General features: G+C 63.9%; 87 protein-coding genes and 1 riboswitch. Of the genes, 47 read left to right on the top strand and 40 right to left on the bottom strand.

The genetic code is table 11. The annotated features are described in order from the left end of the window. From BLV27_RS15150 to BLV27_RS15120, 7 genes are all read left to right on the top strand, one after another. The coding region (locus BLV27_RS15150; protein WP_092647351.1) for a LacI family DNA-binding transcriptional regulator at positions 1–993 on the top strand (993 nt) is incomplete at its 5' end. A gap of 96 nt (positions 994–1,089) precedes the next feature. Then, positions 1,090–1,926: a TIM barrel protein gene (locus BLV27_RS15145; RefSeq protein WP_244504695.1), complete on the top strand. Its 837-nt coding sequence runs from the start codon at positions 1,090–1,092 to the stop codon at positions 1,924–1,926. A gap of 80 nt (positions 1,927–2,006) precedes the next feature. Beyond that, positions 2,007–2,951: a substrate-binding domain-containing protein gene (locus tag BLV27_RS15140; protein WP_092647345.1), complete on the top strand. Its 945-nt coding sequence runs from the start codon at positions 2,007–2,009 to the stop codon at positions 2,949–2,951. A gap of 61 nt (positions 2,952–3,012) precedes the next feature. Then, entirely contained in the window at positions 3,013–4,089 is a 1,077-nt protein-coding gene (locus BLV27_RS15135) for an ABC transporter permease (RefSeq protein WP_092647344.1), read from the top strand. A gap of 4 nt (positions 4,090–4,093) precedes the next feature. Next, on the top strand, positions 4,094–4,867 hold the full coding sequence (locus BLV27_RS15130) for an ATP-binding cassette domain-containing protein (RefSeq protein ID WP_092647343.1): 774 nt from the start codon (positions 4,094–4,096) through the stop codon (positions 4,865–4,867). 10 nt (positions 4,868–4,877) lie between these two features. Continuing rightward, positions 4,878–5,879, top strand: coding sequence for an inositol 2-dehydrogenase (iolG, locus tag BLV27_RS15125; protein WP_092647342.1), 1,002 nt, complete (start codon positions 4,878–4,880; stop codon positions 5,877–5,879). After that, on the top strand, positions 5,879–6,088 hold the full coding sequence (locus BLV27_RS15120) for a hypothetical protein (RefSeq protein WP_092647341.1): 210 nt from the start codon (positions 5,879–5,881) through the stop codon (positions 6,086–6,088). Before iolG ends, BLV27_RS15120 begins: the two co-directional genes overlap by 1 nt. Here the strand turns inward: BLV27_RS15120 and BLV27_RS15115 are convergent. The 14 genes from BLV27_RS15115 to crtA form a co-directional block, all read right to left on the bottom strand. Beyond that, positions 6,085–7,017 carry an acetamidase/formamidase family protein gene (locus tag BLV27_RS15115; RefSeq protein WP_092647340.1) on the bottom strand — a complete coding sequence of 311 codons (933 nt, stop codon included), beginning with the start codon at positions 7,015–7,017 and terminating at the stop codon, positions 6,085–6,087. The genes BLV27_RS15120 and BLV27_RS15115 overlap by 4 nt on opposite strands. Continuing rightward, positions 7,014–8,174, bottom strand: a complete 1,161-nt coding sequence (locus BLV27_RS15110; protein ID WP_092647339.1) for a M20 aminoacylase family protein — start codon at positions 8,172–8,174, stop codon at positions 7,014–7,016. Before BLV27_RS15110 ends, BLV27_RS15115 begins: the two co-directional genes overlap by 4 nt. A 45-nt stretch (positions 8,175–8,219) precedes the next feature. Continuing rightward, on the bottom strand, positions 8,220–8,903 hold the full coding sequence (locus BLV27_RS15105) for a FadR/GntR family transcriptional regulator (protein WP_092647338.1): 684 nt from the start codon (positions 8,901–8,903) through the stop codon (positions 8,220–8,222). Beyond that, the gene (locus BLV27_RS15100) at positions 8,900–9,634 is read right to left on the bottom strand and encodes a DUF1028 domain-containing protein (RefSeq protein ID WP_092647337.1); all 735 of its coding nucleotides are present in this window, start codon (positions 9,632–9,634) and stop codon (positions 8,900–8,902) included. The genes BLV27_RS15105 and BLV27_RS15100 overlap by 4 nt, the downstream gene beginning before the upstream one ends. Positions 9,635–9,638: 4 nt before the next feature. Next, positions 9,639–11,426 (bottom strand): gamma-glutamyltransferase family protein, encoded by a 1,788-nt coding sequence (locus BLV27_RS15095; protein ID WP_092647336.1) that lies wholly within the window; start codon positions 11,424–11,426, stop codon positions 9,639–9,641. A 10-nt stretch (positions 11,427–11,436) separates the two neighbouring features. Next, positions 11,437–12,321, bottom strand: coding sequence for an ABC transporter permease (locus tag BLV27_RS15090; RefSeq protein ID WP_092647335.1), 885 nt, complete (start codon positions 12,319–12,321; stop codon positions 11,437–11,439). Continuing rightward, the gene (locus tag BLV27_RS15085; protein WP_092647334.1) at positions 12,321–13,265 is read right to left on the bottom strand and encodes an ABC transporter permease; all 945 of its coding nucleotides are present in this window, start codon (positions 13,263–13,265) and stop codon (positions 12,321–12,323) included. Before BLV27_RS15085 ends, BLV27_RS15090 begins: the two co-directional genes overlap by 1 nt. 84 nt (positions 13,266–13,349) lie before the next feature. Then, the gene (locus BLV27_RS15080) at positions 13,350–14,855 is read right to left on the bottom strand and encodes an ABC transporter substrate-binding protein (RefSeq protein WP_092647333.1); all 1,506 of its coding nucleotides are present in this window, start codon (positions 14,853–14,855) and stop codon (positions 13,350–13,352) included. Beyond that, positions 14,852–15,961 carry an ABC transporter ATP-binding protein gene (locus tag BLV27_RS15075; protein ID WP_092647332.1) on the bottom strand — a complete coding sequence of 370 codons (1,110 nt, stop codon included), beginning with the start codon at positions 15,959–15,961 and terminating at the stop codon, positions 14,852–14,854. Before BLV27_RS15075 ends, BLV27_RS15080 begins: the two co-directional genes overlap by 4 nt. After that, positions 15,958–16,869: an ABC transporter ATP-binding protein gene (locus BLV27_RS15070; protein WP_244504694.1), complete on the bottom strand. Its 912-nt coding sequence runs from the start codon at positions 16,867–16,869 to the stop codon at positions 15,958–15,960. The genes BLV27_RS15075 and BLV27_RS15070 overlap by 4 nt, the downstream gene beginning before the upstream one ends. A 235-nt stretch (positions 16,870–17,104) precedes the next feature. Further along, complete coding sequence (gene bchO, locus BLV27_RS15065; protein WP_244504693.1) at positions 17,105–17,953, bottom strand: alpha/beta fold hydrolase BchO; 849 nt, start codon at positions 17,951–17,953, stop codon at positions 17,105–17,107. A gap of 10 nt (positions 17,954–17,963) precedes the next feature. Continuing rightward, positions 17,964–19,562 (bottom strand): VWA domain-containing protein, encoded by a 1,599-nt coding sequence (locus BLV27_RS15060; protein WP_244504692.1) that lies wholly within the window; start codon positions 19,560–19,562, stop codon positions 17,964–17,966. Next, positions 19,559–20,566 carry a magnesium chelatase ATPase subunit I gene (gene bchI, locus BLV27_RS15055; protein ID WP_092647329.1) on the bottom strand — a complete coding sequence of 336 codons (1,008 nt, stop codon included), beginning with the start codon at positions 20,564–20,566 and terminating at the stop codon, positions 19,559–19,561. Before bchI ends, BLV27_RS15060 begins: the two co-directional genes overlap by 4 nt. Further along, positions 20,563–21,279 carry a spheroidene monooxygenase gene (gene crtA, locus BLV27_RS15050; RefSeq protein WP_092647328.1) on the bottom strand — a complete coding sequence of 239 codons (717 nt, stop codon included), beginning with the start codon at positions 21,277–21,279 and terminating at the stop codon, positions 20,563–20,565. Before crtA ends, bchI begins: the two co-directional genes overlap by 4 nt. A 110-nt stretch (positions 21,280–21,389) precedes the next feature. Between crtA and BLV27_RS15045 the strand changes: the two genes are divergently transcribed. From BLV27_RS15045 to tspO, 3 genes are read left to right on the top strand one after another with little or no spacing between them, the layout of a single operon-like run. Then, positions 21,390–22,937, top strand: coding sequence for a phytoene desaturase (locus tag BLV27_RS15045; protein WP_092647327.1), 1,548 nt, complete (start codon positions 21,390–21,392; stop codon positions 22,935–22,937). Beyond that, positions 22,934–23,953 (top strand): 15-cis-phytoene synthase, encoded by a 1,020-nt coding sequence (gene crtB, locus BLV27_RS15040; protein ID WP_092647326.1) that lies wholly within the window; start codon positions 22,934–22,936, stop codon positions 23,951–23,953. The genes BLV27_RS15045 and crtB overlap by 4 nt, the downstream gene beginning before the upstream one ends. 20 nt (positions 23,954–23,973) lie before the next feature. Continuing rightward, positions 23,974–24,453, top strand: a complete 480-nt coding sequence (gene tspO, locus BLV27_RS15035; RefSeq protein ID WP_092647325.1) for a tryptophan-rich sensory protein TspO — start codon at positions 23,974–23,976, stop codon at positions 24,451–24,453. On the opposite strand, the gene crtC is transcribed toward tspO, so the two are convergent. Both crtC and crtD read right to left on the bottom strand, forming a co-directional pair. Continuing rightward, on the bottom strand, positions 24,450–25,319 hold the full coding sequence (gene crtC / locus BLV27_RS15030) for a carotenoid 1,2-hydratase (protein WP_092647348.1): 870 nt from the start codon (positions 25,317–25,319) through the stop codon (positions 24,450–24,452). The genes tspO and crtC overlap by 4 nt on opposite strands. Further along, a complete protein-coding gene (gene crtD, locus BLV27_RS15025) occupies positions 25,316–26,854 on the bottom strand; it encodes a 1-hydroxycarotenoid 3,4-desaturase CrtD (RefSeq protein WP_092647324.1) in 1,539 nt (512 codons plus the stop codon). The genes crtC and crtD overlap by 4 nt, the downstream gene beginning before the upstream one ends. A gap of 107 nt (positions 26,855–26,961) precedes the next feature. Between crtD and BLV27_RS15020 the strand changes: the two genes are divergently transcribed. The 13 genes from BLV27_RS15020 (at position 26,962) to dxs (ending at position 38,870) form a co-directional block, all read left to right on the top strand. After that, the gene (locus tag BLV27_RS15020) at positions 26,962–27,840 is read left to right on the top strand and encodes a polyprenyl synthetase family protein (RefSeq protein WP_092647323.1); all 879 of its coding nucleotides are present in this window, start codon (positions 26,962–26,964) and stop codon (positions 27,838–27,840) included. Then, positions 27,841–28,947: a methyltransferase gene (locus tag BLV27_RS15015; RefSeq protein WP_092647322.1), complete on the top strand. Its 1,107-nt coding sequence runs from the start codon at positions 27,841–27,843 to the stop codon at positions 28,945–28,947. It abuts the gene before it with no gap. A 113-nt stretch (positions 28,948–29,060) separates the two neighbouring features. Then, complete coding sequence (gene bchC, locus BLV27_RS15010) at positions 29,061–30,002, top strand: chlorophyll synthesis pathway protein BchC (protein ID WP_092647321.1); 942 nt, start codon at positions 29,061–29,063, stop codon at positions 30,000–30,002. Further along, on the top strand, positions 29,999–31,006 hold the full coding sequence (locus BLV27_RS15005) for a chlorophyllide a reductase iron protein subunit X (protein WP_092647320.1): 1,008 nt from the start codon (positions 29,999–30,001) through the stop codon (positions 31,004–31,006). The genes bchC and BLV27_RS15005 overlap by 4 nt, the downstream gene beginning before the upstream one ends. Then, complete coding sequence (bchY, locus tag BLV27_RS15000) at positions 30,999–32,582, top strand: chlorophyllide a reductase subunit Y (protein ID WP_092647319.1); 1,584 nt, start codon at positions 30,999–31,001, stop codon at positions 32,580–32,582. Before BLV27_RS15005 ends, bchY begins: the two co-directional genes overlap by 8 nt. After that, positions 32,582–34,045 (top strand): chlorophyllide a reductase subunit Z, encoded by a 1,464-nt coding sequence (gene bchZ / locus BLV27_RS14995; RefSeq protein WP_092647318.1) that lies wholly within the window; start codon positions 32,582–32,584, stop codon positions 34,043–34,045. Before bchY ends, bchZ begins: the two co-directional genes overlap by 1 nt. Further along, on the top strand, positions 34,042–34,290 hold the full coding sequence (pufQ, locus tag BLV27_RS14990) for a cytochrome PufQ (protein WP_092647317.1): 249 nt from the start codon (positions 34,042–34,044) through the stop codon (positions 34,288–34,290). The genes bchZ and pufQ overlap by 4 nt, the downstream gene beginning before the upstream one ends. Positions 34,291–34,401: 111 nt before the next feature. After that, the gene (pufB, locus tag BLV27_RS14985) at positions 34,402–34,557 is read left to right on the top strand and encodes a light-harvesting antenna LH1, beta subunit (protein ID WP_055081708.1); all 156 of its coding nucleotides are present in this window, start codon (positions 34,402–34,404) and stop codon (positions 34,555–34,557) included. 18 nt (positions 34,558–34,575) lie between these two features. Next, positions 34,576–34,740: a light-harvesting antenna LH1, alpha subunit gene (gene pufA, locus BLV27_RS14980; RefSeq protein WP_092647316.1), complete on the top strand. Its 165-nt coding sequence runs from the start codon at positions 34,576–34,578 to the stop codon at positions 34,738–34,740. 119 nt (positions 34,741–34,859) lie between these two features. Beyond that, positions 34,860–35,705, top strand: coding sequence for a photosynthetic reaction center subunit L (pufL, locus tag BLV27_RS14975; protein WP_092647315.1), 846 nt, complete (start codon positions 34,860–34,862; stop codon positions 35,703–35,705). Then, complete coding sequence (gene pufM / locus BLV27_RS14970) at positions 35,705–36,631, top strand: photosynthetic reaction center subunit M (RefSeq protein ID WP_092647314.1); 927 nt, start codon at positions 35,705–35,707, stop codon at positions 36,629–36,631. The genes pufL and pufM overlap by 1 nt, the downstream gene beginning before the upstream one ends. An 18-nt stretch (positions 36,632–36,649) precedes the next feature. Beyond that, positions 36,650–36,886, top strand: coding sequence for an RC-LH1 core complex protein PufX (gene pufX, locus BLV27_RS14965; RefSeq protein ID WP_092647313.1), 237 nt, complete (start codon positions 36,650–36,652; stop codon positions 36,884–36,886). Between the two features lie 82 nt (positions 36,887–36,968). Further along, positions 36,969–38,870 carry a 1-deoxy-D-xylulose-5-phosphate synthase gene (gene dxs, locus BLV27_RS14960; protein ID WP_092647312.1) on the top strand — a complete coding sequence of 634 codons (1,902 nt, stop codon included), beginning with the start codon at positions 36,969–36,971 and terminating at the stop codon, positions 38,868–38,870. 110 nt (positions 38,871–38,980) lie between these two features. Here dxs and BLV27_RS14955 read toward each other — a convergent pair whose 3' ends face one another. From BLV27_RS14955 to BLV27_RS14935, 5 genes are all read right to left on the bottom strand, one after another. Beyond that, positions 38,981–40,165 carry a geranylgeranyl diphosphate reductase gene (locus BLV27_RS14955; RefSeq protein ID WP_092647311.1) on the bottom strand — a complete coding sequence of 395 codons (1,185 nt, stop codon included), beginning with the start codon at positions 40,163–40,165 and terminating at the stop codon, positions 38,981–38,983. 16 nt (positions 40,166–40,181) lie between these two features. After that, the gene (locus BLV27_RS14950) at positions 40,182–41,465 is read right to left on the bottom strand and encodes a BCD family MFS transporter (protein WP_092647310.1); all 1,284 of its coding nucleotides are present in this window, start codon (positions 41,463–41,465) and stop codon (positions 40,182–40,184) included. Then, the gene (gene chlG, locus BLV27_RS14945) at positions 41,462–42,364 is read right to left on the bottom strand and encodes a chlorophyll synthase ChlG (protein ID WP_092647309.1); all 903 of its coding nucleotides are present in this window, start codon (positions 42,362–42,364) and stop codon (positions 41,462–41,464) included. Before chlG ends, BLV27_RS14950 begins: the two co-directional genes overlap by 4 nt. 70 nt (positions 42,365–42,434) lie before the next feature. Then, positions 42,435–43,847, bottom strand: a complete 1,413-nt coding sequence (gene ppsR, locus BLV27_RS14940; RefSeq protein ID WP_170831473.1) for a transcriptional regulator PpsR — start codon at positions 43,845–43,847, stop codon at positions 42,435–42,437. Between the two features lie 2 nt (positions 43,848–43,849). Then, positions 43,850–44,563, bottom strand: a complete 714-nt coding sequence (locus BLV27_RS14935) for a hypothetical protein (RefSeq protein ID WP_092647307.1) — start codon at positions 44,561–44,563, stop codon at positions 43,850–43,852. A gap of 269 nt (positions 44,564–44,832) precedes the next feature. Here BLV27_RS14935 and bchF point away from each other — a divergent pair, with 269 nt between their 5' ends. From bchF to hemA, 14 genes are all read left to right on the top strand, one after another. After that, a complete protein-coding gene (bchF, locus tag BLV27_RS14930; RefSeq protein WP_092647306.1) occupies positions 44,833–45,330 on the top strand; it encodes a 2-vinyl bacteriochlorophyllide hydratase in 498 nt (165 codons plus the stop codon). Then, a complete protein-coding gene (locus BLV27_RS14925) occupies positions 45,327–46,604 on the top strand; it encodes a ferredoxin:protochlorophyllide reductase (ATP-dependent) subunit N (protein WP_092647305.1) in 1,278 nt (425 codons plus the stop codon). Before bchF ends, BLV27_RS14925 begins: the two co-directional genes overlap by 4 nt. Further along, a complete protein-coding gene (gene bchB, locus BLV27_RS14920; protein WP_092647304.1) occupies positions 46,601–48,142 on the top strand; it encodes a ferredoxin:protochlorophyllide reductase (ATP-dependent) subunit B in 1,542 nt (513 codons plus the stop codon). The genes BLV27_RS14925 and bchB overlap by 4 nt, the downstream gene beginning before the upstream one ends. Further along, entirely contained in the window at positions 48,132–51,662 is a 3,531-nt protein-coding gene (locus BLV27_RS14915; RefSeq protein WP_092647303.1) for a cobaltochelatase subunit CobN, read from the top strand. The genes bchB and BLV27_RS14915 overlap by 11 nt, the downstream gene beginning before the upstream one ends. Positions 51,663–51,693: 31 nt before the next feature. Then, positions 51,694–52,605, top strand: coding sequence for a ferredoxin:protochlorophyllide reductase (ATP-dependent) iron-sulfur ATP-binding protein (gene bchL, locus BLV27_RS14910; RefSeq protein WP_092647302.1), 912 nt, complete (start codon positions 51,694–51,696; stop codon positions 52,603–52,605). A gap of 1 nt (position 52,606) precedes the next feature. Then, positions 52,607–53,275, top strand: coding sequence for a magnesium protoporphyrin IX methyltransferase (gene bchM, locus BLV27_RS14905; protein WP_092647301.1), 669 nt, complete (start codon positions 52,607–52,609; stop codon positions 53,273–53,275). Next, positions 53,272–54,702 (top strand): PucC family protein, encoded by a 1,431-nt coding sequence (locus tag BLV27_RS14900; protein WP_092647300.1) that lies wholly within the window; start codon positions 53,272–53,274, stop codon positions 54,700–54,702. The genes bchM and BLV27_RS14900 overlap by 4 nt, the downstream gene beginning before the upstream one ends. A 21-nt stretch (positions 54,703–54,723) precedes the next feature. After that, complete coding sequence (gene puhA, locus BLV27_RS14895) at positions 54,724–55,497, top strand: photosynthetic reaction center subunit H (RefSeq protein ID WP_092647299.1); 774 nt, start codon at positions 54,724–54,726, stop codon at positions 55,495–55,497. A gap of 62 nt (positions 55,498–55,559) precedes the next feature. Continuing rightward, positions 55,560–56,213, top strand: a complete 654-nt coding sequence (gene puhB, locus BLV27_RS14890) for a photosynthetic complex putative assembly protein PuhB (protein WP_092647298.1) — start codon at positions 55,560–55,562, stop codon at positions 56,211–56,213. Positions 56,214–56,218: 5 nt separating this feature from the next. Further along, complete coding sequence (gene puhC, locus BLV27_RS14885) at positions 56,219–56,695, top strand: photosynthetic complex assembly protein PuhC (RefSeq protein WP_092647297.1); 477 nt, start codon at positions 56,219–56,221, stop codon at positions 56,693–56,695. A gap of 19 nt (positions 56,696–56,714) precedes the next feature. After that, on the top strand, positions 56,715–57,011 hold the full coding sequence (locus BLV27_RS14880) for a hypothetical protein (RefSeq protein WP_092647296.1): 297 nt from the start codon (positions 56,715–56,717) through the stop codon (positions 57,009–57,011). Beyond that, the gene (gene acsF, locus BLV27_RS14875) at positions 57,008–58,147 is read left to right on the top strand and encodes a magnesium-protoporphyrin IX monomethyl ester (oxidative) cyclase (protein WP_092647295.1); all 1,140 of its coding nucleotides are present in this window, start codon (positions 57,008–57,010) and stop codon (positions 58,145–58,147) included. The genes BLV27_RS14880 and acsF overlap by 4 nt, the downstream gene beginning before the upstream one ends. Before the next feature lies 1 nt (position 58,148). Beyond that, positions 58,149–58,958 carry a putative photosynthetic complex assembly protein PuhE gene (puhE, locus tag BLV27_RS14870; protein ID WP_092647294.1) on the top strand — a complete coding sequence of 270 codons (810 nt, stop codon included), beginning with the start codon at positions 58,149–58,151 and terminating at the stop codon, positions 58,956–58,958. Next, positions 58,955–60,169 carry a 5-aminolevulinate synthase gene (hemA, locus tag BLV27_RS14865; RefSeq protein WP_092647293.1) on the top strand — a complete coding sequence of 405 codons (1,215 nt, stop codon included), beginning with the start codon at positions 58,955–58,957 and terminating at the stop codon, positions 60,167–60,169. Before puhE ends, hemA begins: the two co-directional genes overlap by 4 nt. 5 nt (positions 60,170–60,174) lie before the next feature. Here hemA and thiD read toward each other — a convergent pair whose 3' ends face one another. The 3 genes from thiD to thiM are packed head-to-tail and all read right to left on the bottom strand — an operon-like array spanning position 60,175 to position 62,389. Then, positions 60,175–60,972: a bifunctional hydroxymethylpyrimidine kinase/phosphomethylpyrimidine kinase gene (thiD, locus tag BLV27_RS14860; RefSeq protein WP_092647292.1), complete on the bottom strand. Its 798-nt coding sequence runs from the start codon at positions 60,970–60,972 to the stop codon at positions 60,175–60,177. After that, entirely contained in the window at positions 60,969–61,601 is a 633-nt protein-coding gene (gene thiE, locus BLV27_RS14855; protein ID WP_211605521.1) for a thiamine phosphate synthase, read from the bottom strand. Before thiE ends, thiD begins: the two co-directional genes overlap by 4 nt. Continuing rightward, on the bottom strand, positions 61,592–62,389 hold the full coding sequence (thiM, locus tag BLV27_RS14850; protein WP_092647291.1) for a hydroxyethylthiazole kinase: 798 nt from the start codon (positions 62,387–62,389) through the stop codon (positions 61,592–61,594). The genes thiE and thiM overlap by 10 nt, the downstream gene beginning before the upstream one ends. A gap of 33 nt (positions 62,390–62,422) precedes the next feature. Further along, positions 62,423–62,519, bottom strand: a riboswitch (TPP riboswitch). Between the two features lie 166 nt (positions 62,520–62,685). Between thiM and phnD the strand changes: the two genes are divergently transcribed. The 5 genes from phnD (at position 62,686) to BLV27_RS14825 (ending at position 67,045) form a co-directional block, all read left to right on the top strand. Continuing rightward, positions 62,686–63,657, top strand: a complete 972-nt coding sequence (gene phnD, locus BLV27_RS14845) for a phosphate/phosphite/phosphonate ABC transporter substrate-binding protein (protein ID WP_092647290.1) — start codon at positions 62,686–62,688, stop codon at positions 63,655–63,657. A 76-nt stretch (positions 63,658–63,733) separates the two neighbouring features. Then, positions 63,734–64,531: a phosphonate ABC transporter ATP-binding protein gene (phnC, locus tag BLV27_RS14840; RefSeq protein WP_092647289.1), complete on the top strand. Its 798-nt coding sequence runs from the start codon at positions 63,734–63,736 to the stop codon at positions 64,529–64,531. An 8-nt stretch (positions 64,532–64,539) separates the two neighbouring features. Further along, a complete protein-coding gene (phnE, locus tag BLV27_RS14835; RefSeq protein WP_425283663.1) occupies positions 64,540–65,343 on the top strand; it encodes a phosphonate ABC transporter, permease protein PhnE in 804 nt (267 codons plus the stop codon). Then, positions 65,343–66,158 carry a phosphonate ABC transporter, permease protein PhnE gene (gene phnE, locus BLV27_RS14830; protein ID WP_092647287.1) on the top strand — a complete coding sequence of 272 codons (816 nt, stop codon included), beginning with the start codon at positions 65,343–65,345 and terminating at the stop codon, positions 66,156–66,158. Before phnE (BLV27_RS14835) ends, phnE (BLV27_RS14830) begins: the two co-directional genes overlap by 1 nt. After that, complete coding sequence (locus BLV27_RS14825; protein WP_244504691.1) at positions 66,155–67,045, top strand: HAD-IIA family hydrolase; 891 nt, start codon at positions 66,155–66,157, stop codon at positions 67,043–67,045. Before phnE (BLV27_RS14830) ends, BLV27_RS14825 begins: the two co-directional genes overlap by 4 nt. Here the strand turns inward: BLV27_RS14825 and BLV27_RS14820 are convergent. The 11 genes from BLV27_RS14820 to BLV27_RS14770 all read right to left on the bottom strand — a co-directional run bounded on the left by BLV27_RS14820 (position 67,024) and on the right by BLV27_RS14770 (position 78,914). Then, a complete protein-coding gene (locus BLV27_RS14820; protein WP_092647285.1) occupies positions 67,024–68,502 on the bottom strand; it encodes a PhnE/PtxC family ABC transporter permease in 1,479 nt (492 codons plus the stop codon). The genes BLV27_RS14825 and BLV27_RS14820 overlap by 22 nt on opposite strands. Continuing rightward, positions 68,499–69,149: an ATP-binding cassette domain-containing protein gene (locus BLV27_RS14815; RefSeq protein WP_092647284.1), complete on the bottom strand. Its 651-nt coding sequence runs from the start codon at positions 69,147–69,149 to the stop codon at positions 68,499–68,501. Before BLV27_RS14815 ends, BLV27_RS14820 begins: the two co-directional genes overlap by 4 nt. Continuing rightward, a complete protein-coding gene (locus BLV27_RS14810) occupies positions 69,149–69,988 on the bottom strand; it encodes a putative selenate ABC transporter substrate-binding protein (protein WP_092647283.1) in 840 nt (279 codons plus the stop codon). The genes BLV27_RS14815 and BLV27_RS14810 overlap by 1 nt, the downstream gene beginning before the upstream one ends. 70 nt (positions 69,989–70,058) lie before the next feature. Next, positions 70,059–70,595 carry a CBS domain-containing protein gene (locus BLV27_RS14805; protein WP_092647282.1) on the bottom strand — a complete coding sequence of 179 codons (537 nt, stop codon included), beginning with the start codon at positions 70,593–70,595 and terminating at the stop codon, positions 70,059–70,061. Between the two features lie 98 nt (positions 70,596–70,693). Further along, the gene (locus tag BLV27_RS14800) at positions 70,694–73,894 is read right to left on the bottom strand and encodes a 2Fe-2S iron-sulfur cluster-binding protein (RefSeq protein WP_092647281.1); all 3,201 of its coding nucleotides are present in this window, start codon (positions 73,892–73,894) and stop codon (positions 70,694–70,696) included. A gap of 60 nt (positions 73,895–73,954) precedes the next feature. Then, positions 73,955–74,992, bottom strand: coding sequence for a flavin monoamine oxidase family protein (locus tag BLV27_RS14795; protein WP_092647280.1), 1,038 nt, complete (start codon positions 74,990–74,992; stop codon positions 73,955–73,957). Then, the gene (locus BLV27_RS14790) at positions 74,989–75,657 is read right to left on the bottom strand and encodes a cupin domain-containing protein (protein ID WP_092647279.1); all 669 of its coding nucleotides are present in this window, start codon (positions 75,655–75,657) and stop codon (positions 74,989–74,991) included. The genes BLV27_RS14795 and BLV27_RS14790 overlap by 4 nt, the downstream gene beginning before the upstream one ends. Before the next feature lie 126 nt (positions 75,658–75,783). Further along, positions 75,784–76,200 (bottom strand): type II toxin-antitoxin system VapC family toxin, encoded by a 417-nt coding sequence (locus BLV27_RS14785; protein WP_092647278.1) that lies wholly within the window; start codon positions 76,198–76,200, stop codon positions 75,784–75,786. Further along, the gene (locus BLV27_RS14780; RefSeq protein WP_092647277.1) at positions 76,200–76,460 is read right to left on the bottom strand and encodes a type II toxin-antitoxin system Phd/YefM family antitoxin; all 261 of its coding nucleotides are present in this window, start codon (positions 76,458–76,460) and stop codon (positions 76,200–76,202) included. Before BLV27_RS14780 ends, BLV27_RS14785 begins: the two co-directional genes overlap by 1 nt. Before the next feature lie 73 nt (positions 76,461–76,533). Further along, a complete protein-coding gene (locus BLV27_RS14775) occupies positions 76,534–77,616 on the bottom strand; it encodes a ParB/RepB/Spo0J family partition protein (protein WP_092647276.1) in 1,083 nt (360 codons plus the stop codon). Further along, complete coding sequence (locus BLV27_RS14770) at positions 77,613–78,914, bottom strand: AAA family ATPase (RefSeq protein ID WP_092647275.1); 1,302 nt, start codon at positions 78,912–78,914, stop codon at positions 77,613–77,615. Before BLV27_RS14770 ends, BLV27_RS14775 begins: the two co-directional genes overlap by 4 nt. 451 nt (positions 78,915–79,365) lie before the next feature. Between BLV27_RS14770 and BLV27_RS14765 the strand changes: the two genes are divergently transcribed. Continuing rightward, entirely contained in the window at positions 79,366–79,980 is a 615-nt protein-coding gene (locus tag BLV27_RS14765; protein ID WP_244504690.1) for a DnaA N-terminal domain-containing protein, read from the top strand. A 262-nt stretch (positions 79,981–80,242) separates the two neighbouring features. On the opposite strand, the gene BLV27_RS14760 is transcribed toward BLV27_RS14765, so the two are convergent. The 4 genes from BLV27_RS14760 to iolD are packed head-to-tail and all read right to left on the bottom strand — an operon-like array spanning position 80,243 to position 84,751. Further along, on the bottom strand, positions 80,243–81,070 hold the full coding sequence (locus tag BLV27_RS14760) for a class II fructose-bisphosphate aldolase (RefSeq protein WP_092647274.1): 828 nt from the start codon (positions 81,068–81,070) through the stop codon (positions 80,243–80,245). Beyond that, positions 81,067–81,921 (bottom strand): 5-deoxy-glucuronate isomerase, encoded by an 855-nt coding sequence (locus BLV27_RS14755; protein ID WP_092647273.1) that lies wholly within the window; start codon positions 81,919–81,921, stop codon positions 81,067–81,069. Before BLV27_RS14755 ends, BLV27_RS14760 begins: the two co-directional genes overlap by 4 nt. 5 nt (positions 81,922–81,926) lie before the next feature. Continuing rightward, the gene (gene iolC / locus BLV27_RS14750) at positions 81,927–82,889 is read right to left on the bottom strand and encodes a 5-dehydro-2-deoxygluconokinase (RefSeq protein ID WP_092647272.1); all 963 of its coding nucleotides are present in this window, start codon (positions 82,887–82,889) and stop codon (positions 81,927–81,929) included. Further along, positions 82,889–84,751, bottom strand: a complete 1,863-nt coding sequence (iolD, locus tag BLV27_RS14745) for a 3D-(3,5/4)-trihydroxycyclohexane-1,2-dione acylhydrolase (decyclizing) (protein ID WP_092647271.1) — start codon at positions 84,749–84,751, stop codon at positions 82,889–82,891. Before iolD ends, iolC begins: the two co-directional genes overlap by 1 nt. Before the next feature lie 97 nt (positions 84,752–84,848). Here iolD and BLV27_RS14740 point away from each other — a divergent pair, with 97 nt between their 5' ends. Genes BLV27_RS14740 through BLV27_RS14730 form a run of 3 tightly spaced genes read left to right on the top strand, consistent with a single transcriptional unit; the run spans position 84,849 to position 88,015 of the window. Beyond that, entirely contained in the window at positions 84,849–85,955 is a 1,107-nt protein-coding gene (locus BLV27_RS14740; protein WP_092647270.1) for a Gfo/Idh/MocA family protein, read from the top strand. Between the two features lie 10 nt (positions 85,956–85,965). Next, on the top strand, positions 85,966–86,856 hold the full coding sequence (locus BLV27_RS14735) for a sugar phosphate isomerase/epimerase family protein (RefSeq protein WP_092647269.1): 891 nt from the start codon (positions 85,966–85,968) through the stop codon (positions 86,854–86,856). A 1-nt stretch (position 86,857) separates the two neighbouring features. After that, positions 86,858–88,015: a Gfo/Idh/MocA family protein gene (locus BLV27_RS14730; protein ID WP_092647268.1), complete on the top strand. Its 1,158-nt coding sequence runs from the start codon at positions 86,858–86,860 to the stop codon at positions 88,013–88,015. Here BLV27_RS14730 and BLV27_RS14725 read toward each other — a convergent pair. Then, positions 88,012–89,010, bottom strand: a complete 999-nt coding sequence (locus BLV27_RS14725) for a LacI family DNA-binding transcriptional regulator (RefSeq protein WP_092647267.1) — start codon at positions 89,008–89,010, stop codon at positions 88,012–88,014. The genes BLV27_RS14730 and BLV27_RS14725 overlap by 4 nt on opposite strands. A 182-nt stretch (positions 89,011–89,192) precedes the next feature. Between BLV27_RS14725 and BLV27_RS14720 the strand changes: the two genes are divergently transcribed. Beyond that, positions 89,193–89,326, top strand: a 134-nt coding sequence (locus BLV27_RS14720) for a LacI family DNA-binding transcriptional regulator (RefSeq protein WP_139176675.1), incomplete at its 3' end; no start/stop codon positions are given.

Genomic DNA, 89,326 nt, shown 5'->3' with positions numbered 1-89,326 from the left:
GCCGGGGTCAGTACAGCGACCGTGGACCGTGTCCTGAACGGCCGCCTGAGTGTGCGGGCCGAGACCGCGCGCAAGGTTCAGGACGCCGCGCGGATGATCGGGTTTCACGCGGCCGACCTGATCGCGCGTCGTGTTGGCGCGGATTTGTCGAACCTCACGTTAGGCGTGATCCTGGGTCATCCGCGCCACGCCTTTGCGCAGGCGGTGAAACACGCGATGGAAGGGGCGGCCCGTCGCGTCGACGGTGTGGTCGGAAAGGCCGTCGTCACCTTCGCCGACGAGTCGGACCCCCCGACCTATGCGGGTTTGCTCGACGATATGGCGGGCCGGGTCGATGCGGTCGCGGCCATCGCGGTCGACCATCCGGATGTGACCGCCGCAGTCGAGCGGCTTGCGCGGTTGGGCGTTCCCTGCTTCGCGATGTGCAACGACTTCGCACAGGGCATCCGCCACAGCTATATCGGCCTTGATAATCTCAGGGTCGGACGGATGGCGGCGCATATGCTTGCAACCGCGGGCCGTCGGTCGGGGCCGCTGTCGCTTTTTGTCGGGGGGCACCGCTGGAACGGGCACGACCTGCGGGAGACCGGGTTTCGCAGCTATATCCGGCAACATGCGCCCGAGGTCGCAATCATGGATACGATGATCAATCACGAGACGCGACAGGGGACGTATGACGCGACATGTGACCTTCTGGACCGGGTGCCGGATCTGCGCGGTCTCTACTGCGCTGGTGGCGGAATGGAAGGCGCGATCGCCGCGCTGCGGGAGCGACGTGCCCCCCGCGAGGTCGCGTTGGTGGTGAACGAGTTGACCGAGGACAGTCGTCGTGCGCTGGCTGATCGGTATGTCGAGATGGTGATTTCGACACCGCTGGACAGTGTGTGCGACAAGGTGTTCGCCTTGGCGCGCGGGGACGGTAGAGCAGGGGTCGGCGGCGGGGCCGGGCAGTACTTCCTGCGGCCTGATCTGTATCTTCCGGAGTCGATCTGACTGATTGCACTTCTGATAGAAAATGATCAATCGCATCATGAATGATGGGATCATTGGTGAACCATTGACCGAACATTAGGATGTCCCGCACACTCCGTGCACGCGGTGGAGGACCGCGAGGGAGTTCCGATGGTGCAGTTCGCGCTCAACCACATGAGTGTTGCGCGGGTGGGGTACGAAGCCCTGCTCGACATTGCTGCGCGCACGGGCTGCGTCGGGGTGGAAGTCCGGACCGATCTGACGGCTCCGCTGTTCGATGGCTTGCCCGCCGGTGAGGCCGGGGGCATGGCGCGCGATGCGGGTCTGCGTCTTTTGGCCGTGGCTGAAGTCAGCCGGTTCGATGACTGGACCCCGGCGCGGGAGGCGGAAGCACGGGCGTTGATCGAGATCGCGCATCAGGCGGGGGCGGAATCAGTCGCGTTGATTCCGGCCTGTGGCGGCACCCGCGTCCCTGAAGGTGGGTTGGACTCTGCCATCCGGGCGCTGGCCCCGATGTTGGCGGACCATGGATTGATCGGTCTGATCGAACCGCTGGGGTTTGGAGTGGCATCGCTTCGCTGCAAATCGGATGCGCTGGCAGCCATCGACGCGGCCGGGGCAGGGGAGTGGTTCCGGGTCATCCACGATACGTTCCACCATTACCTGGCGGGTGAAGCAGCGTATTTCGCGGACCGCACGGGTCTGGTGCATATTTCAGGCGTGACCGACCGGGGGGCTGTCGACACGTTGACCGATGCGCATCGTGGCCTCGTCGACGGTGGGGATCGCCTTGGAAACGTGGAGCAAATCGTGGCCCTTACGGCGGCGGGGTACGTCGGACCGTTTTCGGTCGAAGCCTTCGCACCCGAAACCCACGCCCTGACCAACCCGGTCGCAGCATTGATTGAGACATTCGAATTCATCCGGTCGCGTGCAACGGCGGAGGCCGCCTGAGACCGACGGACGATGCCCCGCCGCGCGGGGTCCGGCAAAAGAAAACGGGCGCGCCGGACGCCTGATAGGGAGAGAGAAACATGAAAAAGACACTGCTTGCGGCCGGCCTTGTCGGCCTGATGTCCACCACCGCCATGGCCCAGTCCATCGGTGTGTCGATGGCCCGCTTTGACGACAACTTCCTGACCACCCTGCGGACCGGTATGGAGGAGCACGCCGCGACGCTGGACGGTATTGAAATCCAGGTCGAGGATGCGCAGGACGACGTTGCCGCCCAATTGGACCAGATCAACAACTTCATCGCATCGGGCGTGGATGCGATCGTTGTGAACGCGGTCGATACCAACGCGGTCGACGCGATGTCGAAGGCCGCCGAGGATGCAGGCGTGCCATTGGTCTATGTGAACCGGGAGCCGGCCAACGTCGACAGCCTGCCGGACAACCAGGCGTTCGTCGCCTCCAACGAGATCGAGTCCGGCACGCTGGCCGCCTTCGAGGCCTGCAAGATGCTGCGCGCCATGGGCTATGCCGGCGGGGCCACGGGTTACATGCTGATGGGTCAGCTGTCGAACCAGGCCGCCGTCCAGCGCTCCAAGGATGTTGAGGATGTCATCGGCATGGACATGTGCAACTTCATCTCGCTGATCGACAAGCAGACCGCCAACTGGTCGCGTGACGAAGCATCGGACCTGATGACCAACTTCATCTCGGCGGGGGACGAGTTCCAGGTGGTCTTCGCCAACAACGACGAGATGGCGCTTGGCGCGATTCAGGCGCTGAAAGCCGCGGATTTCGACATGGCCGACGTTGTGGTCGTGGGTGTCGATGCGACGCAGGACGCTTTGCAGGCGCTGCAGGCGGGTGATCTGGACGCGACCGTGTTCCAGGATGCCGCCGGTCAGGGGGCCGGTGCGATCGACGCCGCAATCGCGCTCGCCAATGGCGAGGATGTGGACCAGAAAGTCTACATCCCGTTCCAGTTGGTGACCGAGGCGAACGTCGCCGACTTCACGTCCAAAAACTGATCCGACAGCGGGCCGGGGCATCCGCCCCGGCCCGACCACCCAACATGGAGGAGCGACCAAGATGGCCGATACGTCCCATGGCACCGGGGGCCTGACTTTTGATCCGAAGAAGCGATCCTGGCCCAACGAGGCCAACGTTTTCATCGCGTTGATCCTGATCGTGCTGATCTTCGAAGGCCTGGGAATGGTCTTCCGCGATCAGTCATTCCTGTTCGACTTCAACACCGCGCGCGACGATTCCGTTCTGAACATCGCGCGGATCAAGATCATCATCCTGCAGGTCTCGATCATCGGGATCATCGCCCTCGGCGCAACGCAGGTGATCGTCTCTGGTGGTATCGACCTGTCGGCCGGATCGGTGGTCGGCCTGACCGCGATGGTCACGATGTCTTTCGCGCAGACTGGAATGGTCAACGGCAATCCCAATCCCAAAAGCCTGTTTGGCCCGGCGTGGATGGACCTTCCGGTTCTCGTTCCGGTGTTCTTCGGCCTCTTGGTGGGGACCTGCGCGGGCATAATCAACGGCTTGCTGATCGCTTATACCCGCATTCCGCCCTTCATTGCGACGCTGGGCATGATGGTCGCGGCACGCGGTGGGGCGCAGTGGTGGTCGCGTGGTCAGCCCGTGTCCTTTCCAACGGACAGCTTCGCGGCCATCGGTGACGGCATGGCCCCGGTCTTCTGGTTTGTCGGGCTTGCGATCCTGTTCCACCTGATCCTGAAATACACGGTCTACGGCAAGCATACCTATGCCATCGGATCGAACGAGGATGCAGCGCGGATGTCGGGTATCAAGGTCGCCCGGCACAAGACGCTGGTCTATGCCATCGCAGGCGCACTTGCGGGGTTCTCGGCCATCGTTCTGGCCTCCAAGAATTTGACCGCGCAGACGGGCATGGGCCTGATGTACGAATTGGATGCGATCGCCATGGCGGTGATCGGGGGTGTGTCGCTTTCGGGCGGACGCGGGTCGATCATCGGCACCATGATCGGGGCGCTGATCTTCGGGGTCATCATCTCGGGGTTCACGTTCCTGCGGCTCGACGCTTACTACCAGGAAATGGTGAAGGGCGTGATTATCGTCGGGGCTGTCGTGCTCGACCAATGGCGCCAGCAACGCGCCGCGCTGAGGGGATAGGCACATGTCGGATATCGTTCTGGAGACCCACGGTCTTACCAAGCACTACGGCGGGGTTCATGCCCTGACCGAGGCCAACTTCGAGCTGTATGCGGGGGAACATGTCGCCATCATGGGCGACAACGGTGCCGGCAAATCCACCTTCGTGCGGCAACTGACCGGGGTGGAGGTGCCGACGCGTGGCAAGTTGATCTTTGACGGGAAGGAGCGGCATTTCGAAAACCCGATGGATGCACGGGATGCCGGCATCGAGACGGTGTTCCAGACGCTGGCGCTGGCCGACGATTTGAACGTGCCCGACAATCTGTTCCTGGGACGCGAAATACTGAAGTTCAAGCTGGGGCCGTTCTCCATCCTTGACTACAAGGCCATGCGCGAGGCGACGATGGCGGGCCTGGAAAAGACCGCCGTGAAGATCCCGAACATCAACAATACCATCCGGCACATGTCGGGCGGTCAACGGCAATGCGTCGCGATTGCGCGCACCGCTACGTTCCACTCCAAGCTCACCATCATGGACGAACCGACGGCCGCGCTTGGCGTGCAGGAAACCGCGCAGGTTGAGAACATCGTGCGCACCCTCAAGGAAGCGGGCGAGCCGCTGATCCTGATCTCGCACAACATGCGGCAGGTCATGGATCTCTGCGACCGGATCGTCGTGTTCCGCCGTGGTCGGATCGTGGCGAACCTGCGTAAGGAAGAGACTGACGGACAGGACGTCGTGGCCTATATCACCGGGGCCAAGACGCAGCCCGAATACGATTTCGAATCCTCCTGAGAGGCGCACCATGACAGTACGATTTGCCGTTCTCGGCGCGGGCCGGATCGGTCAGGTTCACGCGAAGGCCATCGCATCCGTTCCGGGGGCGACGCTGATCGCGGTGACCGACGCGGTGGAGGCGGCGGCGCAGGCGGTTGCCGAGAAACACGGCTGCGACCTGCGCACGATGGAGACGATTGCCGGGGCGGCGGACGTGGACGCCGTTGTCATCTGCACGCCCACCGATACGCACGCCGACCTGATCGAACGGTTCACCGGCGCGGGCAAGGCGGTGTTCTGCGAAAAGCCAATCGACCTGGATCTTGCGCGGGTGAAAACCTGTCTGGAGGTCGTGCGCGGCAACGGCGGTAAGTTGATGGTCGGGTTTCAACGCCGGTTCGACCCGGATTTTCTCGCGCTGAAGGCGGCGATCGACGCTGGGGCCATCGGCGAGGTGGAAATGGTGACGTTGACGTCGCGCGACCCCGGCGCTCCGCCCATCGCCTATATCGAGCGGTCGGGTGGCATCTTCCGCGACATGACGATCCATGATTTCGACGTGGCCCGATGGCTGCTGGACGAGGAGCCAACGCATGTCTTTGCCGCCGCCAGCAACCTGGTCGATCCTGCAATCGGTGCGGCTGGCGATTGGGACACGGCGAATATCATCCTGACCACCGCGTCCGGCAAGCAGGCGACAATCAACAACACGCGCCGGGCAACCTACGGCTATGACCAGCGGATCGAAGTGCATGGCTCCGGCGGATCGGCCAGCGCGGACAACCACCGTATCAACCGGGTCGAAATCGCGACGGCCGACGGCTACACCCGCGCGCCTTTGCAGGACTTCTTCATGTCCCGCTATGCCGTGGCCTATGCCGCCGAAATCGCCGCTTTCGTTGCCGCTCTGGCCGACGGGACCGAGATGCCCACGACGGGCAAGGACGGGTTGCGCGCGCTGGCGCTGGCGGATGCGGCGGTGCGCTCGGTGGCCGAAGGGCGGGCCGTGGCCGTGTCCGAGGTGTTGTGATGGCAAGGGGTCGCGGGTTTCTTGATGTCCAGACGCCGTTCTTCTACCCGATGTGGCGGCGTGTCGTGGCGGTCGTCGTCCTGACCATTTGGACCCTGTTCGAGGTGTCGAACGGGCAGGTGTTCTGGTCGATCCTGTTCGGGGCGTCGGGGGCGTACCTGGCGTGGCAGTTCTTCTTCGTCTGGAATCCCGACGGCGAAGGCGACTAAAGCCGGGCCTTTGCCATCATCATGTGCACGCCCTTTTCGCGGTTCACGGTCTGGGTGACGCGCAGATCACCCGCCAGCGAGCAGAGCATATAGGCCTCCTCCCGCGTGATTCCGGCCTTGTCAGACACCAAAGCGATCATATTGCGAGTCGCGACCCGCGCGCATTCGTCCAGATCCGGGTCTGTTGCCAGCGTGATCCAGTGCGTCGGCGTTTCTGCCAGAAGAACCGGGGCCATATCGTCGCGCAGGGTCAGGCGAAAGCGACCCTCCAGCGCGGTTTCGATGGCGGTGACGTTGACCTCCCCGTCGCCCTGCGCGCCGTGGCCGTCGCCAACACTGAACAGGGCACCTTCGGCATGGATCGGAATGTAGAGCGTCGTGCCGGCCACCAATTCCTTGCAATCAAGGTTGCCGCCGTGGGCGCGCGGCTCGATGGTCGAAATGCGGCCCCATACCGGGGGCGGTGCGACGCCCATCACGCCGAAGAATGGGGCCAGCGGCAGGTCGAGGCCCCACGGCATTCGCGCGGTCATTGCGTCCAGGTCCAGTGGAATGTTGACGTGCGTTGTTTCATGGAAATCCATCGGCAGCGTGCCGGCCAGCGGGCGGATGAAGTTGTATCCCCAGTCTTGCCGCAGGGTGACGTCGAGGATGTCGATCTGGAGAACCTGCCCCGGTCTTGCGCCCCGGACGGCAACGGGTCCGGTCAGGATGTGACCGGGCACGCTCGGTACGCCCGCCGCGTGGATGGCCAGCAGCTCGGGCGGCACGTGGAAGGTTCCCTCTTCATGACCGGGCGGCAAGGCGTTCGGCCCGCCGGACACGGTTCGGATCGTGATTTCCTCACCGCTCCCCACCTCGGTCACCGGGGGCAGGGCGGCATCGAAGAACCCCCAATGGACCGTTTTGGGGCTGGCATCGACGATCATGCCGGAAGTCTCTGTTCCGCCAGTTCGACCCACCACGAGCATCCAACCGGAATGATCTCGTCGTTGAAATCGTATTCTGGGTGATGCAGCCCGGCGCTCGGCCCGTTGCCGACCTGGATATAGGCACCGGGGCAGGCTTGGAGCATGTAGGCGAAATCCTCCCCCCCGGTGGTGCGCGGTGCCTCGGTGTTCACGTTGCCGGCCACCGCGCGGGCGGCGGCGGCGGCATGGTCCGTCTCGCTATCGTGGTTGACCATGACCGGGTAGGGAGCGTCTTCGAAGCTCAACTCGGCGGTGGCACCATATGCGGCGGCGGTGGCGTCGATGATGCGGTGGATGTCGGCGATGCATTTTTCGCGGGTGGGGCCGTCGAAGCTGCGGATTGTACCGCGCAGGGTGGCCGCCTCCGGGATCACGTTGAAGGCGTCGCTGTCGGTTCTGAATGCGGTGACTGACACGACCAGCGGCTGCTGCGGGTCCGTGTTGCGGCTGACGACGGATTGCAGGGCCATGACGATAGCGCTGGCCGTCAGGGTGGTGTCGACGGTGTTGTTCGGTCGCGCGGCATGGCCGCCCCGTCCGCGCACCTCGATGCGGAAGCTGTCGACGGCTGCATAAAAAGCACCTGCCCGGATTGCGAATTCGCCGGCTGGAAGCAGCGGCGAGTTGTGCATGCCATAGATCTCCTCGATGCCGAAGCGGGAGATCAGACCGTCCTGCACCATGGCCTCGGCCCCGGCCCCGCCCTCCTCTGCTGGCTGAAAGACGACGGCGACGGTGCCCGAGAAATTGCGCGTCTCGGCCAGGTATTGCGCCGCCCCTAAAAGCATCGCGGTGTGTCCATCATGGCCGCAGGCGTGCATCTTGCCTGGCACCTTGCTGGCGTGGGCGGCCCCCGTCGCTTCCAAGATCGGGAGGGCATCCATATCGGCGCGCAGACCAATGGTTTTACCTGGTTTAGTGCCCTTTATCAGACCCACGACGCCGGTGCGCCCGACACCTTCGACCACGTCGTCGCAGCCGAAGGCCCGCAGCTTCTCGGCCACGATGCCGGCGGTGCGGTGCACGTCGTATCGCAGCTCCGGGTTTTCGTGCAGATCGCGCCGCCAAGCGGTGATTTCGGGCAAGAGCTCAGCAAAGCGGTTGCGGACGGGCATGTCAAATCTCCGGTCGGGCGTGGTGGGCGTTGAAGTTGGCAGCGTTCACTCCCCAGCCTCGCGCATGCCGTGGGTGAATTCCACCTGAAGGGCAGCAAACCGGGCCGAGAGGTGGTCATACATCGCCTGCCGCGCGGCCGCCGGATTGCGGGCGGCGATTGCTTCGATCAGGACTTCATGCTCGCTTTGCGGCACCGTAATGGACGAGCGACTGCGAGCGCGAGCCCGCACCTGAACCCAATCGGGGTTGGAGCGGATGCGGTCCAGCAAGGCGAACGCCGTCAGTAAGGGCCTGTTGCGCGCGCACTGGGCGATCAGGCGGTGCAGCGCACCGTCCCAGAGTTCGATCGTCTGCGCGTCGGCGGAAACCTGTCGCGTCGCCAGCGTTCGCAGCCGCATGATCTCCTCGTCGGTCATCCGTGTGGCGCAGAGCGCGGCCAGCTCCGGCTCGATGCACAGGCGCGCTTCCATTACCTGGATGGGGTCCGTCTCGCCAGCGATGCGCGCGGCCAAGTCGCCGGTCGGATCCTGCGGCTGGCCTGCGAATGTGCCGGAACCCTGCTTGCGCCAGACCAGCCCCTCGATCTCCAACTCGTCCAGAGCCTGACGAACGACGCGGCGGGACGTGTCGAACCGCTCCGCAAGCGCCCGTTCGGTTGGAAGGCGGCCGTCGGCAGGAAGCTCTGCTTCGATCAAGGCCATCAGGCGACGTTTCAGCGATTGGGTCATTGATCCACGGCGTGTGACAAACTGGGCTGGCCGGAAGCTAACCGCCGCGCGTCGGACTCCGCAATGGCCGCATCGATATGCTCGCGGGTGGGGCTGCCGGAAAAGGCGTCGCGCGTTGGAATACCAAGGGTGAAATGCACGTAGCGTTCCTGCGCGACGCGCCACAGACGGTCCAGTTCGCCGAGGGGATCTGCATGGTCGTCGGCGCGCAATGACAGCCAGGGATGGTCCTGGCCCCGGTGAATGGTCAGGCCGGCCGCCTGTCGCCCGCGCTTGTCGCCGCCCGCCGCCTCGCCTGCACGCATGGCCGCGATCAGGCGTTCGACGAAGGGGCCGGTGGAGGCGGCATAGGCGTCGGATGTGGCGTGAATAACCTCGGGTCCCGCCAGCATGTTGCCCGCAACGGAGTGTTCGGAGCGGATAAGGTGCCCGCACCAGTCGACGCATTCGGCCCCGGTGTGGGCGGCGAAGTTACCCGTAGCGTCCATCATGTGCGCCTGTCGGATCGCGCGTCCATCGTCACGTGCGACCAGGTCGGCCAAAACCTGTTCAGCGGATTCGGTTTCCAGCCGCGCGCGCCCCTCGGTGCCCCAGATGGGATTGCAGAATGCCTGCGATGCCACGGCGGTGCGCGCCCCGACATAAGGCACGATCGCGCCGCAGGCAAAGAACTTGGAGGCCACGATCAGGCCGATCTCTTCCCCGTCACGTGCAATCAGACTCCAGGTCATCGCGTCAGCGCCCCACCGCGTAGGCCTGCATCAGGCGCGGCGTTGCAGCGGCGCGCAAAATACCGTCGGGGTCCCGCAACGCAGCGGTGAGGCGCCCGACCGACCAGGGTTCGGCCACGTGAACCGTGTGACCGCGGGTGCGCAGGTCGGCGATGACATCCTTGCCGAAGGACGGCTCCAGCATCATCTCGCCCGGCTTCGCTTCACGCGGATAGAAGCTGCCCTGAAAATGCATTGAATGGAACAGCGGTGCGTCCATGCAGGCCTGAAGCTCCATGTTCCAGTGGACGAAGCGCAGGAACCAGATCAACTGCCATTGATCTTGCTGGTCGCCGCCGGGGGTGCCGAAGACCATGCGGCGGCCGTCGGTGTGGGTAGCGAGCGAGGGCGTGAGCGTCGTGCGCGGGCGGCGACCGGGGGCCAGAGTGGTGGGCAAGCCGTCCTCGAGCCAGAACATCTGCGCGCGTGAGTTGAGGGGAAAGCCCAGGCCGGGCACGACGGGGTTCGATTGCAACCATCCACCCGAAGGCGTCGCCGCGACCATGTTGCCCCAGCGGTCGATGATGTCGAGGTGGACGGTGTCGCCGCGCTTTTCCGTCAGGTGGGCCATCGTGGGTTCCTGCGGTGCGGCGTCGGCGGCCCCGAAGTCACGGGCGGCACGGGCGATGTAGGCGTCGGCCTGATGTTCCAGACCCGGAACGCGACCGGGTCGCTGCTCGGTGCTGGCCTTTGTGCCGATCATCTTGGCGCGCTCAACGTTGTAGTTGTCCGAGAGCAGGTGCTCCATCGGGATTTCAGAGTGCAGCGGGTCGCCGTAATATGCCTCCCGGTCGGCATAGGCGAGCTTCATCGCCTCGATGACCGTGTGTACGAAGTCAGCCCCCATTGGGTCCATCGCGGCCAGATCGTGATGCTTGAGGATGGCGAGTGCCTGAAGCAGGACCGGACCCTGCGACCACGGCCCGGTCTTGTGCACGGTCCAGCCGTGGTACTCATAGGAAAGGGATGGCTCGTAAGTGGCTTCCCAGCCGGCCATATCGGACATGGTCAGCACGCCGCGGTGTTTGCTGCCGGAGACGTCCATGACGTTGGCCTCCTGCAGGTAGGTGTCGATGGCCTCGGCCACGAAGCCTGCGGACCATGCGTTGCGCGCGGCGTCGATCTGCGCGGTGCGCTCGTCGCCTGACATCTCGCCGGCTTCGACCAATTGTTCGTAGGTGCGGGCCAGATCATGGTTTTGAAAGAGAGCGTTCGGTTCGGGGGCCTTGCCGCCCGGGGTCCAGACCTCGGCGCTGCTGGGCCAGTGTTCGGCGAAATACTCCGCCAACCCGGCAATCGTATTCGCCACACGCGGCAGAACGGGGTGACCGTCGCGGGCATATCCGATCGCAGGCTCCAACACCTCGCGCAGGGTCATCGTGCCGTGATCTCGCAGCATCAGCATCCAGCCGTCGAAGGCACCGGGAATGACAGTGGCCAGCAGCCCCGAGCCGGGGATCAGTTCAAGACCCTGCGCCCGATAATGCTCCAGCGTGGCCCCGGCGGGGGCGGGGGCCTGGGCGCAGATCACCTGCACGTCTTCTCCGGCCTTCTGAAAGATGGCGGGCATGTCGCCTGCGGGTCCGTTTAAATGCGGCTCCACGACTTGCAGCGTGATGGCCGTGGCGACGGCGGCGTCGAAGGCGTTTCCGCCACGCTCCAGGATCGACATGCCGACGGCGGAGGCGATCCAGTGGGTCGAAGTGGCGACGCCGAAGGTGCCGCGGATCTCGGGGCGAGTGGTGAAGGTCATTGTGATCCCTTTAGTGTTCGCGGGGGTCGAGGGCGTCGCGCAGACCGTCGCCCAGAAGATTGAAGCCAAGCACCACGAGGAAGATCGAAATGCCGGGCCAGAGCGCCATCCATGGTGCCTGGTTGAGGAAATTCTTGGCCGTGTTCAGCATGGAGCCCCATGACGGCGCCGGGGGTTGTTGCCCCAAGCCCAGAAAGGACAGTGAGGCTTCGGCGATGATGGCGGTCGCAATGGTCAGCGTTGCCTGCACAAGGATCGGCGGCAGCACGTTGGGCAGGATGTAGCGCGACAGGATCAGCCGCGTCGGTAGCCCGATGGCGCGGGCGGAGTCGACATAGTCCTCAACCTTGATGTTGATCACCTGTCCACGCGTCAGGCGGATGAACAACGGCGTGGCAGAGATGCCGATGGCGATCATCGCGTTGGTCAGCGACGGCCCGAGGAAGGCTGCCAACGCGATTGCCAAGATCAGGAACGGCGCGGCCAGAAGCGCCTCGGTACAGCGGGAAATCACCGCGTCTGTCCAGCCGCCGAAATAGCCTGCGAGGATGCCCAGCGGCACGCCCACGGCAACGGCGATGCCGACCGAGATCACACCCGCCAGCAAGGACGCCTGCGCGCCCCAGATCATGCGCGACAGGACATCGCGCCCAATCTCGTCCGTGCCCATCCAATGCGCGGCGGACGGAGCCTTGCGCACCGCGCCCCAGTCGGTCGCCGCCGGATCGGGAATCGGTAGGATCGGGGCCAGCAAGGCGATGCCGATGAAGAAAACGACGAGGATGCCGCCCAGCATTGCCGACTTGTGGCTGCGGAACTTCTTCCAGACCCGGTTTTCGGATTTCGGGAGGTCCGCGGCCGGTGCGGCGGAGGCGTTGGTATCTGCGGCAACCATCAGGCGCTCCTCAGACGGGGGTTCAGCAGGAAATAGGCCATGTCAGCCAACAGGTTCATCACGATGAAGCCGACGGCGGTCACCAGCACGATGCCCTGCACCACGGCGTAATCGCGGTTGAACACCGCATCGACGACCAGCTTGCCAAAGCCGGGGATGGTGAAGATCTGCTCGGTCAGGACGGCCCCGGCAATGAGTTCCCCGAACAGCAGCGCGGTCAACGTCACAATGGGTGTAAGCGCGTTGCGGAACGCGTGCTTCAGAACCACTTTGCGCTCCGACAGGCCCTTGGCGCGGGCGGTCCGCACGTAATCCGATGTCAGCACACCCAGCATGGCCGACCGCGTGTGTCGCATCAGTGTCGCGGCAAGCGCCGTTCCCAGGACAAAGGCCGGCATCAGCATCGTCTTGATCGACAGCCAGAAATCTTCGCCCGGCGGGACGTAGCCCGAAGCGGGAAGCAATTGCCATTTCACCGACACCAGCAGGATCAGCATGATGCCGAGCCAGAAGTTCGGAATCGACAGACCGGAAAGCGCGACGATGTTGGCGACGTAGTCGGTGATGGTCCCTTTACGGTAGGCCGAGAGGATCCCTGCCGGAATGCCGATCACGACCGCGAAGATAAGCGACATGAGCGCCAGCTGGATCGTCACCGGCAACTTCTGCGCAATGAGTTCGGTCACGGGCTGGTTGGTCCGGAACGAGGTGCCCAGATCGCCCTGCAACGCGTTGCCGATCCAGGTCAGGTATTGCACGGGAATTGGATCGTTCAGGCGATACTTCTCGCGTAGGAATTCCAGCACCTCGGGGTCGCGCTCCTCGCCCGCCAGAACCAGCAGTGGATCGCCGGGCAGCAGTTTCTGCAACGCGAAGACGAAGACCGAGATCAGCAGGATCGTCGGGATCGCGATGGCGAGGCGGCGCAGGAAGAACGAGAGCATCGGGTGCCCCTTGCGTGGGTAAAGGATTGGGGTGGCCCGCCCCGACCCCGGCAAGAGGAGGCGTGGGGCAGGCCTGGGGTCAGGTCACTCGCTAAGCGACACACCTTCGAGGCGGATCATGCCGTCGGGATAGGGGGTGAACCCTTCGATCCCTGCGTCGAGGGCGGTGATCCAGCTCTGGTGATACAGGTACACCAGCGGCGATTCGACGATCAGTACATCGCGGGCGGCGTCATACTGTTCTTTCCGCGATGCGGTGTCGGCCTGCGAGCGTGCCGCATTCAGCGCCTCGTCCACGGCGGGATCCGAGAACCCGCTGTCGTTGATACCGCCGTCCGTGGTCACGAACTGGTGGATGTTGCCGTCGGGATCGACGCGGCCCGACCAACCGATCTGGCTGGCCTGGTAGTCGCCTGCCGACTGATCGGACAGAAGCGTCGCGAACTCCTTGGACACGATCTCGATGTTGATGCCGGCCTCGGCCGTCATCGCCTGCACCACCTGCATCAGCTGGAGCGGTATGGTGGTATTGGGAACCTGCACGACAAGGTCGATGCCGTCGGGATAGCCCGCTTCGGCCAACAGGGCCTTGGACTTCTCGATGTCGCGGGCTTCGACCGGGTAATCGGCGTCATACCAGGGTGATGTCGGCGGGAACGGTTGGTTGCCCGGCGCATAGGCTCCTTCAAAGACGACCTGGTTGATGGCCTCGCGGTCGATGGCATAGCTGAAGGCCTGACGCAGGCGTGCGTCATTGCCCCACGGCGTGTCCCCCCGCTCGCCGTTACCGACGTTGAAGGTGATGCCCTGGTAGCCCAGCGACACGGCCGAGACGACGTTGATACCTTCGTCCGCATTGGCCTGTGCCAGATCGGTGGGTGCGAGACGCTCCAGGATATGGATGTCTCCCGATTGCAGGTTGGCCAGACGCACGGTCGTGTCCGGGATCGGCAGGAAGGTGACGCTGTCGAAATTGATCGCGTCGGCGTTCCAGTAATCGTCAAATTTGTTCAGGACGATCCGGTCCTGGGCCACGCGCTCCCCGAAGGAGAAGGGGCCGGAGCAGACTGGCTCCAACCCGAAGTCGATGCCCTTTTCGGCGGCGGCGGTGGGCGACATCATCATGCCGGCGCGGTCGGCCAGTTGCGCCATGACAGTCGCGTCCGGGCCCGTCAGGTTCAGCGTGAGGGTGTAATCGCCGGTCACGTCGACAGAAGCGATGGACGATAGCTCCGACTTGCGGCGGCTTTCTTCCAGCGTCTGCGAACGCTCGATATTGTCGGCCACGGCCTGCGCGTTGAAGGCGGTACCATCGTGGAAGACGACGCCTTCGCGCACGGTCATGTCGATGGACATGCCATCTTCGGCGACCGTCCATTCGGTCGCAAGCTGTGGGATGATTTCAAGGTCGGGCGTGATGTCGACCAGCTTGTCACACAGGGATGCATAGACGATGCGGCCCACGAAGGTGCGCGACTGGTCCGGGTCGAGGATGTCGGCGTCGGACTGCAACGCGATGCGCAGGTCCTGGGCCATGGCACCGGTCGCCATAAGGACGAGTGCAGCAGTTGTGAGGGTCAGATGTTTCATTTGGTTTCCTCTCTGTCAGGGGTCTTGGATGCGACGGGGATGATCTGGGTCCCCTCCGTCGCCTTGGCATATAGCTCCAGCCGCGCTTCGGTGGCGGGGCTTCGGCTGCGGGGGGTAGTCTTCCGGCGGGCCACTGCGATGTCCTGCCAATGGTGACAGGCGGTCATGTGGCCATCGGGTGTTTCTTCGGGCGCGGGCACCTTGGTGCGGCACAGCTCGGTCGCGTGCGGGCAGCGTGTGTGGAATGCGCAACCGGGCGGCGGGGCCGAGGGGCTGGGCATCTCCCCCTCGATCCGCGCGCGCGATGCGCCTCCCTGGTCGTCCAGATCCGGGATCGCGTCGAGCAGGGCGCGCGTGTAGGGGTGGCGCGGATTTTCGAACAGATCGTCCGCCGTGCCCTGTTCCACGATCTTGCCGAGATACATCACCGCCACGCGGTCCGACATGTGCCGGATGACGGCGAGGTCGTGCGCGATCAGGATCAAGGTGAGGCCAAGGTCGCGCCCCAGATCGCCCAGCAGGTTCACCACCTGAGCCTGCACCGACACATCGAGCGCCGAGACCGGCTCGTCCCCGATGATAAGCCGCGGACCCGAGGCCAGCGCGCGGGCGATGCCGATCCGCTGCCGCTGCCCGCCCGAAAATTCGTGCGGATAGCGGTCGGCATGTTCGGGGCGCAGGCCGACCTGGGCCAGCAACTCCGACACCTTGGCGCGACGCTCGCCCTTGGTGAGTTCAGGCGCGTGGACTTCCAGCGGTTCCCCGACCAGCCTGCCGACCGACATGCGCGGATTGAGCGAGGAAAAGGGGTCCTGAAAGATGAACTGCACATCACGGCGGAGGGCGGACAGGGCCGTTCCCTGCGCGCCGGTGACCTGCTTGCCGTCGAACATCACGTCACCGCTTGTCGTGTCCAGCAGGCGCATGAGCACGCGGGCCAACGTGGACTTGCCGCAGCCCGACTCGCCCACGATGGCAAAGGTCTCGCCCGGCGTGATCGATAGAGAAACGCCGTCAACGGCCTTTACGAGACCCTTTTTCTGGAACAGGCCACCGCCGGTGGGGAAATGCTTGGTGACGTTCTGCGCTTCCAGGATCGGTTTCATCCCGCCACCCTCAGGTTCTGTTCCAGCGGTGCGAAGTGGCACGCGACGCCGTGGCCCGCCTCCACATCGGCCAACGCTGGACGGGTTGCGCAGATAGGCGCGGCGAACGCGCATCGCGTCCGGAAACGGCACCCTTCGGGCATCGTGTCGATGGTGGGCACCGTGCCCTCGATCGTGGTCAGGCGCGCGCGGGGGCCGGACAGGCGGGGAACCGAAGCCATAAGCCCGATGGTGTAGGGGTGCTGCGGGTCCTCGAACACCTCGGCCACGGAGCCACGTTCGACCATCTGGCCTCCGTACATGACGGCGACGGTGTCGGCGACCTCGGCCACCACGCCCAAGTCGTGCGTGATCATGATCGTGCCCATGCCGGTGTCGCGCTGGAGGTCGCGTATCAGTTCCAGAATCTGCGCCTGGATGGTCACGTCGAGCGCGGTCGTCGGCTCATCCGCGATCAGGAGCTTGGGGTCGTTGGCCAAAGCCATCGCGATCATGACGCGCTGTCTCTGACCACCTGACAATTGGTGCGGGTATTGATCCAGTCGTTGTTCGGGCGACGGCAGGCCGACCCGGCGCAGCATCTCCAACGCGCGGGCGCGGCCTTCGGATCGGCTACAGCCCTTGTGCCGTTCTACTGATTCCGCGATCTGTTCGCCAATCCGAAAGGCCGGATTGAGAGAGGTCATCGGCTCTTGAAAAATCATCGCCATATCGCCGCCGCGCATTTCTGCGGGGATGCGTTCGTGGGTCATGTCGACGTTTTTGCCGTCAAAAGACATTGATCCGGATGGTATTCTTGCTGCGTCCTGTGGCAGCAGCCCCATCAAAGCCATCGCGGTCACGCTTTTGCCGCAGCCCGACTCGCCAACGATGCAGAGGATTTCCCCGGAAGAAACTGTCAGGCCCACATTCTCGACGACGCAGGCCGACTGGCCTTTGAATCTCAGGCTGAAATCGCGCAGCGACAGGAGCGGGTCGGACTCGGACAGGGGGATACCCTCACAGTTTTATGAACCAATTATGTATTGGTCCAATCATTCGACAGCGGGAGTCAACCTAAAATCGTCACTCTGTTTGGTGGACACCGCTGTTCGCTCCTGAGTGGTCGAAATGGCCTAAATTTTAGGCAGTCACTCGCCGCGGTCAGGTCGCGACCTGTCTGTCGATGAAAGGGCGCAGCTGATCCCGGATTCGCGCGGCGTCTTCTTCGTGCGCCAGATGGCCAAGGCCGCCCAACTCGACATGGGCTGCGTTGGGCATCCGCCTGGCCATACGTTCCGACGTGCTGGATGGCACGGCCTTGTCGTTCGCACCGGTCAGGAATAGGACCTCGGCCGTAAGCCGAGGCAAACGCGACAGCAAACCGTCCAGCCTCCATTGCGCCATCATTGACAGCGTGCCTGCGACGTGTGCGCGGTTGCCGATCAGCCTGCGGTAATAGGTCAGGTCTTCAGATGGCAGGGTCGAACCGGTGCCCGCAATCAATCGCTCGACCGAGCCGGGCCGACTCGCATTGGCCGTGAAGATATCGGCAACGAACGGCAGCGCGGCAAGGACCTTGGCCATCAGTGGAAACAGCACCCCGGCCACGCCGGAGAAGTTGCTGATCGCACCGTTGATGCTGACGATGCGATCACAGCGCCCCATCTCGGCCAGGCGCAAAGCTAGCGCGGCCCCGGCGGAATGGCCGATGATCGCGACGGGGTGCCAGTCTTCGGCGTCCATGAGTGCGGCGATGTCCTCGGCCATCGGGTCCAGCCCAAAGCGTCGTTGCGCGCCGGGACGGGTGAAACCCTGGCCGGGTAGATCGAACATGGCGACGCGGTTGGTCTGAGTCAGAAGGGGAAAGAGGTGCCTGAAACTCTGTGTACCGCCGCCCGCGCCGTGAATCAGAAGCAACAGCGGGCCCTCGCCCGCCTCCTGTACGTGCCATTCATGCGGCCCCGCGCGGGTGAAATGCGAGCATGTGGCGAAAGGCCAATCCTGCGGCACAGTCCCCACCTCAGGATCCGAGCGCCGCACCGACCGCCTGTGAAAGACGCTGCGCATCGGCGCGGGGCAGGGGGATATAAGGCGCATTCAGGATCTGCGCGAGCCGTTTAAGTGCGGGCTCCGGGCGGTTGCCCGTATCAATGATAAGCGCGTCCAGTCCCCGCAGTCCCCGCGCGGTGCGCTCCACGTCTGCGGCGGCAAGCTTGCGATCACGCGATCCGTCCAGCGCGATGTTGCCGCGCCCGTCGGTCAAAAGGACAAGCGTCGGCGTCAGGCCCTTGCGCGCGGCCATCTGCGCGACGTTTTGCGCCTCGATCAATCCATGTGCCAGCGGTGTGCCGCCCCCACCGGGCAGCGCGGCAAGCCGCCGTTTCGTCTGCACCAGCGAGCGGGTGGGCGAAAGCAAAAGATCCGCCCCTTCGCCTCTAAAGGCTACAAGGGCGACGTGATCGCGACGTGAATACGCTTCGGTCAGCAGTAGCTCGACGGCACCCTTCGCCTCGGCCAGACGGGCGAGGGCGGCGGATCCGGAAGCATCCACCGTAAAGATCAGCAGGCGGTCCGACTTTTCCTCGTAGCGCTTGTGCCGCAGGTCTGACTTGCGCAGGATCGGGCCATGTCGATCCGGTTCGGCCTGTTTGCGGATCGTCTGCCAGGGTGCTGCCGCGCGCAGGGTTGCGATCAGGTCGACGCGGCCCTGTGCCTGCGCCGTTCCGCGCGGGGCGAGGGGACGACCCCGGCGGTTACCCTGACGTTTCGCGCCCGAGCCGCTGCCCTTGGCGCGGCGTCCGGCCTTCTGCGCCAGCTGGGCCAACAGATCCGGCGGCAGGGCCGCGCGTACAGCGTCCAGCAAGATGTCTTGCGGAATTTGAGTCAGGTCGGTTTTCTCGTCCTGCTGTTCGGGGGCGTCTGGTTTCTCGGCCTGCTCGGGCGCGGGCGGCTCGGGGATCTGTGTGGCGCGCGGGGCCAGAACCAGTTCGGCGGCAAGCGTCGCATCTTCGAGCATCACGGTTGCGCGCCCGTCCAGCGCGGCGATCCCGCGTGCCGCACGCAGCGCCAGAAGTGGGCCCCGCAGGTCGTGGATGCCCAGCGTTGCCGTAAGCGTGACGATCTGATCGGTGATCTCATCGGGAACGTTGACGGAGGCCGGGGCGGTGGCGCGCGCCGTCCATGGCTCCTCGCTGTCGGGGCGATCATTCAGCGTCAACCAGAACGCGCAGCGCGCGGCGAGGGGCGTCGGAATGGCCTCCTCCTCAATTCCCTCGTCGATCGCGATGAGGATGGCGCGTTCACTGTCCACATGCGCGGCGAGGCGTGTCGCAAGAAAGGACGTTGCACGTTCTGCCATCGGTAGGCGCAGCGGACCTGGCCGGTCCAGCACGCCCGCCGTGCGTCGCAGCGAGCCGGCGGCGAGGGATGCCGCCACGTCCAGCCCGCCTTCCAGTGCTTCGGGTCCCATAGTCGGGTGCAGTTTCGGTCCCGGACCCAAGGCGCGGTCGCACAGGTTCAGCGCGGCCGTCTGCGCCGGTCCCGCGCGTGCACGCAGGACGAGACCGCCAAGCCCGGTGTCGGCGCGGAGCAGCGCCAGGATCAGTGGCAGGTGGCTCACGCGCCCAGAACGTCCTCGACGACGCGGGCCACGCGGCTGCCGGATCCGGCATCGTCCAGCGGATCACGCCGCAAGCGGTGACGCAGGGCCAAGGGGGCCGCGGCGCGGATATGCTTGCGCGTCAGGGCAGTGTCGTCGCGGAAAGCCGCGAAGGCGCGCGCGGCGCGCAGCAGGACCAGTTCGCCGCGCAGCCCATCGGATCCGAGTTTCAGGCAGAGTTCGGCAATATCGCGCAGGGCGCTTTCAGGGGTGGTCAGCTTGGTCAGCGCGCCGCGCGCGATGATGATGCGGTCGCGCAGCGCGGCATCCTCGGCCTGCCAACGCAGCATGAAGGCTTCGTAATCGGTTTCGTAGGCGTCACGCCGCTTGATCACCTCGATTCGCGACTCCACGTCCGGCGGAGAGGCAACATCGACCGACAGCCCGAACCGGTCGAGCAGTTGCGGCCTCAGCTCTCCCTCCTCGGGGTTACCCGAGCCGACGAGGACGAAGCGGGCGGCGTGGCGGATCGAAAGTCCTTCCCGCTCCACCACGTTTTCCCCGGACTGAGCCACATCGAGCAGCAGGTCGACGATGTGATCCTCCAGCAGGTTCACTTCGTCTATGTAAAGATACCCTCGGTTCGCTGCGGCCAGCAAACCTGGCTGAAACGCCTTTTCCCCGCGTGTCAGGGCCTTTTCGATGTCGAGCGCCCCGGTCACACGATCTTCCGACGCGCCCAGCGGCAGGTCGATCACGGGGGTCGGGATATCGTGCATCTTGCCGGTGCAACCCTCCGCCCAGTCGGGGCTGTCGGCGGGCCTTGCGGAATTCACTGGGCATCCCTGAACGGCCGTGATCGGGGGCAGCAGAGCGGCCAGCGCGCGAACGGCGGTCGACTTGCCGGTGCCGCGGTCGCCGAACACCAGAACGCCGCCGATTGTCGGGTCAATCGCGGTCAGCACCATCGCCGTTTTCATATCGTCCTGGCCCACGATGGCCGAGAAAGGGAAGGGGTGTTTCATGCGGCCTCCGATTGCCGTGTATCCGTCAGGGGCGATCTGCCGCCCCAACTGCCTTGGTCCCCCAGAAGGGTGAATCGGGCGTAGAGTTCTTCGCGGAACCACCCTTCTTCGCGCACGGCGCGGATGGCCTCTGCGTGGGGTCCGGTCCGGGCGAAATTCGCCATCGCGGCGGCGTCCGGCCAGATCGAAAAGGTGACCTGATGCAGCCAGGGCACCTCGCCGATGCCGATCTTGAACATCACGTTCGGGTCTGTGCCGATAACGCGGGAGATGTCGGGCACCCGCCCCCAGAACCGTGACAAAATCGCAGGTTTGACCGTTGCGCGGGTCAGCGCGGCAAGCGGCCCGGTGGTATCGGCGGCGGGGCAGGGGCTGAACGGGCAGATGCCTGACCAAGCCCCGCGCACGGTGCTGGTCGACATGAAGACGGTCCAATCCTCGGCGGCCTGCGCGCGGTAGCGGGAGAAGACGGCGGCTTGCGAGAGACGCGCGCGCGCGGTTTGCAGATCGGGCCAGGTCGCTAAAATTGCATAGACGGCGGCGTTGGGCAGTGGCGTGAACCCCTCGCCGGTGCCCGAACCGCAAAGCTTCCAGAACCCGATGTCCGGCACGCGACGCATCGCACCGCGCGCCAACCCCATCTGGCCCAACGCCCAAGAGCGCGCGCGCCAAGTGTCGAACCGAAAGAAGCTGAGGCTGACCACCTGCGTCATCGTGGAATCCCTGAAGTGTCAGGGAAGCGTGACAGATTTGGATAGACTTGGGAAGCGCGCTGCGCGAAAAGATTGTAAATCAAGACTGACACTTCTAGCATCGAGGCAACATGACTGACTCGCATCCCTCTCCCGCCCCCGATCCCCGTGCCATCGTCATCGGCGCGGGCCTTGGCGGGCTTGCCGCGGCGATGCGCCTTGGCGCCAAGCGATACGCAGTGACCGTGCTCGACCGGTTGGACCGGGCAGGCGGGCGCGGGTCGTCGATCACGCAAGATGGGCATCGGTTCGATCTCGGCCCCACGATTGTGACCGCACCGCAGGTGTTCGAGGATCTCTGGCGCGCCTGCGGCCTCGATTTTCATCGCGACGTCGATCTGCGCCCGATGGACCCGTTCTACGAAGTGCGCTGGCCAGACGGTACCAAGTTCCGCGCGACGGGCGACGACGACCGGATGATAGAAGAGGTCGCCCGGATTTCACCCGGTGACGTTGACGGCTATCGCAAGTTCCTCAAGGACGCCGAGGCGCGCTACGTCGTGGGCTACGAAGGGATGGTAGCCAAGCCGATGCACCGGCTTTGGTCCACGATCAAGGTTCTTCCGCTGTTCGCGAAACTGCGTGCCGACCGGTCGATCCACGGTCATGCCGCCGCCCGCGTCAAGGACGAAAAGCTGCGCATGGCGCTGTCGTTTCACCCGCTGTTCATCGGCGGCGACCCGATGCATGTCACGTCGATGTACGCGCTCGTTGCGCACCTGGAGAAGACTTTCGGCGTGCATTACGCCATGGGCGGCGTGCAGGCGATTGCCGACGCGATGGCCGCCGTCGTGCGCGGGCAAGGTGGCGTTATCCGCCACGGGGTGGAAGCGGACGAAATCCTGACTTCCGGCGATCGTGCCACCGGCGTGCGCCTGACCGACGGCGAGACGCTGGATGCGCCGCTGGTCGTGTCGAATGCCGATGCCGGGCACACCTATGACCGGCTGCTGCGCAACCGGCAGCGCAAGCGGTGGACGACCCGCAAACTGTCGAACAAGCGGTGGTCGATGGGTCTCTATGTCTGGTACTTCGGCACCAAGGACACGCGCGCGATGTGGCGCGACGTGGGACACCACACGATCCTGAATGGGCCGCGCTACACGGGTTTGCTGCGAGACATCTTCCTGAAGGGCAAGCTGTCTGACGACTTCAGTCTCTATATTCACCGCCCCTCCGTGACCGACTCGTCGGTGGCTCCGGCGGGCGACGACACGTTCTATGTGCTGTCGCCGGTGCCGCACATCGGCTGGGACAATCCCGTCGACTGGAAGACCGAGGCTCCGAAGTATCGCGACAAGATCGCTGCCGTTCTGGAGCAGCACATGCCCGGCTTCCGGGACCGAATTTCGACCGAGATGGAGTTCACTCCCGAGACGTTCCGCGACCGCTACCTTTCGCCTAACGGCAGCGGATTTTCCCTTGAGCCGCGCATTCTGCAATCGGCCTGGTTCCGGCCCCACAATGTCAGCGAGGAGGCGAAGGGCCTTTTCCTCGTGGGCGCGGGAACGCACCCCGGCGCGGGTCTGCCCGGTGTTGTCAGCAGCGCCGAGGTGTTGGCCAAGCTGGTTCCCGACCTAGCCGTCGGGGCAGATGCGCCGCGGATGGCCGCTGAATGATTGCGCCGACCGACCTGGCGCATTGCCGCGAAGTGATCCGGACCGGGTCCTACTCATTTCACGCAGCCTCCAAGCTGTTGCCCGCTGACGTGCGCGACCCCGCGCTGGCGCTCTATGCCTTTTGCCGGCTGGCCGATGACGAGGTGGACGAGGGCGACAACAAGGCGCGCGCCGTGATCCGCCTTCAGGAGCGGTTGGATCAGGCCTTTGCCGGCTGCCCGGAAGATGCGCCGGAGGACCGGGCGTTTGCCGCCATCGTGCGCGATTTCGACATGCCCCGCGCCCTGCCCGAAGCCCTGTTGGAAGGGTTGGCCTGGGATGCATCCGAACGCCGTTACGCCACCCTGTCCGACGTGCGCGCCTATTCCGCCCGTGTAGCCAGCACGGTGGGGGCCATGATGTGCGTGCTGATGCGTGTGCGCGACCCCGATGCCTTGGCGCGGGCCTGCGATCTGGGCGTGGCGATGCAACTGACAAACATTGCGCGCGACGTGGGCGAAGACGCCCGCGCCGGACGTCTGTACTTGCCGACCGACTGGCTGGAGGAAGCCGGGATCGACGCGGAGGCCTTCTTCGCCGACCCGCAGGCCACGCCGGACGTGCGCCGAATGGTTCGCCGCCTGCTGGCCGAGGCGCAGAGGCTTTATCTGCGCTCGGAAGCCGGGATTGGCCGCCTGCCGCGCCGGGCGCGTCTTGGTATTGCCGCCGCGCGTTATATTTATGCCGGGATTGGCACGGTCCTGCGGGGGCAGGGCCACGACAGCATCACGCGCCGCGCCTCTACTTCGAAGACGCGCAAGCTGGCTTTGATGGGGCAGGCGGGGCTTAAGGCCTCGACAACTTTCATCCTGCCGACGTCGCCCATCCTGTATGCGGCCCCCTTGCCCGAGGTCGCGTTTCTGGTGGATGCCGCCGCTGCCCCGGAGGGCCGCCGGATCAGCCGGACAGCGGCCCTGCTCGATGTCATGGCCGAGTTGCGTGCGCGCCACCACACATCGGGCGTTGCAGCCGAGTAGTCCCGTGCTAGGTTTGCCACATGGACCTGACCCTGTTCGCGATCTTCCTCCTTGCCTGCTGCGGTGCAGGTGCTACCGGAATGGTGTTTCCGCCAGGTGACTGGTATAAGCGACTTTCCAAGCCCGCTTGGACCCCGCCCGACTGGGTTTTTCCGGTTGCATGGACGACAATCTATTTGTGCATCTCTTTCGCGGGTGCACGTGCGGCGGTTCTGCCTGACAATGGGTACGCCTTGGCGTTCTGGGCGATGCAGGGGGCCTTCGCCACGCTGTGGTCACCGGTTTTCTTCGGCTTACGGCGGCTCAAGGGTTCGCTTCTGGTGATGGCGTTTCTCTGGCCTGCGGTGGCAGGGGCGACGTGGTTTCATTGGCAGGTAGACACGCTCGCTGGGATCGCGTTCCTGCCCTATCTGACATGGGTGACAGTCGCGGCGGCCCTGAATGCCTCGGTCTGGCGGCTCAACCCCGGCGAAGTACCGGTTGACCTGAGCAAGGTCTAGCCGGGCCAGCCCCGGCGACGCGGCACGCGCACGGCCAGCATCGGTTTCAGGACCTTGCTGGCATACCGATCCAGATCCAGCGCCTCGTGGACGCCCTGTACTGTCTCGCCGGCGATCACCGTTTCGACCACGGCGCGATTGTAAAACGGCGCATCAAGCATCGCTTTGACCTGCCGGGGCATGGTCCCCGGATCTGCCCGCGTTTCCCTGCGGAGCAACCAGTTCGACCGCCGGAACGCGGTGCGGGGCGGGGCGGCGACCGTGCGACTCTGACCCTTGGTATCGAAGGTGAGTGCGGCTTCTAGCGAGGTGCCGTCCCGCCGGATTGCGTCGTAGAAACAAGCAGCCCCGGCCTTCGTCGGGAACCGACCCCATGTCCAATAGCTGAAGTCATGCTCCAGCGGTCGTGTCCCGAAGTTGGCGTCGAAATACCCGTGCCCCGAAAATTGCCATCCCGGCGCGTCCAGATCGACGCGGATCCGCGAAACGGGCGCAAATGGCCGCCAGACATGCGCCCCGTCTTCGGTCAGTGGCAGCTCGACCTCCGTGATGGCGCGTGGGGTCAGCACGATGCGGCCGCGTATCCGGCTCACCAGCGGGGGAGAGGCAATCTCGTTGATATCGATGCGCAGTTCGGACCCCGTCCATTGCATTTGGGACGGACCAATCCGAAGACTGTCCGTCGTTGTCCGCAGGGCATCGCGGCCCCGGTCGGTCATCGCGAAGCGCCCGCCGGGTCCGTATGTCGCGACGTTCAGACAGCAGTGGTTCGCCGGATCGCCCCGACCGGACCAGTGATACCAGGGGGAAAAGACCGATCCGATAAACCCGATGATCGAAACGGCCCGCCGGCCATCGTCGCTTATGCCGTCGACATACCACCAGGCGTAGCCGCCAGATGGGACAGAGAGGTCGAAGTTCGGTCCGCCAGAATCGCCTCGGCCGCATGCCGGGCGGAGAGCGTCGCCATTGGGACCCCCGCCCCCGGATGTGCGCCCCCGCCCACCAGATAGAGCCCCGGCACCGCCGTTCGCGCCCGCGGCCGTTTCAGCGCCGCCGTCAGCCCCGCGGGGGATCGCCCGTAGAGGGACCCCTGACTGCCGGGAAACAGCGCCGCGAAATCCGTCGGCGTCGTGAGCGTCGTGACTTGCGGCGCGGGCGAAAACCGCAGCCCGAACCGGGCCAGGCGCTGGAAAGTCCGGGTGTGACATTGGGTGGTCTCCTCGGTCGGATCGTGGTTGTCCGACAGGGTCGGGGGGGCGTTGCGGATGATTTCGAACCTTTCCAGCGCGTTGGGCGAGGCCCCGCCGCCCCGGTCCTGGGCACAGATGTAGAGGGTCGCATCCTCGGGGACGAGACCCCGCGCCAACGGCCCGAATTCAGCCATCGGCTTGTCCGCGAAGAAAACGTTATGCGCGGCAAGGTCAGGCCCCTGCGGTCTGGCTGCAAAGGTATGGACATGTGCCGATAGGCTGCGGGGCTCCACCGAGGCGGCGGGCACTGCCCGGCTGACGCCTTGTCCCAAAAGCCCGGTCTGCAGGGCACGTGGATCGCCGTTGAAAACAACCTGATCGGTGGCAAAACGGTCGGTCCGGGTCACGATGCCGCTTACGCGACGGTCCCTCATTAGGAGCCCGGTGACGGTCTGACCGTAAAGGATGCGTGCGCCGCGTGCCTGCGCCAGCCGCGCAATCGCCTGGGCGAGGCGGTGCATTCCGCCTTTGACGGACCAGACCCCCTGCGCCTCGGCCTGCCAGATCAGCGACAGCAGGGCCGGCGCATGGTGCGGCAGACCGCCGACATAAGTGGCGTAGCGCGCGAATAGCTGCGCCAGCTTCGGTTCCTGAAAGGCTTCATCAAGCAGGGACATCAGGCTGCGGTGCGGGGCCATGTCGGCAATCAATGCAGGGTTTCGCAGTACGCGTCTGGCAAGCCGCGCCTGCGACGGGGCGGCCGATTGCATCATCGGCAGGTCGAAAGCCTCGAACAGGCGGCGGGCGCGGTTGCTGAAACGGTCGAAGTCGTCGCGGGCCCGTGTTCCGAACACGGCTTCGATGTTGGCGCGGCTGGCGGCGGGGTCGGCCATCAGGTCCAGTCGTGTGCCGTCGGACCAGAAATGCCGGGCAAGGACCGGGTTCGCGTGCAGAGTCACGTGTTCAGAAAGCGATTCGCCAACGTCGGCGAACAGGGCCTCGAATACGGGCCGAAGGGTCAGGACCGTGGGTCCGGCATCAACCGGACCGGCGTCGGACGGCGTACACCGCATTTTTCCGCCCGGCGTGGCCTGACGTTCCAGTACCGTGATGGGCAGGCCCGCATGTGCAAGGCGCAGCGCAGCCGAGAGTCCGCCGATCCCGGCCCCGATCACGTAAACGCCGGATTGGTCTGTCGTCTCGGGCATATACATCTCCTGACCTGTAGTGTTGACAGCTGGCAGCCATGTGTCCACTGTAATTTACAGTTTTGCCGCTTCATCGTGCAAAACACCTTGTTTCAGGAGGTGGCATCATGGGCTTGTCCGACCGTATCGACCGCGCAATCCAGGCTGCCATTGCACGGGGACAGGCCCGACCGTCACCCGGCAAGCTTGCCTCGGCTCTGCATTATACGGTCACGCCTGGCGGGGCCCGAATCCGCCCGACCTTGCTGTTGTCGGTGTCAGCGGCGTGTGGCGATGATCGTCCCGCGTTGGCCGATGCCGCCGCCTGCGCGCTGGAGCTGATCCACTGCGCTTCGTTGGTGCACGATGATTTGCCCTGTTTTGATGATGCCGACATCCGGCGTGGCAAGCCCGCCGTCCACCGTGCCTTTGGTCAGCCGCTGGCGATTCTGGCGGGAGACAGCCTTATCGTCATGGCATTCGAGGTGCTGGCTCGCGCGGCACCGCAGGACCCGCTGCGCGCCGCAAAACTGATCGAGATATTGGCGACCCGCACCGGTATGCCGAACGGGATCTGTGCCGGTCAGGGCTGGGAGAGTGAAGCCGAAGTCGATCTGCGCGCATACCACCGAGCCAAGACCGCCGCGCTGTTCATTGCCGCGACCCAGATGGGTGCGGTGGCCGCCGGACATGATGCGGAGGCCTGGGAGGATCTGGGCGATCGCATCGGCGAGGCGTTTCAGGTGGCCGATGACCTGCGCGATGCACTCTATGATGAGGAAACGCTGGGCAAGCCAGTGGGTCAGGATGACCTGCATGGACGTCCCAACGCGGTTTCGCAACTGGGTGTGCAGGGAGCCATCAGCCGGATGCGTGATATCCTGTCGGGCGCGATATCCTCGATCCCGAAATGTCCGGGCGAGGCGCATCTCGCCAAGTTGGTGACCGCGCAGGCCGAAGTTCTGACACCGCTGAAATGGCGTGCATCGCAGGTGCCCGGCGAATAGATGGCCGCCGTCGCCCCCCTTCGTCCCGGGTGGACGCATCGCCTGATCGCGTCGCCCCGGTTCCAGGGTTGGGCTGCGCGCTTTCCCCTGACACAAGGGTTGGTCCGTCGCGATGGAGAGGCGCTATTCGATCTTGTCGCGGGGTTTTGCCACAGCCAGATCCTTTCGGCGCTGGTCCAGTTCGACATTCCCGACATTTTGATGGAGCGACCGGCAAAACCTGCCGCGCTTGCCCTGCGCTGCGAGGTGCCCGAGGCGCGGATGAAAGTCCTTTTACAGGGTGCCGCGTCGCTTGGCCTGCTCAAGCGCAAGCGCGACGGAAGATTCTCGCTGACCCGGAAGGGGGCTGCGATGGTGGGGGTGCCGGGCCTGCGCGACATGATCCGGCATCACGACGTACTCTACCGCGATCTTGCCGATCCGGTCGCGTTTTTTCGGGGTGACGTCGAAACGGAACTGGCCGGTTTCTGGCCCTACGTCTTTGGCGGTGAGATGGGGCCCACAGAGGCCGCACGGTACTCCCGCCTGATGACCGAGAGCCAGGCGATGGTGGCAGAGGACACGCTGCGGCGGGTGTCTTTGCGCGGCGTGAAACGATTGTGCGACGTGGGCGGCGGGGCAGGGGCCTTCCTGACTGCGGCCGCGTCGGCGAACCCGGATATGGCGCTGGTCTTGTTCGATTTGCCCCAGGTTGTGCCCCAGGCGACAGCGCGTTTTGCGTCCGCTGGACTGTCAGCCCGTGTGGACATTGTGCCGGGATCTTTCCGCGATGATTCCCTGCCGGACGGGTGCGACGCGATCTCGCTGGTGCGGGTTCTGTATGACCATGACGATGAAACAATTGCTGATCTTTTGTCGAAATGCCGTACGGCATTGCCACCCGGCGGGCGGCTGATCATCTCCGAGCCGATGTCCGGTGGGGATGTTCCGGAAAGGGCCGCAGACGCTTACTTTTCCCTGTACACTATGGCGATGCGAACGGGTCGAACCCGGAGCTTTGCTGAGATTGCGACCCTGTGCGGCACCGCCGGTTTCGATGTGGCGCGGCCCGTCCGGCCGCTACGGCCGTTCGTGACATCGGTCCTTCAGGCGTCTGTTTCATCGTGACAGCATAAACTTACATTGACAGGTCAGAAGTGTCAGGCCTACGTTACACAGGACGATATTGCGGAGGTGAGTCTCTCATCCGGCAGGCACCGTCAAGATCCGGGGAGGATTCATTGGAAACAGACGCCATCATCCTCAGCGGCCCGCGCGCATTGTCGCTCGACAAGCTCCCGCTCTGTACCCCCGGCCCGTCGGATGTCGTTATTCAGGTTCGCCATTCGGGTATCTCGACCGGGACTGAAAAACTGTTTTGGTCCGGTGACATGCCGCCGTTTCCCGGCATGGGCTATCCACTGGTCCCCGGCTACGAAGCGTCGGGCGAGGTCGTCGATGCAGGTGCGCTTTCCAACTTCAATGTCGGCGACACGGTCTTCGTGCCCGGTGCCAACTGCTACGAAGGGGCGCACGGCCTGTTCGGCGGCGCGGCCCGCACATTGGTCAGCGATGCGTCGCGCTGTGTTCGCCTGGACGGTGCGCACGGAGCACGCGGTGCCCTTCTGGCACTGGCCGCGACCGCGCGCCATGCCATGGCCGGACCCCGGGCCGAACTGCCGGATCTGATTGTTGGCCACGGTGTGCTGGGGCGTCTGCTGGCCCGCCTTACCGTCGCCGCTGGTGGCAAGCCGCCCACCGTTTGGGAAAAGAACATCGGTCGCTGTGCCGGCGCCACGGGCTACAAGGTCGTGCACCCTGAAGCTGATGACCGCCGCAATTACACTTCGATCTACGACGCATCCGGCGACGCGGGTCTGATCCCCGACCTTATCGGTCGCCTGGCAAAGGGTGGGGAGATCGTGCTTGCGGGGTTCTATCCCGCACCTATCAGTTTCGCGTTCCCCCCCGCCTTCATGAAGGAAGCCCGCTTCCGCGTCGCCGCCGAATGGACCAGCGGAGACCTGTTGGCGACGCGCGCGCTGATCGAGTCCGGTGCGCTTTCGATGGATGGGCTGATCACACACCGCCGGGCGGCGAACGACGCGCCCGCAGCTTACCAACAGGCGTTCGACGACCCCGCCTGCCTGAAAATGATCCTTGATTGGGAAGGCTCAGCATGACTCTCGACACCGTCCCCGACCTGCGCGACTTCAACCAGCGTCTGCGCGACGAAGCCAACGAAGATGTGACGCTTGAAGTGCCGCAGGGCGAACCAACGTCAAAAACTCAGATCATCGCGATCTATGGCAAGGGCGGTATCGGAAAGTCGTTCACGCTGGCCAACCTCAGCCACATGATGGCCGAACAGGGCAAGCGCGTCCTCCTGATCGGGTGCGATCCGAAATCCGACACCACGTCTTTGCTGTTCGGGGGCAAGGCGTGCCCGACGATCATCGAGACATCCTCCAAAAAGAAGCTCGCTGGCGAAGAGGTCGCCATCGGCGACGTCTGTTTCAAGCGCGGCGGTGTTTTCGCCATGGAGTTGGGTGGGCCTGAGGTTGGCCGCGGCTGCGGCGGACGCGGCATCATCCACGGCTTTGAGCTGCTGGAGAAGCTGGGCTTCCATGATTGGGATTTCGATTATGTCCTGCTCGACTTTCTGGGCGACGTTGTCTGCGGTGGCTTCGGTCTGCCGATTGCCCGCGACATGGCGCAGAAGGTGATCCTGGTTGCGTCGAACGACCTTCAGTCGCTCTATGTGGCCAACAACGTCTGTTCAGCTGTTGAATACTTCCGCAAGCTGGGTGGCAACGTGGGTGTTGCGGGCCTCGTCATTAACAAGGACGATGGCACCGGCGAGGCTGCGGCCTTTGCCAAGACCGTCGGGATCCCTGTCCTGGCCGCCATTCCGCAGGACGATGACCTGCGCAAGAAATCTGCCAATTATCAGATCGTCGGCACCTCCGAGAGCCAGTGGGGCAGCTTGTTTGCGGCCCTCGGTGACGAAGTGGCCGTGGCCCCCCCGGTACGGCCGGCTGCACTTGATCAGGACGGGCTGCTCGCGCTGTTCGATAGCAAGGATACCGGCGGCGATGTCGTTCTGGTGCCTGCCACGGATGCCGACATGCGCGGCACCAAGTCCAAGCCGAAGGAAAGCCTTGAGGTCGTGTACGACGATGTCTGAGCGCGAGGGATATAACGTCTCCTACGACGACGCCGGCACGGTGGAGATCACCGAAGCCAATGCGCCCCTCACCGATGCGGCCCCGGTACCGGATATGGCGGCCCCTCAGGGGGCCTGCACTTCGGCCTCCACCCTGAAGGAGGCCGCGCGCGCCGCTGGCCAGTCCGAGCTGCTGGAAAAGTACGCCGCCGACTATCCCACCGGCCCCCACGATCAGCCGCAAAGCATGTGCCCTGCCTTCGGATCGCTGCGCGTTGGTCTGCGGATGAAGCGGGTCGCGACGATCCTGTCCGGATCCGCCTGCTGCGTTTACGGGTTGTCGTTCGTCTCACACTTCTACGGTGCGCGCCGCTCGGTCGGATACGTCCCGTTCAATTCCGAAACACTCGTTACCGGCAAACTGTTCGAGGATATCCGCGAAGCGGTGCACGATCTGGCCGACGGTGACCGTCTGGATGCGATCGTGGTCACCAACCTCTGCGTGCCCACGGCCTCCGGTGTGCCGTTGCGCCTGCTGCCCGAGGAAATCGACGGCGTCCGCATCATCGGTATCGACGTGCCGGGATTTGGCGTTCCCACCCACGCCGAGGCCAAGGATGTGCTGGCCGGTGCGATGCTGAATTACGCCCGCAAAGAGATCGAGGCCGGCCCGGTGGCGCGGCCCGACGCAGGCAAATCGGACCGGCCGACCGTCGCCCTGTTGGGCGAGATGTTCCCTGCCGACCCGATGATGATCGGCGCGATGCTGGCCCCGCTGGGTCTGGCCGCCGGTCCTGTTGTGCCCTGCCGCGAATGGCGCGAGCTCTATGGCGCGCTGGATTGCAGTGTCGTCGCCGCGATCCACCCCTTCTACACTGCCTCCGTTCGTGAGTTTGAAGCTGCCGGTCGACCGATCGTCGGCTCCGCGCCCGTCGGGTACGAGGGCACGGCAAGTTGGCTGGCCAACATTGGTGCCGCGTTCGGCCTGCCGGCTGACAGGATCGCCGAGGCACAGAATGCCGTGCTGCCCGCCATCAAGGGTGGTCTGGCCGCGAACCCGATCAATGGCACGATCACGCTCTCGGGCTATGAGGGGTCGGAGTTGCTGGTTGCGCGACTGCTGATCGAAAGCGGCGCAGAGATTCCCTATGTCGGCACGGCCTGCGCCAAGTCCCGCTGGTCCGCGGACGACGCGGCTTGGCTGGAGGCACGCGGCACACGCGTCAAGTTCCGCGCCTCGCTGGAAGACGATCTGTCGGCGATGGAAGCGATACGCCCCGACCTTGCTATCGGCACCACTCCCGTGGTGCAGAAGGGCAAGGAGATGGGCATTCCGTCGCTCTACTATACGAACCTGATTTCGGCGCGGCCCCTGATGGGAATCGCCGGTGCCGGATCGCTGACCGAAGTCGTCGGAACGGCCATGGCCAACAAGGGTCGGATGGATACGATGCGCGCCTTTTTCGAGGGTGTGGGCAAGGGCGACACCGCCGGTGTCTGGAACGGCGCACCGAACTTGCACCCACAGTTCCGGGCCCAAAACCTCAAGAAAATCGAAAAGCGCGCCCGCGCTGCAAAAGCATCGGAGATGATCTGATGTTGGTGCAAGACCATGATCGTGCTGGCGGATACTGGGGTGCCGTTTATGCCTTCTGCGCCGTCAAGGGCTTGCAGGTGGTGATCGACGGCCCGGTCGGGTGCGAGAACCTGCCGGTGACCTCGGTGCTGCATTACACTGACGGCCTGCCGCCGCACGAGCTGCCGATCGTCGTTACCGGGTTGTCGGAAGACGAGATGGGATCGGGTACCGAGGAGGCGATGAAGCGCGCCTGGCAGACCCTCGACCCGGCACTGCCTGCGGTCGTCGTCACCGGTTCGATCGCCGAGATGATCGGCGGCGGCGTGACCCCCCAGGGGACGAATATCCAGCGCTTCCTGCCGCGCACCATCGACGAAGACCAATGGGAAAGCGCCGACCGCGCGATGACCTGGATCTTCACGGAATTCGGCATGACCAAAGGCCGGATGCCGCCCGAGAAGAAGCGCGCCGAAGATGCCGCGCCCCGCGTCAACATCCTCGGGCCGATGTACGGCACCTTCAACATGCCTTCCGACCTGGCCGAGATCCGGCGCTTGGTCGAAGGTATCGGAGCCGAGATCAACATGGTCATGCCGCTGGGCGCGCACGTCGCCGAAATGCGCAACCTGGTGAATGCCGACGTCAACGTCACGATGTACCGGGAGTTTGGCAGGGGCCTGTGCGAAGTGCTGTCCAAGCCGTATCTGCAGGCCCCCATCGGTATCGATTCCACAACAAAGTTCCTGCGCAAGCTGGGCGAGTTGACGGGCCTCGACCCCGAACCTTTCATCGAGGCGGAGAAGCATTCAACGCTCAAACCCGTCTGGGATCTCTGGCGTTCGGTCACACAGGATTTCTTTTCAACGTCCAGTTTTGGCATCGTCGCAACCGAAACCTATGCCCGCGGTATCCGCAATTTCCTTGAAAACGAGATGGGCCTGCCTTGTGCTTTCGCCGTGGCGCGCACCCGCGGCAAGAAAACAGATAATGATCGCGTCCGTGCCATGGTGCACGACAAACGGCCAATGATCCTGATGGGGTCGATCAACGAGAAGATGTATCTCGCCGAGACAAAGGGCGGATTCGGCCCGTCCCCGGCGTTCATCCCCGCCAGCTTTCCGGGGGCCGCGATCCGCCGTCACACCGGTACGCCCTTCATGGGCTACGGCGGGGCCACCTACCTCATTCAAGAAGTCTGCAACGGCCTCTTCGATGCGCTGTTCCACATCCTGCCGCTCGGCGCGGAGATGGACGCGACTCCCGCCACACCCACGCCCCTGCGCCGCGACTTCCCTTGGGATGCCGACGCGCAGGCCCGCCTTGACGAAATTGTCGCCTCTCATCCGGTCCTGACCCGGATTTCGGCGGCCAAATCCCTGCGCGACGCGGCTGAAAAAGCCGCGCTCGAAGAGGGGGCCGAACGGGTCGTTCTTGCGACGCTCGACCGGCTGCAACCCAAGACCGGAGGAGACAGGACATGACCGACTTCACGACGGACCATATTGATTTCACACCGCAGGTGACCGGGCACAAATCCCGCCGCGTGCGGGCGCATCAGCGGGAATACTACGCGTATTTCGCCCTGATCTTCCTGGCGACCCTGCCGTTGACCTGTCTGACCTGGACGCTGTCGACCCTGCGCCGGATGGAGTTGCCCGAGCGCGGGCCGCTGCGCACCGCCTGGGCGCAGGCACAGATCATCACGCCGCGGATCTTCAGCGCGTGACCCATGTTCGCCAATCCCTCCGGGGTGGTGGAATCAGACGGGGGATGAGCCCCCGTCATACCCGGTCGCGGGGGTTTCGCGGCGTCAGTTCATCTTTTTCAGGAGAAAACAATGGCTGATAAATCCGACCTGTCTTTCACAGGTTTGACAGACGAGCAGGCGCAGGAATTGCACTCGGTCTATCTGAGCGGATTCTACCTGTTCACTGCGGTGGCGGTAGTTGCGCACATTTTGACCTATTTCAAGCTGCCCTGGTTCAGCTGGTAACCGGAGGAGGACACCACAATGGCACAGTTCTACAAGATCTGGCTGGTCTTCGACCCGCGCCGCGTTTTCGTGGCTCAGGGCGTCTTCCTGTTCTTGCTTGCAGCGATGATTCACCTCGTCCTGCTCAGCAACCCGGAAACCAACTGGTTCGAGCGCGCATTCGCCGCGGAAGCCGTCGAGTGATCGACCGGCATTGAAATAGTCGTGGGCGGCTGGCCCAACCGCCCGCCCACGACAAACCAGGAATTTCACCGTGCGCTTTGGGCTTGCGTCCCCGCGCGCGCACCAACTGGAGAGAGAAGATGGCACAGCTCACCTTCGAACGAAAATACCGCGTCCGGGGCGGCACGCTTATCGGCGGCGACCTGTTCGATTTCTGGGTGGGGCCGTTCTACGTCGGCTTCTTCGGGGTCACGACGTTCTTCTTCGCCGCACTCGGCACAATCCTCATCTTCTACGGTGCCTCGCTTGGCGACACGTGGAACCCATGGCTGATCTCGATTGATCCGCCCGCGCTCGAGGTCGGCCTTGGAGCCGCACCCCTGGCCGAAGGCGGGCTATGGCAGATCATCACGATCTGCGCGACGGGTGCATTCGTCAGCTGGGCCCTGCGCGAGGTCGAGATCTGCCGCAAACTGGGCATCGGCTATCACGTGCCTTTCGCCTTTTCGGTGGCGATCCTTGCCTACGTGACGCTGGTCATCATCCGCCCCGCATTGATGGGGGCCTGGGGACACGGCTTCCCCTATGGCATCTTCAGCCATCTCGATTGGGTGAACAACGTCGGCTACGCCTACGGTAACTTCCACTACAACCCGGCCCACATGGTCGCGATCACGTTCTTCTTCACGACGTGCTTCGCACTGGCGCTCCACGGCTCTCTCGTCCTGTCGGCGGTGAACCCGCCCAAGGGCCAGGAAATCAAATCGCCCGAGCACGAGGACACCTATTTCCGTGATCTCATCGGCTACTCGATCGGGCCGCTAGGCATTCACCGTTTGGGTCTCCTGCTGGCACTGAATGCCGGCTTCTGGAGCGCGGTCTGCATCGTCATCTCTGGTACCGTCTGGTTCGAGCCCTGGGCCGCCTGGTGGGATTGGTACGCGCAACTGCCCTGGTGGGCCGATATCGAGGGAGGAGTCTTCTGATGCTCGAATATCAAAACATATTCACGCAGGTTCAGGTCCAGGGTCCGCCCGAGATGGGCATGGTCGAAGGCGTGGACGCGGAACGCGAACGCACCACGGGAACAAGCTTCTCCAAGCTGGCCGGCCTGATCGGCAACGCACAGCTCGGGCCGATCTACTTGGGCCCGTTCGGTTTGCTGTCGCTCGCCGCAGGCAGCGCATGGTTCTTCATCATCGGCATGAACTTCTGGGCGCAGGTCGGCTACAATCCGGCCCTGTTCTTCCGGGATCTCTTCTGGCTGTCGTTGGAGCCACCGTCAGCCGACTACGGGCTGGGCATGGCCCCGCTCAATGAAGGCGGCTGGTTCCTGATCGCTGGGTTTTTCCTGCTCGTATCGGTCATCAGCTGGTGGATCCGCACCTACCTGCGTGCAGAAGAGCTGGGCTTGGGCAAGCATGTCAGCTGGGCCTTCGCCTCCGCGATCTGGTTGTTCCTTGTCCTTGGTCTGTTCCGGCCGATCCTGATGGGATCCTGGGAGGAGGCGGTTCCCTACGGCGTCTTCTCGCATCTGGATTGGACAAACCTGTTCTCGCTGACCTACGGCAACCTGTTCTACAATCCGTTCCACGCACTCTCGATCGTGTTCCTCTATGGCTCGGCCCTACTGTTCGCCATGCATGGTGCCACGATCCTTGCCGTCAGCCGCTATGGCGGAGAGCGGGAGATCGAACAGATCGTTGACCGCGGCACGGCCACGGAACGCGCGGCGCTGTTCTGGCGCTGGACCATGGGATTCAACGCCACGATGGAAGGCATTCACCGCTGGGCCTGGTGGTTTGCGGTTCTGACGACGCTCACGGGCGGCATCGGAATCCTGTTGACCGGCACGGTTGTCGACAACTGGTTTATCTGGGCGCAGGACCACGGCTACGCCCCGCTCGACTGACACAAGGAGGACGCCATAATGGCCAATCACGACTATCTCGGCACCTCGGGTGATCCACGCGCGCGTCTTCGGGGGGACATCACGATCCTGATGCTCAAGGGGGCCGGGTACGCTGCGGCTTTCTCCCTCAGCGTCGTGCTCTTCGTTGCCTTCTTCGCTTGGGTTGGCGGTCTCTTGCCCCCCGAAAGCCAGGAAGCACCCGACCCCACGCCGCTTTCGGTGCTTGAGATCGAAACCAGGCACAGCCACGCCTGACAACACATGACGGGGGGCGATGGCATCGGGTCATCGCCCCCCGTTTCAAATCTGCCCAAGACCCCATGCCGGAGGAACGACCATGCACACCCCCCACCTCGATCGTGTCAACGTCCCTTCCGACCTTGCCAGCCTGTCCGATCCCGAACTCGGTCGCCTGGCGGATGAACTTCGCTCCGAAGTCATCGGCAGCGTTTCGAAAACGGGTGGGCATCTGGGGTCTTCGCTGGGCGTCGTGGAACTCACCGTCGCGCTGCACGCGGTCTTTGATACCCCCCGCGACAAGATTATCTGGGACGTGGGGCACCAGTGCTATCCGCACAAAATCCTGACCGGGCGCCGCGACCGGATGCACACGCTGCGCCAGGAAGGGGGCCTGTCCGGGTTTACCAAGCGCAGCGAATCTGAATACGATCCGTTCGGAGCCGCACATTCCTCCACCTCGATCTCCGCGGCCCTCGGCTTTACCGTAGGCCGCGATATGGGGCAGGCGACGGGCGATGCGGTTGCCGTTATCGGCGACGGGGCGATCGGCGCAGGTATGGCATTCGAGGCGCTGAACGCCGCCGGGGCCGAGGGGCGCCGGATGTTCGTCATCCTCAATGACAACGAGATGTCCATCGCGCCGCCGGTCGGCGCTCTCTCCAAATACCTTTCCGGCCTCTATGCCTCGCCACTCGGCGGACTGCAGGAAATGGCCAACGATATCGAGAAGGCGCTGCCGGGTCCTTTGCGCGATCAGGCGCGCCGCGCACGCCAACTGGTGACAGGCGCGACAGGCGGGCAAGGGACGCTTTTCGAAGAACTCGGTTTTCAGTACATCGGCCCTATCGACGGGCACGACATGAGCCAACTTCTGGCCGTGTTGCGCACGGCGCGCACCCGCGCAACAGGGCCGGTCCTGATTCACGCCTGCACGGTGAAGGGCAAGGGCTACGCCCCCGCCGAAGGAGCCGCTGACTGCGGTCACGGCGTTGCAAAGTTCGACGTCCGCAGCGGCGTGCAGGCCAAGTCGCGCCCCAATGCACCCAGCTATACCTCGGTCTTCGGCACCGCGCTGGCCAAGCTGGCCGAGACGGATCCCAAGATCATCGGCATCACGGCGGCAATGCCCTCGGGCACCGGCATGGACATCTTCGGCAAGGCCCACCCCGCGCGTATGTTTGATGTCGGCATAGCGGAGCAACACGGCGTGACCTTTGCCGCCGGTCTGGCCGCAACGGGCCTGAAACCGTTCTGCGCAATCTATTCCAGCTTTCTGCAACGCGGTTACGACCAGATCGTGCATGACGTCGCGCTGCAAAACCTGCCCGTCCGCTTCGCCATTGACCGGGCCGGCCTGGTCGGGGCCGACGGCGCGACACATGCCGGGGCCTTCGACGTGGGGTATCTCGCCGCACTTCCCAATATGACAGTCATGGCCGCCTCCGACGAAGCGGAGCTGGTTCACATGGTCGCCACAGCCGCCGCACATGACAACGGCCCCATCGCCTTCCGCTATCCGCGCGGCGAGGGGGAAGGGGTGGAAATGCCGGAAGTCGGCACGCCCCTGGAAATCGGCAAGGGCCGCGTGGTGCAGTCGGGCAGCGATGTCGCTCTTCTCAGCTTCGGAGCACACCTTGGCGAATGCCGCAAAGCCGTCGCGCTGCTGGAGGCCCAGGGCCTGTCGGTCACCCTTGCCGATGCGCGCTTCGCCAAACCGCTGGACCACGCCCTGATCCGTATGCTTGCCCGCGATCACCGTGCTTTGGTCACGGTGGAACAGGGTTCGGTCGGCGGCTTCGGTGCGATGGTCTTGCACTTCCTCGCGGGCGAAGGGCTCTTGGATGGTAATCTCGCAATCCGTACGATGACGCTGCCCGATCGCTTCATAGATCAGGCCGCTCCCGATGCGATGTATGCAGACGCGGGCCTGACGCCAACAGACATCGCCGCGACGGCAGCGCAGGCCGCGGGCGCGAAATGGAAACTGACACCCGCCTGAGTCGTCCGGAAAATACACAAAAGAAGGGGGCGCGGAAGAAAATCCTGCGCCCCCTTCTTCGTTTCAAGAATACTCCGGGGAGCGCGAGGGGCCGCCCCCTCGCTTCGCCGTCAGACCCGCGTGGGCGATACGATCCCAGCCAGGTGCGCCAGATTCTTCAGCCCGATCTTCAGGTGTGCCAGGGGCCGCGCATGAACCAGTCTCTTGTTCATGTAAGCTTCGAACGTCAGCTTCTGCACGTCGACATCATGGCACAGCGACACGAAACGTTCGCGGCGCATGTCGCTCTTGTAATAGGCATCCTGCATGGCTCCGAGGATCTTAAAGACGGCCTTGTGCTCCTTCATGAAAAGCTTGCGCGCGATCTGCAGATCCTTCGCCTTGCCCGAGGCAAGACAAGCGGCCGTCGCTGTCGCGGCCACGCGCCCCCCGACCATCGCATAGAAGATGCCTTCGCCAGACGACGGCGCGACAACACCGGCCGCATCCCCGGCCAGCACCACGTCGCGCCCGTTGTCCCACTTGTCGAGCGGCTTGAGCGGGATCGGCGCGCCTTCCTTGCGGATGGTCTTGCAATCCGTCAGCCCCGAAGCCGCACGCAATGCTGCGGTCGCATCCTTCAGGTCCACGCCCGCGTGCTGCGTGCCCATACCGACGCTGGCTTGGCCGCCGTGCGGAAAGACCCAACCATAGAAGTCCGGAGAGATCGCGCCGTCATAGATCACGTCGCAGCGGTCAGGATCATAGGTCGCGGTCCGGGCCGGGGCCTCAATGATTTCATGGTACGCGATCACGTAAGGTATCTTGTCGCCACCCGGCACCTCGGCCTTCGCCACATTGGACCGCGCCCCATCGGCCCCGATGATGAGCCGGGTTCGGACCGTCACCGGCTCTCCCGTTTGCTTGTCGCGATACGTGACTTTGGTTCCGGCATCGTCACGGGTAATCGCCTGGAAGGTGCCCGTGCGCCGCTCCGCCCCGGCGGCGACGGCGCGGTCGCGCAGGAAGGCGTCGAAATGCTCTCGATCAACCATCCCGACGAAGCCATTCTCGATCGGGATGTCCACTTGTCGCTTGGTGGGGGAGATCATGCGCGCCGTCGTGATCCGGGCGACGATCTGGCTGTCGGGGATATCGAAATCCGTTATGGCGCGGGGCGGGATGGCCCCACCGCAGGGCTTGATCCGCCCGTCGCGGTCCAGCATGGCGACCTTGTGCCCAAGAGAGGCGAGGTCCGTGGCGGCCGTGGCACCCGAGGGACCACCGCCGATAACGACAACGTCGAACTGATCCATCACATCTCTCCCAAAATCATTCACCGGGCATCATCGCCTCTTGTCGGGGCCTGCGCGATTCCATCACCTGCCAGGCCATCAGGGCGGCAGCCATGAATAAGACGGCTTCGAACAGGAACACGCCGGCAAAGGCTTCCCCATCCGCCAAAGGGCCGCGCAGCAGGTCGACGCCGGCCGCGCCGCACAAGCCGCCAAAGCCGGCGGCAATCGCTTGCGCCGCACCCCAAAGACCCATGCGTGTGCCTTCACGCCGCGCGCGCCCCTCGGCGGCCAGCGCCATCATCGACCCGATGGCTGCGACCGCGAACATGCCGTTGAACACGCCGAGTGCCACGACCAGCGGCGTGAGTGGCAAAGCCAGCCAGCCCAGACCTGTAATTGCAATTATGTAAAGTGATCCAGCCGATCCAATGCACCCGGCAATCACCCAGGACCGCAGCGACCCGAATTTCAGACCCGTCGCGGCAATGCCGACCAGCAGCATTCCGACAAAGACGCCGCCGTTCTGCGCGCCGCTGAGGGCCGTGGACTGGCCCGGTGTGAAGGCGAAAACCAACCCTGCAAAAGGTTCCAGTATCAGTTCCTGCATAAAGTAAGCGTTCATCGACAGAAACACGAACAGCGTGAAATTCCGAGCCTTCCTTTCGGCCCATATTTCGCGCAAGCCGTTGAGGAACGGAGTGGCAGGCTCGGGCACGACGGCCGCCACGCCACGCTCGACCCCGAGCACTGCGCCGCAGGTCAGCACGAAAGCACCGCCGGTCACGACCGCCACGACCGCCATCAGTCGCGCGGGTGTGTACGGGTCGAGGAACTGCCCCGACAAGCCAGCCGTCACCGCAATTCCGAAGATCATCATCAGCCAGGTGATCGTAGCGGCGGCGGCGCGACGGCGCGGTTCAGTCGCGGTAGCCAAAAGCGCCAGGAGCGACGTGCCCGACGCGCCGACACCAAGGCCAATCGCCGCATAGGCCAAAACGGAAAGGGCCAGACCCATTGCGTAGGATGTCGCGAAAAGCGTCACGGCATAGGCGGCGAAGAACCCGCCGAGCGCCAGCACGGCCATGCCGCCCACAATCCACCGCGTGCGCGATCCGCCGGTGTCGGAGGTAAAGCCCCACCGCGGGCGGCTGAGCTGGATACCGTAATGCAGCGCGACCAACGCTCCAGGCAGAACAGCCGGCAAGGCGAACTCCACGACCATCAGACGGTTCAACGTTGACGTGGTGAGGACCACGACCGCGCCAAGCGCCATCTGGACCAACCCCAGTCGGACGATCTGGAGCCACCCGAGCGTCACGCGAGGCCCCGCAATGCGAAGGACGCGACCATCATCCCAGAGATATAAAGCACAACGCCCGTGCCGTTGTACCAAGGGGCCTTGGCCTTGGGGTCGCGCAACATCACGCGCATTGCGGCCAGTTGCGCAAGGATCAGCGCAGCGATGGCCAAGGCAAAGACCGGACGATCCCAAGACCAAATAAGGCCAACAACCGCGAGTTGAGGCACGATCATCACCCAGCAGGCAACCCTCGCCGCACGTTCGGGACCCAAGGTAACCGGCAGGCTGTTGATACCCATGACCTTGTCGCCCTCCAATGCTTTGAAATCATTAAGCGTCATGATCCCATGCGCGCCCAAGGCATAAAGCGTGGCGATGATGACGATGTCCCAGCCGGGAGCGCCAGACACCAGAATGGCCGCGCCAGTGAACCAAGGCAGCCCCTCGTAGCAAATACCGACGAGGCCCGGCCCCCAGATACCAGAGCGTTTCAGCCGGATCGGCTCGACCGAATAGGCCCACGCACCCATCACTGCCAGCACGGTGGCCCCAAAGCCCCAAGGCCCGAATTGCCAGCCGATGGCCAGAGACAGCACAGACATCGCCTGCGCGATCCAAAGCCCCCATCGGCCCGGTATCCGGCCTGACGGGATCGGGCGGTTGGGTTCATTGATCGCATCCACGTGCCGGTCACACCAATCGTTTGCGGCCTGGCTCATCCCACAGGTGATCGGCCCGGCCAGAAGGATGCCCAGCAAGACAATCGGCCATTCCGGCCCCAAGGCGACACCCGACGACACCGCCCCACACAAGAACGCCCACATCGGCGGAAACCAAGTCACAGGCTTGATAAGCCGCAGCATGGCGGCGGGTTCAGGCAATGTGCGCGCCCGCGCGCAGGGGGTCAGACTGGTCATGGTGTAAACTTAAGCTGACAGTGCGAGTCGCGGCAAGTGTAATCTTCGCGAGACGCGCAAAAGCCCTGCGTCAGTCGACGTCGCGCTTGAGCAGATCGTATTTGCGCAGCTTAACATACAGCGACTGGCGCGACAGACCCAGCATTTCCGCAGCGGCAACTCGATTGTTGGATGTCAGGTCTACGGCGGCCCCGATGCACATCCGCTCGATTACGTCAGTTGCCTGCGCCACGATATCCTTGAGCGACTGCTTGCCCAAAAGATCGACGATCGAGTCGAGATCGACCGACGGATCAACACCTTCGGTTCGCAACGCGGCAGCCCGGCTGGTGTCACGCATTACAAGCGCAAAAATCGACCGGATCCCTGCCTGCAGGCGGGTAACCGAGATCTCGACCGAGCGCCCCTGCCCCGAGGCCTGGGTAATTTTGGTCGAGAACAACCGAAGCGATCCGGACCGGCTGGCATTGGCCAGAAGAACCGACAAATCGACGCTTCCCCGTACCAGAAAGTCGGCGAGGCTCTGATTGCGGACACTGTCCTCCTGGGGCATCTCGACGAGGTCAAGGAAGCTGCCGTTGGCGCTCAGGATGCGACCATCACCTGCGGTGAAGACGATCGCGTCGGGGCTGGAGGCGAAAAACCCCGACAGGCGTTCGCCCATGGTGTCCGTGTCGGAAACGGCGCTGCGCTTGGCGATCACTCGGCAAAGCAGCATGTGCGCGCCTGGTATGCGGAAAGAAGTCGGCAGGATGTCGATATCCGAGCCGTCAGATACGGTTGTTGCGCTGACCTTTCCGTCGGGTTGCCGCGCGGTGGCGACCAATTGCTCGACAAGATCCACATCCTGTCCGACCCGTAGGATCGACTCAAGTGCCGTGTCCTTCAGTTCCAAGGGCTCCGTCTTGAACAGGTGGCCCGCCGCAGCATTGGCATCGGTCACTTCGCGCCGCGCGACGTTCACGAACAGGCAAGCATCAGGTGTCGTCGCCATGAGAACACGAAGCCGCGTTTCAGTCGCCCGCTGCGCTTCGTAATCGCGCTCCATTGCCATCTGGGCGACGACCAACTGCTGCTGGATCTCGGCTAAAGGCCGCAGGTCGCGCCCCAGCATCAAGACATCCGCCTCCCGTTCGATGCGGTGGAAACTGAACGACATTGGAAGATCCGGGCCGCTCTTGTCTACGAGGAGGTTCAATTCACTCAGGGGGAGTTGCTCGCTGCCCCGCTGCAAGGCGGTCAGACATCGCTCCAGCTTGGGAACGCTTTCCGGTGTCAGGTGGCTTTGGATCGAGGCACTGGTCCAACCTTCAATACTTAGCCCCAAGTCCAGTCCCGGCCGCACGCGCAGGTCGGTGATTGCCCCGTTCCAACCAACAAGAAGCGCCATGTCGGCAACGCCGGCCACGAGGTTGGCAAGAATGTCGGCGCGCGCGTTGGGCAAAAGTCCTTGGAACCATGCGCCTGATGCGGTGGCGTCCATGTTCAACGTCTCAGCCGGAGCGGATGACCACGCGCCCTGCATTCAGACAGCGCGATGTCCAGGTCATTGGTCACAAGATCGGCCCCCGCCCCCTTACAGCGGCCCCGATCAATCTCGACCGCGCCGCCGCCCAGAATCACGAAGGGATCGCGCCCGATGCGACGGGCGCAATTCACCGTGTCGATCAGAGCCTGCTGGGTGTCAGCGCCGGATGCGGAAATCATGACGATATCCGCGTCGGAAACCTCTGCCGGGTCGGAAACGATCCGTGCAGCCACTCCGTGCCGCAAAAGCTGCGCCATGAAGACGTGCTGCCCCAGACGGTGTTGTGCCCCTTCCGGTGTGAGCAGATAAACCTGCCCATGCGTAATGGACGGCATGACGTCCAACTCATCCAGCATATCGTCCGCCCAGGTCAACAGGGACCGCAGACGGACACACCCGAGGGTGACATCAGCGAAACTGGCGGCGTCGTCCAGCCAGTCATCGCCAAGGCGGCGCGCAGTGGCCGGTATATAGATGTCGATTATATCAGCAGGCCGACACCCGGCATCGATCATGGCAAGGCCGACGTTGCGCCACGCGTCCTGGCGGGGCGAAAGGACAGCCCCTGTCAGCCGCTGAACATGATCTTGCTGGGCCAACGGCATCAGGTCCAGCGCTATGGCTTGCAAGGCCCCACGGGCGACGCGGGCGATCTCATGTCCCCGAGGCATCAGCGGATGATCGAAAGATGGGGGCAGCAGAGAATCCTCCCAAAGGATGAACCAAAAAGGTTGTCCTCATCGTCAGGCATGGCAGGGTGAGTGTCAAATCAATATGACAAACACCACGCCGTTCCGTTCAATAGGCCTATTTATATGGCCCGACGACCCCCGGCTCAGTAAATCAATCAGGACGAACTGTCACCAACGTGTAAATCACCGTTGACACATGGTGCGCCAGAGTGCCACGATTTCAGGGGAACTTTCGCCGGGGAGACGAGATGTCAGACGCCAGAACACACGCCGCATCCGTTGCTGGCCTGTACACCCCTGAACAGCGGGTGCGGCGCGACTCTACCGTCTGGACAACGGTCCAGGGCATCCTTGCACCGGTCCAATTCTTCGTGTTTCTCGTTTCGCTCGGACTCGTACTGCGGTTCTTGTCGACGGGCGAGGGTTACGCGCTCGCGACGGCCTCGATCCTTGCCAAGACTTTTTGTCTTTACCTGATCATGGTGACCGGCGCGATCTGGGAGAAGGTGGTCTTCGGCCAGTACCTCTTTGCCCCCGTGTTTTTCTGGGAAGACGTGGTCAGCTTCGGCGTCATCGCGCTGCATACCCTTTATCTGTATGGGCTTCTGTCGAACGCCTTTCCGCCGACAACGCTGATGGCGATCACGCTCTCGGCTTACGTGATCTACGTGGTCAACGCGGCGCAGTTCGTTTGGAAGCTCCGGGCTGCGCGGCTCCAAGGTCAGACCCAAGGCGTCCCCGCATGACCGAGCATTTGTCGCCACCCACCGCAGGTTGTCGCAGCACCCCCGTTCTTAAGGAGCGGGGTCAGCGTGAAGTCTTCTGCGGCCTGACCGGAATCATCTGGCTGCACCGCAAGATGCAGGATGCTTTCTTCCTCGTGGTCGGGTCTCGGACCTGCGCGCATCTGCTGCAATCGGCGGCCGGCGTAATGATCTTTGCCGAGCCCCGATTCGCCACCGCCATCCTTGAGGAATCGGACCTTGCCGGGCTGAATGACGCCCACGCGGAACTGGATCGCACCGTGTCCGAACTGCTGGCCCGGCGCCCCGACATCCGGCAGCTGTTCCTTGTCGGCTCTTGCCCGTCCGAAGTCATCAAACTGGACCTTGGTCGCGCCGCCGAACGGCTGACGGTTGAACATGCGCCGCGCGTGCGCGTTCTCAACTACTCCGGTTCCGGCATCGAGACGACTTTCACCCAAGGGGAAGATGCCTGCCTTGCCTCCATGGTCCCAGTCCTGCCGGAAACGCAAGCCCGCGAACTGCTGGTCGTCGGGGCTCTTCCGGATGTGGTCGAAGACCAGATGCTCGGCCTTTTGGACGCGATGGGCGTTGGTCCCGTCCGCCTGCTGCCTGCGCGTCACATCGACAACACGACTGCCGTTGGTCCAAACACCCAGTTTGCCCTGGTGCAGCCGTTTTTGGGCGACACCCACGCCGCGCTGGTGCGACGCGGTGCCACCCACATCGCGGCCCCCTTCCCCTTCGGCGATGAGGGCACAACCGCTTGGCTCTCGGCCGTAGCCCACGCCTTCGGCGTTTCCGACGAGACCTTCGCGCGCGTGACCGAAGCCCCGCGCCAGCGCGCCCGCCGCGCCATTGCGCAGGCCTCCGAAACGCTCAACGGCAAGTCAGTCTTCTTCTTCCCCGACAGCCAGCTTGAAATCCCCCTGGCCCGGTTCCTGGCCCGTGAATGCGGGATGCAACCGGTCGAGGTCGGCTCCCCTTACATCCACGACGCGCTGCACGGCCCGGATCTCGATCTGCTGCCCGCCGGGCCGACGATCTCCGAAGGACAGGACGTCGACAAGCAGCTCGACCGCTGCATGGCGGCCCGCCCCGACCTGACGGTCTGTGGCCTGGGCCTCGCCAATCCTCTGGAAGCGCAGGGCCTCAGCACCAAGTGGGCCATCGAACTCGTCTTCACGCCGGTCCATTTCTACGAACAGGCCGGTGACCTCGCCTCCCTTTTCGCCCGCTCCATCAAGCGTCGGGCGATTCTGGAGGCGGCGGAATGAAACTGACGGTCTGGACATACGAAGGCCCGCCGCACGTCGGCGCCATGCGCGTGGCGACCGGCATGAAGGGTCTGCACTACGTGCTGCACGCGCCGCAGGGCGACACCTACGCCGACCTGCTCTTCACGATGATCGAACGGCGCGACCATCGCCCGCCCGTCACCTACACGACGTTTCAGGCGCGTGATCTGGGCTCCGACACGGCGGGGCTGTTCCGCACCGCCTGTCAGGATGCCTACGACCGGTTCAAGCCAGAGGCGATCATCGTCGGTGCCTCGTGTACCGCCGAATTGATCCAGGACGATCCCGGCGGCCTGGCCGAGACGATGGGCCTGCCTGTTCCGGTCATCGCGCTGGAACTGCCCAGCTATCAGCGCAAGGAAAACTTCGGGGCGGATGAGACGTTCTTCCAGATCGTTCGTGCGCTGGCCAAGCCGATGGATCGCACCGAGCGGGTGACCTGCAACATCCTTGGCGGCACCGCCCTTGGTTTCCGCCATCGCGACGATATCGCCGAAATCACGAACCTGCTCTATGAACTGGGCATCGAAGTGAACGTGACCGCGCCCATGGGGGCCACCCCGACCGACATCACCCGCATGGGCCAGGCTCATTTCAACGTACTGCTTTATCCTGAAACCGGAGAGACCGCCGCCCGGCACCTGGAGAGGACCTGCGGGCAGCCCTATACGAAAATCGTCCCCATCGGCACCGCCGCCACTCGTGCTTTCATCGAAGAGATCCGCGGCCTATCGGGCAGCACAGCACCGATCGACGATCATGGTCTGCGCCAGACGTGGTGGACCCGGTCGGTCGACAGCATCTACCTGACCGGCAAGCGGGTCTTCATCTTCGGCGACGCCACCCACGCGATGGCGATGGCCCATGTGGCGCGTGACGAGATGGGGTTCGAAGTGGCTGGCCTCGGGTGTTACAACCGTGAATTCGCCCGCCCGATGCGCGCATTGGCCAAGGAATTCGGGCTGGAGCCGCTGATCACCGACGATTACCTTGAGGTGGAGCGCGCGATCGAGGCCGCCCAGCCCGAGATGATCATGGGTACCCAGATGGAGCGCCATATCGGCAAGCGGCTGGGCATTCCCTGCGCCGTCATATCCGCGCCCGTTCACGTACAGGACTTCCCCGCACGGTATTCGCCGGTAATGGGGTTCGAGGGCGCGAACGTCCTGTTCGACACGCTGGTGCATCCGCTGGTCATGGGGCTGGAGGAACATCTCCTGCACATGTTCCGCGAGGATTTCGAGTTCAACGATGCGGCAGGCCCCAGCCATCACGGTGGCCACGCCCCAAAACCATCTGAGCAGGCGCAGACGCCTGTGTCAGAGCCTGAATCCCTGACCGCACCTGCAAGTGGTGAAGTTGTCTGGCTGCATGACGCCGAACGCGAACTGAAGAAGATCCCCTTCTTCGTCCGCGGAAAAGCCAGGCGCAACACCGAAACCTTCGCTGCCGATCAGGGCCTTGCCGAGATCTCCGTGGACACCCTTTATGAAGCGAAGGCCCACTATGCGCGATGACGTAATGCACCGCCCCTATCGCATCACGATGGTGACCCTTGACCGGCACATCGCCGGTCCCGCCGCGCGCGTTGCACCCACGCTGGCAGCCGACTTTCCCGGACTCCAGCTGAGCATCCACGCTGCCGCTGAATGGGCCAAGGATCCCGCCGCGCTGATTGCAGCGCGCGAGGATATCGCCCGCGCAGACATCATCGTGACCGGGGTTCTTTTCCTGGAAGAGCATATCAAGGCGATCCTGCCCGACCTGAAAGCGCGCCGCGACGCCTGCGACGCGATGGTCAACATCGTCAGCGATCAGGAAATCGTCCAACTGACCAAGATGGGCGACCTCGACATGTCCCGCCCCGCGTCCGGTGCCATGGCCCTTCTGAAAAAGCTGAAGCCTGCCAAGAAGGACGGCCGCTCCGGTGCCGGACAGATGAAGATGCTGCGCCGCCTGCCCAAGCTGCTCAGACTGGTGCCCGGCAAGGCGCAGGATCTGCGCGCCTGGTTCATGTCGATGCAATACTGGCTGGGCGGCACGGACGAGAATGTCGACGGCATGGTTCGCTTCCTGATCTCGCGCTATTCCAGCCGGCCCGAATGGGCGGGTGGCGCGACGGTCGACCCGATCGAATATCCCGAGGTCGGAATCTATCACCCCGACCTGCCCGACAAGCACATTGCAACAGAGATCGCCGACCTGCCGCAACAGCGCGGGACCACAACCATCGGCATCGTCCTGCTGCGCAGCTATGTCCTGTCCGAGGATACCGCGCATTACGACGCCGTTATCCGCGCCTTCGAGGCCGAGGGTCACCGCGTCATTCCCGTCTTTGCGGGTGGCCTTGATGCGCGCCCTGCGGTCGAGACCTACCTCGCCGGTAACATCGATACGCTGGTGTCCCTCAGCGGCTTCAGCCTGGTTGGCGGCCCCGCCTACAACGACAGCGAGGGGGCTGTGGCGATGCTCTCCGGCCTCGACGTGCCGTATGTCGCGGCGCAACCCCTGGAATTCCAGACATTGAACGAATGGGCCACGGGCGGTCAGGGCCTCTCTCCAATCGAGGCCACGATGCTGGTTGCCCTGCCGGAAATAGACGGGGCCACCAACCCGACGGTTTTCGCCGGTCGTCACGGGCCCGCCGGATGTGCCGGATGCACGCCGGGCTGCACCGCCAGAGGCACCGTCAAGGCAATGGCCCCCTGCCCCGAACGGATTGCGGCGCTGGTTGCCAAGTCCGGTCGCCTTGCAACCCTGCGGCGCAAGGCCAATGCAGACAAGAAGGTGGCGATCACGCTCTTCGGTTTTCCGCCCAATGCCGGGGCCATCGGCACCGCTGCCTATCTGTCGGTGTTCGAAAGCCTGTTCAACACGCTGCACCGCCTTGCCGCCGACGGTTACAAGCTGACCCCACCCGCGACGGTTGATGAGCTGCGCGAAAAAGTCTTGCACGGCAACGCTGCCCAACAAGGAACCGAAGCGAATATCGCCGCCGTCGTCACCGCCGACCAGATCGTGAGCCGCACGCCTTGGCTGGACGAGATAGAGGCCGTCTGGGGCCCGGCTCCCGGCCGTATCCAGGCCAATGGTCGCGAAGTGTTCGTTATGGGCGCGCACTTCGGCCAGGTCTTCGTCGGCGTGCAGCCGACCTTCGGATACGAAGGCGACCCGATGCGACTGCTGTTCGAAAAGGGCTTTGCCCCGACGCATGCGTTCAACGCCTATTACCAATACCTGCGCGAAGATTTCAGGGCCGATGTAGTGCTGCATTTCGGAATGCATGGCGCGCTGGAGTTCATGCCGGGCAAGCAGACAGGCGTGGGCCGGACCTGTTGGCCGGACCGGCTGATGGGCAACATGCCCAACGTGTACCTCTATGCAGCTAACAATCCGTCCGAAGCGTCACTGGCCAAGCGCCGCACGAACGCCGTGACGATCACGCATTTAACCCCGCCCCTGCAGAACGCCGGCCTCTATCGTGGTCTGGCTGACCTGAAGGACAGCCTTACCCGCTGGCGGGCGCTCCCCGATGATCGCGAGGATCTCGAAGCCCTGATCACCGAGCAGGCCGCCACCGTTGATCTATATGGTGCACCCGAGACCCTTTGGCTCAAGCTGTTGGAGACCGAAGACGCGCTGATCCCCGAAGGCTTGCACATCGTTGGTCGCGTGCCAGAGGCAGCCACGGTCGAGGCGGCGCTTGATCAGATGACCTTCCCCGATGCCAAGGCCCGTGAAACCGCCCGCGCCGCGTTGACCGGCGATCATGAACTGACGGCCCTGATGCGGGCCCTGTCGGGACGCTTCATCGCGCCGGTGCCCGGCGGCGACGTGATCCGCGCCCCCGAGATCTTGCCCACGGGCCGCAACATCCATGCCTTCGACCCGTTCCGCATGCCGACTGCCTACGCAATGGCCGACGGTGCCCGGCAGGCACAGGCACTGATCGACACCCACGAAGGGCTGCCACGCTCGGTCGCGCTGGTGCTCTGGGGGTCGGATAATATCAAGTCGAACGGCGGCCCCATCGGGCAGGCCATGGCGCTGATGGGTTGCACGGCGCGGTTTGACACGAACGGGCGGCTCTGCGGGGCCGACGTCGTGCCGCTGGAAACGCTGGGGCGCGCCCGCGTCGACGTGGTGATGACGCTGTCGGGTATCTTCCGCGATCTGCTGCCGCTGCAAACCAAGCTGTTGGCCGACGCCGCGCTGCAATGCGCCATGGCCGACGAACCGGAAGCAATGAACCCGATCCGCGCCCACGCGCTGGCGTTCATGGCCAAGACCGGCTGCGACATGAAGACCGCCGCCCTGCGCGTCTTCTCCAATGCCGAGGGGGCCTACGGCTCCAACGTGAACCAGTTGGTCGACAGCTCCGCGTTCGAAGACGGCAACGATCTGGCCGATGCCTACCAGGCGCGCAAGAGCTTTGCCTACGGCACCGACGGAGAGGCTTCGGCCCAACCCGCGCTGCTGGAAGACACGCTGGCCTGTGTCGACCTCGCCTACCAGAACCTCGAATCGATCGAACTGGGCGTGACCACGGTCGATCACTACTTCGACACGCTGGGCGGCATCGCGGCGGCCGTGAAGCGGGCCAAGGGCAGCGAACCGGCGATCTATATCGGCGACCAGACGCGGGGCCATGCAACTGTACGCACCCTCTCCGACCAGGTGGCACTGGAGACCCGGTCGCGCAGCCTGAACCCCAAGTTCTACGAGCCCCTGCTGCAACACGGGCACGAAGGTGTCCGCCAGATCGAAGCGCATATCACCAACACCGTCGGCTGGTCCGCGACCACCGGCAAGGTGGAGCCCTGGGTCTATGCCCGCCTGTCCGAAACCTTTGTTCTGGACGAGGTGATGCGCAAGCGCCTGTCCGACCTTTCGCCGCAGGCGTCCATGCGAATGGCCAACCGCCTGATCGAAGCCAGCGACCGCAATTACTGGCAACCCGACGAAGCAACACTGTCCGCGCTGCATGATGCAGCCGACGCCATCGAAGACCAACTTGAGGGGATCGCAGCCGAATGACCCACAGTATGACCCCCGGAAAGGCCGACACATGAGCCCGCTCGACAACGTCCCACTCTTCAAGAAAGCTGCCCTCGGGAGCGGTGACGGCGAAGGATCCGTCCAGGTCCATCAGGACGACACCGACAAGATCGAGGGGGCCAAGGTCTTTTCGGTCTATGGCAAGGGCGGCATCGGCAAATCGACGACATCGTCGAACCTGTCGGCCGCGTTTTCCAAGATGGGCAAGCGCGTCCTGCAAATCGGGTGCGACCCGAAGCACGACTCCACGTTCACCCTGACGGGCACGTTGCAGCCTACGGTCATCGACATTCTGAAAAGCGTCGATTTCCACGCCGAGGAACTGCGCCCTGAAGATTACGTCTCGATCGGTTACAACGGCGTGAAATGCGTGGAGGCCGGCGGCCCGCCCGCCGGGACCGGGTGTGGCGGCTATGTCGTCGGCCAGACCGTCAAACTGCTCAAGCAGCACCACATGCTCGAAGACACCGACGTAGTGATTTTCGATGTTTTGGGCGATGTTGTCTGCGGTGGTTTTGCAGCGCCCCTTCAACACGCCGACCGCGCGCTGATCGTGACGGCCAACGACTTCGACAGCATCTACGCGATGAACCGCATCATCGCCGCCGTTCAGGCGAAGTCGAAGAACTACAAGGTACGTCTGGCCGGATGCGTCGCCAACCGCTCCAAGGACACGGACGAGGTGGACCGCTACTGCGACACGGTCGGCTTCAACCGCATCGCGCACATGCCCGATCTGGATGCCATCCGCCGCTCGCGCCTCAAGAAGAAGACGCTCTTCGAGATGGATGCCGACGAGGACATCGTGATGGTTCAGAAGGAATATATCCGCCTGGCCGAGACGCTGTGGAACGGGACGGAGCCGCTGGCCCCCGCACCCCTGCCCGACCGCGAGATCTTTGAGTTGCTGGGCTTCGACTGACATGACCTACGACCAGACCCTGACACGCGTCGAAACCTATTTCGACCGCACCGCGACAAAGGCTTGGGAGGCTTTGACCTCCGACGCCCCGGTCTCGGGCATTCGCGCCACGGTTCGGGCGGGCCGGGATCGGATGCGCGCGATCATCCTGAGCCAGATGCCGCGCGATCTGACCGGCCTGCGCGTGCTGGACGCAGGCTGCGGCACCGGGGCGTTGGCGCATGAAATGGCACGGCGCGGGGCCGATGTTCTGGCGATCGACATCTCGCCGCAGTTGGTCGATATCGCGCGCCGTCGGATGCCCGCCGACCTGACCGGCACCATCGACTTCCGCTCGGGCGATATGCTGGACGTGGGCCTTGGCCGCTTCGACCACGTCACCGCGATGGACAGCCTGATCTATTATTCCGAGACCGACCTCGCCGCGGCCCTCGACGCGCTGGCGGCGCGCACAACCGGCTCTGTCCTCTTCACCGTCGCTCCACGCACACCGCTCCTGATGGCGATGTGGCGCGTAGGCAAGCTCTTCCCACGGGCGGACCGCTCGCCCACGATGGTGCCGCAATCGCACAAAAACCTGTCGCGCCGGCTGACCTCGGCCACGCTGGCACCGGTCACACGCGTCAGTTCGGGGTTCTACATTTCGCACGCCCTCGAGGTGACGCCATGATCTTCGGTCGCCGCATGATCCAGGGCATGACGCTCAACATGCTGCCGTTCTCCGACGCGGTCAGCGAGCAGTTGCCCCTGCGCCAACTGCTGCGCCTGTCGCTGTTTCAGGTGTCGGTCGGCATGGCCTCGGTCATGCTGCTGGGCACGCTGAACCGGGTCATGATCGTGGAATTGGGCGTCGCTGCCACCATCGTCGCCATGATGATCGCGATCCCGGTTCTGGTGGCACCCTTCCGCGCAATCCTCGGATTTCGATCCGACACCTACCGCTCCGCAATCGGATGGAAGCGTATCCCCTACCTCTGGTTTGGATCGCTGTGGCAATTCGGTGGCCTTGCGATCATGCCCATGGCGCTTCTGGTGCTGTCCGGCGATCAGGTCGCCGGCCCCGATTGGGCGGGCACCGTGGGTGCCGCGCTGGCCTTCCTGATGACCGGGCTTGGCATGCATATGACCCAAACGGCGGGCCTCGCCCTTGCCGCCGACCGCGCGACCGAAGAGACCCGGCCGCAGGTCGTAGCGCTCCTCTACGTGATGTTCCTCGTGGGCATGGGCGTCAGCGCCGTCATCATCGGCACGCTCCTGCGCGATTTCAGCGCGCTGCGCCTTGTACAGGTCGTGCAGGGCACCGCGGTCGTGACCATCGTTCTGAACACCATCGCCCTGTGGAAGCAGGAAAAGGTGACACCCATGACCCGCGAAGAGCGTGCCGTACCACGCCCGCCCTTCCGCGACGCCTGGCGCGATCTGACGGCGCAGGGCAACGTTGCCCGCCTGCTGGTCGTAGTGTTCATCGGCACGCTGGCCTTCAACATGCAGGACGTCCTGCTGGAGCCTTACGGCGGCGAGATTCTGGGCCTGTCAGTCTCGGCAACGACCCTACTGACTTCGCTCTGGGCGGGCGGCGCATTGCTGGGCTTCGGGGTCGCGGCGCGCGGGCTCAAGCGGGGGCGCGATCCATTCCGCATGGCGGGCGGCGGCATCCTTGCCGGTGTCTGCGCCTTCTCGGCGGTGATCTTCGCCGCCCCCCTCGACAGCGGTCTTCTGTTCTACATCGGGGCCTTCGGCATCGGGTTCGGCGGCGGTCTGTTTTCGGTCTGCACCCTGACCGCAATCATGGCCTTCGACGGCAGCGGCACCGCCGGCAAGGGCCTGGCCCTCGGGGCTTGGGGCGCGGCACAGGCGACGGCGGCGGGCGTATCGATCTTTGTTGGCGGCGCACTGCGCGACGGCGTCAACGCGCTGGCCGAGACGGGCCGTCTGGGTGCTGCGCTGTCCGACCCCGCGACCGGCTATTCCACGGTTTACCACATCGAAATCGCACTGCTCTTCATCACGCTGGCGGCTCTTGGGCCGCTGGTCCGGTCGCGCAGTATTCATCACCGTCAGACCACGTCACGCGGTCTTGCGGATTTCCCGACTTAACCCCGCCCAGGAGGATACCCCATGCTCGGCACAACATTCTTCGGAGACTTCGATCTCGCCAGCGCGGCGATCTGGGGCTTCTGGCTCTTCTTCGCCGTCCTCGTCGTCTACCTGCAGACCGAAAACCAGCGCGAGGGCTACCCTCTCGTGGATGATGACGGCAGCCCCGCCGCCTCACCCGGTGTCTTCCCTGCCCCCAAGGACAAGACGTTTCTGCTCCGCGATGGACGCGGCAGCGTATCGGTGCCTTCGGGCCAGCGCCCCGATCGCAGCGATCTTGCCATCGCGCGCACCAGCGACGCGGGCGGCTCGCCCTACGTTCCCACCGGGGATCCGATGGTTGATGGTGTCGGCCCCGCGTCCTGGGCCAACCGCAGTGACCACCCCGAACTTGACGGCCACGGCCACGCCAAGATCAAACCGCTGTCCAAGGTCGAGGACTTCACCGTCTCCGCCGGGATCAACCCGCTGGGGTTGCCCGTGCAAACCGCCGACAAGGAAGTGGTTGGCCGCATCACCGACATGTGGATCGACGTGCCTGAGCAGATGGTCCGCTACCTGGTTGTCGACCTAAACCCCGAAGGCTCCGGTCAGCAACGCCTGATCCCGATGAACTTCGCCCGGCTCAAGCGCGATCGCGTTCAGATCGACTCGCTCCATTCGCATAACATGGCCGGCATTCCGACGATCAAGGCGGACAACCAGATCACTCTTCTTGAGGAAGAGAAGATCATGGCGTGGTTCGGGGGCGGCACGCTCTATGCAACGCCGTCGCGGAGCGAGCCGCAACTCTGACACGACATGTCCGGGCCGACACGTGGCCCGGACCACCACCAAGACCCATCGGGGGATGACCAATGCACCACGACGACTTTAAATTCGAACCTGTTCGCGGCTTGCCCGAGGCTCTGCCAGACGGCGAAGTCATTCTGTGGCAAGGTTCCCCGGATCCCAAGCGCCTGGCGCGCGAGGCTTGGAAGCTGAACTGGATCCTTGGGTACTTCGCCGTGCTGGCGGTCTGGCGGGTCATGGCCTCCGCGGCGGACTACCCTATCACGCAAGCCCTGTTGCACGCGGTGCCCTTCGTTGTGGCCGGGGCGCTGGCCGCCGGCATCGTCTCAGTCCTGGCTTGGGTACAGGCCCGCGCGACGGTCTATACCCTGACCAACCGCCGGGTCGCTATGCGGATCGGGGCCGCCCTGACAATGACGCTGAACCTTCCCTACGTCTGCATCACCAACGCCCACTTGGCGCTGCGCAAGTCGGGTCACGGCAATATCGCCTTCGACCTGTCGGGCGACGGCACCCGGATTTCCTACCTGATGTCCTGGCCCCACGTGCGGCCATGGCGCATCGCCCCGGCGCAGCCCTGCCTGCGCGCGATCCCCGACGCGGCGACTGTCGCCAAGATCTTCGCAGAGGCGGCCGAAACCCGCGTTGCCGAACCGCGCTTGGCTCGCGTCGAAACGTCCCACACACCAGCGCCTGTCGGCGTGATCGCTGCGGAGTAATCGACATGCAACGCAATCCTACCGCCTCCCTCGCCAATCAGATGAAGATGCGCGACCGCGAAATGGTTCCGCGGTTCCTGGTGCAGGCGATGTTCGCCCTGATGATCGGCGCACTGGCCCTCGTGGCTTACGCGCGGCTCACCGACCGCCCGCTGGAGGGCACGCGACCGGCGGCCGCCATCCTCGACGAGGTCTCCCTGACCATGGTTGGCGACCGCGCCTCCGGCGTGGCACTTTTCGACATGAACGGTGTGCAAGTGGCGCATTCCAATGATAGCAAGAAGGGGTTCATCGACGTCATCTGGGTGTCGATCAACCGCGAGCGTGCCCTCCGGGGTGCAGATGTGGCCGCCCCAATACGGGTTGTCCGCCAGGACAATGGGCAAGTGGCCATCCTGGATGATGCGACGGGCTGGTCCATCGTCCTCATCGGTTACGGGCAGGACAATGTCGCCGCCTTCGCCGATCTTCTGGACAGCTGACAGAGAGGAACGAACGACCATGGGATTTCTCACCCGCACCCGCGAAACCGCGCCCTGCGAGATCACGATCTCGCACCGCTTCGACGAGCTTTCGGCGCATTGCAAATTTCTGAACGGGGCCGTCGTCGGCCCCGGCGACACGGTCGAAGTCGATGGCCCCGAACTCATGGCCGCCTATGGCGAGGTGGTATCGGACACCCGCACCGCAACCATCACCCGCGCCAGCACGGTCGAGCGTTTCTGGACCCGTCACACCGGTGACTTCGAGTTCATGGAGCTTTGCGAATTTTCCTTCTCGGAAGAGGTGATGTCATGAACGCCCCCAAGCATTCCGCCTTCGCCGACACCGCCGAGGAGGCCATCGCCGCCCAGGACGCCGCCGCCGCCGCCGCCGACTTCGCCGATGGCATGACCAGCGAACAGGCCACCGAGGTGGCCATGCAGAACACCCTGCTGACCCCGCGTTTCTACACCACCGATTTCGACGAGATGGACAGCATCGACGTGACCCCGGTGCGGTCGGACTGGGACAAGTTGATCGCGCAGATGAAAAGCGACCCGAACAAGGGCCACTTCAAGAAAAACGACGACTGGCAGGTCGATTGGGAGGGCATGGACCCGGCCCTGCGCAAGGAGTTCATCGACTTCCTGATCTCAAGCTGCACCGCCGAATTTTCGGGCTGCGTGCTTTACAAGGAAATGAAGCGGCGCGGCTCGAACGAGGACATCACCACCCTCTTCCAGCTGATGGCGCGGGACGAGGCACGGCACGCCGGTTTCATAAACGACACCCTGCGCGAGGCAGGCATCCGCGTGAACCTGGGCTTCCTGACGCAAAAGAAGAAGTACACCTACTTCCGGCCCAAGTTCATCTACTACGCGACCTACCTGTCAGAGAAGATCGGCTACGCCCGCTACATCACGATCTTCCGGCACCTGGAAAAACACCCAGAACATCGATTTCACCCGATTTTCCAGTGGTTCCGCGAATGGTGCAATGACGAGTTCAGCCACGGCGAGGCCTTTGCCCTCCTGCTCAAGACTGATCCGAAACTGACCTCGGGCGTCAACAAGCTTTGGATCAAGTTCTTCCTGACGGCCGTCTATTCAACGATGTGGGTCCGTGACCATCAGCGACCACTGTTCCACGATGCCTTGGGCGTCGATGTGACCTGGTACGGACAAGAGGTTTTCCGCAAGACCTCCGAGATTTCCAAACAGGTGTTTCCCTTTACATTGGATATTGACCACCCGCGCTGGCAGGCAAACCTGAATAAAATGGAAGCCGCCTCCCGGCAGATCGCAGCCGCCAAGGCACGCGGTGGGATTGAGGGTACCGTCTCCCGGCTGGCAGGAATGGCCAAGGCCGCGACGGCCTTCGTCTCGACCCTGCTGATTCCGTCGATCCCCAACGAGGTGCCCGAAAGCCCCCGGATGGAGCCGGCGTACTGACATGACCGAAGGCTGGATCAATGAACCTTGGATGGCGGCGGTCTTCGCCATCTTCGCCTGGTGGTTTTCCACCGGCGCGATCCTGTTCGTGGTCCGCCGCAGCGATGCAGGCGACCGGACGGCCCACGGCCGCTCGGTCGTCCTCGGCGTGCCCTTTCTCGCACTCGGCATCGCCGGACTGATCGTCACCTCCGGCGAATTGACGGCCGTGAACATATACCTGTCGTTTGCCAGCGTCCTGCTGGTTTGGGGTTGGGTTGAGCTGGCGTTCCTGGCGGGTGTCATCACCGGGCCGGAGCGCGGCGAATGCCCGCCACTCCTGACCGGTTGGGCCCGCTTCGTGCGCGCCTGGACGGCCATGTCCCACCACGAAATCCTGCTGCTTCTGACGCTCTTTGCAGTCATGGTGGTCAGCCACCCCGCCGAAAACCCGTTCGGCCTCTACGCCTACCTCATACTTTTCTTTGCCCGGATTTCGGCCAAGCTGAACCTGTTCTTCGGCGTGCCGCGCATCAACACCGAGTTCCTGCCCCACCCGTTGCAGCACCTCAAATCCTATTTCCGGCAAGGCCCGATCTCGATCGCCTTCCCGATCAGCGTTACGATCCTGAGCGTTGCGACCCTCTCCTTCGCCGCGCATTTGATCTCGGTCAACGACCCGGCGACCACGATAGGCTTTGCCCTTTTGACGACCCTGGCCGGACTGGCCGCCCTGGAACACTGGCTGATGGTGGTGCCCCTGCCTGACGCGAAACTCTGGCGCTGGATGCTTCCGGCCACCACGACCCATCAAGAAGGGACCGACCCATGAACTTTGATGCCATGTTCGAAGAACAGCTTCAGGCCCTGAAGGATGAAGGCAACTATCGCTACTTCAAGGAACTGGAACGCAAGTGCGGCAAGTTTCCCCGCGCCGCCAACCATGAGGATGGCCAGAAGCGGGACGTGACGGTCTGGTGCTCCAACGACTACCTTGGCATGGGCCAACACCCCAGCGTTGTCGCAGCCATGTGCGAAGCAGTGCAGCGTACCGGCACCGGCGCGGGCGGCACGCGCAACATCTCGGGCACCAACCACGACCACCTGCTGCTTGAGGCCGAGTTGGCCGATCTGCACGGCAAGGAAGCGGCGCTGCTCTTCACCTCGGGTTACGTGTCGAACTGGGCGGCGCTGTCCACACTTGGCTCTCGCCTGCCGGATTGCGTGATTCTGTCGGATTCGGGCAACCACGCCTCCATGATCGAAGGCATCCGCCATTCGCGCGCCCGTAAGGTCATCTGGCAACATAACGATGTGGCCGACCTTGAGGCTAAGCTGGCCGCCCTGCCCGCCAACGTGCCGAAGATCGTCGCTTTTGAGTCGGTCTACTCCATGGACGGCGACATTTGCCCCATGAAGGAGATCGTCGAGGTGGCCGAAAAATACGGGGCCATGACCTACCTCGACGAAGTCCATGCCGTGGGCCTGTATGGTCCGCGCGGCGGTGGCGTGTCCGAGCGGGAGGGTCTGGCCCACCGCATTACCCTGATCGAAGGCACGCTGGGCAAGGCTTACGGCGTCGTCGGCGGCTATATCACCGGGTCCGCCGCGCTATGCGATTTCATCCGCAGCTTTGCCAGCGGCTTCATCTTTACCACCGCCCTGCCGCCTGCCGTGGCTGCGGCCGCACGAACCTCGATCCGTCACCTGAAGGAAAGCTCGGACGAGCGGATGCAGCAGCGCCGCCAGGTCGCCCGCCTGCGCGCCGCACTTGACCGCGAGGGGATTCCCCACATGCACAACGACAGTCACATCGTACCCGTCATGATCAAGGATCCGGTCAAGACACGGATGCTGGCCGACTACCTGATGGACGAATGGGGTATCTACGTGCAGCCCATCAACTATCCTACCGTGCCCAAGGGAACGGAGCGGCTGCGCTTCACCCCTTCGCCCCTGCACACCGATGCCGACATCGACCATTTGGTCAACGCGCTACGCACGCTCTGGCGGCAATGCGCAATCGCGCACGCCGTCGCCTGACCGTCTCAGCGCCAGAGGTTGACGAAGTGATGTATCGGCCCGTGACCTGACCCTACGGTCAGGTCATCGGCCCCGGCGATCGCATCCGTAATGAAGGCCTTGGCACGCCGCACCGCCTCCTGCGGTTTGCGCCCCTGCCCCAGCTGCGCGGCCAGCGCCGCCGACAGGCTGCACCCTGTGCCATGCGTATTCTTCGTCGCAATGCGCGGCGCATCGAACCACGTGACCCCGCAATCAGACACCAGGCAATCCGAGCTTTCCGCCCCCGCACCATGCCCGCCCTTCATCAGCACGTGCTCCGGCCCGAGCGTGCGCAAAGCCCTCCCCTGCGCCGCCATCTCCTCTCGCACTTCGGCCACCTCGGCACCCAGCAACGCGGCCGCCTCCGGCAAGTTCGGCGTCAGCACCGTTGCCAGAGGCAGCAACCGATCCCGCAGCACGGCCACCGCCTCGGGGTTCAACAGCGATGCGCCCCCCTTGGCGATCATCACCGGGTCCAGCACGATCACAACGTCCAGCCCCGACAGGGCATCGGCCACGGACCCCGCGATCTCCGCGTCGAGGATCATGCCGATCTTGACAGCATCCACCCGCACGTCGTCGAAGACTGCCTTGATCTGGTCGGCCACGAAGGCCGGCGGCACGCGGTGTACGCCGCTCACACCTTGGGTGTTCTGCGCCGTCAGCGCAGTCAGGACCGCCATGCCGTAGGCACCGTTCGCCGCAATTGATTTCAGATCGGCCTGAATCCCCGCACCCCCCGAAGGATCGGACCCCGCGATGGACAATACGTTCGCAATCATGGTCGCACCTCGGGATAAAATGCCGCCGCGGCGGCGCGCGGATCCGGTGTCCCGCAGATGGCCGAGACCACAGCAAGCCCGTCTGCCCCCGCTGCGCGCACCCCGTCGACGTGGCTGGCGTTCAACCCGCCAATGGCCACCGTCGGCAGACCGCTTGCCGCGACCATCGCCGCCAGCCCGTCGAGTCCGATTGGGGTCTTGTGGTCAGATTTGGTTGCCGTCGCGAACACGGGGCCCAGGCCCAGGTAGTCCGCCCCGCTGTCCCGCGCCGCCCGCACGAGCGTTTCCGACTCGCAAGACAGGCCAAGTATCTTGCCCGGCCCCAATCGCGCCCGCGCCGCGCGCGGATCGCCGTCGTCCTGCCCAATGTGCGCGCCGTCGGCCCCGCTGGTAATCGCGGCTTCCAGATCATCGTTCACGACCACCCGTACGCCCGTACCCACCAACGCGGTGATAACCGCGCGCGTCTGTTCGACCAGGCCGGCCGTTCCGACCCGCTTGTCGCGGATCTGCACCATGGTGACGCCCCCGGCGACCGCCGCGCGCACCTGCTCTACCAACGTGGGGCCCGGGCACAGCATAGGGTCGGTCACCAGGTAGAGCTGTAACTCCCCCTGCATCAGGCCCATTCGACCCGGCCTCCATCGGCCAGATCCTCCGGCGTGACATTTGCAAGTGCATCGAGAAGCGCCACCTGGAAACTTCCCGGTCCCTGCGCCACCTCGCCGGCACGCGCGCCCGCTTCCGCGAACATCGTCATGGCCGCGACCGTTCCCTCGAACGGGGGGGCAACCGCGACGAAAGCGCCAACCAAAGCCGTCAACGCGCAGCCAAGCGCCGTCACACGCGGCATGATCGGTGACCCGCCGCTGATCCAGACGTGTCGCGTTCCATCCGTCACGAAGTCACGAACGCCGGTCACCGCGACGACGCAGCGCTTCGCCTTGGCCAAGGCCCGGGCCGCTTCGATGGCGTCGGTCACGTCGTCCCCACTATCGGCCCCCTTGCCAGCGCCAGCCTGACCGGCCAGCGCCAGAATTTCCGAGGCATTGCCCCGGACCACAGCCGGCTTCAGCGCCAGAAGGTCACGTGCCGCCTGCATCCGCCACGGGGTGATGAACAGCGCAACGGGATCCAGAACCCATGGCGTGTCTGACGCCCCCGCGGCTTCGGCAGCCATCCGCATCGATGTCAGCCACGACTCCGAGAGGGTCCCGATATTCACCGTCAGCGCCCCTGCCATCGGGGTGAAAGTCTGCACTTCCTCCGGCGCATGGACCATCGCGGGCGAAGCTCCGGCGGCCAACACCACGTTCGCGGCAACGTTCATAGCAACAAAATTCGTCATGCAATGCACAAGCGGGGCCTGCGCGCGCAGGGCGGTCAGGGCGTCTAGCAAATCAGTATTGGCAGTCATTGTCTCTCCCTCCGGGGAAGAGGCGCGAAAGATGTAAGTCCCATCGCACCTCCCTCCGCCGGCATTATCCGGTTCAGGTTCGAAGGGTTCATCTCAGCCCACATGACGAAGGGCGCCCCCGGCCCTCCTAACATCGCGTGGACACCCCGAAAGTCAACCAAGGAAATCTGGTAAAGCACTCGACACACTGTCACAATTTATCGTTCAACCCGTCATGAACATGTTACGGTGAACCTGCAGTGGGCCCCGTAGGAACCGGAGGCGGCGCCTTGCTGCCCACAAAGGGAGAGTACCAAATGACCAAGACCGATCTTCTCGGGGCTGTTGCCGCAACCGCGCTGGCCTTCGCCGCGCTGCCTGCTTTGGCGCAGGACTGCGAGCGCGGAACGCTGGATGACCGTTTCTGCGATACCGATGGCGACCTGCTGGCCGATGTGCCCAGCGATCCGGCCGACCAGATTGACCCCGATACCTTGATCTTCGCCTACACGCCTGTCGAAGATCCCGCCGTCTACAAGACGGCCTGGGCCGATTTCCTCGACCATCTGGCCGAGGCCACGGGCAAGGAGATCGTCTTTTTCCCGGTCCAGAACAACGCCGCCCAGATCGAGGCGATGCGTTCGGGCCGCCTGCATATCGCGGGCTTCAACACCGGGTCGAACCCGTTGGCCGTCAACTGCGCCGGATTCCGCCCCTTTACCATCATGGCCGCGGCTGACGGCAGCTTCGGCTACGAGATGGAGATCATCACTAACCCTGAGACCGGCATCGAATCTGTCGAGGACATCAAGGGCGGAACGCTGGCCTTTACCTCCGAGACATCGAACTCGGGCTTCAAGGCCCCGTCGGCCATCCTCAAGGCCGATTTCGGAATGCAGGCCGGGGCAGACTTCGAGCCGGTCTTCTCGGGCAAGCACGACAACTCGATCCTCGGTGTTGCCAACGGCGACTACCCCGCCGCGGCAATCGCCAACTCGGTACTTGGCCGGATGCTGGAGCGCGACGTCGTAAACCGGGATCAGATCAAGACGATCTACACGTCGCAGACCTTCCCAACGACCGGCTACGGCACCGTAAACACCCTGACGCCCGAGTTGCAGGACGCGATCCACGGGGCTTTCTTCAGCTTCGACTGGGAAGGTTCTTCGTTGGAGGAAGAGTTCAGCAAGAACGGCGAGGCCCAGTTCATCGAGATGGACTATGCCGGGTTCTGGGACGTGATCCGCAAGATCGATTCCGCCAACGACGTCAGCTACGCCTGCGAGTAAGCACCACCTGAAACGACCTGCGCGCGGCGGCCCACCCGGGTTCGCCGTGCGTGACTATTTCAAGACTGGGAAAAACATGCTGCGGCTCGACAAGCTCGTGAAGACATACAAGACCGGGGATCAGGCGTTGAAAGCCGTCGAACTGGACATCCCCAACGGCCAGGTTCTGGCGCTGATCGGGCCGTCGGGTGCCGGGAAATCAACACTGATCCGCTGCATAAACCGCCTTGTGGAGCCGACATCCGGCGAGGTCTGGCTGGGCGACACGGAACTGACCCGCCTCAGCCCGTCCCGCTTGCGCCGCGAACGCCGGCGCATGGGAATGATCTTTCAGGAATACGCCCTCGTCGAACGGCTGACCGTCATGGAAAATGTATTGTCAGGGCGCCTCGGCTATGTCGGGTTCTGGCAATCGCTGACCCGGCGCTTCCCGCAAAAGGACGTGGACGAGGCCTTCCGCCTGCTCGACCGCGTGGGCCTGCTGCATATGGCCGACAAACGGGCCGACGAACTCTCGGGCGGCCAGCGGCAGCGCGTCGGCATCTGCCGCGCCCTGATTCAGGACCCGGCCGTATTGCTGGTGGACGAGCCAACCGCCTCCCTCGACCCCAAGACCTCCCGCCAGATCATGCGCCTCATCTGCGAGCTGTGCGCCGAACGGGGTCTGGCCGCGATCATCAACATCCACGATGTCGCGCTTGCCCAGATGTTCGTGCAGCGTGTCATTGGCCTACGACTGGGGGCTGTCGTCTATGACGGGCCACCAGATGGTCTGACGCCCGACAAGCTGACTGAAATCTACGGCGAGGAAGACTGGGAAGCGACCATCGACAAAGTCGACGACGAGGACGAAGAAGCGGAGGCCATCGCGTGACCCACGCACTGTTGCACGACCTGGTCGGCACCCGCTGGAAGCGCCCGCCTTTGGTCCGCCGTCCCTGGCTGCGCTGGACCCTCGGCATCGGGTTCGTAATCTACCTGATCCTGGCGATCGCCTCGGTCGAGGTGAACTGGTCGCGCGTCTACGAAGGTCTTGATCGCGGCTGGGCCTTCGTCTTGGCGTTCATGTCGCCTGACTTCACGTCCCGCGCTACCGACATCTGGGACGGAATGCTGGAAAGCATCGTGATAACCGTCGCGTCTTCGGTGGTGGGCATCATCATCTCGATCCCCATCGCACTCGGGGCCGCGCGCAACATCGCCCCCCTGCCCGTGTACATGGTCTGCCGCGGCATCATCGCCGTCAGCCGCGCATTGCAGGAAATCATCGTCGCGATCCTTCTGGTCGCGATTTTCGGTTTCGGGCCGCTAGCGGGCTTCCTGACCCTGTCCTTCGCGACCATCGGATTCTTGTCGAAACTGCTGGCCGAGGACATCGAGAGCATGAACCGCAGCCAATCGGAGGCCGTCCGCGCCACCGGGTCGAAATGGCTGCAATGGATCAACTACGGGGTGCAACCGCAGGTTATGCCCCGCCTGATCGGGCTGTCGATCTACCGCGTGGACATCAACTTCCGCGAATCCGCGATTCTGGGTTTGGTGGGTGCGGGAGGCATCGGTGCCACGCTGAACACCGCCTTCGACCGCTATGAATACGATACGGCGGCGGCGATCCTGCTGCTGATCATCGTCGTCGTCATGGCTCTTGAATACATCAGCGGTATTGTCCGCGCGAAGGTGCAATAATGCCGATATTAGACACTGAATCCGGCCCCGTCTGGCGGCACCGCACACGTAATCAGACCCTGCTGCACTGGTTCGGCTGGCTCCTCGGCGTCGCCATCTTCCTGTGGTGCTGGGCGCGCATTTCAGATGCCACCACGTGGTTTTTCGTCTGGGACGCGCCAGCCATCGCGAGCGACATCCTGAGCCGGGCCACTCCGCCGCGCTGGTCCTATATCTCGAACCTCTGGTGGCCCATCTGGGATACGATAAACATCGCCACGCTGGGCACGATCGCGGCCCTCTTCATGGCAGTGCCGGTCGCCTTCCTGGCGGCCCGCAACACAACGCCCTCGGTCTACTTCATTAGGCCCATCGCCCTGCTGATCATCGTGGCGACCCGGTCAATCAACTCGTTGATCTGGGCGCTGCTGCTGATTGCGATCATCGGTCCAGGCGTTTTTGCGGGCGTCGTGGCCATCTCCATCCGGTCCATCGGCTTCTGCGCCAAACTGCTGTACGAAGCAATCGAGGAGATCAACGCAACGCAGGTCGAGGCGATCACCGCAACCGGAGCCTCCCGCTGGCAGGTCATGGCCTGGGGGATCGTCCCGCAGATCGCCCCCGCCTTCGCGGGTATCGCGGTGTTCCGGTGGGACATCAACATCCGCGAATCCACCGTGCTGGGCCTCGTGGGCGCGGGCGGCATCGGGTTGCAGCTTCAAGGCTCGCTCAACACGCTGGCTTGGCCCCAGGTTTCGCTGATCCTGTTGGTGATCCTGCTGGCTGTCGTGATCTCCGAATGGGTTTCGGCCAAGGTGCGGGGGGCAATCATTTGAAAGACGGGCCTTCCACCGGTGAGATCTTCGACGCCTACCACGCAGTCCGTACGCGCCTGCCGCCCCCCGGACGGCACGGGGCCTGTACCCCCGTCGATACACTGGCCGACCTTGCGGATCACTTCGATACCTTCCTGCTGGATGCGTTCGGCGTCCTTAACGTTGGTGAAACTGCCATCCCCGGCGCACGGGACAGGGTCCACGCCCTGCGCGATGCGGGCAAGCGCCTGATCATCGTATCAAACGCGGCGGGACTGCCGCATGATACACTGATGGAGAAATACGACCGGCTTGGTTTCGGCTTCACACCCAAGGATGTGATAACAAGTCGTATGGCACTCTTGGCCGCGTTGGAGACTGACGCTTCCCCGGTGTGGGGTGCCATGGCCACGACCGGCGCGGGGCTAGAGACGCTCTCTCCAACCCTTCTGCGCGAAGACACGAGCGCTTACGACGCGGCGACGGGGTTCCTGCTTATCGGGTCGGCGCAATGGACAGACGCGCGGCAGGCAATGCTGGAGGCCAGCCTGCGCAACGATCCGCGCCCCGTCCATGTCGGAAACCCCGACATCGCCGCCCCCCGCGAAGACAGCCCGTCACGCGAACCCGGCTATTGGGCGCACAGACTTGCCGATGCCACGGGGGTCGAGCCACAGTTCCACGGCAAACCTTTCCGCGGCATCTACGATTTGGCGTTCGCGCGCATCGGTGCCCCCGGTCGCACCGTGATGGTCGGTGACAGCCTGCACACCGACATCCTGGGCGCACAGGTCGCGGGCGTAGCCTCTGCGCTGATCACATCGCACGGTATCATGCGCGACCGCGACATCGATGCCGCCATCGCTATTTCCGGTATCCGTCCAGACTACGTGGTCCGCACCACCTGACCCCGCCGCCCTTCGATCCGCAGGGCACCGGATGACCCCATTGCCGCGCGCAGTCGACGCGACATCCCGTCGATGACAAGCGTGATCACGATCGCCACTGCCAGCAGGGCCACCACCCGGTCCAGACGCAACTCCTGCACATTCGTCTGAAAGTAGAAACCCAGCGTGCCTATCCCCAGCAGACCGACAATCGCGCTCTCCCGCACGATGATTTCCCAACGATAGAGACACAACGCGACGAAATTCCCCGACATCCGCGGCAACAACTCCCACCCCACGAGGGTCAGCCCGTGTGGCGCATCTGGGCGCAGCGGCACCTCCGCCGCCTGCCACCCCATTAGGTGCGCGATGATCGCCCCGTTATGCAATGCCAGCGCCAGCACGGCCGGCAGGAGCGACAGTCCGAACACCTGTAAAAACACGAATGCCATCATGTACTCCGGCAAGGACCGTACCACGACCAGCACCCCGTGCCCCACCAGCGCACCGACACGCCCCGTGACGCGCGGCACGATGATCGGAAAGGCGATCAGCGACAGCACCGCCGCACCGGCCAACGCCAGTTGTGCCGTCACCATCGTGGCGACCGAACCGGGCAGCGCCTGCTGAACGAAGACCCGATGCAACCAGCCGCCCCATTCAGTGCCCGAGCGCAGCGGGGCGGGCAGTACGTCCCACAGGAACCGCATCAAGGCCCCGTCTCCCATCGGCGGGTGCGCGATCCAAGCCAGGGCCATGATCGACGCGCCCAGGTAAAGTGGGGCCAAACGCCAGACCATCCACCGGCGCATCGGAAGGATCAGTCCGAGGAAAATCATCAGGCAGGCCGCCGCCGAGCCATATTCGGCCTGTCGGAAGAAGGTCTCCAACTGGAAACCCAACGTCGGCAGCCCGACAAAGCCCAGCACCGCCGAGGACCGCAACCCGCACTCCAACCGGTAGAGTGTGTAGGTCCGCATCTGTGGCAGGCACCCCGGCAACCGCGCCCAAAGGACCGCCACCGCCGCGCCCGTCCCCGGCGGCAGTGGGTCGGGTGCCTCCTCCATGTACTCCGCAAAAACCTTGGCGAAGATGCCTGCATAGGGGAGTCCGATAGCCAGCACCCCCGTCAGCGGAGACAATCCGGTCACGTTCAACAACAGCAACGCCCAGAACAGCTCATGCACGGCGCGCACCGAAACGCAGAGCCAGCGCACCGGGGCACGGTGGTAAAGCGGGGCAAGCAGCAGGCCAAGCGTCGCGCCGACGGCAACGCCGCAAAACCCGAACGCCAGTGTCAGGCCGGTCGCCCGCGCCAGACCCCCGATGTCCGAGAAGTCAGGCGAAAGCAGTCCCTGCCCCATCGCCGCCAACGTTAGCCAGGGGTCCGGTCGCATCCCGTCGAGGTCGGCAAGGACAAGCGCAATCACGGTCAGTAGAAGGAATCCGGTCGCGACGTGCCACAAGCGCAGCGTCACCCGTAAAGCTCCATCAGGCGGGCCGCGTCGACTTCGGCGACGGGTGCGTCCAGTACGATGCCCCCGGCTTTCAACCCAACGATCCGCGTGGCAAAGCCCAAGGCCTGCCCAGTGTCGTGCAATACCATCACCGAAGTCTCGAACTTGGCCGCCAGAGACTGCAGCAACGCATCGCCCTGCGCCGGGTCAAGCGCCGATACCGGCTCATCCGCAAAGACCGCCATCCCCCCGCGCAAGATTGCACGGGCAAGCGCCACCCGTTGACGTTGGCCGCCCGAAAGCGACGCGACCATACGTCTTTGCAGCCCGTCCATCCCGACGCGCGCCAATGCCGCTTCGGCCGCAGCGCGCTCCTGCGCATTAGGCCAGACCAACGTGCGCAGATTACGCGACGTCCCATGATCAGCCAGCCGCCCCATCCAGACGTTGTGAAACACGCTCAGGGCATCGACCAGCCCGTGATCCTGCGCGACGACGGCAGCACGGCCCGCTGCCCGCGCCTGCAACGCGCCCAGCAGGGTCGACTTGCCCACCCCGCTGCGCCCCATCAGGGCGACACGCTCCCCTTTGCGGATCTCCAGCGTGACATCGGGCAGAACAACACGTTCACCCCAACCGAGCGTCTGCTGGCGGAGCGCGAGGTCCATCAGTCGATGATGTCCAGGTCGCGGGCCGTGTCTTCGATCGGCTGATACAGGGCGTTATCCGCCGGGATGAAGGCGGAGCGCGGAAAGGACGCCAGCAGATCGGCATCGTCCATGCCCACCAGAACCGCCTGCACCCGGTCGGCAAAGCCCTCACCAAAGCGCGCATCCACGTCGCCGCGGATCGTCCAGTTGTAGTCGGGATAGGGTGGTGTCTGCCAGATGATGCGTGCACGCTCCACCTCCGGCGCGCCTTGGGCCACCGCGTTGTCATAGACCGAGAAGTTCATCGCCCCGACCTCGTAGGCCCCGGACGCCACCAGCCGCAGGGTTTGACCGTGGTCGCCCGAATACCCCACGTCCGAGAACAACTCCGCAGGGGCCTGCCCCGTCTCTTCGCGCAGCCAGTATTCCGGCATCAGCCGTCCCGAGGTGGAGGTCTGCGCGCCAAAGGTAAAGCTTCGCCCTGCCAGGTTGGGGAACGTCTGCGTCCGCTCCAACCCGGTGTCGGTATTGGCGATGAAGTAGCTCACGAAGGTTTCGTCCTCCGCGCCTTGGGCCAAAGCCCGCGATCCGGGCACGGCAAGACGCGCCTGCACCCCCGATAGTCCACCGAACCACCCCAACTGAATCTGGTCATTACGGAAGGCAGTCACGGCGGCGGCATAACTTTTGACCGGGATGTATTCGACATCCACGCCCAGTTCCCCCTCCAGATACGCGGCGACGGCGCTGAATCTTTCCACCAACCGGGTCTCGTCATCGTCGGGGATGGCAGAGAAATACAAAGTTTGGGCGCTCGCGGGCAACGCCGTCATCAAAAGGAACAAAAGGGGCTTCATGGGGTCAACTCGGGCTAGAAAGAACAGGCCCCCCTAGAAGCCGCCTGAACCCGATTTGCAAGTGCCGGCGTCAGACCACCGACAAGACGACGATCATCGCCAGCGCATAGATCACGATGGCACCGCCGATCAGAACGTAATGAAAATTGCCCATCGTCTGGGCCTTCAAAATGGACTTCATCTGCCCCATCAGGTCCGGCCAGGTGTAGCTGACGAAATCGCCCTGCGTGAAAACGGCTTTGATCCGGCCGTCGGCATCCACAACCGGCAAACGGCGGAACCGTTCGTTCGACATCATGCGCAGCCAGTCCAGCATGTTGTCCGTCTCCTGTGCGACACGCGGGTCGGACGTCATGATCTCGGACAACTTGGTCTTGGTCGCATCCATGCCACGACCCACAACCTTGTTCATGATGTCCCGCTCGGTCACGACGCCGAGTACCTTGTCATCGCCATCGGTCACAATCACGCAGCCATAACTTTTGTCGGACATGGCCGCGACGGCGTCGGTCACCGTGGTTTCTGGCGGTCGGGTCAACGGCTTGGTCTTCTTCGAATACTCGGGCCGGTCCATCAGGCGGCCGCCTGCGCGGTCTTCGGATGCCATGGTCATCTCCTGTGTTGGCTGCCCGCAAAGACCTAGTGGTCATCCGCCCCGCGTCAATCCGACCCCCCCTTCAGCCGGATTTCGGGGTCGCGTGAAGCCTACAAATCGATCTCGACGATGCCGCCCGGTTGCGCAGCGCGGCTCTGACAAAGGATGATCGCACTTTCCCGTTGCGCCTTGGACAAAACAAAATCCCGGTGCTCTACCGTCCCGGAAATCAGCCCACATTTGCACACGCCGCAAATTCCATCGCTACATTTGACGTCCACGTGCACGCCCTTTTGGGCCAGCACGTCGGTCGCTGTCTGGTCGGCTGGCACGGCAATTTCGCGTCCTGACCGGATCAGTCGCAGAATGAAGGGGTGGTTTTCGTAGGGGGGCAAGTCGGGGACGTTGAAATACTCCAGATGCCGCGCCTCTTCGGGCACTCCGGCGGCCGCTGCAGCCGCCATGACGGCAGCCATGTAGCGCTCCGCCCCACAGACATAGACATGCGTTCCTGCGGGCAGATCCGCCATCACGGTGGCCATATCGGCCCGTGTCTCTTCGTCGGTGATATGAACCTGCACATGGTCGGCCCATCGCGCTGCGCGCAGCTCCGGCAGAAACCCCATAGTCGCCCGCGACCGGCCTGAATAATGCAGCGCGAAAGATGACCCCGCCCGGTGCAATTCATGCGCCATCGCGATCATCGGCGTGATCCCGATGCCCCCGCCCATCAGCACCGAATGCGGGGCCGGGTGGACCGGGAAATGGTTGATCGGCCTGGACACGAAGACCGTCCGCCCAGGCGTGAAAATACGGTGCATCAGGGCCGAGCCACCCCGCCCGCCAGCTTCGCGCAGAACGCCGATCCGGTACCGCGACCGGTCCGCCGGATCACCCCACATCGAATACTGGCGCAGGAACTCGGGGGCCACGACCACGTCCAGATGCGCGCCTGCTTGCCACGCCGGCAGGTCTGCGCCTTCTGGCGACACAAGATCGAAAGCCATGACCCCCTCGGCCACCGTCTCCGCCCGATCAACGCGCAGCTGTATGACCGGGGATCCGCCCGCAGCTGTATAGACGTGGTCGGTAGGCACCTCTCCGCGCTCTAACCGCGCCCGATACTCATCAGCAGTGATCATCGCCTGATATGCTTCGATCCCTGCCTCCCGGTCCATCGGGGCGGGGTACGGATAGGGATGCGGGGCAAGTGGCGCGGGATATACGGCCAACGTCTGATCCGCATAGCGGAGATCCAGATCGCGCTGCAAATCGCGCGCATTCACCGGCTTGCGCGTCGGCCGGTAGGCTCCGTCTTCCTCGATCTCCAGGTCCCACCACCACTTCTTGACCGGGTTCAATCCGCCATTGCCGACCGCGTCATCCAGCTTCGCCAGAAGCGGCGCGGCCCGTGGTACGTTCATCGCGGCCCAGCGGAACGGGGCTTCGGCAAACAGCCCCTCAAGGTTCCAGGGACAGGTTTTCATGCACCGTCCACACATTGCGCCGCCCTCTGTCCCGATGCGGTAGGTGGCGCATTTCTGGCTGTCGGATTTCCAGATCTCGTAGCCGTTGAACATCAGCTTTGGCCCGGCGGTGATCGCCCCCGACGGACATTCCCGCGCGCATTTGTTGCAGCTTTCGCAAAAACTCTGCAGTCCGAAATCGATCGGCCTGTCGTGCGCCATCGGCAGATCGGTCGTCACGACGCCGGATTTCAGACGGGGGCCAAGAAACGGGTTCAGGATCACTTCACCAATCCGGCTGACCTCGCCCAAACCTGACAGCAGGAGGAGCGGCGGCTGCAACACCTCCCCGTCCATCACCGAATGCGCCTTGGCGGAATATCCCAAGCGCCGGATCTGCGCCGCAATCACCCCGCCCAGCAGGGAAAACCGCAAATAGGCCCGCATCGACTGCGCCACGCTGATCCAGTCGTCACCGGATGCGCCCTCCATCGTATCGTAGCCTTGGTCCACGATCATGCTGATCGCCTGGTCATGCGGCGGGTCGATCGGATCGCCGCGCGCGTCATGGCTGTACCAGGTCCAGTCCGGGCAGCGGCTGATTCCAACGGCATCTACGCCAAGCCAGTAGGCTGTCGCCTTGACCAGCTCCGCCGCGTTTTCAGGCTCTAATACTGTCGTTTTCGCCGCCGTCTCCCCGTCCTGCAACAGGACGAATGCCCCCAGAGCACGCCGCTGGGCCATCGAGGGGGCCGCCTTGCGAACGTAATGTCCGCCCCGCGCCTGATCCTGCACCGGTTTGCCCATGTCGCCGAATTGCACCCGCGCGAACAGGTCGGCACGCTTGGGCACCCGGGGCACGCGGGGTTCGTCGATGTAAGTGGTGGGCTTGTCGACCCGTTTCAGCGTCTCGAAGGGATGCGCCCCGTCCACGAAGCGCCGCCCCTTGAACGGCACCGCGTTGCCTGCCGACTTCACCGTCCCGCGCCCCAACTTCCACGACAAGCCGAACGCGCCGGGCGGCTGCTTGTGCGCCAGCGGCAGATCGCGCGCCAGGTCAAGCGTCGTAGTGACCGCCGCCAGTCCGAACCGTTGCCCGACATAGGGATGCGTAAGCACCCCGTCCTCGACCGTGGCCACGCCCGCTGCCACGGCCAAGCGCCCCAGATCCACGTCGGATGCGGACACGGTATGCCCTTTGGCATCGAACCCCAACAGGCGGATGTAGTTGGACAGGACCGCCGCGGTCTCGGCCGCAAGAAGTCCGGCGCGGTGCGCCTGTGCGTCCGCAATCCAGCCGCACCCCGCCTCTCCGGACTCCGGGTCGCGGGGGTTTTCGTACATCAGGACGATCGCATGGGTGTGCCCGCCAACCGGCGATGGCGGGGCGTCCGCAGAATCTCGCAGATCCGCCATGATCGTGTCGATACCGGAAGCGAGCGTCTTGGTCTGCCGGGTCTTCAGATCCTCGACCAACCGCGCCACGTCCGGGTTCACAAATGGCACGGGCAGCAGGGCGGCTTCGGGCACCGGCCCCACACCAATCACAGCCGCGTCACAGAAATAGCCGAACCCTTTCAGATGCTTGGAACGCTCCACCGGGTCTGCCGGAATATCGGACCGCACTCCGTTGACCAGCCCGTCCCGGATCGCATCCAGCATGGCCTGATGCTCCCCCATGGCGTTGACGATGGAAAACGGATCATCCGCCCGTCGATACGACATCTGCCGCATCGCGGGCACCAGTTGCAGGTCGGGCATGTCGTGGCACCGCGCCAACCTCTCGACCGGATAGGGACCCAGGTAGGGGGGCCGGTCCTTGGTTGAGAAAAAGCGAGGGGTCATCGGCGGCTCCTGTTCAGTGCGGCGACCGTGGTCCCCCCGCCAGAGGAGATCAAGCGCGCCTCAGTTCAGGCGCACGGAAAGGTGATCGGCCATCGCCAGCGCCCCCTCAAGAAAGCCGCCATGCTCCGGGGCCACCTCGGTCGAGCCGAGCATCAGTGCGCCGTCCCAAAGCTGCGCCAATGCGGCGGGCATCCGGTAGTCCGGGTGCGCGTACAAGGGTTGCCGGTCCAACGCACTGGCCGTCTCGGGATGATCCGCCCAATCCGTAAGCTGCGTGGCGACGGGGATCCGTGTGCCGAACATCCGCGCCAGCTGTGCTGTCGCGGCCTGCCGGATCGCGGCCCCCTGCCCCGCCCGGTGCGTCGCCGGCACGCCGACAAATCCGAACAACGCACCGGGCGTTCCGGTTGGCCCGCTCGCGTCGTGGATCTCGACCAGTGGGCCGCGCCGCGACATCCCGTCTCCCGACAGACCCGTGTCGCGCCAGAATGGCCGGTCGTACACGGCAACGAATTTTGCCTGTCCGCCCATCCATGTCGGTACTGCGCGCAGTTCAGACAGAATTTCAGGCTCTAACAAAGGGGAAAATGCCAATTCCGCCACCACGCGCGGGGGCAAGGCCATGACGATCCGGCGCGCGCCGATGCGACACCCATCAGACAACGTTACACCGTCCGGTCGCACCTCCGCGACCGCCGACCCAAGGTGCAGCCGCACGGACGGCAAGCCGGTGGCCAATCCATCGATCATCGCGGCCATACCACCGGCAATCCGAAGGCTGCCCGCCATCGACGAAAAGCCACGATCACGCTGCACGCCCCCTGATTCATCCTCCCAGATCAGCGCACCATCTGCATGTTGGGAGAAGACGTGCAGTCCCAGCCGATCCGCCATCGCCGCCATGCGCGGCTGACCGGGCCAGAACCATGACGGGCCCATGTCGAACGCCGTTCCACCATGGCGCAAAACGTCGATCCGCCCGCCCAGACGGCTGCGCGCCTCGATCAGCTGCCAGTCTTGTCCCGCAGCCTGCAATCGATCCGCCAGCGCCAGGCCCGAAAGTCCACCGCCGACGATCAGAACATCCGTGTCGCTCACACCGCCGGGGCCGCGGCGAAGGGAATGTGTCCGGACTTGATCCAGACCTTCGCGCCTGTGTCCCCCGCGACGGCGTCAAGGCGGCTTCCGACCGGAAGGCGCAGCCAAGACCGCGCGTCCAGCCTCTCCCCGCTCTCGGTCGCGGTGCCTGACAGAACAAGAACCTCGGCCCCGCCGGGCAAATCCCGGGTCACCCGCGCGCCAGCGTCCCATTCCTCATAGGTAACAGCCTCCCTCGCGTCGCGGTGCAGCTCCTGCACCCGAAGACCCGGCCCCGCGCCGACCATCTCCGCGCCCATCTCGCGACGAATTTGGGTCCGGTCGTCCATGTCGAATTGCCACAGCTTGACGAAAATCGTGCACCCCAGGTCCGAACCTGGCGTGTGCTGGCTGGTCGGTGGATTTCGCACATAGGTCCCCGTCGGGAAATCGCCGTGTTCGTCCTGAAACACGCCATCCAGCACGATGTATTCCTCGCCACCTGTATGGGTGTGCGCGGAAAAGTGGCTTTCAGGCGCGTAGCGGACGATCGTCGTGGCCCGCGCCACCTCTCCGCCGATCCGGTCCAGCATCCGTCGGTCGACGCCCGGCATCGGCGACGGTTGCCAGTCGAGCTGATCAGCATGGACCAGCACGCGCGTGGTGAAATCATCGTTGAGGTTCATTGCGTCTTCCTTACGTAGCCGGGGCGTCCGGGCGACAGATACGAGTCTCTGCCGTCCTGTGGGCTGTTCCGTTTCCGTCTCGGGAGGTATCGGCGCAGCCCCGAGAAACAAAGCCTTTCCAAGTCTTTATTCAGCCGCTCCCGATAAGTTGATCACGGGCACGCCCGTCGGCTCAAAATGGCGCGCGTTGCGTGTGATCACAGTTAATCCGTGCACCTGCGCGGTTGCGGCGATCAGCAAGTCATTCTCGCTATTGCCGATGCGCGCCGCCATTTGGCCCCACGCTACAGCCACTTCTGCATCCACCGGGAGTAGTCGCCCCGCGAAATCGACGGACTGCACGCGTTGTATCCAATCACGCAGATCAGCGGCGAAAACGGGGTTCCGCCGGTTCGCCATCTCGATTTCAGTCTCAACTTCCGCAATCGTGACGACCGAAAGGTGCATCGCATGGAGAGGGCGGAGGGCGAACCAGGCCGCAATCTCCGGAAACCGCTTCTGCCGTCGCAGTATCGACAGGACATCGGTATCAAGCAGGTACATCAGAAATCGATGTCGCGCGGGCGGGCATTGCCGAGGCGTTTGAAGTCAAAGTCCGGCTCATCGTCCGGGGCCTGCGGAATGTCGCCCATAATGTCACCGAACATCACCGGTTTCTTCAACTCGTTAAGGGCCGCCCAATCCTCTTCGGACACGATCACGACCGCTGGCTCCCCGCGCCGAGTGACATGCTGCGGCTCACCAGCGAGGGCAGCTTCGACAACGGCACTGAACTTAGCTTTTGCGTCTTGAACGGTCCACATGATAGCCCCCTGACCTTCTGACTAGTCAGCTAGTCAGACTAATTCCACCTTGCAAGGTTTCCCCGCGGGGAAATCAGGTATCCGCCTCTATTTCCCGCCAGAACGCCTCGATTGCCTTCTCAAGACGCGTTCGGTCAACGGCACCGAAATCCACCTCGGCACGCAGCTCCATCTTGCCCTGCGTCGCAGTTGCCCGCACGCCCGGCCCGACCGGAACAGACAGGGCGACCCGTCCGCTTCGCCCTTTGGGTGCACCGCGCTTCTTCGTGGGCAACGGTGCCGCATGCCCTTCGACCACTTGCCGCAGAATGGCTAGTTCCGTCGCCGCATCTCGTTCCGGCTTTACCCGCAGCGCATCGCTGACCGTGCCAACAAACGTAGCATCCGCCTCAAGCCGATCCGCCAGCGCCAACCCGACAGACCGCGACATCGCAGATGGATGGTCCAGCACTTTCTCCAGCCCCGCCATCACCAGTGCAAACCGGCGGATGTAGCTGCGCTTTTGCGGTGCCACGCTGGCAAACAATGCGTTTACCGCATCATCAACACTGGTGCACCCGTCCACGTGGTCGGCCGCATAGGCCCGCGCCAACTGGGCCATTTCGGCGAAACTCACATCCTTGCGGATCAGGTTCTCATCGACCATCCGGCGATAGAGCCCCGCATCAGACTGACCCGCCGCCAGGATACCCGCCGGTATCTGCGCCCAACAATCATCCTCCGTCTCGGCCAGCAGCTCCCGGTAAGCCGTCAGGCGGCGCAGCCCCTGGACCAGCTCATACCCCCCTGCCCCGTCCGCTTCGACGCGGATGGGGTTGCTCAACCCGATCTCACGCAGCGATGTCTTCAGATCAGCGAGGTCCAGACGGTCGGAGATACGACGGTCCCGTGTCAGCTTGGTCGTCCGCACCGCGTCCAGCGGCACAAGGTCCGTCACCAACCCCAGCTTTTTCAGTCGGACAAGCTCATGAGCCAAGGCGTCATTCTCGGCGCGGATATCCGCTTCCATCTTCTCGCGATACCGCCGCGCGTCGCCTACCTCGCCGATGGCCGAGGCCATAGGGCCCCGTCGCGCGGATTTCGTCTCCACCTCTTCGGGGACTTCGGCCGGATCCTCGGGAAGGTCGACATCGAATATACGGCGTTTGCGGCTCATGCCTCATCCTCCATCTTGTCCCATGCGGTCAGAATTGTTTCGCGGAATTCACCGTAAGCCGTGTCAAAGGTGGACCGCGCCCGGCGCCATGTTTCCCGCGTCATATCGCGATAATCGATCTCGTAGACGGAACTGAGAAAACGCCCCGACTGCTCCACAGCGCGCGTATGCTCGATCGGGTTCTGTGCCATGCGGTCGCCGAAGACCTTGCCAAAGGCATCCTTCATCGCGCGGTGCAGATCGTTACCCGGCTCGTACCGGGTCAACAGAAACCTCACATCAAGGAAGGTCTTCCCGAAATCGGATTTCCCCGTGGGGAAATCGCCGAAACCGACAAGATCTTCGAGTGCCTCGGACAACTGACCAATGAAGGACGTCGTGGAGTCGTACTCCCAATAGCCCGGGCCCGAAGGGATGTAGAGGACGTCCGCGGCGAAAACAGCGTTCATCGACTGGTACCCGATCGCCGGCGGACAATCGAAGATTACCAGATCGTAGGCGTCCCGGGGCAGGGCATCGAGCCAGCGTGATACCGCAGCGAAGAAGGACCAGTCGGGATTCATGTGCCGGTACTGCGCACTTGCGAACTCAACGAATGCCGCATTCGCGCAGCTTGGAACCAGGTCGATTGTCGACCAGCAGGTCGGCTTGATAAAATCGGACTGGCGCAGATCACCAAGCCCCGTGTCCGCAATCGAAGACGGCAATTTACGGTGCGGCATCTTGCGGCCAGACTCGGCACCCTGTGTGGCGGAATTCATGCGTTCCGTTTCACGGATCAGATCGCGCGCGAGAATCCCCCAGACCGTATGCTCCTCGCTCACGTCACTCAGACCCATCGAATGGCTCAGCGTGGCCTGCGGATCAAAGTCGACACATAGAACACGGTAGCCGTCCAACGCCGCCGCATGAGCCAGGTGAAGGGCGGTCGTCGACTTGCCCGCGCCACCTTTGAAGTTGCTGACCGCAACCCGGATCGCGCGCTTGCCCGAGGGGCGGGGAGGCATCAACGTCTGGCGATTGATCTTGAGCTTCCGGCGCAGCTCGTTCACTTCCTCGAGACTGAACCACCGCTGCCGCCCGTCTTGCTCCACCTCACCCGAAGGCAAGGTCGGATCCGCGACCAGCCGCCCGCGAAAGGTGTTCTGGTTCACGCGGAAAATCAACTCCGATACTTCCCACGACGAAAAGCGCCGCAGAACCTTTTCGTTGCCGGGCGAAAACGTCTGCCGACGAATCCACCCTTGGAGTTTCAGTGAGCTGTCGCGCATCGCCTGCAAGTCGCGATAGTCGAGCATAGGTCCGCCCCAACGTTGTTCATTCATTGGAACCGAAATACGCCGAAATTGACAAACAGGTAAATCCCGCAATATCGCTTTGTTGCAACTTGGCATTTCCCTGCGGGGAAAAGGACACAGGGCTCAGCAGCGACGCAGACCGATTCGCGTCCGACGTGTATGAAGACCCTTATGTTGGGGGGACAGGTGGACGCTCCTACCTCTGCTTGAGGGGACACAATGCTCAACAAGGGTGACAGACATAGTGTCCCCCTATACCGTATCCATACCAATTTCATTTCTATGATTACGATACAGAACAACGGTGCTTGACAGAATCGCGAAATCCAACGCAAATCAGGGCAACAGCCGGAATAACGGTTGATCGAGCAGCAAAGGGCAGGAGGACCAGATGGGTCTCGGCCGACAAAACATGGGACGACCGAATCTTAAGGGACGTCAAACACCGTCCTTGAAGTACGACGTACTGACCGCCCTCGGCGCGTTTGGCTGTGCTGGCGACAAGCATCGTCAGCGCATCGCCCTGCGCCTGATGACGCTTCTGACGGCACGGTACAACTGGCAGGAAGATTCGCTCACCACCGGGCAGCGGGAGATTGCAGCGCTCTGGTCCGTTGACCAACGGACCGTGAAACGTGAAATGGCACGGCTCAGAGAGCTCGGTTGGCTGATCTTGAAGCGACCCGCCGCACGCGGCCGGGTCGCGTGCTACGGGTTGGGTCTGGACGCACTGCTTGGACAGACAGAACCCTGCTGGGCAAATGTCGGTCCGGACTTTGTGGTTCGAATGAGTTCAAAGCCTGTTGACGAGAGCAACCCGACTGTCGTCCCATTTCCAGTCATGGGGGAGGGGGCTTGGGCGCGCATCGCCACGACGCTTCAGGCCGAGGACGCAGGGGTGTTCAACGCCTGGTTCGCACCGCTCGTCACGCTCGGGGAACGTGATGGAGTGCTGCGCCTCAAGGTCCCGTCGCGATTCCACGGCTCTTTTGTGCGCACACACCACCTTTCACGACTACAAGCACTTGCGCGGCATCAGGGTCTGGACGTCGACTTGGTGGATTGAGCCCCAAACCTGGGGGGCGATGCGTACACCGCTTCTCAATTCTTGGTCCTATTAGTCCCTACCGTCGGGATTAGAGACTGATCCATCACTCTGGCGACCGAGGTTCTGGCGGAGCATTACTGAGGTAGAGGTGCCGGCCTATGTCATGCTGGAGTGTCATGCATTCGCTCATAGGCAGGGCAGGGGGCACCTTCTTCGGCCCGAACCCCGGGCTTCTCGCCGTCGTCGATACAGAGGCCAAGAGCGGCGGATATACGCTCATTTAGTCCTGCATCGACCGCAAAACCGCTACGCAGGCGGCATGGATCCGAGGCTCTACATCGCGCAGAATCTGTACACGGTCGAAGCGCGCGGCATCCGCGGCCAAGACATCGCGCAGCGCGCTGCCGAAGACCTGCCGCAGCTCCGTCCCGATATTGAACTTGCAGATCGACGTGTTGCGGGCCAGCCGCGCACGTTGTGCGTGGGGCACGCCCGAGCCGCCGTGGATGACGAGAGGCACCTCGGTCATGGCATCGATGGCGGCGATACGGGCTTCGTCCAGCCCGCTGCCCGCGTCTGTTTGAAGGTGCACGTTGCCGACCGAGATCGCCATCGCGTCAACGCCGGTATCCCGCGCGAATTGCGCCGCCTCGGCCGGGTCTGTGCCACGGCTCTCCGCGCCGTCGGCGTACCCCACGAATCCAATCTCGCCTTCGCAACTGACCCCCGCTGCGTGGGCCATTTCCGCGATGGCGCGGGTGCGCGCGATGTTGTCGCCGAGCGAGAGCTTGGAGCCGTCGAACATCACCGACGTGAAACCCGCATCAATGGCGGCGGCGCACTCCCTCTCTTCGTAGCCATGATCCAGATGAGCGACGATGGGCACATCGACATCCGCAGCCAGCGACCGGAACATCGCGCCCAAAACGGGCAGGGGGGTATGCGCGCGGCAAGACGGTCCGGCCTGAAGGATCAACGATACGCCGACAGCCTGCGCCGCATGGGCGTATGCACGGGCATCTTCCCAGCCAAGGCAGACGACGCCAGCGATGGCCCGCCCGTCGCGCAGGGCGGGTTGCAGCACCTCGGACAGGGTGACGAGGGTCATTTGAACTTGGCCACCATGTCCATGATGCCCGGAATCGTGTGCAGCTGCTCGGCGTGGGTCGGCTGGAAGTATTGCTTCAGCGAGCGCTGCGACAAGCCGCCCAGGATCGTGAAGTAGTACATCTCGTAGCCCGGCAGCACGGCGCAGGGGTGATAGCCCTTGTCCAGACAAATCGTGGAGCCGTCCATGATGTGATAGGCATCGCCGGGCTTGTTGTCCTCGCGTTGCAGCATCTGCACGCCAGAGCCGTAGTTCGGCTTGAACCGGAAGTTATAAGTCTCGTCGTGGCGCGTCTCGATGATTTCGTCGCCGTCCTTGCGGTCAGTGTCGTGCTTGTGGCTGGGAAAGCCCGACCAGCCGCCTTGGCCCACGGTGAAGAGCTCCGACACGAGAAGGCGCCCGACCCGGTCGTGGTAGCCGGCTCCTAGAATATGGGCGATGCGGCGATGGGTTTTCGTGTCATCGGAGCCGTATTGCACCTTGTCGAGATCCTTCGCGCGTACCTCGAACGGCTTGAGGACCTCGTCGTACTTGGCCCCCGCGATGAAGACCTCGGCGGCGTCGGACCGGCAGGTGATGCGCGCTGCAGTGTCCGTCGGGACGTAACAGCCTTCGGGGTCACCCTCGAAGACATCGACCCGCCGCAAGCCCAGATCCTTGTAGGTTTCGCCCGCGACGTCGACGGTGATCGTGCCGGTCGCTGGTACGATGCACGTCTCGTATCCGGGCACGCGGTAATCAAAGGTCTCGCCCTGTTTCAGTTTCACGATGTTGAAATAGTTCAGGGGCACCGTCGGGTTGTCGATATCGACGATGGGCTTGTTCTGGTTGTTATGGGGGGGGATGTGCATCGGGCTTACTCCGTCGGTCCGGGGTGGTCGGCCAGGAAGGCCTCGAGTTCGTCGGTGGTGGGCATGGCGGGGGCGCAGCCGACGCGGGCGACGACCATCGCCGCGCTGGCCGATCCGCGCAGAACGGCGGTCCTGATGTCGTGGCCGTTCGCAAGAGCCGCGATGAAGCCGCCCATGAAGCTGTCGCCCGCGCCGGTCGGCTTGAGTGCCTGCGTCCGGTAGATGCCGGTGCGGATCTCCTGGCCGTTGTGGAAGGTGATCGCGCCCAACTCGCCCATCTTGTAGACGATGAGCTTGCCGTCAGCGGCAAGTTGGCGGGCCTTTTCCAGCCCCTTGTCGTAGTCCCCGGCCATGAAGCCGAATTCCACGTCGTTGCCGATGATGAGATCGCACATATCGCCCGCGCGGCTGAGAACGTCGGCGGCCACTTGCGCGGAGGGCCAGGAGTAAGGTCGGTAGTCGATGTCGAAAATCAGCGGCAGGCCCGCGTCGCGCGCGAGGTCGAAGGCGCGAAAAGCTGCCGTGCGGCTGGGATCGGCGGCGAAGACAGTGCCGGTGGTAATCAGCGCGCTGCGCCCGGCATAGGTGGCGGCCTGAACATCCGCGACGGTCATCTCGAAATCGGCGGCACCATTGCGATAGATGACGGACTGGTGGTCTTCGATCCGGGTCTCGACCACGGCCAGTGAATTGCGGGCCTCTCCGCCGACGGGGGTCACTTGGGTGCGGTCGATTCCGTAGTGGTCCAATTGGTTTACGGCGAAGCGCCCGATGGCATCGTCGCTGACGCGCGTGACGAGCGCGGCCTTGCAGCCCTGCTTTACCAGAGCCACACCGATGTTGGCCGATGAGCCGCCAAGGCACGAGACGAACTGCGTCGCGTCCTCGGTCCGGGTGCCGGGCGGGTCGGGATAAAAATCCATTCCCGCACGGCCCACGATCAGGAAATCCTTGCCTGACAGATCCATCAGATACCCTTCCGTTGCCGCGAGCGGGTCGATTCCCAATCGTCATGGGCCGCGCGGACGGAGACGCTATCCGAGACCTCGGGCGTGCCGACTTCCCACCAGGCGTGGCCCGCGGTCGTCCAGCCCTCATAGGGGTCGACCTCCATCACGATGACCGAGGTTTCCGCGCGGGCTTTCGCGCGCTTGAACGCCTCGGTCAATTCGCCAGCGTTAGAGACGGTTTCGGCGGTCGCACCAAGTGCGCGGGCGTGCGCTTCGAAGTCCACGCGGACCTGTCGCGTGGCGGTGGGCGTGTCGGCGATCAGATTGTTGAAACTATCCTGACCGGTGTTGTTCTGAAGCTTGTTGATGACCGCGAAGCCGCCGTTGTCGAGGACCAGAACGATCAGTTTCTTCTCCGTCAGGACGGCGGAATAGAGGTCGGAATTCAACATCAGGTAGCTGCCGTCGCCGGTGAAGACGACCGTGTCGCCGTCGGGGTCGGATTCGGCCTGCGCGATGCGAGCCCCCCAACCGCCGGCGATCTCGTATCCCATGCAGGAGAAGCCGAATTCGACATCAACCGTGCCGGGGTTCAGCGTCTTCCAGTTGGCCGTGACTTCGGCAGGAAGACCGCCCGCGGCGGCGACGACGCGATCATTCGGGGCCATCAGCGCATTCACGGTGCCGATCGCCTGCGCATAGGAGTTGGGGCGGTTGCCGGGGCGGCAGGTTTCCTCGCGGGTGGCGTTCCACTTGACCCGCTGAGCTTGGCAGTCTCCGCGCCAATCGGCGGGGGCCTTCTGCCCACCCATCGCGTCCGAAATCGCGGTCAGGCCCAGCTTGGCGTCGCCGACAACAGTGGTGGCAAGGTGCTTGGCGGCATCATGGCGCCCGGCGTTCAGGTGCAGCAGTTTCGCATCTGCGGCGAATGCGGTCCAACTGCCGGTGGTGAAATCCTGCAACCGTGTGCCGACGGCGAAGACAAGATCCGCGTTTTCGGCCGCCCAGTTGGCCGAATCCGACCCGGTGACGCCGACAGGACCGATGTTCAGGGGGTGATCGTCCGTCAGGTTGGCGCGCCCGGCGATAGTCTCGATCACAGGGATATCGTGCATTTCGGCGAAGCGAGTCAGTTCGGCCACGGCCCCGGAATATTGCACCCCGCCGCCCGCGACGATGACGGGGCGCTCTGCTGCCTTCAGCAACGCAACGGCATCGGCGACTTCGGCCGCGTCGGCGGCCTGACGGCGGATGCGATGGGTGCGGGGCGCAAAGAATTCGACGGGGTAGTCAGCCGCCCAACCCTGCACGTCCTGCGGCAGGCCGATGAATGCGGGGCCGCAGTCCGCGGGGTCCAGCATCGTGGCCAGCGCGGCGGGAAGGGATTGCAGGATTTGCAGCGGGTGCGTGATGCGGTCCCAAAAGCGGGTGACCGGCTTGAAGGCGTCGTTCAAGCCCAGCGTGGGGTTGTTGAAATGCTCCAGCTGTTGCAGCACGGGGTCGGGCAGGCGGGTCAGGAACGTATCGCCGCACAGCATCAGCATGGGCAGACGGTTCGCATGAGCGAGGGCGGCAGCAGTCAGCAGATTCGCAGTACCGGGACCGGCCGATGCGGTGCAGAACATGAAGCGCCGGCGCAGGTGATACTTGGCATATCCGGCGGCCGCAAAGCCCATGCTGGTTTCGTTCTGACCTCGGTAAAGCGGCATCTTGTCCTGCACGGGATAGAGCGCTTCGCCCAGGCAGGGGACGTTTCCATGCCCGAAGATGCCGAAACCCCCGCCACAGATGCGCGTCGGGGTCCCGTCGATGTCGATATACTGTGCCAGAAGCCAGCGCACGATGGCCTGCGCCACCGTGAGGCGGATCGTTTCGGTCATGCGGGCCTCCTCCCTTGGAAAAGACTTGCGCCCTTTCGAATCCCAGAATAGCGATGTTGCAACCGGTTGCAATTGTAAATCCGGGAGGGGGGGAAACATGCGTGACATCGGAATCGGCATCATCGGTGGCGGCTATATGGGCAAGGCGCACGCCGTCGCCATGTCGGCCGTCGGTGCCGTGTTCGAGACCAATTTGCGCCCCCGGCTGGAAATGGTCTGCGCCACTTCCGATGCCTCTGCGGAGCGGTATCGCGCGGCCTATGGCTTCGCCCACGCGACAACCGACTGGCGGGCACTGGTGACCGCGCCCGAGGTTGAGGCCGTCGTCATAGCCGCCCCGCAATCGATGCACCGCCGGATCGCGGGGGCGGCCTTTGCCCTGGGTAAGCCGGTGTTTTGCGAAAAGCCGCTGGGTCAGGATATGGACGACAGCCAGGCGATGGTCGACGCCGCCGAAGCCGCCGGTGTCGTCAACATGACCGGCTTCAATTACGTCCGTACGCCCGCCACGCAGGAGGCGATGCGGTTGGTGAAATCCGGGGCCTTAGGCCGGATCACGTGGTGCCGGTTCGAGCACACGGAGGATTTCCTGGCTGACCCCGACACGCCCGCCAACTGGAGGACTGAGGGGCGGGGGACAGGCTGCATGGGCGACTTGGCCCCCCATCCGATCAACTGCGCGCTGGCGCTGATGGGGCCGATCGCGTCGTTGAACGCCGAGATAGAGACAGTGCATGCCACGCGTCCCGGTCCGGATGGGCCTGTCCAAGTGACGAACGACGATCACGCGCAGATGATGCTGCGCTTTGCATCGGGTGTGATGGGGCAGATATACGTCAGCCGTACGGCGACGGGGCGCAAGATGGGCTACGCCTACGAAATCCATGGGTCGAAGGGATCAATCCGCTTCGATCAGGAAGATCAGAATGCCCTGCATGTCTATCTTGTCGATGGTCCCGAGGCGGGGCGCGGTTTCACGAAGATCCTGACCGGTCCGGCACATCCGAATTACGCCGCCTTCTGCCAAGGGCCGGGGCACGGCACCGGCTACCAGGACCAGATCATTATCGAGGCCCGAGACTTCTTGCGGGCCATTGAGACGGGCAAATCCATCTTCCCCACATTCCGCGACGGGATGGAGGTCAACAGGGTGGTTGATGCCGCCTGGACCTCATCGGAGGCGCGGGCCTGGGTCGATCTATGAGGACCAGATCATGAGTATATCCATCGGTAACGCGCCCTGCTCCTGGGGTGTGGAATTTGCACAGGATCAGCGCAACCCGACGTGGCAGCACGTCCTGAAGGAATGCGCGCAGGCGGGATACAATGGGATCGAGCTTGGCCCCGTCGGGTTCATGCCCGAAGACCCCGCCATTCTGGCGGACGGCCTGGCGCAGCACGATCTGACCTTGATCGGGGGGGTCGTCTTCCGCGCCTTTCACGATCCGGCGCAGTGGGATGACGTGATGGACGGTGCGGTGCGCACCTGCAAGGCGCTGGTCGCGCACGGGGCGCAGCATCTGGTCCTGATCGACTCCATCTCGGAGCGCCGCGCGCCGACCGCCGGGCGCGCCGCCGAAGCGGAGCAGATGGACCAAGCCGAGTGGACCGCCTTCCGCGACCGTATTGCCATCGTCGCGCGCATGGGGGCCGAGGAGTATGGCCTGACCGTCGGCATCCACGCGCATGCCGCCGGGTTCATCGACTTCGAGCCGGAGTTGGAGCGCCTGCTGGACGAGGTGCCGGAAGACATCCTGAAAATCTGTTTCGACACCGGACATCATTCCTATGCCGGTTATGACCCTGTAACCTTCATGAAGCGGCACATCGCGCGCATCAGTTACATGCACTTCAAAGACATCGCCCCCAAGGTGAAAGCCACCGTAGTCGAGAACCGGACCGATTTCTACAAGGCCTGCGGCGACGGCATCTTCTGCAACCTGGGGCAGGGGGACGTCGAATTCCCGGCGGTGCGGCAGATCCTGCTGGACCACGGATTCGACGGCTGGTGCACGGTCGAGCAGGATTGCGATCCGACGCAGAACCCCGACACCTTGGGCGATGCGAAGGCCAACCGCGCATATCTTCAGTCGATCGGATTTTGACATGGCGAAACTGAACTGGGGCATGATCGGCGGCGGAGAAGGTAGCCAGATCGGACCGGCACACAGGCTGGGCGCGGGGTTGGACGGAGAGTTCGCCTTCGCCGCAGGCGCACTCGACCACCGTCCGGAAGAAGGGAAGGCATACGGCCGTCGCCTGGGACTGGACCCCGACCGGGCCTACGGCAGCTGGCAGGAGATGCTGGCCGGTGAGAAGGCCCGCGACGACCGCGTGGATCTGGTCACCGTCGCCACGCCCAATGCCACCCATTTCGAGATCACCAAGGCGTTTCTGGAGGCCGGCTTTCACGTCCTGTGCGAAAAGCCGATGACCATGACCGTCGAGGAGGGCGAGGAGCTGGTGCACATGGCCAGCCACACCGGGCGTATCTGCGCGGTGAACTATGGCTACTCCGGGTATTCGCTGGTCCGACACATGCGTGCAATGGTGGCGCGGGGTGACATCGGCAAGGTGCGCGTCGTGGTCGCAGAATTCGCCCATGGCCACCATGCCGATGCGACCGACGCCGACAATCCGCGCGTGCGCTGGCGCTATGACCCCGCGCAGGCCGGGGTCAGCGCGCAGTTCGCCGACTGTGGGATACACGCCTTGCACATGGCCAGTTTCGTGACCGGGCAAGAGGTAAACAAGTTGTCGGCGGATACCGTTTCCGCCATCGAGGTGCGCACGCTGGAAGACGACGCGATGGTCAACTTTCGCATGGACGGTGGCGCGGTCGGGCGGCTCTGGACCTCTTCCATCGCGATCGGACGTCAGCACGGGTTGGGCATTCAGGTCTTCGGCGAGACGGGCGGGCTGCGCTGGACGCAGGAGCAGCCGAACCAACTCTATTACATGCCTCTTGGGCAGCGGTTGCAGGTGATTGAGCGCGGCGAAGGCAACTTGTCACCTGAAGCCGACCGCACCAGCCGCGTCACCGTCGGCCATGCGGAAGGAATGCCGCTGGCCTTTGGGAACATCTATGCCGACCTGGCCGAGGCAATCCGCGCCCGCAAGGAAGGCCGGACGATGGACCCGGCGGCGAACCTCTATCCCCGCGCGGAAGACGGACTGCGGTCGATGGCCGCCGTATTCGCCGTGGCCGAGTCGGGCAAGGCCGAGGGCAAATGGGTCGACGCTCGCCCGCCGATGTTCCGCTAGGCCAGCGGGCGCAGCGTACCCCGCTCGACCACTTTGCAGGGGAACAGCCGCGCTTCTGGCAAGCGATCCGGGTCTTCGATGGCGAGCAAGACCAATTCGATTGACGCATCGACAATATGCGTAAGGGGTTGCCTGATTGTGGTAAGGTCGATGCTGTCCCATCCGGCGAGAACCATATCGTTCAGGCCGATAATGCCGACGTCGTCCGGCACCGAGAGGCCCGCGTCGGTCAACGCGGATATCGCGCCGATTGACACCACATCATCGCCGCAGAAATAGGCCTCCGCTGCGGGGCCGGTTGCGAGCAGGTGCTGCATCTGGGACCGGCCCGCGTCGAAGGAATAGGCGGCGGCGAAACTGACGGTGACTTCGGTGTCGGGGCCCTTTGCGCCGTTGATGAAGCCGGCCAACCGATCCTGGGTTGAAGTTGCGCTTTCGGGGCCGCCCATGAAGGCCAGCCTGCGGTAACCCCGCGCCAGAAGTGTCTGCGCCGCCATGCGCCCGCTGGCGACGTTGTCGATACCAACGACATGGGTTTCCGGCGTCGCGGTCCAGCGCCCGAATGAATGGACGACCGGCAGTCCCGCGTCGGCGAAGGCGCGCGCAAAGCTGGGTGGTAGGGTCGAGGAGGCGACGATCACGCCGTCGACAGAGTACTGCCGCAGCATCCGGACCGAGGCTTCGGGGTCAGTCTCACCCGACAGGTTGACCAGCAACGGGCGCAGCCCGCGGTCCTGCAATTCGCGGGTAAAGCGGTCGAAAAGTTCAAGGAAAATCGGGTTCTGAAAATTCGACACGACCAACCCGATCAGCTTGGTCCGCCCGGTCGAAAGCGCGGAGGCGAGCGCCGAGGGCGCATAACCCAGATCGTCGGCGGCCTGTTCGACCTTGGCGCGTGTCTTTGAACTGACCGAAGCGCCCTCGGTGAAGGTGCGCGATACCGCGGAGCGACTCACCCCGGCGCGCAGGGCGACATCCTTGAGTGTTACGGGCATCCTCGGCATCCTTCGTTTGGCTTGGAGCATCGGGTCTTCCCGACAAAATTGCAATCGGTTGCAATTTTTTCGGGGAATGTATGGCCGCAGCAACCGTTTTTGATGGAAGATGCATCAGAAAACGAACTAGTAATCTGACATACATCAAAGTGTGACGCCCGTTCGGGCCCGGAGTATCCAGCATGGCGAACCGACCTACCATCGCCGATCTTGCCCGTGCCGCCGGGGTCAGTACAGCGACCGTGGACCGTGTCCTGAACGGCCGCCTGAGTGTGCGGGCCGAGACCGCGCGCAAGGTTCAGGACGCCGCGCGGAT

Origin of the sequence: Jannaschia faecimaris, from assembly GCF_900107415.1 — a bacterium.
Lineage (GTDB): Bacteria > Pseudomonadota > Alphaproteobacteria > Rhodobacterales > Rhodobacteraceae > Jannaschia > Jannaschia faecimaris.
Note: the sequence above shows the minus strand (reverse complement) of the source record. Positions and strands in the feature narration are given on the sequence as shown.

Bases quoted from the DNA above. Each gene is read 5' to 3' on its own strand.
- BLV27_RS15140 (WP_092647345.1), top strand. From the start codon at position 2,007: ATGAAAAAGACACTGCTTGCGGCCGGCCTTGTCGGCCTGATGTCCACC.
- BLV27_RS15135 (WP_092647344.1), top strand. From the start codon at position 3,013: ATGGCCGATACGTCCCATGGCACCGGGGGCCTGACTTTTGATCCGAAG.
- BLV27_RS15130 (WP_092647343.1), top strand. From the start codon at position 4,094: ATGTCGGATATCGTTCTGGAGACCCACGGTCTTACCAAGCACTACGGC.
- iolG (WP_092647342.1), top strand. From the start codon at position 4,878: ATGACAGTACGATTTGCCGTTCTCGGCGCGGGCCGGATCGGTCAGGTT.
- BLV27_RS15120 (WP_092647341.1), top strand. From the start codon at position 5,879: ATGGCAAGGGGTCGCGGGTTTCTTGATGTCCAGACGCCGTTCTTCTAC.
- BLV27_RS15115 (WP_092647340.1), bottom strand. From the start codon at position 7,017: ATGATCGTCGATGCCAGCCCCAAAACGGTCCATTGGGGGTTCTTCGAT.
- BLV27_RS15110 (WP_092647339.1), bottom strand. From the start codon at position 8,174: ATGCCCGTCCGCAACCGCTTTGCTGAGCTCTTGCCCGAAATCACCGCT.
- BLV27_RS15105 (WP_092647338.1), bottom strand. From the start codon at position 8,903: ATGACCCAATCGCTGAAACGTCGCCTGATGGCCTTGATCGAAGCAGAG.
- BLV27_RS15100 (WP_092647337.1), bottom strand. From the start codon at position 9,634: ATGACCTGGAGTCTGATTGCACGTGACGGGGAAGAGATCGGCCTGATC.
- BLV27_RS15095 (WP_092647336.1), bottom strand. From the start codon at position 11,426: ATGACCTTCACCACTCGCCCCGAGATCCGCGGCACCTTCGGCGTCGCC.
- BLV27_RS15090 (WP_092647335.1), bottom strand. From the start codon at position 12,321: ATGGTTGCCGCAGATACCAACGCCTCCGCCGCACCGGCCGCGGACCTC.
- BLV27_RS15085 (WP_092647334.1), bottom strand. From the start codon at position 13,265: ATGCTCTCGTTCTTCCTGCGCCGCCTCGCCATCGCGATCCCGACGATC.
- BLV27_RS15080 (WP_092647333.1), bottom strand. From the start codon at position 14,855: ATGAAACATCTGACCCTCACAACTGCTGCACTCGTCCTTATGGCGACC.
- BLV27_RS15075 (WP_092647332.1), bottom strand. From the start codon at position 15,961: ATGAAACCGATCCTGGAAGCGCAGAACGTCACCAAGCATTTCCCCACC.
- bchI (WP_092647329.1), bottom strand. From the start codon at position 20,566: ATGAAACACCCCTTCCCTTTCTCGGCCATCGTGGGCCAGGACGATATG.
- crtA (WP_092647328.1), bottom strand. From the start codon at position 21,279: ATGACGCAGGTGGTCAGCCTCAGCTTCTTTCGGTTCGACACTTGGCGC.
- BLV27_RS15045 (WP_092647327.1), top strand. From the start codon at position 21,390: ATGACTGACTCGCATCCCTCTCCCGCCCCCGATCCCCGTGCCATCGTC.
- crtB (WP_092647326.1), top strand. From the start codon at position 22,934: ATGATTGCGCCGACCGACCTGGCGCATTGCCGCGAAGTGATCCGGACC.
- tspO (WP_092647325.1), top strand. From the start codon at position 23,974: ATGGACCTGACCCTGTTCGCGATCTTCCTCCTTGCCTGCTGCGGTGCA.
- crtD (WP_092647324.1), bottom strand. From the start codon at position 26,854: ATGCCCGAGACGACAGACCAATCCGGCGTTTACGTGATCGGGGCCGGG.
- BLV27_RS15020 (WP_092647323.1), top strand. From the start codon at position 26,962: ATGGGCTTGTCCGACCGTATCGACCGCGCAATCCAGGCTGCCATTGCA.
- BLV27_RS15015 (WP_092647322.1), top strand. From the start codon at position 27,841: ATGGCCGCCGTCGCCCCCCTTCGTCCCGGGTGGACGCATCGCCTGATC.
- BLV27_RS15005 (WP_092647320.1), top strand. From the start codon at position 29,999: ATGACTCTCGACACCGTCCCCGACCTGCGCGACTTCAACCAGCGTCTG.
- bchY (WP_092647319.1), top strand. From the start codon at position 30,999: ATGTCTGAGCGCGAGGGATATAACGTCTCCTACGACGACGCCGGCACG.
- bchZ (WP_092647318.1), top strand. From the start codon at position 32,582: ATGTTGGTGCAAGACCATGATCGTGCTGGCGGATACTGGGGTGCCGTT.
- pufQ (WP_092647317.1), top strand. From the start codon at position 34,042: ATGACCGACTTCACGACGGACCATATTGATTTCACACCGCAGGTGACC.
- pufB (WP_055081708.1), top strand. From the start codon at position 34,402: ATGGCTGATAAATCCGACCTGTCTTTCACAGGTTTGACAGACGAGCAG.
- pufA (WP_092647316.1), top strand. From the start codon at position 34,576: ATGGCACAGTTCTACAAGATCTGGCTGGTCTTCGACCCGCGCCGCGTT.
- pufL (WP_092647315.1), top strand. From the start codon at position 34,860: ATGGCACAGCTCACCTTCGAACGAAAATACCGCGTCCGGGGCGGCACG.
- pufM (WP_092647314.1), top strand. From the start codon at position 35,705: ATGCTCGAATATCAAAACATATTCACGCAGGTTCAGGTCCAGGGTCCG.
- pufX (WP_092647313.1), top strand. From the start codon at position 36,650: ATGGCCAATCACGACTATCTCGGCACCTCGGGTGATCCACGCGCGCGT.
- dxs (WP_092647312.1), top strand. From the start codon at position 36,969: ATGCACACCCCCCACCTCGATCGTGTCAACGTCCCTTCCGACCTTGCC.
- BLV27_RS14955 (WP_092647311.1), bottom strand. From the start codon at position 40,165: ATGGATCAGTTCGACGTTGTCGTTATCGGCGGTGGTCCCTCGGGTGCC.
- chlG (WP_092647309.1), bottom strand. From the start codon at position 42,364: ATGACCAGTCTGACCCCCTGCGCGCGGGCGCGCACATTGCCTGAACCC.
- ppsR (WP_170831473.1), bottom strand. From the start codon at position 43,847: ATGGACGCCACCGCATCAGGCGCATGGTTCCAAGGACTTTTGCCCAAC.
- BLV27_RS14935 (WP_092647307.1), bottom strand. From the start codon at position 44,563: ATGCCTCGGGGACATGAGATCGCCCGCGTCGCCCGTGGGGCCTTGCAA.
- bchF (WP_092647306.1), top strand. From the start codon at position 44,833: ATGTCAGACGCCAGAACACACGCCGCATCCGTTGCTGGCCTGTACACC.
- BLV27_RS14925 (WP_092647305.1), top strand. From the start codon at position 45,327: ATGACCGAGCATTTGTCGCCACCCACCGCAGGTTGTCGCAGCACCCCC.
- bchB (WP_092647304.1), top strand. From the start codon at position 46,601: ATGAAACTGACGGTCTGGACATACGAAGGCCCGCCGCACGTCGGCGCC.
- BLV27_RS14915 (WP_092647303.1), top strand. From the start codon at position 48,132: ATGCGCGATGACGTAATGCACCGCCCCTATCGCATCACGATGGTGACC.
- bchL (WP_092647302.1), top strand. From the start codon at position 51,694: ATGAGCCCGCTCGACAACGTCCCACTCTTCAAGAAAGCTGCCCTCGGG.
- bchM (WP_092647301.1), top strand. From the start codon at position 52,607: ATGACCTACGACCAGACCCTGACACGCGTCGAAACCTATTTCGACCGC.
- BLV27_RS14900 (WP_092647300.1), top strand. From the start codon at position 53,272: ATGATCTTCGGTCGCCGCATGATCCAGGGCATGACGCTCAACATGCTG.
- puhA (WP_092647299.1), top strand. From the start codon at position 54,724: ATGCTCGGCACAACATTCTTCGGAGACTTCGATCTCGCCAGCGCGGCG.
- puhB (WP_092647298.1), top strand. From the start codon at position 55,560: ATGCACCACGACGACTTTAAATTCGAACCTGTTCGCGGCTTGCCCGAG.
- puhC (WP_092647297.1), top strand. From the start codon at position 56,219: ATGCAACGCAATCCTACCGCCTCCCTCGCCAATCAGATGAAGATGCGC.
- BLV27_RS14880 (WP_092647296.1), top strand. From the start codon at position 56,715: ATGGGATTTCTCACCCGCACCCGCGAAACCGCGCCCTGCGAGATCACG.
- acsF (WP_092647295.1), top strand. From the start codon at position 57,008: ATGAACGCCCCCAAGCATTCCGCCTTCGCCGACACCGCCGAGGAGGCC.
- puhE (WP_092647294.1), top strand. From the start codon at position 58,149: ATGACCGAAGGCTGGATCAATGAACCTTGGATGGCGGCGGTCTTCGCC.
- hemA (WP_092647293.1), top strand. From the start codon at position 58,955: ATGAACTTTGATGCCATGTTCGAAGAACAGCTTCAGGCCCTGAAGGAT.
- thiD (WP_092647292.1), bottom strand. From the start codon at position 60,972: ATGATTGCGAACGTATTGTCCATCGCGGGGTCCGATCCTTCGGGGGGT.
- thiE (WP_211605521.1), bottom strand. From the start codon at position 61,601: ATGGGCCTGATGCAGGGGGAGTTACAGCTCTACCTGGTGACCGACCCT.
- thiM (WP_092647291.1), bottom strand. From the start codon at position 62,389: ATGACTGCCAATACTGATTTGCTAGACGCCCTGACCGCCCTGCGCGCG.
- phnD (WP_092647290.1), top strand. From the start codon at position 62,686: ATGACCAAGACCGATCTTCTCGGGGCTGTTGCCGCAACCGCGCTGGCC.
- phnC (WP_092647289.1), top strand. From the start codon at position 63,734: ATGCTGCGGCTCGACAAGCTCGTGAAGACATACAAGACCGGGGATCAG.
- phnE (WP_092647287.1), top strand. From the start codon at position 65,343: ATGCCGATATTAGACACTGAATCCGGCCCCGTCTGGCGGCACCGCACA.
- BLV27_RS14815 (WP_092647284.1), bottom strand. From the start codon at position 69,149: ATGGACCTCGCGCTCCGCCAGCAGACGCTCGGTTGGGGTGAACGTGTT.
- BLV27_RS14810 (WP_092647283.1), bottom strand. From the start codon at position 69,988: ATGAAGCCCCTTTTGTTCCTTTTGATGACGGCGTTGCCCGCGAGCGCC.
- BLV27_RS14805 (WP_092647282.1), bottom strand. From the start codon at position 70,595: ATGGCATCCGAAGACCGCGCAGGCGGCCGCCTGATGGACCGGCCCGAG.
- BLV27_RS14800 (WP_092647281.1), bottom strand. From the start codon at position 73,894: ATGACCCCTCGCTTTTTCTCAACCAAGGACCGGCCCCCCTACCTGGGT.
- BLV27_RS14790 (WP_092647279.1), bottom strand. From the start codon at position 75,657: ATGAACCTCAACGATGATTTCACCACGCGCGTGCTGGTCCATGCTGAT.
- BLV27_RS14785 (WP_092647278.1), bottom strand. From the start codon at position 76,200: ATGTACCTGCTTGATACCGATGTCCTGTCGATACTGCGACGGCAGAAG.
- BLV27_RS14780 (WP_092647277.1), bottom strand. From the start codon at position 76,460: ATGTGGACCGTTCAAGACGCAAAAGCTAAGTTCAGTGCCGTTGTCGAA.
- BLV27_RS14775 (WP_092647276.1), bottom strand. From the start codon at position 77,616: ATGAGCCGCAAACGCCGTATATTCGATGTCGACCTTCCCGAGGATCCG.
- BLV27_RS14770 (WP_092647275.1), bottom strand. From the start codon at position 78,914: ATGCTCGACTATCGCGACTTGCAGGCGATGCGCGACAGCTCACTGAAA.
- BLV27_RS14760 (WP_092647274.1), bottom strand. From the start codon at position 81,070: ATGACCCTCGTCACCCTGTCCGAGGTGCTGCAACCCGCCCTGCGCGAC.
- BLV27_RS14755 (WP_092647273.1), bottom strand. From the start codon at position 81,921: ATGCACATCCCCCCCCATAACAACCAGAACAAGCCCATCGTCGATATC.
- iolC (WP_092647272.1), bottom strand. From the start codon at position 82,889: ATGGATCTGTCAGGCAAGGATTTCCTGATCGTGGGCCGTGCGGGAATG.
- iolD (WP_092647271.1), bottom strand. From the start codon at position 84,751: ATGACCGAAACGATCCGCCTCACGGTGGCGCAGGCCATCGTGCGCTGG.
- BLV27_RS14740 (WP_092647270.1), top strand. From the start codon at position 84,849: ATGCGTGACATCGGAATCGGCATCATCGGTGGCGGCTATATGGGCAAG.
- BLV27_RS14735 (WP_092647269.1), top strand. From the start codon at position 85,966: ATGAGTATATCCATCGGTAACGCGCCCTGCTCCTGGGGTGTGGAATTT.
- BLV27_RS14730 (WP_092647268.1), top strand. From the start codon at position 86,858: ATGGCGAAACTGAACTGGGGCATGATCGGCGGCGGAGAAGGTAGCCAG.
- BLV27_RS14725 (WP_092647267.1), bottom strand. From the start codon at position 89,010: ATGCCCGTAACACTCAAGGATGTCGCCCTGCGCGCCGGGGTGAGTCGC.